110 protein-coding genes, 1 tRNA gene and 2 pseudogenes (1 of these 113 cut by a window edge) are annotated in these 112408 nt (G+C 66.5%); 48 read left to right on the top strand and 65 right to left on the bottom strand.

The genetic code is table 11. The features are described from left to right. Both KHO18_RS06910 and KHO18_RS06905 read right to left on the bottom strand, forming a co-directional pair. Positions 1-85: the start of a TRAP transporter small permease gene (locus KHO18_RS06910; protein ID WP_211942943.1), read on the bottom strand. 509 nt of this gene lie to the left of the window's left edge; the window shows 85 of its 594 coding nt (coding positions 1-85); its start codon is at positions 83-85; its stop codon lies beyond the left edge, outside the window. Positions 86-373: 288 nt separating this feature from the next. Beyond that, positions 374-1159 (bottom strand): SDR family oxidoreductase, encoded by a 786-nt coding sequence (locus KHO18_RS06905; RefSeq protein ID WP_144195890.1) that lies wholly within the window; start codon positions 1157-1159, stop codon positions 374-376. A gap of 311 nt (positions 1160-1470) precedes the next feature. Here KHO18_RS06905 and KHO18_RS06900 point away from each other — a divergent pair, with 311 nt between their 5' ends. Continuing rightward, a complete protein-coding gene (locus KHO18_RS06900; RefSeq protein ID WP_144195892.1) occupies positions 1471-3150 on the top strand; it encodes an electron transfer flavoprotein-ubiquinone oxidoreductase in 1680 nt (559 codons plus the stop codon). A 99-nt stretch (positions 3151-3249) separates the two neighbouring features. Here KHO18_RS06900 and KHO18_RS06895 read toward each other — a convergent pair whose 3' ends face one another. Beyond that, complete coding sequence (locus tag KHO18_RS06895; RefSeq protein WP_211942942.1) at positions 3250-4203, bottom strand: flagellar brake protein; 954 nt, start codon at positions 4201-4203, stop codon at positions 3250-3252. A 189-nt stretch (positions 4204-4392) separates the two neighbouring features. Between KHO18_RS06895 and KHO18_RS06890 the strand changes: the two genes are divergently transcribed. Continuing rightward, positions 4393-5094, top strand: coding sequence for a FadR/GntR family transcriptional regulator (locus KHO18_RS06890; protein WP_144195896.1), 702 nt, complete (start codon positions 4393-4395; stop codon positions 5092-5094). Between the two features lie 42 nt (positions 5095-5136). Further along, positions 5137-6240, top strand: a complete 1104-nt coding sequence (locus KHO18_RS06885; RefSeq protein WP_144195898.1) for an NAD(P)/FAD-dependent oxidoreductase — start codon at positions 5137-5139, stop codon at positions 6238-6240. A 24-nt stretch (positions 6241-6264) separates the two neighbouring features. Here KHO18_RS06885 and KHO18_RS06880 read toward each other — a convergent pair whose 3' ends face one another. From KHO18_RS06880 to KHO18_RS06860, 5 genes are all read right to left on the bottom strand, one after another. Then, entirely contained in the window at positions 6265-7479 is a 1215-nt protein-coding gene (locus KHO18_RS06880) for an MFS transporter (protein ID WP_244844595.1), read from the bottom strand. Between the two features lies 1 nt (position 7480). After that, a complete protein-coding gene (gene aroC / locus KHO18_RS06875) occupies positions 7481-8602 on the bottom strand; it encodes a chorismate synthase (RefSeq protein WP_144195902.1) in 1122 nt (373 codons plus the stop codon). 30 nt (positions 8603-8632) lie between these two features. Continuing rightward, entirely contained in the window at positions 8633-9409 is a 777-nt protein-coding gene (locus tag KHO18_RS06870; protein WP_211942940.1) for a glutathione S-transferase C-terminal domain-containing protein, read from the bottom strand. A 13-nt stretch (positions 9410-9422) separates the two neighbouring features. Next, a complete protein-coding gene (locus KHO18_RS06865) occupies positions 9423-11342 on the bottom strand; it encodes an MFS transporter (protein WP_144195906.1) in 1920 nt (639 codons plus the stop codon). Between the two features lie 178 nt (positions 11343-11520). Next, positions 11521-11967: a CBS domain-containing protein gene (locus KHO18_RS06860; protein WP_092292758.1), complete on the bottom strand. Its 447-nt coding sequence runs from the start codon at positions 11965-11967 to the stop codon at positions 11521-11523. Between the two features lie 224 nt (positions 11968-12191). Here KHO18_RS06860 and KHO18_RS06855 point away from each other — a divergent pair, with 224 nt between their 5' ends. From KHO18_RS06855 to KHO18_RS06845, 3 genes are read left to right on the top strand one after another with little or no spacing between them, the layout of a single operon-like run. Next, a complete protein-coding gene (locus KHO18_RS06855; protein WP_144195908.1) occupies positions 12192-13493 on the top strand; it encodes an O-acetylhomoserine aminocarboxypropyltransferase in 1302 nt (433 codons plus the stop codon). Next, positions 13493-14317: an alpha/beta fold hydrolase gene (locus KHO18_RS06850; protein ID WP_211942939.1), complete on the top strand. Its 825-nt coding sequence runs from the start codon at positions 13493-13495 to the stop codon at positions 14315-14317. The genes KHO18_RS06855 and KHO18_RS06850 overlap by 1 nt, the downstream gene beginning before the upstream one ends. A 36-nt stretch (positions 14318-14353) precedes the next feature. Further along, the gene (locus KHO18_RS06845) at positions 14354-14671 is read left to right on the top strand and encodes an Mpo1-like protein (RefSeq protein ID WP_211942938.1); all 318 of its coding nucleotides are present in this window, start codon (positions 14354-14356) and stop codon (positions 14669-14671) included. A gap of 25 nt (positions 14672-14696) precedes the next feature. Here KHO18_RS06845 and KHO18_RS06840 read toward each other — a convergent pair whose 3' ends face one another. After that, the gene (locus KHO18_RS06840) at positions 14697-16067 is read right to left on the bottom strand and encodes a YihY family inner membrane protein (RefSeq protein ID WP_144195914.1); all 1371 of its coding nucleotides are present in this window, start codon (positions 16065-16067) and stop codon (positions 14697-14699) included. A gap of 119 nt (positions 16068-16186) precedes the next feature. Between KHO18_RS06840 and wrbA the strand changes: the two genes are divergently transcribed. From wrbA to KHO18_RS06825, 3 genes are read left to right on the top strand one after another with little or no spacing between them, the layout of a single operon-like run. Next, positions 16187-16795, top strand: a complete 609-nt coding sequence (gene wrbA, locus KHO18_RS06835; protein WP_244844592.1) for an NAD(P)H:quinone oxidoreductase — start codon at positions 16187-16189, stop codon at positions 16793-16795. After that, entirely contained in the window at positions 16792-17229 is a 438-nt protein-coding gene (locus KHO18_RS06830) for a DUF2069 domain-containing protein (protein ID WP_244844590.1), read from the top strand. Before wrbA ends, KHO18_RS06830 begins: the two co-directional genes overlap by 4 nt. After that, a complete protein-coding gene (locus KHO18_RS06825; RefSeq protein ID WP_144195916.1) occupies positions 17226-18668 on the top strand; it encodes an FAD-binding oxidoreductase in 1443 nt (480 codons plus the stop codon). Before KHO18_RS06830 ends, KHO18_RS06825 begins: the two co-directional genes overlap by 4 nt. Here KHO18_RS06825 and KHO18_RS06820 read toward each other — a convergent pair. The 10 genes and pseudogenes from KHO18_RS06820 to KHO18_RS06775 all read right to left on the bottom strand — a co-directional run bounded on the left by KHO18_RS06820 (position 18642) and on the right by KHO18_RS06775 (position 29660). Next, entirely contained in the window at positions 18642-19001 is a 360-nt protein-coding gene (locus KHO18_RS06820) for a helix-turn-helix domain-containing protein (protein ID WP_244844589.1), read from the bottom strand. The two genes, KHO18_RS06825 and KHO18_RS06820, sit on opposite strands and share 27 nt — an antisense overlap. Beyond that, complete coding sequence (locus KHO18_RS06815) at positions 18998-20440, bottom strand: aminotransferase-like domain-containing protein (protein WP_144195918.1); 1443 nt, start codon at positions 20438-20440, stop codon at positions 18998-19000. The genes KHO18_RS06820 and KHO18_RS06815 overlap by 4 nt, the downstream gene beginning before the upstream one ends. Positions 20441-20500: 60 nt before the next feature. Then, on the bottom strand, positions 20501-21397 hold the full coding sequence (fdhD, locus tag KHO18_RS06810; RefSeq protein WP_144195920.1) for a formate dehydrogenase accessory sulfurtransferase FdhD: 897 nt from the start codon (positions 21395-21397) through the stop codon (positions 20501-20503). Next, complete coding sequence (locus tag KHO18_RS06805; RefSeq protein WP_144195922.1) at positions 21394-23730, bottom strand: FdhF/YdeP family oxidoreductase; 2337 nt, start codon at positions 23728-23730, stop codon at positions 21394-21396. The genes fdhD and KHO18_RS06805 overlap by 4 nt, the downstream gene beginning before the upstream one ends. A 225-nt stretch (positions 23731-23955) precedes the next feature. Next, positions 23956-24894 (bottom strand): amino acid ABC transporter substrate-binding protein, encoded by a 939-nt coding sequence (locus KHO18_RS06800; RefSeq protein WP_144195924.1) that lies wholly within the window; start codon positions 24892-24894, stop codon positions 23956-23958. 4 nt (positions 24895-24898) lie between these two features. Then, positions 24899-26224: a dicarboxylate/amino acid:cation symporter gene (locus KHO18_RS06795; protein WP_244844587.1), complete on the bottom strand. Its 1326-nt coding sequence runs from the start codon at positions 26222-26224 to the stop codon at positions 24899-24901. Between the two features lie 128 nt (positions 26225-26352). Continuing rightward, on the bottom strand, positions 26353-27123 hold the full coding sequence (locus KHO18_RS28410) for a phosphopantetheine-binding protein (RefSeq protein WP_244844602.1): 771 nt from the start codon (positions 27121-27123) through the stop codon (positions 26353-26355). A 285-nt stretch (positions 27124-27408) separates the two neighbouring features. Continuing rightward, positions 27409-28352 (bottom strand): annotated as a pseudogene (locus KHO18_RS28405) (AMP-binding protein); the annotation flags it as partial. Positions 28353-28472: 120 nt separating this feature from the next. Next, positions 28473-29387 (bottom strand): YihY/virulence factor BrkB family protein, encoded by a 915-nt coding sequence (locus KHO18_RS06780; protein WP_144195928.1) that lies wholly within the window; start codon positions 29385-29387, stop codon positions 28473-28475. Positions 29388-29408: 21 nt separating this feature from the next. Further along, the gene (locus KHO18_RS06775; protein WP_211942935.1) at positions 29409-29660 is read right to left on the bottom strand and encodes a hypothetical protein; all 252 of its coding nucleotides are present in this window, start codon (positions 29658-29660) and stop codon (positions 29409-29411) included. Between the two features lie 197 nt (positions 29661-29857). On the opposite strand from KHO18_RS06775, the gene KHO18_RS06770 reads away from it, so the two are divergent. Then, positions 29858-30919, top strand: coding sequence for an HAD family hydrolase (locus tag KHO18_RS06770; protein WP_211942952.1), 1062 nt, complete (start codon positions 29858-29860; stop codon positions 30917-30919). Positions 30920-30945: 26 nt separating this feature from the next. On the opposite strand, the gene KHO18_RS06765 is transcribed toward KHO18_RS06770, so the two are convergent. Beyond that, a complete protein-coding gene (locus KHO18_RS06765; RefSeq protein WP_244844585.1) occupies positions 30946-32079 on the bottom strand; it encodes a citrate/2-methylcitrate synthase in 1134 nt (377 codons plus the stop codon). A 107-nt stretch (positions 32080-32186) separates the two neighbouring features. On the opposite strand from KHO18_RS06765, the gene KHO18_RS06760 reads away from it, so the two are divergent. The 5 genes from KHO18_RS06760 to KHO18_RS06740 all read left to right on the top strand — a co-directional run bounded on the left by KHO18_RS06760 (position 32187) and on the right by KHO18_RS06740 (position 37027). Then, positions 32187-33140 (top strand): 2-hydroxyacid dehydrogenase, encoded by a 954-nt coding sequence (locus KHO18_RS06760; protein ID WP_211942934.1) that lies wholly within the window; start codon positions 32187-32189, stop codon positions 33138-33140. A gap of 7 nt (positions 33141-33147) precedes the next feature. Beyond that, complete coding sequence (locus tag KHO18_RS06755) at positions 33148-33831, top strand: fumarylacetoacetate hydrolase family protein (RefSeq protein WP_211942933.1); 684 nt, start codon at positions 33148-33150, stop codon at positions 33829-33831. Between the two features lie 38 nt (positions 33832-33869). Next, a complete protein-coding gene (locus KHO18_RS06750; protein ID WP_092292720.1) occupies positions 33870-34628 on the top strand; it encodes an SDR family oxidoreductase in 759 nt (252 codons plus the stop codon). 47 nt (positions 34629-34675) lie between these two features. Beyond that, entirely contained in the window at positions 34676-35665 is a 990-nt protein-coding gene (locus tag KHO18_RS06745) for a Bug family tripartite tricarboxylate transporter substrate binding protein (RefSeq protein ID WP_211942932.1), read from the top strand. 147 nt (positions 35666-35812) lie between these two features. Next, positions 35813-37027, top strand: coding sequence for a hypothetical protein (locus tag KHO18_RS06740; RefSeq protein WP_211942931.1), 1215 nt, complete (start codon positions 35813-35815; stop codon positions 37025-37027). Positions 37028-37092: 65 nt separating this feature from the next. Here KHO18_RS06740 and KHO18_RS06735 read toward each other — a convergent pair whose 3' ends face one another. Further along, complete coding sequence (locus tag KHO18_RS06735) at positions 37093-37692, bottom strand: PAS domain S-box protein (RefSeq protein ID WP_211942930.1); 600 nt, start codon at positions 37690-37692, stop codon at positions 37093-37095. A gap of 145 nt (positions 37693-37837) precedes the next feature. Here KHO18_RS06735 and KHO18_RS06730 point away from each other — a divergent pair, with 145 nt between their 5' ends. Further along, a complete protein-coding gene (locus KHO18_RS06730) occupies positions 37838-38854 on the top strand; it encodes a helix-turn-helix domain-containing protein (RefSeq protein WP_144195942.1) in 1017 nt (338 codons plus the stop codon). On the opposite strand, the gene KHO18_RS06725 is transcribed toward KHO18_RS06730, so the two are convergent. The 4 genes from KHO18_RS06725 to KHO18_RS06710 all read right to left on the bottom strand — a co-directional run bounded on the left by KHO18_RS06725 (position 38800) and on the right by KHO18_RS06710 (position 41697). After that, positions 38800-40461, bottom strand: coding sequence for a cation acetate symporter (locus tag KHO18_RS06725; protein WP_144195944.1), 1662 nt, complete (start codon positions 40459-40461; stop codon positions 38800-38802). The two genes, KHO18_RS06730 and KHO18_RS06725, sit on opposite strands and share 55 nt — an antisense overlap. Next, complete coding sequence (locus KHO18_RS06720) at positions 40458-40763, bottom strand: DUF485 domain-containing protein (protein WP_144195946.1); 306 nt, start codon at positions 40761-40763, stop codon at positions 40458-40460. The genes KHO18_RS06725 and KHO18_RS06720 overlap by 4 nt, the downstream gene beginning before the upstream one ends. A gap of 160 nt (positions 40764-40923) precedes the next feature. Further along, positions 40924-41349 carry a universal stress protein gene (locus tag KHO18_RS06715; protein ID WP_144195948.1) on the bottom strand — a complete coding sequence of 142 codons (426 nt, stop codon included), beginning with the start codon at positions 41347-41349 and terminating at the stop codon, positions 40924-40926. Between the two features lie 36 nt (positions 41350-41385). Next, the gene (locus KHO18_RS06710; protein ID WP_144195950.1) at positions 41386-41697 is read right to left on the bottom strand and encodes a hypothetical protein; all 312 of its coding nucleotides are present in this window, start codon (positions 41695-41697) and stop codon (positions 41386-41388) included. A 264-nt stretch (positions 41698-41961) separates the two neighbouring features. Between KHO18_RS06710 and KHO18_RS06705 the strand changes: the two genes are divergently transcribed. The 6 genes from KHO18_RS06705 (at position 41962) to KHO18_RS06680 (ending at position 48676) form a co-directional block, all read left to right on the top strand. Beyond that, entirely contained in the window at positions 41962-43086 is a 1125-nt protein-coding gene (locus KHO18_RS06705; protein WP_144195952.1) for a PAS domain-containing sensor histidine kinase, read from the top strand. 4 nt (positions 43087-43090) lie between these two features. Beyond that, positions 43091-43735 (top strand): response regulator, encoded by a 645-nt coding sequence (locus tag KHO18_RS06700; protein ID WP_144195954.1) that lies wholly within the window; start codon positions 43091-43093, stop codon positions 43733-43735. Positions 43736-43852: 117 nt separating this feature from the next. Beyond that, positions 43853-44701, top strand: a complete 849-nt coding sequence (locus KHO18_RS06695) for a universal stress protein (RefSeq protein ID WP_144195956.1) — start codon at positions 43853-43855, stop codon at positions 44699-44701. Positions 44702-44898: 197 nt separating this feature from the next. Further along, entirely contained in the window at positions 44899-45678 is a 780-nt protein-coding gene (locus tag KHO18_RS06690; RefSeq protein WP_144195958.1) for a helix-turn-helix domain-containing protein, read from the top strand. A 143-nt stretch (positions 45679-45821) separates the two neighbouring features. Continuing rightward, positions 45822-48095 (top strand): heavy metal translocating P-type ATPase, encoded by a 2274-nt coding sequence (locus KHO18_RS06685; protein WP_211942950.1) that lies wholly within the window; start codon positions 45822-45824, stop codon positions 48093-48095. A 125-nt stretch (positions 48096-48220) separates the two neighbouring features. After that, on the top strand, positions 48221-48676 hold the full coding sequence (locus tag KHO18_RS06680; protein WP_144195960.1) for a universal stress protein: 456 nt from the start codon (positions 48221-48223) through the stop codon (positions 48674-48676). 15 nt (positions 48677-48691) lie between these two features. Here KHO18_RS06680 and KHO18_RS06675 read toward each other — a convergent pair whose 3' ends face one another. The 4 genes from KHO18_RS06675 to KHO18_RS06660 are packed head-to-tail and all read right to left on the bottom strand — an operon-like array spanning position 48692 to position 52602. Next, a complete protein-coding gene (locus KHO18_RS06675; protein ID WP_211942929.1) occupies positions 48692-50050 on the bottom strand; it encodes an MBL fold metallo-hydrolase RNA specificity domain-containing protein in 1359 nt (452 codons plus the stop codon). 12 nt (positions 50051-50062) lie between these two features. Beyond that, positions 50063-50896, bottom strand: coding sequence for a universal stress protein (locus KHO18_RS06670; RefSeq protein ID WP_211942928.1), 834 nt, complete (start codon positions 50894-50896; stop codon positions 50063-50065). 10 nt (positions 50897-50906) lie between these two features. After that, positions 50907-51743, bottom strand: a complete 837-nt coding sequence (locus KHO18_RS06665) for a universal stress protein (RefSeq protein WP_144195966.1) — start codon at positions 51741-51743, stop codon at positions 50907-50909. Between the two features lie 31 nt (positions 51744-51774). Continuing rightward, on the bottom strand, positions 51775-52602 hold the full coding sequence (locus KHO18_RS06660) for a universal stress protein (RefSeq protein ID WP_144195968.1): 828 nt from the start codon (positions 52600-52602) through the stop codon (positions 51775-51777). A gap of 187 nt (positions 52603-52789) precedes the next feature. Between KHO18_RS06660 and KHO18_RS06655 the strand changes: the two genes are divergently transcribed. Beyond that, entirely contained in the window at positions 52790-53809 is a 1020-nt protein-coding gene (locus tag KHO18_RS06655) for a zinc-dependent alcohol dehydrogenase family protein (protein ID WP_144195970.1), read from the top strand. On the opposite strand, the gene KHO18_RS06650 is transcribed toward KHO18_RS06655, so the two are convergent. After that, the gene (locus KHO18_RS06650; protein ID WP_144195972.1) at positions 53796-54218 is read right to left on the bottom strand and encodes an Hsp20/alpha crystallin family protein; all 423 of its coding nucleotides are present in this window, start codon (positions 54216-54218) and stop codon (positions 53796-53798) included. The two genes, KHO18_RS06655 and KHO18_RS06650, sit on opposite strands and share 14 nt — an antisense overlap. Positions 54219-54419: 201 nt before the next feature. Here KHO18_RS06650 and KHO18_RS06645 point away from each other — a divergent pair, with 201 nt between their 5' ends. From KHO18_RS06645 to KHO18_RS06630, 4 genes are all read left to right on the top strand, one after another. Further along, a complete protein-coding gene (locus tag KHO18_RS06645; protein ID WP_211942927.1) occupies positions 54420-55958 on the top strand; it encodes a thymidine phosphorylase family protein in 1539 nt (512 codons plus the stop codon). 136 nt (positions 55959-56094) lie between these two features. Then, positions 56095-56625 (top strand): flavodoxin family protein, encoded by a 531-nt coding sequence (locus KHO18_RS06640; RefSeq protein ID WP_144195976.1) that lies wholly within the window; start codon positions 56095-56097, stop codon positions 56623-56625. Positions 56626-56642: 17 nt separating this feature from the next. After that, positions 56643-57083 carry a universal stress protein gene (locus KHO18_RS06635; RefSeq protein ID WP_144196289.1) on the top strand — a complete coding sequence of 147 codons (441 nt, stop codon included), beginning with the start codon at positions 56643-56645 and terminating at the stop codon, positions 57081-57083. 99 nt (positions 57084-57182) lie between these two features. Then, positions 57183-57686 carry a universal stress protein gene (locus KHO18_RS06630; protein ID WP_211942926.1) on the top strand — a complete coding sequence of 168 codons (504 nt, stop codon included), beginning with the start codon at positions 57183-57185 and terminating at the stop codon, positions 57684-57686. 80 nt (positions 57687-57766) lie between these two features. Here KHO18_RS06630 and KHO18_RS06625 read toward each other — a convergent pair whose 3' ends face one another. Further along, positions 57767-58276 carry a hypothetical protein gene (locus KHO18_RS06625; protein ID WP_144195980.1) on the bottom strand — a complete coding sequence of 170 codons (510 nt, stop codon included), beginning with the start codon at positions 58274-58276 and terminating at the stop codon, positions 57767-57769. Between the two features lie 213 nt (positions 58277-58489). Here KHO18_RS06625 and KHO18_RS06620 point away from each other — a divergent pair, with 213 nt between their 5' ends. Next, positions 58490-59350, top strand: a complete 861-nt coding sequence (locus KHO18_RS06620; RefSeq protein ID WP_144195982.1) for a transglutaminase-like domain-containing protein — start codon at positions 58490-58492, stop codon at positions 59348-59350. Positions 59351-59447: 97 nt separating this feature from the next. On the opposite strand, the gene KHO18_RS06615 is transcribed toward KHO18_RS06620, so the two are convergent. Continuing rightward, positions 59448-59825 carry a hypothetical protein gene (locus tag KHO18_RS06615; RefSeq protein WP_144195984.1) on the bottom strand — a complete coding sequence of 126 codons (378 nt, stop codon included), beginning with the start codon at positions 59823-59825 and terminating at the stop codon, positions 59448-59450. Between the two features lie 320 nt (positions 59826-60145). Then, on the bottom strand, positions 60146-60448 hold the full coding sequence (locus KHO18_RS06610) for a DUF3144 domain-containing protein (RefSeq protein ID WP_144195986.1): 303 nt from the start codon (positions 60446-60448) through the stop codon (positions 60146-60148). A gap of 175 nt (positions 60449-60623) precedes the next feature. Between KHO18_RS06610 and KHO18_RS06605 the strand changes: the two genes are divergently transcribed. Next, a complete protein-coding gene (locus KHO18_RS06605; protein ID WP_144195988.1) occupies positions 60624-61283 on the top strand; it encodes a carbonic anhydrase in 660 nt (219 codons plus the stop codon). Positions 61284-61548: 265 nt separating this feature from the next. Here the strand turns inward: KHO18_RS06605 and nhaR are convergent, their stop codons facing one another. Continuing rightward, on the bottom strand, positions 61549-62478 hold the full coding sequence (gene nhaR, locus KHO18_RS06600) for a transcriptional activator NhaR (protein WP_144195990.1): 930 nt from the start codon (positions 62476-62478) through the stop codon (positions 61549-61551). Between the two features lie 242 nt (positions 62479-62720). Between nhaR and KHO18_RS06595 the strand changes: the two genes are divergently transcribed. Both KHO18_RS06595 and KHO18_RS06590 read left to right on the top strand, forming a co-directional pair. Next, entirely contained in the window at positions 62721-63227 is a 507-nt protein-coding gene (locus KHO18_RS06595; protein WP_144195992.1) for a universal stress protein, read from the top strand. 119 nt (positions 63228-63346) lie between these two features. Further along, positions 63347-64318: a TerC family protein gene (locus KHO18_RS06590; RefSeq protein WP_280527755.1), complete on the top strand. Its 972-nt coding sequence runs from the start codon at positions 63347-63349 to the stop codon at positions 64316-64318. A 340-nt stretch (positions 64319-64658) separates the two neighbouring features. Here the strand turns inward: KHO18_RS06590 and KHO18_RS06585 are convergent. The 6 genes from KHO18_RS06585 to cysS all read right to left on the bottom strand — a co-directional run bounded on the left by KHO18_RS06585 (position 64659) and on the right by cysS (position 70931). Beyond that, positions 64659-64752, bottom strand: a tRNA-Ser gene (locus KHO18_RS06585). Between the two features lie 138 nt (positions 64753-64890). Further along, entirely contained in the window at positions 64891-66141 is a 1251-nt protein-coding gene (locus KHO18_RS06580; RefSeq protein WP_092292692.1) for an aspartate kinase, read from the bottom strand. A 104-nt stretch (positions 66142-66245) separates the two neighbouring features. Continuing rightward, the gene (tilS, locus tag KHO18_RS06575) at positions 66246-67703 is read right to left on the bottom strand and encodes a tRNA lysidine(34) synthetase TilS (RefSeq protein ID WP_211942925.1); all 1458 of its coding nucleotides are present in this window, start codon (positions 67701-67703) and stop codon (positions 66246-66248) included. Then, positions 67669-68640, bottom strand: coding sequence for an acetyl-CoA carboxylase carboxyltransferase subunit alpha (locus KHO18_RS06570; protein WP_144195997.1), 972 nt, complete (start codon positions 68638-68640; stop codon positions 67669-67671). The genes tilS and KHO18_RS06570 overlap by 35 nt, the downstream gene beginning before the upstream one ends. Before the next feature lie 135 nt (positions 68641-68775). Next, the gene (locus tag KHO18_RS06565) at positions 68776-69546 is read right to left on the bottom strand and encodes a DNA-3-methyladenine glycosylase family protein (protein ID WP_211942924.1); all 771 of its coding nucleotides are present in this window, start codon (positions 69544-69546) and stop codon (positions 68776-68778) included. Next, a complete protein-coding gene (cysS, locus tag KHO18_RS06560; protein ID WP_144195999.1) occupies positions 69543-70931 on the bottom strand; it encodes a cysteine--tRNA ligase in 1389 nt (462 codons plus the stop codon). Before cysS ends, KHO18_RS06565 begins: the two co-directional genes overlap by 4 nt. 178 nt (positions 70932-71109) lie before the next feature. Here cysS and KHO18_RS06555 point away from each other — a divergent pair, with 178 nt between their 5' ends. The 4 genes from KHO18_RS06555 (at position 71110) to KHO18_RS06540 (ending at position 73927) form a co-directional block, all read left to right on the top strand. Beyond that, on the top strand, positions 71110-71814 hold the full coding sequence (locus KHO18_RS06555) for a tetratricopeptide repeat protein (RefSeq protein WP_144196000.1): 705 nt from the start codon (positions 71110-71112) through the stop codon (positions 71812-71814). Positions 71815-71910: 96 nt separating this feature from the next. Next, a complete protein-coding gene (locus tag KHO18_RS06550; protein WP_144196001.1) occupies positions 71911-72513 on the top strand; it encodes a peptidylprolyl isomerase in 603 nt (200 codons plus the stop codon). 39 nt (positions 72514-72552) lie between these two features. Further along, positions 72553-73053, top strand: coding sequence for a peptidylprolyl isomerase (locus KHO18_RS06545; protein WP_144196003.1), 501 nt, complete (start codon positions 72553-72555; stop codon positions 73051-73053). A gap of 70 nt (positions 73054-73123) precedes the next feature. Further along, complete coding sequence (locus tag KHO18_RS06540; protein WP_144196005.1) at positions 73124-73927, top strand: UDP-2,3-diacylglucosamine diphosphatase; 804 nt, start codon at positions 73124-73126, stop codon at positions 73925-73927. Between the two features lie 30 nt (positions 73928-73957). On the opposite strand, the gene cysE is transcribed toward KHO18_RS06540, so the two are convergent. Both cysE and KHO18_RS06530 read right to left on the bottom strand, forming a co-directional pair. Further along, positions 73958-74701: a serine O-acetyltransferase gene (gene cysE, locus KHO18_RS06535; RefSeq protein WP_144196007.1), complete on the bottom strand. Its 744-nt coding sequence runs from the start codon at positions 74699-74701 to the stop codon at positions 73958-73960. A gap of 250 nt (positions 74702-74951) precedes the next feature. Further along, positions 74952-75815 carry an RNA methyltransferase gene (locus KHO18_RS06530; protein ID WP_144196297.1) on the bottom strand — a complete coding sequence of 288 codons (864 nt, stop codon included), beginning with the start codon at positions 75813-75815 and terminating at the stop codon, positions 74952-74954. 265 nt (positions 75816-76080) lie between these two features. Between KHO18_RS06530 and KHO18_RS06525 the strand changes: the two genes are divergently transcribed. After that, positions 76081-76905, top strand: a complete 825-nt coding sequence (locus KHO18_RS06525; RefSeq protein ID WP_149136310.1) for an inositol monophosphatase family protein — start codon at positions 76081-76083, stop codon at positions 76903-76905. 57 nt (positions 76906-76962) lie between these two features. Here the strand turns inward: KHO18_RS06525 and KHO18_RS28635 are convergent, their stop codons facing one another. Next, complete coding sequence (locus KHO18_RS28635) at positions 76963-77433, bottom strand: pilin (RefSeq protein WP_186296747.1); 471 nt, start codon at positions 77431-77433, stop codon at positions 76963-76965. 251 nt (positions 77434-77684) lie between these two features. Between KHO18_RS28635 and KHO18_RS06515 the strand changes: the two genes are divergently transcribed. The 4 genes from KHO18_RS06515 (at position 77685) to KHO18_RS06500 (ending at position 82293) form a co-directional block, all read left to right on the top strand. After that, a complete protein-coding gene (locus tag KHO18_RS06515) occupies positions 77685-78020 on the top strand; it encodes a BrnT family toxin (protein ID WP_211942923.1) in 336 nt (111 codons plus the stop codon). Beyond that, complete coding sequence (locus KHO18_RS06510) at positions 77989-78285, top strand: BrnA antitoxin family protein (protein ID WP_144196015.1); 297 nt, start codon at positions 77989-77991, stop codon at positions 78283-78285. The genes KHO18_RS06515 and KHO18_RS06510 overlap by 32 nt, the downstream gene beginning before the upstream one ends. 352 nt (positions 78286-78637) lie before the next feature. Continuing rightward, the gene (gene mutS, locus KHO18_RS06505) at positions 78638-81250 is read left to right on the top strand and encodes a DNA mismatch repair protein MutS (protein WP_211942949.1); all 2613 of its coding nucleotides are present in this window, start codon (positions 78638-78640) and stop codon (positions 81248-81250) included. Then, a complete protein-coding gene (locus KHO18_RS06500; RefSeq protein ID WP_377731470.1) occupies positions 81247-82293 on the top strand; it encodes a hypothetical protein in 1047 nt (348 codons plus the stop codon). The genes mutS and KHO18_RS06500 overlap by 4 nt, the downstream gene beginning before the upstream one ends. A gap of 161 nt (positions 82294-82454) precedes the next feature. On the opposite strand, the gene KHO18_RS06495 is transcribed toward KHO18_RS06500, so the two are convergent. Then, positions 82455-82985, bottom strand: a complete 531-nt coding sequence (locus KHO18_RS06495) for an FKBP-type peptidyl-prolyl cis-trans isomerase (protein WP_144196017.1) — start codon at positions 82983-82985, stop codon at positions 82455-82457. Positions 82986-82996: 11 nt separating this feature from the next. Here KHO18_RS06495 and KHO18_RS06490 point away from each other — a divergent pair, with 11 nt between their 5' ends. After that, a complete protein-coding gene (locus KHO18_RS06490; RefSeq protein WP_186296748.1) occupies positions 82997-84205 on the top strand; it encodes a ribosomal protein uL16 3-hydroxylase in 1209 nt (402 codons plus the stop codon). A gap of 198 nt (positions 84206-84403) precedes the next feature. After that, positions 84404-84649: a hypothetical protein gene (locus tag KHO18_RS28390; protein WP_144196019.1), complete on the top strand. Its 246-nt coding sequence runs from the start codon at positions 84404-84406 to the stop codon at positions 84647-84649. A 131-nt stretch (positions 84650-84780) separates the two neighbouring features. On the opposite strand, the gene KHO18_RS06485 is transcribed toward KHO18_RS28390, so the two are convergent. From KHO18_RS06485 to KHO18_RS06455, 7 genes are all read right to left on the bottom strand, one after another. Further along, entirely contained in the window at positions 84781-85572 is a 792-nt protein-coding gene (locus KHO18_RS06485; protein ID WP_144196021.1) for an MBL fold metallo-hydrolase, read from the bottom strand. Between the two features lie 70 nt (positions 85573-85642). After that, entirely contained in the window at positions 85643-86920 is a 1278-nt protein-coding gene (gene bamC, locus KHO18_RS06480) for an outer membrane protein assembly factor BamC (RefSeq protein ID WP_144196024.1), read from the bottom strand. A gap of 63 nt (positions 86921-86983) precedes the next feature. Further along, positions 86984-87868 (bottom strand): 4-hydroxy-tetrahydrodipicolinate synthase, encoded by an 885-nt coding sequence (gene dapA, locus KHO18_RS06475; RefSeq protein WP_211942922.1) that lies wholly within the window; start codon positions 87866-87868, stop codon positions 86984-86986. A 156-nt stretch (positions 87869-88024) separates the two neighbouring features. After that, positions 88025-88624 carry a class I SAM-dependent methyltransferase gene (locus tag KHO18_RS06470; protein WP_144196028.1) on the bottom strand — a complete coding sequence of 200 codons (600 nt, stop codon included), beginning with the start codon at positions 88622-88624 and terminating at the stop codon, positions 88025-88027. Positions 88625-88629: 5 nt separating this feature from the next. Continuing rightward, positions 88630-89295 (bottom strand): site-2 protease family protein, encoded by a 666-nt coding sequence (locus KHO18_RS06465; protein WP_144196030.1) that lies wholly within the window; start codon positions 89293-89295, stop codon positions 88630-88632. A 67-nt stretch (positions 89296-89362) separates the two neighbouring features. Next, positions 89363-89998, bottom strand: coding sequence for an L-threonylcarbamoyladenylate synthase (locus KHO18_RS06460; protein ID WP_144196032.1), 636 nt, complete (start codon positions 89996-89998; stop codon positions 89363-89365). 39 nt (positions 89999-90037) lie between these two features. Beyond that, complete coding sequence (locus tag KHO18_RS06455) at positions 90038-90883, bottom strand: 3',5'-nucleoside bisphosphate phosphatase (RefSeq protein ID WP_144196304.1); 846 nt, start codon at positions 90881-90883, stop codon at positions 90038-90040. Between the two features lie 151 nt (positions 90884-91034). On the opposite strand from KHO18_RS06455, the gene KHO18_RS06450 reads away from it, so the two are divergent. Further along, on the top strand, positions 91035-92111 hold the full coding sequence (locus KHO18_RS06450; RefSeq protein ID WP_144196034.1) for an NAD(P)/FAD-dependent oxidoreductase: 1077 nt from the start codon (positions 91035-91037) through the stop codon (positions 92109-92111). Between the two features lie 17 nt (positions 92112-92128). Here KHO18_RS06450 and KHO18_RS06445 read toward each other — a convergent pair whose 3' ends face one another. Then, positions 92129-93025 (bottom strand): alpha/beta fold hydrolase, encoded by an 897-nt coding sequence (locus KHO18_RS06445; RefSeq protein WP_144196036.1) that lies wholly within the window; start codon positions 93023-93025, stop codon positions 92129-92131. Between the two features lie 159 nt (positions 93026-93184). On the opposite strand from KHO18_RS06445, the gene KHO18_RS06440 reads away from it, so the two are divergent. After that, positions 93185-94948, top strand: coding sequence for an acyl-CoA synthetase (locus KHO18_RS06440; protein WP_211942921.1), 1764 nt, complete (start codon positions 93185-93187; stop codon positions 94946-94948). Here the strand turns inward: KHO18_RS06440 and KHO18_RS06435 are convergent. Continuing rightward, a complete protein-coding gene (locus KHO18_RS06435) occupies positions 94937-95803 on the bottom strand; it encodes a ferritin-like domain-containing protein (protein ID WP_144196040.1) in 867 nt (288 codons plus the stop codon). The two genes, KHO18_RS06440 and KHO18_RS06435, sit on opposite strands and share 12 nt — an antisense overlap. Before the next feature lie 170 nt (positions 95804-95973). Here KHO18_RS06435 and KHO18_RS06430 point away from each other — a divergent pair, with 170 nt between their 5' ends. The 3 genes from KHO18_RS06430 (at position 95974) to KHO18_RS06420 (ending at position 98020) form a co-directional block, all read left to right on the top strand. Beyond that, positions 95974-96498, top strand: a complete 525-nt coding sequence (locus KHO18_RS06430; protein ID WP_144196042.1) for a gamma carbonic anhydrase family protein — start codon at positions 95974-95976, stop codon at positions 96496-96498. Between the two features lie 60 nt (positions 96499-96558). Further along, positions 96559-97566 (top strand): Hsp33 family molecular chaperone HslO, encoded by a 1008-nt coding sequence (gene hslO, locus KHO18_RS06425; RefSeq protein ID WP_211942920.1) that lies wholly within the window; start codon positions 96559-96561, stop codon positions 97564-97566. A 112-nt stretch (positions 97567-97678) separates the two neighbouring features. Then, the gene (locus KHO18_RS06420; RefSeq protein ID WP_377731488.1) at positions 97679-98020 is read left to right on the top strand and encodes a hypothetical protein; all 342 of its coding nucleotides are present in this window, start codon (positions 97679-97681) and stop codon (positions 98018-98020) included. Positions 98021-98026: 6 nt separating this feature from the next. Here KHO18_RS06420 and ftsB read toward each other — a convergent pair whose 3' ends face one another. From ftsB to edd, 12 genes and pseudogenes are all read right to left on the bottom strand, one after another. Continuing rightward, a complete protein-coding gene (gene ftsB, locus KHO18_RS06415; RefSeq protein WP_092292635.1) occupies positions 98027-98368 on the bottom strand; it encodes a cell division protein FtsB in 342 nt (113 codons plus the stop codon). Between the two features lie 166 nt (positions 98369-98534). After that, complete coding sequence (gene eno / locus KHO18_RS06410; RefSeq protein ID WP_144196046.1) at positions 98535-99824, bottom strand: phosphopyruvate hydratase; 1290 nt, start codon at positions 99822-99824, stop codon at positions 98535-98537. Between the two features lie 76 nt (positions 99825-99900). Beyond that, on the bottom strand, positions 99901-100191 hold the full coding sequence (locus KHO18_RS06405) for a DUF1330 domain-containing protein (RefSeq protein ID WP_144196048.1): 291 nt from the start codon (positions 100189-100191) through the stop codon (positions 99901-99903). 125 nt (positions 100192-100316) lie between these two features. Continuing rightward, positions 100317-101186 (bottom strand): 3-deoxy-8-phosphooctulonate synthase, encoded by an 870-nt coding sequence (kdsA, locus tag KHO18_RS06400; protein WP_211942919.1) that lies wholly within the window; start codon positions 101184-101186, stop codon positions 100317-100319. Positions 101187-101209: 23 nt separating this feature from the next. Further along, on the bottom strand, positions 101210-102868 hold the full coding sequence (locus KHO18_RS06395; RefSeq protein WP_144196052.1) for a CTP synthase: 1659 nt from the start codon (positions 102866-102868) through the stop codon (positions 101210-101212). A 185-nt stretch (positions 102869-103053) separates the two neighbouring features. Continuing rightward, positions 103054-103872: an alpha/beta fold hydrolase gene (locus KHO18_RS06390; RefSeq protein WP_144196053.1), complete on the bottom strand. Its 819-nt coding sequence runs from the start codon at positions 103870-103872 to the stop codon at positions 103054-103056. A 66-nt stretch (positions 103873-103938) separates the two neighbouring features. Further along, positions 103939-104742: a peptidase gene (locus tag KHO18_RS06385; protein ID WP_186296751.1), complete on the bottom strand. Its 804-nt coding sequence runs from the start codon at positions 104740-104742 to the stop codon at positions 103939-103941. Between the two features lie 151 nt (positions 104743-104893). Continuing rightward, complete coding sequence (locus KHO18_RS06380) at positions 104894-105760, bottom strand: transglutaminase family protein (RefSeq protein ID WP_144196054.1); 867 nt, start codon at positions 105758-105760, stop codon at positions 104894-104896. A gap of 81 nt (positions 105761-105841) precedes the next feature. Then, positions 105842-106918: pseudogene (locus KHO18_RS06375) on the bottom strand (alpha-E domain-containing protein); the annotation flags it as partial. Positions 106919-106950: 32 nt separating this feature from the next. Beyond that, positions 106951-108426: a circularly permuted type 2 ATP-grasp protein gene (locus KHO18_RS06370; RefSeq protein WP_144196058.1), complete on the bottom strand. Its 1476-nt coding sequence runs from the start codon at positions 108424-108426 to the stop codon at positions 106951-106953. A 256-nt stretch (positions 108427-108682) separates the two neighbouring features. Next, the gene (locus KHO18_RS06365) at positions 108683-109201 is read right to left on the bottom strand and encodes a gluconokinase (protein ID WP_092292614.1); all 519 of its coding nucleotides are present in this window, start codon (positions 109199-109201) and stop codon (positions 108683-108685) included. Positions 109202-109389: 188 nt separating this feature from the next. Continuing rightward, positions 109390-111276: a phosphogluconate dehydratase gene (gene edd / locus KHO18_RS06360; RefSeq protein ID WP_211942918.1), complete on the bottom strand. Its 1887-nt coding sequence runs from the start codon at positions 111274-111276 to the stop codon at positions 109390-109392. Positions 111277-111532: 256 nt separating this feature from the next. Between edd and KHO18_RS06355 the strand changes: the two genes are divergently transcribed. Further along, positions 111533-112408: MurR/RpiR family transcriptional regulator (locus KHO18_RS06355; protein ID WP_211942917.1), on the top strand; the 876-nt coding region annotated here is incomplete at its 3' end.

Here is a 112408-nt window from a genome sequence, read left to right as displayed (position 1 = left end):
CTTCGTCGGCGGCTTCGGGAATGACCACCGAATCCACGACGTGTTGCGGCACGGCGTCGCGCCGTGCCTCATTGTCTTGCACCATCTCCCCCGGCCTCCGGTCCGGGCCGTCGGGCCATTGCGGCCGCTGCGGCATATTTCTGATTATTTATGTAAGGACTTCATGCGAAGCCAGCGGCGATTATGCCAACTCTGGCCTCTCGCGGCACAACTTTGGACGCGCAGGGGACCGGATAAGCCCTGCTCGCCCACGCGCCCGCCTCGCCGCGCTTGTGGCGCGTTGCGGGGCAGGCATCAGGATTGTGCGGTATTCGGCAATTCTTGTCGCTGGAGCGCGGCCTCGGACCACGCCCAGACCACGCTCAACCGATGCTCAGACCATGCCGTCGTCCGCCGTGACCACCGCACCATTGATGAAACGCGAGGCATCGGACGCCAGCAGCAGCAGCAGGCCGTCGAGGTCTTCCGGCTGGCCGAGCCGCTTGCGCGGCAGCATCTGGATCAGCTTCTGGCCCGCCTCGCTTTCCCAGTGATGATGGTTGATGTCGGTGTCGATATAGCCGGGGCAGATCGCATTGGTATTGATGCCATGGCGCGCCCACTCCAGCGCCATCGCCTTGGTCATATGGACCACGGCGGCCTTGCTCATGCAGTACACGCCGATCTGCGACAGCACCTTCAGCCCAGCCACCGACGCGATATTGATGATGCGCGCCTGCGGCAGCGGATTGCCCTGCTTCTCGGCGCCCTTGGCCCGCGCAATCATGCGCTTGGCCACTTCCTGGGCCACGAAGAACGCGCCGCGTGTGTTGGTATCGAAGACGAAATCGAAGTCCTCGGCCGTCACGTCGGTCAGCTTCTGCGTGGTGGAGACGCCCGAATTGTTGACGAGGATATCGATGGCGCCGGCCTCGGTCTCGGCATGCGCCACGGCGGAGCGGATGCTGTCCGGGTCGGTCACGTCGAGCCGCACCACGTGGGCGCTACCGCCATCGGCCTCGATCGAGGCACGCAATTCCTTGAGGCGCTCGGTGCGGCGCGAGGCCAGAACCACCTTGGCGCCAGCGGCGGCCAGAACGTGAGCGAAGCGCGTGCCCAGCCCGCTCGAGGCACCGGTCACCAGCGCGACCTTGCCTTCCAGATTGATCGACAAACCCATAATTACCTCGGTGTGGAGGCATCCGGCCGAGGCCCGATGCGTGCCGCCAGGCCCCATCTGCTGGGCGAAAGGCAGCATACCAAAAAAAAGAACGGTCGTTCCAAAAAATATCTTGCCTGAGGGTGTCGAGTCCCGGACAATGCCGGAGATTCTAAGAACTTGGCCCCTAAAGGGAAAGAGGAAAAACGCCTAGATCCTGGCCGGGGCCCTCACAGATCTCCACAATCGCAGCTCCCCCACCGCCTTGCCGGATCACGGGCTGCAAGCCTGCGGCAGTATTGCCGCCCAGAAGAAACAGAGGGTTAGAGACAATGGATCAGCAACAACTCCTGGAGCAATTCGGCCCACGCGAAGCCATGGAGTACGACGTCGTCATCGTCGGCGGCGGCCCTGGCGGCCTGGCCACGGCCATCCGCCTGAAGCAGCTGGCGGCGGAGAAAGGCGGCGACGTCAACGTGTGCGTGCTGGAGAAAGGCTCCGAGCCGGGCGCGCACATTCTCTCGGGCGCCATCATGGACCCGCGCGCGCTCAACGAACTGTTCCCGAACTGGAAAGAGCTGGGCGCACCGCTGAACCAGCCGGTCACCGAGGACAAGTTCCTGTTCCTCAACGACACCGGCTCCAAGGGCGCCCCGCTGCTGCCCGAGTGCTTCCACAACGAAGGCAACTACATCGTCAGCCTGTCGAACTTCGTGCGCTGGCTCGGCCAGCAGGCCGAGGCGCTGGGCGTGGAGATCTTCCCGGGCTTCCCGGCCGCCGAAGTCCTCTACAACGATGACGGCTCGGTCAAGGGCGTGGCCACCGGCAACCTCGGCATCAACAAGGAAGGCGAGCCGACCGAGAACTTCCAGCTCGGCATGGAGCTGCACGCCAAGTACACGATCTTCGCCGAAGGCGCGCGCGGCCACCTCGGCAAGCAGCTGATTGCCAAGTACCAGCTCGATGCCGGCAAGGACCCGCAGAGCTACGGTATCGGCCTGAAGGAACTCTGGGAAATCGACCCGGCCAAGCACCAGCCGGGCCTGGTGGTCCACACGGCTGGCTGGCCGCTCGACCCCGCCACCTACGGCGGCTCCTTCCTCTATCACATGGAGGACAACAAGGTGGCCGTGGGCTTCGTGGTCGGTCTGGACTACACCAACCCGTGGCTGTCGCCGTTCGAGGAATTCCAGCGCTTCAAGACGCACCCGGAGATCCGCACGTATTTCGAAGGCGGCAAGCGCATCGGCTACGGCGCGCGCGCCATCACGGCCGGCGGCCTGCTGTCGCTGCCGAAGACGGTATTCCCGGGCGGCGCGCTGGTGGGCTGCGACGCGGGCTACCTGAACGCCTCGCGCATCAAGGGCAGCCACGCCGCGATCAAGACCGGCATGATGGCCGCCGAAGCCGCCTACGACGCCCTCCAGGCCGGCCGCCAGCACGACGAGCTGACCGCCTACCCGGCCGCATTCGAAGCCAGCTGGCTCCACAAGGAACTGCTGCAGGCCAAGAACTTCAAGCAGTGGTTCAAGAAGGGCCGCACCACGGCCACGCTGATGACCGGCATCGAGCAATGGCTGCTGCCGAAGCTCGGCATCCGCAACCCGCCGTGGACCATCCACCGCGAGAAGCCGGACCACGTCTACCTGAAGCCGGCCGCGGACTGCCCGAAGATCGAGTATCCGAAGCCGGACGGCAAGCTCACGTTCGACCGCCTGTCCTCGGTGTTCATCAGCAACACGAACCACGAGGAAAACCAGCCGGCCCACCTGACGCTCAAGGACCCGAGCGTGCCGGTGGACATCAACTGGGAAAAGTACGCCGGCCCCGAAAGCCGCTACTGCCCGGCTGGCGTGTACGAGTTCGTGCAGAACGATGAAGGCAAGGAGCGCCTGCAGATCAACGCGCAGAACTGCGTGCACTGCAAGACCTGCGACATCAAGGACCCGACGCAGAACATCGTGTGGGTCACGCCGGAAGGCCCGGGCGGTCCGAACTACGTAGGGATGTAAGCCAGGCCGCGCAGCGATGCGGGCCTGAGCGGAGGAAAGCCGGCCAGTGGCCGGCTTTTTTCATGGCGACACGATTGCCGATCGATCGGCAACCGGAGGTCAAACCTGCAGGCGCGTGCTGGTCAGCAACTGCTCGTAGATAAAGCACTGGAGCAAGGTCAGCTCGCGTTCGCCCAGCGCGTCGAAGGCGACGCCAAAGGCCGGAAACTCGTCGTCTTCCGATGCGGACGGCGCGCTGCGTACCCAGCCATCGACAATGACCTCGGCGTCGAGCGACGCCGTGCGCAACTGGAAGCTCAGCCGCACCTTCCGGCCCACCGGCGGCGCCGGATGCGAGGTCTGCACCAGCGCCCCGCCCGTGCTCAGGTCGGACAGCAGGCCAAGCCGCGCCAGACCGCTGGCCACGTGAGTGTCTACGTCGGGCGTGCTATTCGAGGCGCTGTCGGCGGCCATTTCCGGTGCGCTGTCCATCGACGGCGCACCCGCCTCCCCCACGCCGTTTTCCACCAGATACGCAGCCAGCCGCGTCGGCACGCGGGCAGCGCTGCGCACAGGCATTTGATCGGTCTGCGCTGGCGCGGACAGCACCAGGTAGCGGAACGGGCTGCGGCACACGGCCGTGATCGTCGAGGTGAAACTGTGGATCGCCTGCCCCGAGAAGCCGCGCAGCAGCACGGTCTCGCCGGCCTGCACGGCCAGATCCCGGCCGCCAAGCGTGGGCCAGGTCACGAACAGGCCCTGATCGATAAAGCCGATCAGGCGGCTGGCGGCGGCGCGCGAGGCATCGCCGGGCGTTTTCACATGCAGCAGCGTGCCCACCTGCAAGCCGAGCGGGCCGGCGGCGAGCCGCGCCAGGCCGGTGCCATCGGCTTCGTTGCCGGCTTCTGGCATGTCGTCGGGACGGCAGACCGTGCCGTGGCGAAAGACCAGCGCAAGGTCGCGCGCGTCCGGGATGACACTGCCGCTGCCGAGCACGAGGTTGCCTTCACCGTCATGTAGCGACCAGGGCAATGGCTGGCCGACGGGCAGGTCTTGCGGAGAAAGTTGGATCATGGCCTGAGTCTCCACGATGTAATCAGTCACTATCGACCGCCAGCCGCCAAGCTTGACCCCTCCTCCGGGGCAGAAATTGTAAAACTCGCGCAAACCCGGCTTGACGCTGGACGGCGGAGCCGCCAGAATCAGCCAAATCGATAAAAGCTGTCAGACAGCCTGACACCTTCTGCGCCCGCCCCCATCCCAATGGACCCCTTGTCCCGCCCCGCCTCGCTTGCCAGCCGCCTCGCCCAGACGCTGCGCGATGACATCGCCGCCGGCCGTTTCGCCGCCGGCGCGCGCCTGCCCGCCGAATCGGCGCTGGCCGAAAACTTCGAGGTAAGCCGGCCCATCGTCCGCGAGGCTATCGCGCTGCTGAAGGCGGATGGCGTAGTCGTCACCCGCAAGGGCTCCGGCGCCTATGTATCCGAGACGCCGGGCGGCCAGGTCTGGCGCGTGGCGAGCCAGCCTGATGGGGGCCCGACACTGGCGCAGTTGTTCGAGCTGCGCCGCGTGGTGGAGACCGCCTGCGCCGAGATGGCCGCCATGCGCCGCACCGCCGCCGACCTCGCCGCCATCCGGGCCGCACTGGCCGCGATGGCCGCCCATGCCACCGACTTCCCGAGTGCGGCGGCGGCCGACATCGCCTTCCATCACGCCATCGCCCACGCCACGCACAACCCCTGCTTCACCGGCCTGACCGATTTCGTCAGCCAGCAGTTGCTGGTGGCGCGCCAACATGCGTGGGAGAACAGCGCGCGCCTTGCCGCCACGCAGGGCACGCCGCGTGCCGCCGATGCCGAGCATGCCGCGCTGGTCGAAGCCATCGCCGCCGGCGACCCGGCCGCCGCGCGCGCCGCGGCCCGTGCGCACCTGACCGCAGCCGCCGCCCGCATGGGCCTGGCCTGAATTTCAAGACATTCCGAGACAAGACACCAAGGAGACCCTCACATGGAACAAGTGGATTGCGTCGTGATCGGCGCTGGCGTGGTCGGGCTGGCCGTGGCGCGCGCGCTGGCGCTGCAGGGCCGCGAAGTCATCATCCTCGAGGCCGAGAACGCGTTCGGCACCATCACCAGCGCGCGTAACAGCGAGGTGATCCATGCCGGCATCTACTATCCGAAGGGCTCGCTCAAGGCGGAACTGTGCGTGCGCGGCAAGGCGATGTTGTACGACTTCTGCGCCTCCCACCATGTGCCGCACCAGCGTTGCGGCAAGCTGATCGTGGCGACGAGCGCCGCGCAGGTGGCCACGCTCGAAGGCATCCGCGCCAAGGCCGAGGCCAACGGCGTGCACGACATGGCGCTGCTGAGCCGCGACGCGGCGCGCGCACTGGAGCCGCAGCTCGAATGCCATGCCGCGCTGCTCTCGCCCTCCACCGGCATCATCGACAGCCATGGCCTGATGACCGCGCTGCTGGGCGATGCCGAGAACGCCGGCGCGATGCTGGCCGTGCAGTCGCCGGTCCGCACGGGCGCGGTGACCGCCGATGGCATCCGGCTGGAAGTGGATGCGGCGGACGGTGCGACTACCCTGCTGGCACGCACCGTGGTCAATTCGGCTGGCCTGACCGCGCCGGACCTGGCGCGGCGCATCGACGGCATCCCGGCCGGGCACATCCCGCAACAGTACTTCGCCAAGGGCTGCTATTTCACGCTGTCCGGGCGCGCGCCGTTCTCGCGGCTGATCTATCCCGTGCCGGAGGCGGCCGGGCTGGGCGTACACCTGACGCTGGATCTCGGCGGGCAGGCGCGCTTTGGCCCCAATGTGCGCTGGATCGACGAGATCGAATACAGCGTGCCGCCGAACGATGCCGACAGTTTCTATGACGAGGTGCGCCGCTACTGGCCCGGGCTGGCCGATGGCGCGCTGCAACCGGGCTACGCCGGCATCCGCCCGAAAATCAGCGGCCCGACCGAGGTGGCGGCCGATTTCCGCATCGACGGCCCGGCCACGCATGGTGTGCCGGGGCTGGTGAACCTGTTCGGGATCGAATCACCGGGGCTGACCTCGTCGCTGGCGATTGCCGAGCGGGTCACGCAGTTGCTGGCCTGAAAGTTCGGGCGAACGCGGGCCAGCTCAGGCTGGCGCCCGCTCGCCGCGAAAACTCAGCGCGGCGCAGCAGGCCCCGGCCAACGCCGCCGCTGCGGCCAGCCCGAAGGTGTGTGATGGCGTCAGCGTCTTCCAGGTCCAGCCCATCGCCAAACCGCCCAATGTGCCGCCCACGCCATACGATATGCCGGTGTAGAGCGCCTGCCCCCGCCCCTGCAGCGGGCCGGCGAACCAGTGCTGGAGCCGCTTGAGGCTGGCGCTGTGGTGCGCGGCGAAGGTCGCGGCGTGGAGCACCTGCACGACGGCCATCAGCCACACATACTGACCGAAGTAGCCGGTCATGCCGAAGCGAATCGCCGCCAGCACGAAGGTGCCGGCCAGGATCGTACGCAGCGCCAGCCGCGCGAACAACCGGCCCTGATAGAAGAAGAACACGATCTCCGCCACCACGCCGATCGTCCACATCGCCCCGATGGCGAGCTTGCTGTAGCCCAGTTGCGCCAGATAGAGCGAATAGAAGACGTAGAGCGCGGCGTGCGCGAACATCATCAGGAAGGCCGAGCCGAGGAACCACGCCACATCCGGCCGCCGCAGCAGCGGCAGCGCGGGCGGTGGACGCACGCGGGGGCCCTCGTCGGGCGCATCGCGCATGCCCATCACCACGATGGCGAACAGCGCCAGCGTGGCGCTGGCCAGCCACGGGAAGGCGACCATGCCGAAATGCTCGAACAGCGCGCCGCCTGCCAGCACGGCGCCGATAAACCCGACCGAGCCGAACATCCGCACGCGGCCGTAGCGGTGGTCGAAGGCGCCGTGGCGGCGCAGCGTGGAAATGGTCAGCGCATCGCCCAGCGGCGACATCGCGCTGGTGATCAGGTTGAGCCCGATCATCATCGCCATCATGCCGCCGTAGCTGTGCACGCCGGGCACCATCAGGAAGGCCAGCAACGCCGAGACAGCGGCCAGCCGCAGCAGCCGCACGCGCGTATGGAGGACATCGGACAGCCAGCCCCAGAGGTAGGGGCCGACGATGCGGCTCAACTGGAAGCACGCCATCAGCACGCCGATCTGCACCGGCGAGAAGCCACGGTCCGAGAAGAACAGGCTGACGTACGGCGAGATGACGCCTACATAGGCGTAGTAGCCGAGATAGAACAGCCCGAAGCGAAGATAGGTGGCCGGGTCGATCGACCCCGGCACGAAGGCGCGCTCCGGGGCGGCGTCAGCCGGGGCGCGGCCCAAGTCAGGACTGGTCGGGGGTCTGGGTCGGCAGCTGCGCCGCAATGCGCGGCGTCTCCACGCGCACATCGCCGCACTGGGCGCGGTGGCGCAGCGCGTGATCCATCAGCACCAGCGCCAGCATCGCCTCGGCAATCGGCGTGGCACGGATGCCCACGCACGGGTCATGGCGGCCAAACGTCTCCACCGTGGCCTGCTGGCCGGCCTTGTCGATCGACTCGCGCGGCGTGCGGATGCTCGACGTCGGCTTGATGGCCAGGGACACGGTGATGTCCTGCCCGGTGGAGATGCCGCCGAGCATGCCGCCAGAATTGTTCGACCGGAAGCCGTCGGCGGTCAGTTCGTCGCCATGGTCGCTGCCGCGCTGGGCCACGCTGGCGAAGCCGGCGCCGATCTCGACGCCCTTGACCGCGTTGATGCCCATCATCGCGTGGGCGATATCTGCGTCGAGCTTGTCGAACAGCGGCTCGCCCAGGCCTACTGGCACGCCGCTGGCCACCACCTCGATACGCGCGCCGACGGAGTCACCGTCGCGGCGCAGGGCATCCATATAGGTTTCGAGTTCCGGCACGATGTCCACATTGGGCGCGAAGAAGGGGTTCTCGGGCACGTGCTTCCAGTCCTGGAACGGCACTTCCACCTCGCCGAGCTGCGACATGTACCCGCGGATCTCGGTGCCGTACTGCTCGCGCAGCCATTTCTTGGCCACGGCCGCCGCCGCTACCACGGGGGCGGTCAGCCGCGCCGACGAACGGCCACCGCCGCGATAGTCGCGGATGCCGTACTTGTGCCAGTAGGTGTAGTCGGCGTGGCCGGGCCGGAAGGTCTCGACGATATTGCCGTAGTCCTTGCTGCGCTGGTCGGTATTACGGATCAGCAGGCAGATCGGGGTGCCCGTGGTCTTGCCCTCGAACACGCCAGAGAGGATTTCCACCTGGTCGGCCTCCTGACGCTGCGTCACGTGGCGTGAGGTGCCGGGCTTACGGCGGTCCAGGTCGCCCTGGATATCGGCTTCCGTCAGGGCAAGGCCCGGCGGGCAGCCGTCGACCACCGCGCCAATCGCGGGCCCGTGCGATTCGCCGAACGTGGTGACTGTGAAGAGCAGGCCGAGGGTATTGCCGGACATGATGGAAACCGCGCTGGAATTGGGGACGGCCTACATTGTAAGGCCATTGGCGGCCACCGTCGGCACCGCCTGGGTTTCGGACACCGGCGCGAACACCCCGCTGCCCACGAAATCGGGATAGAAACGCGCGCGCATCCGCGCCAGATAGGCGGCCAGATTGGCGTGCGCCGCCGCCGCGGTACGGATCGGCGTCTCGAACACGGGGCTGAGCAGGCTGGCGCTGAACGCGAACAAGGTGGCGTCGGCGCCGCATGGCGCATCGCCCATCAGATAGGGCTTGTCACCCAGGATGTTGGCGATGGCCGTCACGCCGTGGATCGCCATCGCCGCAGCCTCTTCGTCCGAATGCCGGCCCAGGCCCTGCGCCCAGAGCATCTGGCGTACGCGCCGCTTGACCAGCGTGGTCACGATCCCGCGCACCGGCGCCGGCACGCGCTGGAAGAACTGGGCCGGGCCGCGCTCGAAATTGGCATCGTCCAGCCAGCGCACCCGCGCCACGGCCCAGTAGAGGTTGTCCTCCATGAGCTTTTCCACCGCCCAGGCCACGCCGCGCTCGGCCTCGGACAGCCCCGCGTCGAAGTCCACGTGATAGGTCTTCTCGATATGCCAGCGGATCATCGTCGAATCCGCGACGATGCGCCCCATGTCGTCGAGGTAGGGCAGCTTGCCCTTGGGCGCGCGGCGCAGGTCGCCTGGCAACGTACGGTACGGCAGCCCTGCCAGCTTCAGCAGCAGTTCGGCCTTCATGACGAACGGGCTGGCATCCGGCAGGCCAAAGGCTGGGCCGAAGGTATAGAGCGTGATCATTGTCGTAGTTCGCTTATTTCCAGTCGCCCCGCAAGGCCAGCACCATCTGCTGGAGCCCTTCCGCCGATGCGGCCTCGGGCGCCACGGGTTCCCCCACCACGAGTTCGAGCCGGCTCAGGATGCCGCGCCGGAACGGGCGCGACATGGCCACTCCGCCCTTGCGAGAGAAGAAGCTGCCCCACAGCCCGCGCAGCGCCATCGGCACCACGGGCACCGGCGTGCGGCGGATGATCTGCTGCACACCGCCCTTGAACGGGTTGATCTCACCGGTGGCCGTGATCTTGCCTTCGGGGAAGATGCAGACAAGGTCGCCGTCCTCGAGCGCGGCGGCCACGGCGTCGTAGGCGCGCTGGAGCATCTTCGGGTCCTCGTGCGCTGGCGCGATCGGAATCGCCTTGGCCTGCCGGAAGAACCACGACAGCAGAGGCACCTTGAAGATCCGGTGATCCATCACAAAGCGCACCGGGCGCGGGCTGGCTGCCATCAGCACCACGGCGTCGGCAAAGCTCACGTGGTTGCAGACCAGCACGGCCGGGCCCTGCTCGGGAATCCGGTCGGCGTTGATGCGGCGCAGCCGGTAGATCGTATGGACCAGAATCCAGGCGATGAAGCGCAGCAGGAACTCAGGCACCAGCGTATAGATATAGAGGGCCACCACGGCATTGAGCAGCCCCACCACCAGGAACAGCTGCGGGATGCTGTAGCCAGCCAGCGCCATGCCCACGCCGAGCAGCGACGCCGCGATCATGAAGAAGCTGTTCAGGATGTTGTTCGCCGCAATGATCCGCGCCCGGTGCGTGGGCACGCAGCGGCTCTGGATCAGCGCATACAGCGGCACGCTGTAGAAGCCGCCGAACATGGCCAGCAGGAACAGGTCCGCCAGCACGCGCCAGTGGCGCGGATCGTCCAGGAAGCCGCCGATGCCGCTCAGCGTGGCGCCGGCCGACTGGCCGTGGGTGGCCAGGTACAGGTCCACGGCGAACACGGTCATGCCGATGGAGCCAAACGGCACGAGGCCGATCTCCACGGTGCGCCCCGACAGCCGCTCGCACAGCAGGGACCCCACGCCGATGCCGATCGAGAACATCGCCAGCAGCAGCGTGACCACGTTCTGGTCCCCGCCGAGCACGTCCCGGGCAAAGCTGAAGAAGGCCGTCAGGAACGTGGCGCCAAGGAACCAGAGCCAGGAAATGCCGAGCAGGCTCAGGAACACCACCCGCCGCTCGCGCGCGAGCATCAGGTTGCGCCACGTCTCGGTCAGCGGATTCCAGTTGATGCGCAGGTCCGGCTGGGGCGGCGGCGAAACCGGCACGCCCTGCGACACCACCCGCCCCGCCACGGCGATCACCACGCAGGCGATGCCCACGTAGAGCGGCCCCACCACGGCGCCGTCGCGCATCACCCCGGCCAATTCCCCGCCGATCAGCGTGCCGATCAGGATGGCGACGAAGGTGCCCATTTCCACCAGCCCGTTTCCGCCCACCAGTTCCTGCTGGTCCAGGTGCTGCGGCAGGTACGCGAACTTCACCGGGCCGAATAGCGTGGAGTGCAGGCCCATCAGGAATGTACCAAAGTACAACAGCGGCGCACTGTGCCAGGCAAACCCGGCCAGCCCCAGCACCATGATGGCGATCTCGAGCGACTTCACGAGCCGGATCAGCCGCGATTTCTCGATCTTGTCGGCAATCTGGCCGCTGGTGGCGGAAAACAGGACGAAGGGTGCGATGAAGATGGCCGAGATCAGGAACGCCGCGCTGCGCGCATCGACGCCGTCGAACAGGGCCGTGTGATAGGTCACCAGCGAGGTGAAGGCGACCTTGAAGACGTTGTCGTTCATGGCCCCGAGGAACTGGGTCCAGAAGAACGGCGCGAAACGGCGTTCGCGCAACAGGCGAAACTGACTGTGCTGGCTTTGCGGGCTGTGTTGGCTCATGCAGACGGAAGCGGGCGGAGGTCGCTCGGCGGACTTCGTGGACCCCGGAACCCGCCGGGGCATCAGTTCGCCGCCATCATGCCAACAGTCTGGAGTGCAGGCAATAAAACTTCTGTTAAATCGCCCCCGGCCCCGCCCGCCCGGGCCCCGCCGCGTTCAGTCGGGCTTCCGTCGGGTTTCAGTCAGTCTTTTCCTCGGGCCAGTCGCGGATATAGGCCTTGAGCATGCGGTTCTCGAACCCCTGCTCTTCCACCACCGCCTTGGCCACATCGTAGAACGAGATCACGCCCATCAGCGTGCGGTTGTCGAGCACCGGCAGGTAGCGGGTGTGGCGCTCCAGCATCATGCGGCGCACCTCGTTGACGTCCGTTTCCGGCGTGCAGGTCAGCGGCGCATCGTCCATGACCTTGCGGATGCTGTGCGTGCCGAGCGTGCCGTGGTTGGCCGCCAGCGTCTCGATCAGCTCCCGGAAGGTCAGCATGCCGACCAGATCGCCGTATTCCATGACCACCAGCGAGCCGATGTCGTGCTCGGCCATGGTGTTGATGGCCACCAGCAGGGACGCATCCGGCGTGACGGTGTAGAGCGTGTTGCCCTTGATCTGCAGGATGTCGCTGACTTTCATGGTGGTGTCTCCGCTGCCCGGGTGTCTAGGCTGGTTCTGGTCTGTGGCCAGAGTTGGCCGATGCGGCGATCCTACCCAAACCGCCGTCTCTCGTAAAGGCGGCAAGTCTCAGCCAGTCTCATTGCGTTTTCAGAATCCTCCCCATTGCCAGGGCGGCGCACGGTGCTACGATGCCGGACGGAGACAACCTGCCGCCCACAACAGCCACTACAAGCGAACTCACCATGTCCGGTACCCGATTCGACACGCTGGCCCTGCACGCCGGCGCCGCCCCGGACCCCGCCACCGGGGCCCGCGCCACACCGATCCACCTGACCACCTCCTTCGTGTTCCGGGACAGCGAGCACGCCGCGTCGCTATTCAATATGGAGCGCGCCGGGCACGTGTATTCCCGCATCAGCAACCCCACCGTGGCGGTGTTCGAGGAGCGCGTGGCGGCCCTGGAGAACGGCGCCGGGGCCATCGCCACGGCATCCGGCCAGGCCGCGCTGCACCTGGCCGTGGCCACGCTGATGGGCGCCGGCTCCCATATCGTGGCGTCCACGGCGCTCTATGGCGGCTCGCACAATCTGTTGCACTACACGCTGCGGCGCTTCGGCATCGAGACCACTTTCGTCAATCCGCGCGACATCGACGCCTGGCGCGCCGCCATCCGCCCCGAGACGCGGCTGCTGTTCGGCGAGACACTGGGCAACCCGGGCCTCGACGTGCTCGACATCGAAACCGTGGCGCAGATCGGCCAGGACCACAAGATCCCGCTGCTGGTCGACTCCACCTTCACCACGCCCTACCTGCTGCGCCCGTTCGACCATGGCGCCGGCCTGCTGTACCACTCGGCCACCAAGTTCCTGGGTGGGCATGGCACGACGATCGGCGGCGTGCTGTCCGAAGGCGGCACGTTCGATTTCGAGGCTTCGGGGCGTTTTCCGGAGCTGTCGGAGCCCTATCCGGGCTTCCACAACATGGTGTTTACCGAGGAAAGCACCGTGGCGCCGTTCCTGCTGCGCGCCCGGCGCGAGGGCCTGCGCGACTTCGGCGCCTGCATGAACCCGATGGCGGCGTGGCAACTGCTCCAGGGCATCGAGACACTGCCGCTGCGCATGAGCCGGCACGTGGACAACACCCGCCGCGTGGTGCAGTTCCTGGCCGGGCACGCGATGGTCGAGTCGGTGGCCTATCCGGAGCTGGAGTCCCACCCCGACCACGCGCTGGCCAAGCGACTGCTGCCGCGCGGCTGCGGGGCAGTGTTCAGCTTCAACCTCAAGGCGAACCGCGCGGCCGGCCAGCGCTTCATCGAAAACCTGACGCTGTTCTCGCACCTCGCCAATGTTGGCGATGCGCGCTCGCTGGTGATCCATCCCGCCTCCACGACACACTTCCGCATGGATGCCGACGCCCTGCGCGCGGCCGGCATCGGCGAGGGCACGATCCGGCTGTCGATCGGGATCGAAGACCCGGATGACCTGATCGACGACCTGAAGCGCGGCCTGAAGGCTGCCGAGAAAGCCATGGGAGGAAAAGCCTGATGGAACTGACCGTCTCGGGCCACCCGGCCTATGCCTATACCGGCGGCAAGCCGTTCGATGCCGCCCTGCCCTGCGCCGTGTTCGTGCACGGCGCGCAGAACGACCACAGCGTCTGGGCGCTCCAGACACGCTGGTTCGCCAGCCATGGCTTTGGCGTGCTGGCGGTGGACCTGCCCGGCCACAACCGCAGCCAGGGCGCCCCGCTGACCCGCGTGGAAGACATGGCCGACTGGGTCATGGCGCTGGTAGCCGCCGCCGGCGTCAAGGTGCCAGCGCTGGTCTTCGGCCACAGCATGGGATCGTTGATCGCCCTGGAGTGCGCTGTGCGTCACCCCGAGGCCGTGCGCGCCATCGGGCTGCTGGCCACGGCCTATCCGATGAAGGTGTCTGATGCCCTGCTCGATGCCGCACTCCACCGCGAGGACGAGGCCATCGCGATGGTCAACCAGTGGTCGATCTCCAGCCTCGCCAGCAAGCCGTCATCCCCCGGGCCCGGCGCCTGGATGCATGGCGGCAGCCAGCGGCTGATGGAGCGCGTGGCGGCGCGCAACCCGGGCGCGCACGTGTTCCACAACGATTTCTCGGCCTGCAACGCCTACGCGCACGGCGAGGAAGCGGCCGCCGCCGTGACCTGCCCGGCGGTGTTCGTGATGGGGTCGAAGGACATGATGACGTCGCCGAAAGCCGCGCAGGCGCTGGCTGGCCGGATGCGCAACGCCACCCTGGTCACGGTGCCGAGCGGCCACGCGATGATGGGCGAGAAGCCGGACGAGGTGCTCGATACGCTGGCCGCCTTCGCGCGCAAGGTCGTGGCGAGCACCTAGACTGGAACCATAACAACACCGAACCCGGAGACGACCATGGCGCAAACCCACAGCCGCGAATTCGAGAGCTTTGCCGCGTTCTATCCGTATTACCTGAACGAGCACCGGGACCGGACCTGCCGCCGGCTCCATTTCGCAGGCTCGACGCTGGCGCTGGCCTGTCTGGCGGCGCTGGTGGTTACCGGCAACGCGTGGTGGCTGCTGGGTGCAGTGGTGTCCGGCTATGCGTTTGCCTGGGTGGGCCACTTCGGGTTCGAGAAGAACCGGCCCGCTACGTTCCGGCACCCGTTCTACAGCCTGATGGGCGATTGGGTGATGTACGCGGACATCCTGCGCGGGCGGATTCCGTTCTAGCCGGGAACTGGCCCGCGCGCCGGGGTCAGACCTGCCCGTGCCAGCCGGGCGGCACCACCTCGAGCGTGCGGCGCTGCGGGCCGCCTTCGTCCCCGGTATCGCCGCTGGCTCCCGGCGCCTCGTTGGCGGCCGGCGTCAGCAACTGCTGGCGGAACACGGCCTCGAGCGGCTGGTCCAGCTGGGGGTTGTCGAGCATCGACCGGAGCAGGTCCACGCCCTGCAGTTGCTGCGCCAGCGCCGTGCGCGGCAGGCGTGCCAGGTTCAGCACAAGGCGGTCGTACAGCGTGCGCAGCGTCACCTGCGACGGGTCGCAGAGCAGCGCCCAGTGCGCCTGCCCGCGATCCTGCTGGAGCTTGCCCACCAGGTGCAGGGTCTTGAGCTTGGCCAGCAGGCTGGCCAGATAGTCGGCCTCCATCCGTAGCTTGCGGCCCATGTCGAGTTCGCCCACGCTGCGCGGCACCTCGTCCCGGGCACGGTAGAGCAGCAGCAGGATACCCAGCGCGTCGAAGAACTCGCTGCCGGCGAAGGTGCGGCGGCGCCAGTGGCCTTCCCGGATCACGGGCAGGTTGGCGGCGATGGTCGCCCCGAGCAGCGTGACCAGCCAGCTCACGTACATCCACAGCAGGAACAGCGGCAGCACCGCGAAGGTGCCGTAGACCGCCGTGTAGGTCGGAATATGGGTGATGAAGTAGCCGAACACGCGCTTGGCCACCTCGAAGGCCACGGCGGCCACCACACCGGCCACGATGGCATCGCGCCAGTCCACATAGGCGTACGGCACGGCCATATAGAGGAAGGCGAAGGCCAGCGCCGAGAGCATCACCGGCACGGTGCTGACCATCAGCCCCATACCCATCGGCATGGATCCCACGTAGCCCATCGACACCGAAATCAGGTAGGAACTGACCGAGAGACTGGCGCCGATCAGCACCGGGCCCAGCGTCAGCACGGCCCAGAACACGAGCACCCGCTGCGCCAGCGGCCGGCGCCGCTTGACGCGCCAGATGGCGTTCAGCGCGTCTTCCACGGTCAGCATGGTCAGCACCGAGGTCACCATCAGGCCCGCCAGACCCAGCGCGGTCAGCCCGCGCGCGCTCTTGGCGAACTGGCCGAGGTAGCGCGAGACCGAATCGCTGATATTGCCGCCCGGAATCAGGTTCTGGAACAGGAAGGACTCGATCTGGCCCCGGAAGTCCCGGAACACCGGAAATGCGGCCAGCAGCGCGAACGCCACGGTCAGCACCGGCACCACGGCCAGCACGGTGGTGAAGGTCAGGCTGGCGGATACCTGGGGCAGGCGGTCCTCGCCGGCGCGGCGCAAGGCGTAGCGCGCAAGCGCGCGCACCTTCTGCAAATTCCACTCCCTGCGCAGGCGGGCGATACGTGCGGCGGTCATGCGGGGGCTAGCTCCTGAGTCTTATAGCGGGGCCCAACTATAATACGCGCATTGTTTCGCGGTGCCGGTCCGGGCCGCCCCCTCCCGATCCACGACTGAACACCCGACTCCGCGATACCTTGGCCGCCCTTCCCATCCTGGTCCTGTACTACAGCCGTCACGGCAGCACCCGCAAACTCGCCGAACTGATCGCCACCGGCATCGACAGCGTGCCCGGCGCCCAGGCGCGGCTGCGCACCGTGCCGCCGGTGTCCACCGTCTGCGAGGCCACCGCGCCCGACATCCCGCCCGAAGGCGCCCCGTACGCCGAGCTGCGCGACCTGGAGGAATGCGCCGGGCTGGCACTGGGCAGCCCCACGCGGTTCGGCAATATGGCCGCGCCGATGAAGTATTTCCTCGATGGCACCGTGGCGCAGTGGCTGTCCGGGGCGCTGTCCGGCAAGCCCGCCTGCGTGTTCACGGCCACCGGCAGCCTGCACGGCGGGCAGGAAACCACGTTGCTGTCGATGATGCTGCCGCTGTTCCACCACGGCATGCTGGTCATGGGGCTGCCCTATTCGGAACCCGGCCTGATGACCACCACGGCCGGCGGCACGCCCTACGGCCCGAGCCATTACGCCCACGTGGACAACCGCGGCCCGGTCACCGACCAGGAAGCCGCGCTGGCCACGGCCATGGGCCGGCGCCTGGCCGAGACCGCGCTGAAGCTGGCCGGAGGGTCACGATGACCGCTCCGATGACCGCCCGGCCCGTTGGCAGTGACGGCGACCTCCACAGCCCGGCGCTCTGGCGCGTCAGCGTGGCCAGCCTGCTGGCGCTGGTGGCGCTCTGCATCGCCTGGGAGTGGTTCCTCGCCCCGCTGCGGCCCGGCGGCTCGTGGCTGATCCTCAAGTTCGTCTTTCTGCTACCGGTGCTGCGCGGCGTGCTGGCGCGCAACCGGTACACGATGCAGTGGTCGTCGATGTTGATCCTGCTCTATTTCACCGAAGGCATCGTGCGCGCCACCAGCGACCGCGCGCCGTCGTCGCTGCTGGCCTGGGCCGAGGTGGCCCTCACGCTGGTGTTCTTCTTCAGCACCATCCTCTACCTGCGCCCGTACAAGCGCCGCGCGCGGGCACGGCAGCAAGCCATCCAGCCCCCCTCCCCCGACACCCGACCATGACCGCTCCGCACCTGGATTCGTTCCTCGACCTCTGCCGCGCCGCAGTGGGCCCGCAACACGTGCTGACCGAGGCCGCCGACAAGGCCCCCTACCTGACCGACTGGCGCCAGCGCTACACCGGTGACGCCGTGGCCGTGCTGCGCCCCGGCAGCACCGAGGAAGTGGCCGCGCTGGTCCACGCCTGCCACGCCCACAAGCTGGCCGTGGTGCCGCAGGGCGGCAACACCGGCCTGTGCGGCGGCGCCACGCCCGAGGCTGGCCCGGCCGCCGCGGCCGGCGTGGTGGTGCTGTCGCTGCAGCGGATGAACCGGGTGCGCCATGTGGACCCGCTCAACAACACGATTACCGTGGAAGCCGGCGTGATCCTCCAGCAGTTGCAGGATGTGGCGCGCGAGCATGGCCGCCTGTTCCCGCTGAGCCTGGCGGCCGAGGGCAGCTGCACGATTGGTGGCAACCTGTCCACCAATGCCGGCGGCACGGCGGTCCTGCGCTATGGCAACACGCGCGAGCTGTGCCTGGGGCTGGAGGTGGTGACGGCAAGGGGCGAGGTCTGGGACGGCCTGCGCGGCCTGCGCAAGGACAACACCGGCTACGACCTGCGCGACCTGTTCATCGGCGCCGAAGGCACGCTCGGCATCATCACGGCGGCGGTCATGAAGCTGTACCCGCTGCCCCGGGCGCGCGTCACGGCACTGGCGGCGGTGCAGAGCCCGCGCGCCGCGCTGGCGCTGCTGGCCATCGCCCAGTCCCACGCCAGCGCCATGCTCACCGGCTTCGAGCTGATGTCCGCGATGTGCATGGACCTCGTGCGCAAGCACTATCCGCAGTTGCGCTACCCCTTCACGGCGGCCACCGACGCCCATCCGCAGCTGGTGCTGCTGGAACTGTCCGACAGCGAGGGCGAGGCGCACGCCCGGGCCATCTTCGAGACGATGATGGAAGCGGCCTTCGAGGCCGGCGTGGTCACCGACGCCGTGGTGGCCGAGTCCGTGCAGCAGTCGCGCGATTTCTGGAACCTGCGCGAGCACATCCCGATGGCGCAGGTCGAGGAAGGCAAGAACATCAAGCACGATATTGCCGTGCCGGTCTCGCGCGTGGCGGACTTCATCGAGACCACCGACGCGCTGGTCCAGGACGCCTTCCCGGGCGCCCGCATGGTCACCTTCGGCCATCTGGGCGACGGCAACCTGCACTACAACGTGTCCCCGCCGGTGGGGGTGGATCACGAGCAGTTCCTGATCCATCAGGACGCCATCAACCTGATCGTCCACAACAGCGTGCAGTCGCACAACGGGTCGATCTCGGCCGAGCATGGCCTGGGCCAGCTCAAGCGCGAGGAGAACCGGCGCTACAAGAGCGAGGTGGAACTGGGGATGATGCGCGCCATCAAGCAGGCGCTGGACCCGCAGGGACTAATGAATCCGGGGAAGGTGCTCTGACCCGCCCGGGTCTTCATCGTCATCGGTATCATCCAGATCGGGCAGCGCGCCGGGGGTCTCGAACAGTTGGTCGCACAGCGCGCGGCCCTCGGCGGTCAGCCGGGCGGTGCCCCGCCCTGACTCGTCGATCTCGGCCTCGGCCAGATCGGCCTCGGCCAGTTGCGTCAGCACGCGCCGCAGCACGCTCATCTGCACTGCCGCGCGCTTGCTGAGGCGGGCCAGCGAGAGCGCCCCGCCGCCGGGCGCCCGCGCGGCCTGCCACAGGGCACCGAGGATGCCGGCCAGTACCGGATCGAGCGTGTCCTCATCGGCATTGTCTTCAGTTTGATTCATGCGCTTGTCTCCTTGCCGGGCGCCGCTTCTGCGAGCGACGTCACCAGTTTGCCCAGCGTCACCACGGCCGCTTCCACCTCGGCCGACCATGCGCTGCTGTAGTTAAGGCGGATGTAATGCGTGTACGTGGGCACCGGCGAGAAGATGTGCCCCGGCGCCACGGTAATCCGCCGCTCCAGCGCCGCGTGATACAGCGCCATGGCGTCCACGCCCTCGGGCAACTCCACCCAGAGCACGTAGCCGCCGGCCGGCCGCGACACACGCGTGCCGGCCGGAAAGAAGCGCCGCACCGCCGCCGCCATGATATTGGCCTGCTGTGCATAGGTCTTGCGCACGCGCCGCAGGTGGTAGTCGTAGCCGTCGTTCTTCAGGAATTCGGCGATGGCCAGCTGGGGAATCGCCGGCGTGGTCAGCGTGTTCAGGAACTTGAGCCGCTCCACCTGATCCCGGTAGCGCCCCGGCAGCGCCCAGCCGATGCGGTAGGCGTTGGTCAGCGTCTTGGAGAACGACGAGCAGTGCAGCACGATGCCAGCCTTGTCGTAGGCCTTCAGCGAGGTGGGATGCACATCGCCGTAGTACAGCTCGCCATAGACATCGTTCTCGATGACCGGAATGTCGCGCTCGGTGAGCAGTTTGACGAGTGCCTGCTTGCGTTCGTCCGACATCTGGAAGCCGAGCGGATTCTGGAAATTCGGCATGACCATGCAGGCAGCCACGGACCGCTCGTCGAACAGGCGGGCCAGCGCCTGCACGTCGATGCCTTCCACGGGGTCCGTCGCCACCTCCACGGCGCGCATGCCTAGCCGCTCGATGGCGTGCAGCATCGCATAGTAAGTCGGCGATTCCACGGCGATGGTGTCGCCCGGCTTGGCCACCGCCTGCAGGCACAGGTTGATGGCCTCGGTGGCGCCAATCGTCACGATGACCTCGTTCGGGTCCACCGCCTGGCCGTTTTCCAGGTAGCGCCGCGTGATCTGACGGATCAGTTGGGGCGAGCCGGGCGGCAGGTCGTCCAGCAGGCTCCACGACTCGTAGCGCTTGCCGATGGCGTTGGCGTACTGGATGATCCGCTGCCACGGGAACAGCTTGGCGTCGGGATAGGGGGAGCCGAGCGGGACGGCGTCGTCGGCGCGGATCGAGCGCAGCGTGGACAGCACCAGCGCGCTCACGTCCACCGGCGACGGGCGGGCCGCCGGGCGGGTCGGCTGGAGGTCGATGGCCGGCTCGCCGGGCCGGGCGCGCACGAAGTAGCCGGACTGCGGCCGGCTCTCCAGCATGCCGCGCGACTCCAGCAGCAGATAGGCCCGGATGACCGTGGTAATGCTCAGGCGATGATGCTGGGCGGCCTGCCGGACCGACGGAATTTTCTCGCCGGGCAGCAGCACGCCTTGCTGCACCAGCGCCTCGATCTCGGCCGCGAGCTTTTCATACAGGGTCACACCGCCAACCTTTCGCCACGTCAGGGTTCATCGGAACGCTGGCGGGGGGGCGGGGTTGCCCTATTCAGTCACCGTGGTCACCGCGGCCGCCGCTGCCAGCGGCTCAGATCGTAATACGGATTGGGATTGTCCGGGCGGCGACGTGTATTCGACGAAGCCTTCCTGACGGCAGAAGCTCAGCAGCCGCAGCCCGGCCTGCTCGGCGATGCGGATGGCGAGCGAGGTGGGCGCCGAGATCGTCGCCAGCATCTGGATATGCATGCGCGCGGCCTTGCGCACCAGCTCGTAGCTGGCGCGGCTGGAGAGGAACACGAAGCCCTCGTCCATCACCACGCGGCGCCGGGCCAGGTGGCCGATCAGCTTGTCCATGGCGTTGTGCCGCCCCACGTCCTCGAAGGCGTGGAGCACCTCGCCATCGGGCCCGCACCAGGCAGCGGCATGCACGCCGCCGGTGGTGCGCATCAGCATCTGGTGGGCCGGCAGGCCGGCGGCGGCGCGCTGGATGACCTCGCGCGACGGCACGATGCGATGGCGCGGCACCGGCATCGGCACGGGCTGGAGGTCCAGCAGTTGCAGGCTCTCCACGCCGCACACGCCACAGCCGGTGCGGCCGGCCAGCGAGCGGCGGCGGTCCTTCAGCGCCATGAACGCCCGCTGGCTGATTTCGATGCGGACCTCGATGCCGCTCATGCCATCCAGGCCATCGGTCCCGCAAGCCGGCTGCACCTCGACATCGTAGATCTCCTTGATACTGTCCACGATGCCTTCGGTCAGCGAGAACCCGACCGCGAACACTTCCAGGTCCAGCGGCGTGGCCATCATCACGGCATGGGAGATGCCGTTGTAGACCAGCGCCACCGGCACTTCCTCGGCTACGTAGTCCAGGTCGACCGTGCGGGCGTCGCCCTTGTGACGGGCGACCTGCCGCTGGGCGTAGCCCAGTTCCGCCTCGCTCATGCCGCTGCTTGCGCCGACGTTTGCACCGAGGCGGCCCGGGCCAGCAGCACCGGGATCGACTTCGAGGTGGGCGTGCCCGAGCGGTCGCCGATGCTTTCCAGCGGCACCAGCGGATTGGTTTCCGGGTAGTAGGCGCCCAGGCAGCCGGCCGGGATGTCGTAGTCCACCAGCAGGAAGTCCCTGGCATGGCGCGTCACACCGTCTTCCCAGACGCTGGTGATGTCCACGCGCTCGCCCTCGGCAAACCCCAGCCGCGCGCGGTCCGCCGGGTTGATGAACACCACCCGGCGCAGGCCGAACACGCCGCGATAGCGGTCATCCAGCCCATAGATCGTGGTGTTGTACTGGTCGTGCGAACGCGTGGTCATCATCACCAGCAGGTCGTCGCCGTAGCGGGCGCGGGCGCGCTGGATCGGGGTGTCCTTGTCGATCGCATGGACCAGGAACTGGGCCTTGCCGGACGCGGTGCGCCACACGCGGTTGCGCGAGGCCGGCGTCAGGTGGAAGCCACCCGGCTGCGCCACGCGCTCGTTATACCGCTCGAAGCCCGGGATAACCTTTTCGATGGCATCGCGGATGCGCGCGTAGTCCTGCGCGTACCAGTGCCAGTCCACCTTGTCCGAACCCAGCGTGGCGGCGGCCATGCCGGCCACGATGGCGGTCTCGGACCGCAGCTCCGGCGAGGCCGGCTTGTTCATGCCGTAGGAGATATGGACCATGCAGACCGAATCCTCGACGGTCACGCCCTGCGCCACGCCGTTCTGGAGGTCGATCTCGGTGCGGCCGAGGGTCGGCAGCAGCAGCGCGTCCTTGCCGATCACGAGGTGGCTGCGGTTCAGCTTGGTCGCGATATTCACGGTCAGGTCGCACTGGCGCAGCGCTTCCCAGGTGCGCGGCGTGTCCGGCGTGGCGATCGAGAAATTGCCGCCCAGGCCGATAAACACCTTGACCTTGCCGGCCAGCATCGCGTTGATGGCGGCCACCACGTCCTGGCCGTGCGCGCGCGGCGGCTCGAAGTCGAACGCGGCGCCCAGGCGGTCCAGGAATGCCTCGTCCGGCTGTTCCTCGATACCCATCGTGCGGTCGCCCTGCACGTTCGAATGCCCGCGCACCGGCATCAGCCCAGCGCCGGGGCGGCCGATATTGCCGCGCAGCATCATCACGTTGGATAGCAGCTGGATGGTGCTGACCGAGTTTTTGTGCTGTGTAATGCCCATGCCCCAGCAGGCGATGGTGCGCTCGCTCTTGACGTAGACGTCCGCCAGCGCGTCGATGTCCTCGCGCGGGACGCCCGATTCGGCCACGATGTCGGCCCACGATTCGGCGCGCAGGTCGGCCGCGAAAGCCTCGAAGCCGGCCGTGTGCTCGGCCAGGAAGTCCACGTCCACCACGCGCTTGCTGCCCGTGGCGATGGCTTCGTCATCGAGCTCGATCACGCGCTTGCCGAGGCCCTTGATCAGCGCGAAGTCGCCGGCCAGCTTGGGGCGGACGAACATCGTCGCAATCTTGGTGCTCTGCCCGGTCACCATCTCGGAGACGTGCTGCGGGCTCGTAAAACGCTGAAGTCCGCGCTCCTTGAGCGGGTTGATCGACACGATGGCCGCGCCACGCTTGGCGCAGTCGCGTAGCTCGTTGAGCATGCGCGGGTGGTTCGTCGCCGGATTCTGTCCAAAAACGAGGACGGCGTCGGTCAGCTGGAAGTCGTCCAGCAGCACCGTGGCCTTGCCCACGCCCACCGTCACCGGCAGGCCACGGCTGGTGGCCTCGTGGCACATGTTCGAGCAATCCGGAAAGTTGTTGGTGCCGACCATGCGCACGAACAGCTGGAACAGGAAGGCGGCCTCGTTGCTGGCGCGGCCCGAGGTATAGAACGTGGCGGCGTTGGGGTCGTCCAGCTGGTTCAGATGCCGGGCGATCAGCTGGAACGCGTCCTGCCAGGCCACCGGCTGGTACTTGTCGGTGGCGGCGTCATAGACCATGGGGTGGGTCAGGCGGCCGTGCTGCTCGAGTTCGAAATCGGACTGGGCCATCAGCGCCGTCACGGTGTGCTCGGCAAAGAACGCGGGGGTCACACGCTTGCTGGTGGCCTCGGCGGCCACGGCCTTGACGCCGTTTTCGCAGAATTCGAAGGTCGAGGCGTGCTGGCGGTCAGGCCATGCGCAGCCGGGACAGTCGAAGCCGTCCGGCTGGTTCTGCTTGAACAGGGTCTTGTACTTGCCGCCGGCAACCTTCTCCTTGATCAGGTTGACAGCGACTTGCTTCAGGGCGCCCCAGCCGGCGGCCGGGTGCGTGTAGGGGGCAACATGCCCCTTCTCTGGGGTAGGGATACTCATCGGGGGCGACTCGCAATCAAGTGCTCGGAGCGCGGCCCGGTTATCCGTGATGTCGGCGCATCCGCAGCGATTAATGCAGACTAGGCGCGATTGATGAGTGAAGGGACGTACAGAACACCTGCGCGCGGAAGAGTACAGTTTGCGCCATCGCGGTGCAGCAATGCAAAACTGTACTTAGGTGTTAGCGGGCGCTACCCCGGTATGGCACGCCTGTATTGGATCGGCTCAGTCCGGCTGCTGCGGCGTGCTGCTGAGGATGTCTTCCAATTGTGCGCTCATCGGGATGTTCAGCCGCTCCCCGGTGGGCAGCCGGCTCAGGAACCACTGCCTGTAGAGCCGCTCCAGTTCGCCCGTGGTGATGAGGTCGCGCACGGCGCGGTCCACCACCGCCGCGAACTGCGGATCGTCCTTGCGCAGCATGATCCCGTAGGGGTCGTAGGACAGGAAATCGCGCGTCACATCGAACTGCTTGCCCGCGCCGGACTTTGCCAGGAAGCCGTAGAGCAGCACGTCGTCGCCGGCGTAGGCATCGGCGCCGCCGTGGCGCAGCACCTCGAAGGCATCGGCATGGTCGCGCGCCCGGATCACCTTGAGGTTCAGGGCGAAGCGGGTGGAGAGCTTCTCCAGCGCATCGGCATTGGTCGTGCCGGCGGTGGCCACCACGGTCTTGCCCTTGAGGTCGCGGAAGGTCTTGATGGCGGAGCCGCGCGGCACCATCAGCTTGGTCCCGGCGATAAAGATCACCGGCGAGAACGCCACCATTTTCAGCCGCTCGGCGTTGCGCGTGGTGGAACCGCATTCGAGATCGACCTTGCCCGAGGTGACGGCATCGAAGCGGTTTTCCGAGGTCACCGGCACCCACTGGATGGCGAGGTCACGCCCCACCTCCGCCGCTGCGGCCTGGACGATGGCCGTGCAGACGTCGATGGAATAGCCGATCGGCCGCCGCGCCTGGTTCAGGTAGGAGAACGGCAGCGATGATTCCCGGTAGCCGATGATCAGGCTGCCGGTGTCCTTGGCCTTGCGCAGCGTGCCGGATAACTCGCCGGTGTCCTGCGCGACGGCGGCGCCAAGACAGGCGAGCCAGCACACGGCCGCCGCCGCCGCGCCGGCCAGCCACCTGGGCGCACCCCGGGACAGAAGAGAAGGACGGGGGATGGACATGGCATCAGGCCTGTGCGGTCCCCGGCTTGTGCAGTGGTGGCCCGCCGCCTTCGTCCACGCCGCCCTCGCTACCTTCACCCCGATCCCCGAGCGTGGATTCGCTCGACAACTGCCCTTCCCACTTCGCCACCACGGCCGAGGCAATCGAGTTGCCCACGGCATTGGTGGCCGAGCGGCCCATGTCGAGGAACTGGTCCACGCCCATGATCAGCAGCAGCCCCGCCTCGGGGATGTTGAACTGGTTCAGCGTGGCGGCAATCACCACAAGTGACGCACGCGGCACCCCCGCCATCCCCTTCGACGTCAGCATCAGCAACAGCAGCATGGTGATCTGGGTGGCCAGCGGCAGGTGGATGTCGTACGCCTGGGCGATGAACAGCACGGCGAAGGTGCAGTACATCATCGACCCGTCCAGGTTGAACGAGTAGCCCAGCGGCAGCACGAAGCTGGAAATCTTGCGATTCACGCCGAAGCGGTCCAGCGCGTCGAGCATCTTCGGATACGCCGCCTCCGAACTCGCCGTGGAGAAGGAAATCAGGAACGGCTCGCGGATCAGCCGGATCAGGGAGACGATGCGGCGGCCCAGGAACGCCCAGCCGGCCAGCGCCAGCAGCGCCCACAGCACGAACAGCGACAGGTAGAAGCTGCCCATGAACTTGGCGAAGGTCAGCAGGATGCCCAGCCCCTGCGTGGTCACCGTGGAGGCAATCGCCGCGAACACGGCCAGCGGCGCCATCCACATCACGGCGCCGGTGATCTTCAGCATCACCTGTGCGAGGTCTTCGATCACCCCGGCCATGCGCGCGCCGCGCTCGCCCAGCGCGGCCAGCGCCGTGCCGAAGAAGATCGAGAACACCACGATCTGCAGGATCTCGTTGTTGGCCATGGCCTCGGCCACGGATTTCGGCACCAGATGCGCGATGAAGTCCTTGAGCGTGAAGGCGTTGGTCTTGAGATTGGTGGCGGCGCCCACGTCGGGCAGCGGCAGGCCGATGTTGATGCCGGGCTGGAGCACCGTGGCCATGATCAGGCCCAGCGTCAGCGACACCAGCGAGGCCGTGATGAACCACGCCAGCGCCTTCACGCCCACACGGCCCACGGTGCTGGCGTCCCCCATGTGGGCGATGCCCATGACCAGCGTGGAGAAGACCAGCGGCGCGATGATCATCTTGATCAGCCGCAGGAAGACATCGGTGATGACGGAGATGTAGCCGGCCACATCCTTGGCCAGCTTGGGGTCGGGAAAGGCCGTGTGGCACGCGTAGCCGACCACGCCGCCCAGGATCATCGCAATGACGATGTAGGTCGTGATACTGGACTTCTTGCTCATGACGACTCCTTGGGCTGCCGCATCGAACAGGTCCTGCGCCGGGGCCGGCACTTAACGATAGAACGCGGATGCGAAATGCCCAAATACGAAGTCACGCGGATGGTGCATGTGGACCGGACAGCACCCGGCTACCGGGTGTCAGGAACCGGTCGCTGCCCCATCCAGACGTCGAGATAGCGCGCCATCAGCGCGCGATCGAGCCGGGGAAAGGCCAGCCCGCCGGCCACCGCCAGGGCGCGAGCCGTATGCGTGGCGTCGTAGCGCGGCATGCCCTCGTAGACTTCCCAGCGGGTGAGCCGGCCGTAGACCGGTTCCGTCAGCAACGGCAGCAGCGGCCGCAGCGGATTGCCTGCCAGATCGGCCGAGTCTGCCAGCCGTTGCAGCCAGTCGGCATACGGCAGTGACTGCAGCGGATAGCCGCAGGCGCGCAGCATGCCGAAGAACGCGAAAATCGCCTCGCTGACCCCGGGCCAGCGCAGCAGGTCGCGCAGCAGGAACGCGCCGAGGAAGCCGGTCGCGCCGGTGAGGAAGACCCGGCCCCCGCCCGCGCCGCACCACGGCGCCGGCGGGCCGAATACTGGGCCCGATACGGGACCGGACACGAGGCCGATATCGTCGGGCAGCCGGGCATCGGCCAGCAGGCGCGCACGCTCGGCTGCGCCGCTGCCCGCCTGGGCCTCGTCACCCCCGCCCTGCCCGTGGCGCTGGAGCCAGGTGGCCAGCTTCGCCGGCGTCGGGGCGTCGTAGAGGGCCTGCACCGGCAGCGGGCGGCCCAGCCGCTCGCCGAGCAGCAGGATCAGGCTGGCGGCCTGAAGCGAATCGCCGCCGAGCGCGAAGAAGTCGTCATCGTCGGCCACGCTGTCCAGATCGAGCGCGCACCGCCAGGCATCGCGCAGCATCGCCTCCGTGGTTCCCCGCACCGCCATCGCTTGGGGGTGCGAATCATGGAGCGAATCATGGAGCGGGTCATGGAGCCGGTCACGGAGCGCGCGCCGGTCCACCTTGGCCAGCGTGCCGTCCGGCCGCCACGCGCCGAGATCGCCGGTCCGGTACAGCCTCAGCGGCCTGCCTTCGGCCAGGTGATCGACCTCGACAAAGCGCTCGCGCGTCAGCGCAGGACGCTGCCAGTACCCACGCGCCAGCCCCGCGCCGCCGAGATGGATCTCGCCGATCTGGCCTGGCGACACCGGCTGCCGGTCGCCATCGAGCACATGGACCACGGTGTCGTCGATGGCCTGGCCGATCGGGATCGCGCCGGTCTCTGCGTCATGCAGCGTGATGGCGTGACAGGTGGCGAAGGTCGTGCATTCCGTCGGGCCGTAGGCGTTCAGCAGCCGGGCCGGCGGCGCGCTGCGCAATACCGCGCCAATCGCCTGGGCGTTGAGCGCTTCGCCGCCGACCAGCAGCGTACGCAGCGTGGCGAACGCATCGGGGCACGCGTGCACGGTATGGTTGAACAGCGCGCTGGTGATGAACATCGTCGTCACGCCTTGCGCGCGCAGGCTATGCCGGAAAGTGGCGGGGTCGATACAGGTCTGCCGGGGCAGGAACACCACGGTGCCCCCGTTCAGCAGCGCCCCCAGGTCTCGAACAGGGCGGCGTCGAAGGTGGGATTCGCAATGGCCGCGATCCGGTCGTCGGCATTCAGCGATACATAGCGCGGTTGCCAGGCCAGCCGCACAATGCCACGCGCCAGGATCTCCACGCCCTTCGGCTGGCCGGTGGTGCCCGAGGTGTAGAGGACATGGGTCCGATGCGCGAGACCCGCTGCCGGCATGGCGATGCTGCCGGCGGCCTCGGCCCCCGGCGTCAGGTAATCGGCCGGGCAATCGGCCAGGCAATCGGCCAGGCAATCGGTCAGGCAATCGGCCACCGCGCCCAGGCGGGCGCGATCGCCGGCCGTCGACACGGCGATCCGCACGTCAAGGTCGTCCAGCATCAGGCGAATCCGTGCGTCGGGCGCATCGGGATCCAGCGGCAGGCAACTCCCGCCCGCGCGGACCCGGGCATCGAGCGCGGCATAGGACACGTGCCGCCCGCCGTAGACCAGCGCGATGGCGTCAGGCCGCTGCCTGACCCGACGGCGGAACCATGCGTCCAGGCCACTTACCTCGGCAGATGCATCCATCTTCGCCCCCTGGCAATTCAGGCCAGCGAGTATAGATCCGCTTCGGCTGCATGATCGCGACCTCTGCGGTGTCAGTCACGCCGCAGTCATGCACGGCGCAGCGGCTGACAAGGAGAAGAATCAGTGCACCCGGGTCGGTGTGGCGGATGGCGCCGGTGCCTCCCGCGGCGCCGCGTGCTTGAGCGAGCCGTAGCGGTTGGCGTAGAGCCAGGTGAATTCCGCCCCCAGCAGGAAGATCTGCGCGGAGTAGTAGACCCACATCAGCAGCACCACCAGCGAGCCGGCCGCGCCATAGCCGGACGCCACCCCGCTCTTGCCGATGTAGAGCCCGATCAGGAACTTGCCGATGCTGAACAGCACGGCGGTGACGGTGGCGCCGAGCCAGACGTCCGGCCAGCGCACGGCGGCGTGGGGCATGATCTTGTAGATCATGGCGAAGACGACGGTCACCAGCGCCACGCTGACGAGCAGGTCGAGCGCATGGCCGAGCAGTTCGCCGTCGAACAGCGGCCCCCACACCCGCCCCAGCGCCGCAAGCCCGGCGCTGGCCAGCAGCGAGACAATCAGCAGGAAGCCAATGCCCAGCACCATCCCGAAAGACAGCAGCCGCGCGCGCAGCAACGCCAGAATGCCGGACGCCTTCTTGCGCTCCGGCACCTGCCAGATACGGTCCAGTGCGCTCTGTAGTTCGGCGAACACCGTGGTGGCGCCAATCAACAGCGTCACCGTGCCGACCAGCGCGGTCAGCGTGCTCAGACCGGGGTCGCTGAGCGCGAGGAGCATGTTCTCGATGGCCGCCGCGCCTTCCGCGCCGATCAGCCCGGTGAACTCGCTCATCACCGCGCCGCGCGCCGCCTCGGCACCAAACACCATGCCGGCCACCGAGATCACGATCAGCAGCAGCGGCGCGATCGAGAACACCGTGTAGTAGGCCAGCGCGGCGCCCATGCTGGGCGCGTAGTCGTCCATCCACGCGGTCACGCTGTCGCGCATCAGGCCGTAGGCCTGACGGAGGGAGATGGGTCGCCAGCGCATCGCCGCGCCTGTTCCGTCGATCTACTTCTTCGGCTGGTCCTGCCCCACCGGTACCGGCCCTTTGCCCGGCACATCCTTCACGAGGTCGGACGTGGCCCAGTCGCTGCCGTGGTCGCGCGGCTTTTTCTGGTCCCGGTTGTCTTCGCCATAGTGCGGCGGCCCCGAGGCGGGGTCGCGCGGCGTGCCATCGGGCCAGACGCCGCCGTCGCTGCGGCGGTGCACGCTGTGCGCATCGCCGTGTTCGGTGAGTTTCCCATCGGCTGGTTTGGTCATTTTCGTCTCCGGTCATGGCATAGCGGAACCAAGAGAAGCGAATTCCATACCCGGCCCCGGGACACGGCCCAGCACCACCGGGCGGGTTGCGGGCAAGCCGCCAACCGGCAAAAACTACACACCCGCCCGTACGCCGCCTATATTGGAATGTATCCAATCCATCACAGGAGACCTCGATGCGCTTCCCTTCGCGCTGGATGCAAGCCGATCTGCCACGTGCTGCCGCCACTGCCGCCACTGCCGCCATGCTGCTCGCGCTGGCGGCGTCCGGAGTGGGACTGAGCGGATGCTCGACCGCGCCCGCGGACCCGGCCGCCAACTCGGCGACCCCCTCCGCCCAGCAGACGGACGCCCTGCCCTCCTGGCGCGACGGCCCCGCGAAGCAAGCCATCGTCAAGTTCGTCTCCGACGTGACGCGCCAGGGCTCGCCCACCTACGTGCCGCCCGAGCAGCGCGTGGCCGCCTTCGACAATGACGGCACGCTGTGGAGCGAGCAGCCACTCTACTTCCAGTTCTTCTTCCTGCTCGATCAGGTCAGGGCCGCCGCGCCCCAGCATCCGGAATGGCGCAACAACCCGGCCTTCAAGGCCCTGATGGCCAACGACCTGGCCAAGGTGATCGCCAACGAGAAGCAGCTGCTGCAGTTGATTGCCGTCGCCAACAGCGGCATGAACGTGGACGACTACGACAAGACCATCCGCAACTGGATCGCCAGCGCGCGCCACCCGAAGTTCAATCGGCCCTACACCGATCTGGTCTACCAGCCGCAGCTGGAGCTGCTGTCCTACCTGCGCGCGAACGGCTTCAAGACGTATATCGTGTCCGGCGGGACCATCGAGTTCATGCGGCCCTGGGTGGAGCAGGCGTACGGGATTCCGCCCGAGCAGGTGGTCGGCTCGACGCAGGCGGTGCGCTATGGCATGTCCAACGGCAAGCCGGCGCTGGTGCGTGACCCGAAGCTGGAGTTCATCAACGATGGCCCCGGCAAGCCGGTTGGCATCTATCGCCATATTGGCCGGCGGCCGATCCTGGCCGTGGGCAACTCGGATGGCGACTTCCAGATGCTGGAATACACCACCACCGGCGACGGCCCGCGTCTGGCCGTGCTCGTGCATCACGACGATGCCGAGCGGGAATTCGCCTACGACCGCGCGTCCAAGATCGGCAAGCTGGACAAGGCGCTCGACGCCGCCAAGGTGCGCGGCTGGACCGTCATCAGCATGAAGCAGGACTGGCAGGCGGTGTACCCGAAGCGATAGGCTTAGCGCCCCGCGCGCCCTGCCCGCTACGGCATGATCCCGATGTAGCGCCCGCGCGGGCGGATCACCTGCCCCACCCCCAGTTGCTCCAGGCTGTGCGCCAGCAGGCCGATGCTGCGCGCCGTGGCGAACATGGCGAACGCGGCGTCGTCCGGCAGGCGGTAGTGGATGACCAGCGCCGCCAGCGCCACGTCGATATTGGGCTGCAGGCCGGTCAGCCGGGTGGCTTTCTCGATAAAGCGCGTGATGACGTCGGGCGGATCGAACAGGGCCAGCAGCGCCACCGCCCGTGGGTCCCCATCGGGATAGAGGTGATGGCCGAACCCGGCCAGCGGCAATCCGGTGGACAGGTAGTGGGCAATCACCTGATCCTCGCCCAGCCGCTCCACCTCGTTGAACAGCGCCTTGACCCGGCCGGACGCATCGCCGTGCAACGGCCCGGACAGCGTGGTCAGCCCCGCCAGCAGGCAGGCCGGCAGCGAGGCGCCCGTGGACGCCGCGATCCGTGTTGCGAAGGCCGAACTGGTCAACTCATGGTCCACCAGCAGCACCATCGCGGTCCGCAGCAGATCCGCCACCTGCGGCGACTGCTGCCAGCCCTGCGCAAAGCGGAGGTGCAAGGGCTGCTGCCCCGCCTGCGCGCCAAAGGCGTTGGCCAGCTGGCCCACCAACTCCTGCGCTTCCAGATGCAACACCCGCGTCATGCGCCCATGCGTGGAATGGCCCGTGGCCGCCAGCGTGGCCAGCGTGTTGAACGCCGTCACGCGCCCGGGCTCGGTGACGCTCGCCGTCGATGAGAAATCGACGGGCTGCTCGGCGTCCCAGAGCAGGTGCGCCACCTCTTCCAGCGTGGCCGACCCGGCCAACGTCACGGCGTCCTGCCCCCGGTAGTACAGCCGCTCGCGCACGAAGGTCGAGAGTGCGGTGGGGATGCTCGGCTCCGCGCCGAACAGCGTGTTGGTGGCCAGCGTCTCGTGCTTGCGCCCGGCCTGCTTGCGCCGGGCGAGGCCGGCCACATCCTCGGCCCGATAGAGGCTGCGCCGCGTGTCGGCAGGGTCGGACATGACCTCCAGCTTGCCCCGGCTGACATAGGCATAGAGCGTTTGCGGCCGCACGCCAAGTCGGCTGCACGCCTCGTCCATCGATATCCAGGTTCCCATGTTGACGCTTCCCGTGCGAATTTATATTGATTTTATATATCAATCTTGCCTCGTGAATCAACTATTACATACCATGCATCCATCAACAACCCCCCAGCCTCACGCACATGAAGCCGCAAATCCTCCAGCTGAACCCGATCCTGATCCCGGCGGCCAATGACGAACTGGCCAGCCGCTACGTGGTGCACAAGTACTTCGAGATTGCCGACCAGGCGGGCTGGCTGCGCGAGCACGGCGCGTCCATCCAGGCGGTGATCACCGGCGGCCACACCGGGATCTCGCGGGCGATGCTGGAACAGCTGCCGGCCCTGAAGGTGGTCGCCGTCAATGGCGTGGGCACCGATGCGGTGGACCTGGCCTACTGCCGCGAGCGCGGCCTGGCGGTGACCGCCACGCTGGGTGCGCTGACCGAAGACGTGGCGGATCTGGCCATCGGCCTGCTGATTGCCGCCTGCCGCAATATCTGCGCGGGCGACCGCTTCGTGCGGGACGGCCAGTGGGAACTGCATCCGCAGCCCAGCGCCATTCCGCTGGCGCGCCGGTTCAGCGGCATGCGCGTGGGCATCGTCGGCATGGGCCGGGTCGGGCGCGCCGTGGCCACGCGGGCGGCGGCGTTCGGCTGCCCCATCCGCTACACCGACCTGCGCGCCATGGACGACGTGCCGCACACCTTCGTGGCGAACCTGCTGGATCTGGCCCGCGAGAGCGACGCGCTGGTGCTGTGCGCCGCCGCCGACAAGGCCGAGGGCATCATCAATGCCGCCGTGCTGGAAGCGCTCGGCCCGCAGGGCTACCTCGTCAACGTGGCGCGCGGCCGGCTGGTCAATGAAACGGATCTGGCCGATGCCATCGCCGCCGGGCGTATCGCGGGCGCGGGCCTCGATGTGTTCGTCGACGAACCGCGCGTGCCGCTGGCGCTGCGCCAGTCGGACCGCACCACGCTGCAGGCCCACCGCGCCAGCGCCACCTGGGAGACGCGCGGCGCCATGGTGCAGATGGTGCTGGACAGCGTGGCGCAGGGGCTGGCGGGCGAGCGTCCGGCCATGAGCCTGACCACCTGAGACCGCGATGGATTTCGTCTTCCCACCGGCCCCACCGGTCTCGCTGCCTGTCTCGGGTGACACGGCGCGGTTTCCCATCGCCCGGGTCTTCTGCATCGGCCGCAACTATCGATGGGACCCGGCCGAGCCGGCGCCCCGGGCCATGCCTGCATGGTTCATGAAGCCGGCGACCGCCGTGGGGCCGGCCCGGGGCGAGCTGCCTTATCCGCCGGAGACGGCCGAGTTCTGCCACGAGGTGGAACTGGTGGTGGCGATCGGCCAGGGCGGGCGTGACATCGATCCGGCACAGGCCGAGGCGCAGCACATCTGGGGCTATGCCGTCGGACTGGACCTGACCCGGCGCGACTTGCAGCAGCAAGCCAAGCGCGTCGGCGGCCCCTGGGAGCCCGCCAAGGCCTTCGACCACTCGGCGCCGTGCAGCGCCCTCGTGCCCGCCGCCACCTGCGGCCATCCGCACGAAGGCGCGATCCAGCTCGCCGTGAACGGTGTCGAGCGGCAGCGCGCGGACCTCTCCGGCCTGCTCTGGCCGGTGCCGGAGCTGGTGGCGATGCTGTCCCGATCCGTGACGCTGATGCCGGGCGACCTGATCTTCACCGGTACGCCGGTGGGCGTCGGGCCCTTGCAGCCCGGCGATGTCATTCAGGCCAGCGTGGCGGGGATCGGCGAGCTGGCGCTGACCGTCGCCCGCTGAAGACCATCCGCCACAACATATATATATAGGAGACCCCCTTGAACGCACCCCGCAAGATCGCCCTCGTCACCGGCGCCGGCAGCGGCGTGGGCCGCCTGACGGCCATCGCCCTGCTCAATGACGGCTGGACCGTCGTGCTGGCCGGCCGGCGCGCCGAGCCGTTGCAGGCGCTGGCCGCCGAGGCCGCCGAACGCGGCCAGCCCGCCATGGCGGCGCCCACCGACGTGACCGACCCGGCCAGCGTGCAGGCGCTGTTCGACACCATCGAGCGCGAGTTCGGCCGGCTGGACCTGCTGTTCAACAACGCCGGCGTCAACGCCCCCGCCGTGCCGATGGACGAGCTGCCGCTGGACAAGTGGTTCAACGTGATCAACACCAACGTCACGGGCGTCTTCCTCTGCGCGCGGGCGGCCTTCGGCCTGATGCGCCGCCAGTCCCCGCAGGGCGGGCGCATCATCAACAATGGCTCGATCTCCGCGCACACGCCCCGCCCGTTCACGGCGCCGTACACGGCCAGCAAGCACGCCGTCACCGGGCTGACCAAGGCGCTGGCGCTGGACGGCCGCGCCTACCACATCGTGGCCAGCCAGATCGACATCGGCAACGCGCTGACCGAGCTGTCCGAACGCATGACGCGCGGCGTGCTGCAGGCCAACGGCACCACCGCGCCGGAGCCGATGATGGATGCCACCCATGTTGCCAATGCCGTGCGCCACATGGCCTCGCTGCCGCTTGAGGCCAATGTCCTGACCATGACCGTCATGGCCAGCGCGATGCCTTTCGTCGGGCGCGGCTGACATCACAGAGTTAACAAAAGTTGACCAGAAATCGAACGGAGACAACCATGCATTTCACCCCTCTCATCAAGACCCTTGCCCTGTCCGCTGCACTGTCCACCACGCTGATCGTGGCGCCGGGGCTGGCCTCGGCACAGAACAACTACCCGAGCCGCCCGGTCACCATCATCGTTCCGGCCCCGGCCGGCGGCGGCATCGACCTGATCGCCCGCGTCGTGGGCGAGAAGCTCTCGGTCAAGTTCGGCCAGCCATTCATCGTCGAGAACCGCCCGGGGGCGTCCAACAACCTCGGCACGGCGGTGCTGGCCAACGCCAAGCCGGACGGCTACACCATCGGCATCGTCGGTGGCAGCCACAACATCAACAAGTTCCTGTTCAAGAACCTCGGCTGGGACCCGCAGAAGAGCTTCGAGCCCATCGTCTACACCCACGAGATTCCGCTGGTGTTCGCGATCTACCCGAAGCTGCCGGTCAAGACCATGCCTGAACTGGTGACGTGGATGAAGGCCAACCCCGGCGAAGCCAAGGTGGCCACGTCCGGCCGTGGCAGCGCGCAGGAGATGGCCGCCGAGATGTTCCGCATGGTCAGCGGCGCGCCGGTGCTGCTGGTGCCCTACAAGGGCTCGTCCGCCGCCCACCCCGACCTGGTGGCCGGCCGCACGGCGCTCTACATCGACACCATCAGCGCCATCCAGGAGCAGGTGAAGGCGGGCAACGTGCGCGCCGTGGCGGTCTCCACCCGGAACCGCTCCAAGGCGCTGCCCAACGTGCCGACGGCCGAGGAACAGGGGCTCAAGGGCTACGACGCCAACACCAACGGCGGCTTCCTGGCCCCGGCCGGCACGCCGAAGGAGATCGTCGCCAAGCTCAACACCGAGATCAACGCGGCGCTGAAGCTGCCCGAGGTGCGCGCCAAGCTGGAAGCAGCCGGCATCGAGGTGCAGGGCGGCACGCCGCAGGCCTATGCGGCCCTGATCCAGTCCGACCTGACGAAGTGGGGCAAGGTCGTGAAGCAGGCCGGGATCGAGGCGGAGTAATCCGTACCCGCTGGCGATCTTCGACCGGCGCCCCTCTGATTAGCAGGATGGTGATGCACCCCGGATCCTTGCTACCGTTTGCAACCGCCGTCAGCCGCGTCTGGCGGCGACAAGACAAACGGACAATGGGAAGAAGGGGTTATAGCCATGCTGAAGTGGAAATATCTGATGGGCGCGCTGGTCGTGGGGGCCGCCCTGGCCGGCTGCGGGGGCGGTGACGGGCAGGCACCCGTGCAGACGGAAACGCCGGCGGCCCCCGCCGAGCCACCGCCGCCGTTGCCGATCAAGTACTCGGGCACGCTGTCTTTCGGGGACACCATCGCCCTTACCGTGGACGCGCCGTCCCGCGGCAGGGTCACGCTCAGTTTTGTCGACTCGGCCTTTGGCCTGCGTGGCACGGTCATCGGCAACTACACCAGCACGGACGGCAATTACACCGTGAGCGGTCTCGAGGCCGATAGCGCGGACCCGCCACCGGCCACCCTGACTGCCAGGCTGGCCGGCATCGGACTGACGTTCCGCCAGGGCGTGGATGGCCTGTTCGGCGAGATCTCCGGCGTGCCGAACCTGCTGGGCACCAGCACCGGCCTGCTGGCCGGCGACATCGCCGCGAACGTTGCCCCCCTCACCGCGCCGGCGCTGAGCAGCCTGGCCGGCGGCTACAACGTGCTGATGAACTTCGGGATTTACGATCAGGCCACTGGCAAGCCGCTGGTGGGCCCCGTCAGCACGGCGGCCGGCATGCGCTTCGACACCGAGGGCAACGTCGAACTGTGCACCGACGCGGATATCGTCACCTGCGTGACCCCGCAACTGGGCAAGCTGACGCTGGCCGACCAGACACGCTTTCCGGGTGCCTACGACCTGGTGATGAACGGCGGCGGCTACTTCCGTGGGCGGCTGTTCGTCAACCCGACCGGCGGCTTGCGCTTCGACATGAACTACGCCGAGGCAGGGTCGGTCGCCACCGGCACCTGGACCATCCAACCGGCCACGGCGCTGGTCGCCGGGGAGCTTGACGGCACCTGGGCGTGCTCGCGCGCAAACCGCGTGATGGACGGCGCGGCGGCGGTGATGGACGGCACGCTGGTGCGGGACACGCTGACCATTGCCGATGGCAAGCTCACCACCGCCAGCAAGGCACTGACCCTGCCGCTGATGCTGAATGCGTTCCAGGGTGGCATGACGCTGAATGGCGTGGCGCTGGCCATCAATGGGGACCCGGACGCCGACCCGGACGATCCGGCTGCCGCGCCGCCTACTTTCGGCCAGATCCTCCTGAAGACGGGCGCCGACTCGCTGGCGTGGCTCAACCTGACGGACAGCAGCGTCTTCCAGGGCACGTGCCGCCGCGCGTCCTGACCTTTGCTGAACCACCGGGCATCACTCTGCGCCGGCCCTCGGGCCGGCGTTCTTTTGCCAGGGTGTCAGTCGTGCAGCAGGTGCCGCAGCCACAGGCTCATCAGCCCGGCGCGGCCGCGCACGCCAAATTTGCGGTAGATGCCGGTGATGTAGGAGTGCGTGGTGGAAACAGCCAGCCCAAGGCGTTCGGCGATCTGCTTCTCGCCGGCTTCGGTCAGGAGCAGGTTCAGCACCCGGCGTTCGTGTGGGGCGAGCGCGTCGAGGCGACTCGCGTGGTCCGGCGGATGGGGCGGGATCGCCCGCGCCTGCCGCAGCGCGGTCACGTCCCGTGCCACGCCAATGCGCAGCTGGTGCGCCGCGTGCCATTGGGCCGACCACGACAGGTGGACGTCCGCACCATTCCGGTGCCGATAGCGATTCTCGAAGCCCACGCGCTTGTTGCCGGCCAGGACCCGGCCGGCCTCGCGCAGCGTCTTCTCCCGGTCTGCCGGCACCACCAGTTCGAGCACGAACTGGCCGACCAGATCGGACTGCCGGTAGCCGAGGATTTCCTCGCACACCGTGTTGGCGTAGCGGATCTCGCCGGTCTGGTCGACCAGGAAGACGGCGTCGGGGAGGCTGTCGGCCAGCGCAATCGCGCCATCCTCCTTGAGAAGTATCGGCATCGGGTTGGGGGGCGACGGCGTTGCGGCAACGCAACTGCCGTGCGCGGGAGCAATCGATCGAGTAGTGTTGCGGGGGTTCGACGTGGTCGCTCGGGACAATAGCGCAGCGCCCCGCCGCCTCCTATCCGAAATCGCTCATCTGCCCATGGCCGAACCGAACCGACTCCCCGACCGGCATGCCGCCGGCTGGCTGGACGTTGCCACGTCCGACGCGGACGACGCCGCGCGCATCCAGCGCCAATGGATGCCGATGCAGTACGACCAGCTCGATGGCGGCGCCTTTGCCGGGCGATTCCGGATGCTGCGGACGGATCACACACTCGTTGTCACCGAGTTGCAGAACCGCACGGTGCTGAAGCAGCAGCACTCCCCGACCGACTATTGCACGATCAGCCTGATCCGCAAGGTGTCTGGCCGGGGGCGGTGCGGGCTGGATACGCTGTCTGGCCAGAGCGTCGGCTACATGCCGGGGGGAAGGGATTACGAAGTCCAGCTTCCGCCCAGCGAGATCCTGTATTTCGGTTTCGACCAGCGCCGCCTGATGCAGGCCGCCGAGGTGCTCGGCTATGACATGCCGGCCAACGGTAATCGGCCCGTTTTCCTGGATGGACTGGACGCGGCGGGACTCAACCGGATGGCGGATACCTTGATGGCGCTGCGCGACCGCGCGGCAGCCGATCCGACCGCCACCGTCAATCGACAGTACCTGGACGACGTCGTGCTCGAGCGCGCACTGGAAATCCTCGTCAGGGCGCCGTCCGGCGCAACGCCGGTCCACGTCATCAACATGCACCGCATCACCCAGCACGCCCGGGCGCTGATCGACAGCAGCCCAAACGAACCCTGGACGGTGATGACGCTGTGCCAGGCGCTCCATGTCAGCCGCGCCACGCTGCAACGGGCCTTTCAGCGGCACTACGGGATGTCGCCCCTGGCCTATCTGCGGATCCGGCGGCTCAATGGCGCGCGCCGGGCCTTGCAGGCCGGGCGCGGCACCAGCGCGACGGTCTCGTCAGTCGCCATGCATTGGGGCTTCTTCCATCTGTCCCGGTTTGCACAGGACTACTGCCAGCTGTTCGGCGAGTTGCCGTCCACCACGCTGGGAACTCAGTGGCCGGCTGCCTCGACCGCACCGATTCCGGTCTCGGAACGCAGTTCCTGAGCTTCGAAGCCGGCCTTGTCCAGGCGCGCTCTTGCCGACTTGTCGGTCACCGATACGATCCAGATGCCAAGGAAGCCGATCGTCATCGAGAACAACGCCGGGGACGTATAGGGGAACGGTGCGCTCTTGAAGTGGAACACATCGACCCAAACGGCCTGCGACAGGATCGTGAGCACGACAGCCGACAACAGCCCCATGAAGCCGCCTATCGTCGCGCCGCGTGTGGTGCAACCCTTCCACAGCACTGACATGAACAGCACCGGGAAGTTGGCCGAAGCTGCCACCGCAAAGGCCAGCGATACCATGAAGGCAATATTCTGCTTCTCGAAGACGATGCCGAGCACAACGGCGACCACACCGAGGATGACGGTGGTGATACGCGATACCTGCAGCTCATCGCGACTGCTTGCATTGCCATGCTTGAACACGGTGGCATACAGGTCGTGCGACACGGCCGATGCACCGGCAAGCGTCAGGCCGGCCACGACGGCCAGGATGGTGGCGAAAGCCACGGCCGAGATAAAGCCGAGAAACACGTTTCCGCCGACCGCGCTGGCCAGATGGACGGCCGCCATATTGACGCCGCCAAGCAGCTTGCCGCTGCCATCCTGGAAGGTCGGATTCGTCCCCACCAGCACGATGGCTCCGAAGCCAATGATGAAGGTCAGGATATAGAAGTAGCCGATCCAGGTCGTGGCCCAGAAGACCGACTTGCGCGCCTCCTTGGCATTGGGCACCGTGAAGAAGCGCATCAGGATGTGCGGCAGCCCGGCCGTGCCGAACATCAGCGCAATCCCGAACGAGATGGCCGAGATGGGATCCTTGATGAAGTTCCCCGGACCCATGATGGAGTCCTTCTTCGCGTGGACCTCCACGGCCTTGGCGAACAGGACCTCCGGGCTGAACTGGTGCTGGGCCAGCACCATGAAGGCCATGAAAGACGCGCCGGCGAGCAGCAGGCAGGCCTTGATGATCTGCACCCACGTCGTCGCGGTCATGCCGCCGAAGAGGACATACACCATCATCAGCGTACCGACGATGACCACCGCGATCCAGTATTCCAGCCCGAACAGCAGCTTGATGAGTTGCCCGGCACCCACCATCTGCGCAATCAGGTAGAAGGCAACCACGACCAGCGTGCCCGATGCCGCGAACGCGCGGATCGGCCCCTGCTTGAAGCGGTAGGCAGCAACATCGGCAAAGGTGAAGCGGCCCAGGTTGCGCAGCCGCTCCGCCATCAGGAAGGTGACGATCGGCCAGCCCACGAGGAAGCCGATGGAGTAGATCAGGCCGTCATAACCATTGGTGAAGACTGCCGCCGAAATGCCGAGAAACGAGGCCGCCGACATGTAGTCGCCAGCAATTGCCAGGCCGTTCTGGAATCCGGTGATGCCGCCGCCACCGGTGTAGAAAGCGGCTGCCGATTTTGTCTTGGTTGCCGCCCATTTGGTAATGAACAGCGTGCCAATGACGAACACGGAAAACATGCCAATTGCCGTCCAGTTGGTCGGCTGCCGCTGCATCTGCCCGAGGTCTCCGCCCGCTGCAAGGGCGGCCGATGCCAGCAGCAGCGCCGCGCTGGCGACGATGGCGTGGTGGGCTTTCATGCCACCTCCCGCTTGATCTGCTCGGTCAGCTTGTCGTACGAGGCGTTGGCATGGCGCACGTAGAAGCCGGTGATGGCCACCGTGAATGCAATCACGAACAAGCCGATCGGCATGCCCCATGTCATCACGCCGCTTCCCATTCTCGTCGCAAGCAGTTCCTTGTCGAAGGCGATCAGCAGGACGTACCCGTAGTAGACAATCAGCATCACGGCGGTCAGGGACCAGCCAAGCCTGCTGCGTTTGTGGACAAGCTCATGGTATGCGGGATTTGCCCTGAGTCTTGCGACCAGATCTTCATTCATCGATGTCTCCTGCCATTTCTTTTGCTTCGTCATCGCCGGCCTTGGGCGGCGCAGTGCTGGACGCGATGGATGTCATCGCAATCCATGCCGCTAGGTTAATCGCTACCCCTTACCCAGGTCTTACACGCGCGGTGACTGGCGCGGCGCATCGCGCATGCGGCTAGCGGCGTTGCGGCACGAGCACTACCGGAACGGCACTATGGCGCACGATCTCCTCTGCAACGCTGCCCATCAACAGGCTCTTCAGGCCGCTGCGCCCGTGCGTGCCGGTCACGACGAGTTGCGCATCGCTGCGCTCCACGATGCGCCGAAGCTGGCCGGCGATGTTTCCCGGCGCGTCGATGTCATCGACCATCACGACGCGGCCTCGAACATTCCTCGCTTCCGCGCTCGCCAGGGCATCCGCCAGCAGCTTCTTGCCCTCTGCGACAAGCCTGGCCCGCACGCCCTCCTCCTCATAGCCGGGGTCGACGATATGCACGATCTCAAGTTCGGCATCGAAGGCCGCCGCCAGCTTGATCGCCTCGTCGAGGCCCCTCGCCGCGCATTGGCTCCCATCGACGGCAACCAGAATCTTCTGGTACATGAGCTGTCTCCTCTACCAATGGCAATGTCCTGCCGTCTACTTGCTCTGTCCCTCGGTGTAGGGATCGAACTTGCCCGACCGCGCCACATCGTCCGGTTGGGGCCGCTCGTCCGGCAGCTTCTTCGCCGGCGCAGCGTTGGACTTCGTCCTCACGCCATCGGTGTACGGGTCGAAATTCCCGGCCTTGCTGGCACCTTCCTTCCCCTTTTCAGGCGACGACGGCTTTGCCTTGGTCGTATGGGAGCCGCCATACAAGTCGCCGCCATCCGTGTAGTTCTTCTGCGCCATGGCGGGTGCCGCCAGGAGGGCAACGACTGCTGCCGTAGCCACTAAGGTCATCCGTTTCATTCTGGTCTCCTTCAAGCACAAGATGGCTTTGAGTCCAGACTAGGTGCCACGTCCCGGCGGGGCTTGATACATATCAAGCCGCCCCGCCGAGCGGATAAGCGACACGATGCCGAGGGGTCACGGCGTGGTGGCGCTAATGATTCTCAGTATTCGCGCACGCTCTCAACGTCATATTTCTCACTGGAAGAAGCTATATTGTGATGAGCCGGGCCATCGGGCCTCCGGCGCAGGTGCCAGCCCGCGCCACCTCCAAATGAGCCGAAAATGACGCTCCCCACACCGAATGCGGATGGCCGCTGGATCCTGCCGGATCAGATCACAGGGAACGAGGCATGTTTTTCCGCAATAGTGCGCACCTCCATGGAGGCCATTATTTCGGTAAACGAGGGACAAAGCATTGTGCTCTTCAACCCCATGGCTGAAGCGCTGTTTGGCATCTCCGCATCCGAGGCGGTCGGAAAGCCGCTGGACCTGCTGATTCCGAGCCGGTTCCGGGCCTCGCATGCGACGCACGTCAAGCGCTTCGGCGTCACCGGCGTGTCGGATCGACAAATGGGCCAGCAGCGCACCCTCTTCGGCCTGCGTCGGGACGGCAGTGAATTTCCGATCGAGGCTTCCATCTCGCAAACCAGCGACAGCCAGGGACGCAAGCTGTTCACCGTCATGCTGCGAGACGTCACGGAGCGCGTGCGCGCCGAAGCAAGGTTGCGTCACTCGCGGGAAGAACTGCAGGCCCTCTCTGACAGCATCCTCTCCACCCGGGAGGAGGAGAAACGGCGGGTGGCCAGGGAACTGCATGACGACATCGGCCAGCGTTTGAGCGCCCTGAAAATGGACCTCGTCATGCTGGAGAACGATCTGCGCAGGGAGGGCGCCTCCACCGGCAGTTGCAGTCAGGCCGCCGCCATGCACGCCGGGCTCGATGCCGCCATTGCCGCCGTCCGACAGATTTCGGCAGACCTTCGGCCAGCCCTCCTGGATGAACTGGGCCTGACTGCGGCACTCGACTGGCTGGGAAAGGATTTCAGCCATCGTTACGCCATTTCCGTCGACACCCATGTGCCGGATCATGTCGAGGTGTCCGATCAGGCAGCGACCGCGGTGTTCAGGATCGTTCAGGAAGCCCTGAACAACGTCGTCCATCATGCCAACGCGAGCCGCGTGTGGATCGACCTGCATCAGGCCGACGACGACCATGTCCTGTCTGTGCGAGACGATGGCGACGGCTGGGACGGCGAGATCAAGGACCCTGCCCGTCGCTCGTTTGGATTACTCGGTATTCGGGAGCGCGCACGCCTGCTTGGCGGCACCTTGTCTCTTGCCAATACCCCGGGCCGGGGCTTCGAACTTTCCCTGCGGTTTCCCACCAGGTTTGCCGAGACGAGGTAATGCCATGATACGTGTGGTGATTGCAGACGATCATGCCGTCGTGCGTAACGGCTTGCGGCATATTCTCGAACGGGAATCCGATGTGGGGGTCGTTGGCGAGGCCTCCAAGGCATCGGAGGTGTCACATGTGGTCAGGGAAACTTCGCCGGATGTCATCCTGCTCGATCTTTCCATGCCTGGCCGCAGCGGCCTGGAACTGGTGCGACTGGTGCGTACCGATCATCCCGCCACGCGCATCCTCGTGCTGACCATGCATGCGGAGGAACAGTACGTCGTCCGCGCCTTTCGCGCCGGCGCCGCCGGCTACCTGACCAAGGACAGTGCGGCGACCGACCTCATTGACGCGCTCCGGAAGGTTGCCGGTGGCGGCACCTACGTCAGCCCGGAAATGGCGGAGAAACTCGCCCTCGGCCTGCAGGAGCGCCCCGACGCCCCCCATACCGGCCTGTCGGACCGGGAGCTCGAAGTCTTCCGCCGCATCGTGAACGGGGAGTCCCTGACCGAGATCGCCGAGGCCCTCTCCGTGAGTGCGAAAACCGTCAGTACCTACAAGATGCGCCTGCTCGAGAAGTTGCAGCTGCGCAGCGACGCGGCACTGGTGCGTTACGCCATCCAGGCCAACCTCTTCCCCGACGACTCAGAAATCTAGCCCCCTGGCGTCAAAGGATGGGAAAGCCATTCGACGTTGATGTATCGCAACGTCGACCTTCCGCACTCACTTAGAGTGAAGCCATCCCCGTGCTCGACCCTTTGCCAAGGAGCCTGGATGGACATCTCGGCCATCATCATCCATGTGGACGCATCCCCACAATCCGCGGCCAGGCTCTCGCATGCGGTGGCGATCGCTACGGCATTCCATGCCACGTTGATCGGCCTGCTTTCGCAGAATGCCGACGCCCCGGCCGGGACCGATCACCACCACAATGGCAAACACGTGCGGAGCGGCATCGCAGCCGACCTCTCGGCCAACTGTGATGCGGCCAGACTGGCCTTTGACACCGCCACGGAGCACCTGCCCGTGGCGGTGGACTGGCGCGTCGGGGAAGGCACGCCTATCGATGCCATGCATTGTGAAGGCCGGCTGGCAGATCTCATCATCGTGGGCCAGCCGGCGCCAGGGGAGGTCGGCGCCTCTGCCACACGGCGGTTCATTGAATTGACGATCGTGGGCACGGGCCCGCCGGTGCTGGTGCTCCCCGCCGGCGGCAAGATTGCCGCAGCCCCGTGGCCGTATGCATCGGCCATGGTGGCGTGGAGCGGCACCCGCGAATCGGCACGGGCGCTGCGGAGCGCCCTACCCTTCCTCCGGCTCGCCCGCCGCGTGAACCTCGTACCCTGCCCGCCTGACGGCCTGGGGCGCCACCCAGGTGCCGCGCCGCCAAGCTACGCGATGAGCTGGCTTTCCCGCCATGGCGTGAAAGCGACGCTGACGGAAATGACCGTCCATCAATCCGGCAGTGTGGGCGACGCCCTGCTGGAATTGACTGCGCGCCGCAAGGCCGACCTCCTCGTCTGTGGGGAATACGGGCGCCGCGTCATGCGCGATAACGTCCTGGGCAGCGTCGCCGACACGCTGCTGAGCAAATCGCCGATTCCCACGCTCTTCGCCTGCTAGATATCCCGGCACTTCATCCCCGCCATGTCAGGTTACCCTGACAGAAACCGACTCATTCCTGACGCTGGTCTCAGCCGTTGCTGATTTCGCTCGACCTCGCGCTCGTCAATACTCAATCCAACGGCTCACGTCTGATGCGACCGCCGGCGCAGGACTCAAGTCCGCGCCCACTGCAGCCTCAACAGGAGGAAGCAATCATGTACGGATCCACTCAGGTGTTGGAAGCATCGCATTCGCCAGGCGCGGACGACCTATTGGCGGCTTATGCGCGCCTCGGCGAAGCGCCAAGGCAGATGAATGCGAACTGTTCGCTTTGCAGTCTCCGGGCGCTCTGTTTTGCGTCGTGCCTGGGCGAAGATGAACTGCCCCGCCTCGAAAGGGTTGTCAGTCAATGGCGCATGATCCATCGCGGCGATTATCTCTTCCGCGTCGGCGACAAGTTCCACAGCTTGTACACCCTGCGCTCGGGATCGTTCAAGACCGTTGCCGGCCACGAAGATGGCCTGGAACATGTCAGCGATTTCATCCTGCCAGGCGAAACGCTTGGACTGGGCGCCATCGGCAGCGGGCAATACGATTGCGATGCCATCGCGCTGGAAGACAGTGCGGTCTGCATCATCCCCTTTGCCTCGCTGGAATCGCTCTGTCACGACGTGCGCAGCGTGCAGCACCACCTCAACCAGACCCTCAGCCGTGAAATCGTGCGTAGTTCCAGGCAAATGGTCCTGCTTTCCGGCATGACCGCTGAACGACGCGTTGCGTCATTCCTGGTCGATTTCTCGCGGCGCCTGCTTGAGCGGGGGTACGCGGCGCGGTCGTTCACGCTGCGCATGACGCGTGAGGAAATTGGCAGCTACCTCGGCATCAAGCTCGAGACCGTCAGCCGGACCTTCTCCCGATTCCAGCGCGAAGGGCTGATGCGGGTCGACGGCAAACAGATCGAGATCTTCGACCCGGAGGCGTTGGCGCAGATCTAGATGACCGCCGGGACGGAGGGAGCGGATCGCGAATGATTCTCAGCAGCCGCATTCGTCACCTCAGCACCTACACTGATTGCAGCGCCATGGCGAGTGCCGGCGCCAGGCGCCATCCCACTCGCACATGGCGAAAAGCCAACTTCATGAATCTGCTGTTACTGGTCATCTCAGCACTGACTCTCCTTGGCGGCTGGGCGGCCAGCCAGTTCGGCGATGCGAACCTCGCTCGCTGGATCTGGATCGGCGGCATTGCCCCGAATGTCCTCGCCTTGCTCGTCGACTGCACAAGATCGCTGTTGCGACGGCAGGCCGGGGTCGATCTGCTCGCCCTCCTCTCCATTGGCTTCGCACTCTGGTTCGGCGAATGGCTGATTGCGTCCGTCATTACGCTCATGCTGGCCAGCGGGCGCATGCTGGAGTCGTACGCGCAAGCGCGCGCGCAACGGGAGATCACCGCACTGCTCGCCCACGCGCCGAAGCGCGCGCACCGGTTCGACGGGCAGCAGTGGCAGGACATCGACCTCGCTGACGTACGCGTTGGCGACCAGTTGATGGTCAGGCATGGTGAAATCGTCCCGGTCGACGGCACGCTCAGCCATCCGGCCGACCTTGACGAGTCCACCCTGACCGGCGAGGCCGCAATCCGGAAACGGGCGGCGGGCGAGGCAGTCAGCAGCGGCGTGCTGAACTCGGGCGCGGCCGTCGAAATGATCGCCGGTGCCACCGCTGAACACAGCACCTTCGCAGGCATCGTCCGGATGGTGGAAGCCGCCCAGAAGGAGCGCAGCCCTGGGGCGCGGCTCGCGGACCGCTACGCCGTGGCCTTCATGGCCGTCGCGGTGCTGCTGGCGGCCGCGGGCTGGATCTGGACCGGCGATCCGCTGCGGAGTCTCGCTGTACTCGTGGTTGCAACGCCGTGCCCCCTGATCCTGGCGGTACCCACTGCGATCGTTTCGGGGATGTCCCGTTGTGCCAAAAGGGGGGTGCTTGTCAAGGGCGGCGGCGCGCTCGAGCGTCTGGCCGTCGCGAACACCCTGTTCTTCGACAAGACCGGCACCCTGACCAGCGGGCGCGCCCACCTCGCTGCCGTCGATTGCGCCCCCTCGTTCCAGTCGGACGAGATCCTCCGCCTTGCCGGGTCCGTCGCCTGTGCCTCCACGCACGTTATCTCCGACGCAATTGCCGTGGCGGCGCGCGAGCGGGGATTGCAGCTGGCGCCCCCCGCGAACGTGCGAGAAGTGCCAGGATCCGGGGTACAAGCCATGGTCGGGGGCCTGGATATCAAGCTGGGCGCCATGCAGTATGTGCTCGGCACAGGCGACCTTCCGTCCTGGGCAGGCGCGTCCCTGAAGCGCATGCGCCCGGAAGGCGCCTCTACCGTGTTCCTCAGCATCGATGGCCGCCTTGCCGGCCTCCTGCAGTTTCTGGATGGTATCCGCCTGGAGGCACCCCGCGCGCTGCGCATGCTCCGGGAGCTGGGCATTCAGCGTCAGGCCATGCTCACCGGCGACCAGATCGACATGGCGCAGTCCGTCGGCGAGATCCTGGGCATCACGGAGGTCTTTGCCGAGCAGTCTCCGGCGGACAAGCTGGACAAGATCAAGCGCGCGCGGGCGTCGGGAACCGTGATCATGATTGGAGACGGCACCAATGACGCCCCGGCCCTGGCTGCCGCCGACGTCGGGGTGGCCATGGGTGCGCGAGGCGCCGCCTCCACCGTGCAGGCTGCGGATGTTGTCCTGCTCGTCGACCGCTTCGACCGCCTGGTCGACGCCGTCACCATCGCCCGAGGCACTCGCCGCATCGCCTGGCAGAGCGTCATGGTCGGCATGTCGTTATCGTTCCTCGGCATGCTGGTGGCGCTGGCCGGATATCTTCCCCCGTTCTCCGGCGCGGTTTTGCAGGAGGTGATCGATGTCGCCGTCATCCTCAATGCACTGCGCGCGCTGCGCCTGTCGCCCGCAAAGTCGACGAATTCCCTGCCTGCTACGGAGGTGGCCAGGCTCCAGCACGAGCATGTGGAGCTCGGCCAGTACCTCGACCAGATCCGGACCCTGGCGGCAACCCTTCCGCAGCTTGATCCCGGCAAAATGAAATCCGAGCTGGCGGCCGTGGTGCAGCTTCTGGCCGAGAACATCCTCCCCCACGAGCGCGATGACGACTGGAACCTCTATCCCGGCATCGCGCGGCGGCTGGGCGGCGAGGATCCGCTGGCGGCGTTGAGTGCCGTGCATCGAGAGATCTTTCGCACCGCCCGCCAGCTCGACCTGATCGTGCGGGAGATGCTCCCCTCCGGCCCCGACAGCAGCGAGATCCGCGAGGTGCAGCGACTGCTCTACGGCCTGGAGGCCATCCTGCGCCTGCACTATTCGCAGGAGAACGAGCTGTTTCACGTGCTGGGCGAGGCACCAGGATGAGATCGCACCGGCAGCCTTGACTTGGCGCAAAGCCCCGGCAATCGCCCCGCCTATGCTGGATGCAAGGCGTCATGCCACGCGGCGACGCCCCATGCAGCGCTCCAACGGCTACCAGGGGATTCTCCATGTACGAACGCATCTTGCTCGCCGTCGACGGCGGCCCATCCTCCGACCTTGCGATCTCGCAGGCTATTCTTGTCGCCAAGACCATGAACGCCGAAGTCAAGGCGATCTTCGTCGTGGACGATAGCGAACTCTTCTTCGAGGGCAGCCATATCAACCCGGACGATATCCTGCGCGACCTCTTCAGCGTCGGGCAGCAGACGCTGAGCCGCGTGGCGGCACGGCTCCGGGATGCGGGCGTGCGCTGCACCACCGCAGTGATCGAACGGCCGGTGTCACCCGGGCAGATCTCGTCGACGATCGTGGCGCAAGCGGACACGTGGCCCGCAGACCTGATCGTGATGGGCACGCACGGCCGCCGGGGCGTCAGGCGGATCATCATGGGAAGCGTGTCCGAAGGCGTCATTGCCAAGACGAACAAGCCCGTGCTGCTGGTACGCAGCGAACGGGACGCCTGAACGGGCGCCGCAGATTCACGCCAGCGGGTACGACGCCCGATACTCGGGCATCGTGACATGCCACTGCAGTTCGCGTTCGATCCGCTGGCGCAGTGCATCGCTGGCCTCCGGCTCGCCATGCACGACGAAGGCACGCCGGGGCGGCGTACTGAAGCCCCGCAGCCAGACCATCAGTTCATCTGCATCGGCATGCGCCGACAAGTGCTGGATCTGCGCCACCGAAGCGCACACGGTAATGTCCTGCCCGTGCATGCGTAGCGTGCGCCGGCCGGCGGCCAGTGCCGCGCCGCGCGTGCCGGCGGCCTGAAATCCCGACAGCAGGATCGTGCTGCGTGCATCCTGCCCGTAGGTCTCCAGATGGTGGACAACCCGCCCGCCAGTCGCCATTCCGCTGCCCGCGAGGATGATCTTCGGATTGCCAACGTGATTCAACGCGATCGACTCCTCCATGGTCTGCACGGGAGTCGCCATCGCACACGCCGCCGCACACGCCTCGCGCGGAATATGCAGTTCCTCCGGATGCAGCGAAAAGATCTGCGTGGCATCGATCGCCATGGGGCTGTTGAGGTAGATCGGCACGTCAGGCAGGCGCCCCTGCTGCCGCAGGCGGTAGAGGCAATAGAGGATGGACTGGGCCCGGCCTACCGCGAACACCGGCACGATGAGGCTCCCTCCCCGGCCGATCGTGGCATCGATGATCTCGCCCAGGGCGTCCACGGGGTCTGTCGCAGGGTGGAGCCGGTCGCCATAGGTGGACTCCACCAGCAGGTAATCCGCCCGGGCAATGGTTTCCGGCGGGCGCATGACCACGTCATGCTGGCGGCCGAGGTCGCCCGAGAACACAATCCGCTGGCCCTCCACATACAGCGTCACGATCGCCGCGCCGATGATGTGCCCCGCCCGGTGGAACTCCGCCTCCACGCCGGGCGCCACCGTCACCCGGGAGGCGAATCGGGTGGGCTCGAGCCGACGCAGCGCGCGCGCGGCGTCGGCGGCCGTATAGAGCGGTAACGCGGGATGGTGGCGCGAGAAGCCCTTGCGGTTGGCGAAGTTGGCGTCTTCTTCGGCGAGATGCGCGCTGTCGGGCAACAGGATGCCGCAAAGCTGCGCGGTGCCCATGGTGCAGAAGACCCGACCGCGGAAGCCGTTGCGCACCAGCAGCGGCAGATAGCCGCTGTGATCGATATGGGCATGCGTGAGCACCACCGCATCGAGCGAAGCCGGATCGACCGGAAAGGGGTCCCAATTGCGCAAGCGTAGCGCCTTATAACCCTGGAACAGACCGCAATCGACCAGAATCCGGCTCCGGCCGGTGTCCAGCAGATACTTGGAGCCGGTCACTGTATCCGTCGCACCGAGGAACTGGAGTTGCATCGTCGGTCTCCGTCAGTGCGACATGAACAATGGCACCTCGCACCGCTGCAGCAAGGTGCGGGTCGTGCCGCCGATGACCAGCTCCCGTAGCCTGGCGTGCCCATAGCAGCCGGCCACGAGCATATCTGGCGCCAGTGTCTCCAGGCACGAGAGGATCGCCTTTCGCGGCGCGCGGTCGGTAGGCAAGCTACGGCTCGCGGCGTCGATGCCGTGCCGCCGCAGATAAGCCTCCAGGCCGGCGTGTGGCGTGCCCGGCATCCCATGCGTGTGGCCATCCTCGGACGTGAGGATGGTGACCTGCCGGGCTCGCCGCAGTAGCGGTAGCGCGTCGGCGACGGCTCGCGCCGCCTCGCGCCCCCCGTCCCAGGCGATGGCCATGTGGCCACCATGCAGCGCCCGCATCGCCTGGGGCAGCACCATGACCGGCCGCCCGGCGCTCAGTATCACCTGCTCGGGTACATCGGGCACCACCGGCGGCACGCCGTCCCACGGCGGGCGCTGCGCCAGCAGGCTGAGATCGGCCAGCTTTCCGCGTGTGACGAAGGCCCGGGGCGCTTCATCCTCGACGGCCTCATGCGCAAACGATATCGCCAGCCCCATCTCGGCCACCATGTCCTTCATCAGGTCGCCATATGCGGCAGCTTCGGCCCGCAATTTGTCGCGTGCCAGGGCCGCATGACGTGGGCCATCGTCATCCGAACCGCGCAGATGCCCTAGCGGCACGCCCGTCGCCGTGACGCCGGCAAGGTGTGCACCAAAGGCGGACGCCAGGCGCGCAGCCGCGCGCAGGCGGTCACGGCAGCCCGCGTCGCGGCCAACTTCCACCAGAATTGTCTTGAAGTCCATGTCGTAAGGGCTAGTGGGTCATCAGTACCGGAACGGTCATCGAGGCGAGCAACGTCCGCGTCACGCCGCCGAGCACCAGCTCCCGGAAGCGCCCATGTCCGTATGCACCCATGACCACGAGGCTGGCGTCGAAGTTGGCGGCGCGTGACAGGATCAACTCGCCGATCGCCAGATCCGTTCCGCCGGGAGCGTGCTCGACGACCACCTCCGCGCCTTGCCCTTCGAGCAGGCGCACCGCTGCCGCCACCGGCGAAGCATCGGTACGCAGCGCCATGGTTGCCGAGTTCGCGTGGAGCACGCATACCTGGCCACCCGCCAGCAGGGGAATCGCATCGTGCAAAGCGCGCGCCGCTTCGCGCCCGCCGTCCCACGCGACCATGGTGCGGGGACCAAGCGCCCCGAAAGTGCCCGCGCAGGGGATGACAAGGATCGGCCGCCCCGACTCCAGCACCAGGGATTCGAGAAACTGCGGGGCGACGTAGCTATCGGGATCGTTGGCATCGTACTGGCCAGCCACGACCAGTCCGGCCTCGCGGACTTCCCTGAGCGCCATGGTCACGGGCTCTCCCTCCGTGGCGCGCCATTCGACGTCGATCGACAAGTGCTTTACCGCAGCCTCGAATTTGGCGCGGACCTGCTCACGCGCTTCGTTGCGCCGGGCCCGGTCCGCCTCCAGGTACTGCGCCGCGTTGTCCATCAGGTAGAACCAGCGAGGATCTGGTGCAAAGCCCACAAAGAGCCCCACCAGACGGCATTGGTGCGCCACCGCCAGCCGCACCGCCACATCGAGCCGGATCAGCGCCCGGTTGCTGGTGTCCAGGTGGACGAAGATGCTGTGATAGGTCATGACAGGCTCCGAAGATGACGAGCTAGTGCGACTAGTGCGAGAGAAGGAGCGGGATGGTGCTGTGGCGCATCAGGGCGTGCGTCGTGCCGCCCATGACCAGTTCACCCAATCGCGAGTGCCCGTAGCCGCCCGCCACCAACAGGCTGGTGGCATCGGCATTCGCAATCCGCAACAGGCTGTCTGCGGGATGCTCGCCTTCTTCCACCCGTACCGTGGCCGAGATGCCGTGCGTGGACAGCCAATGCGCCATGCCGGCAACGTTCGCCTCGTCGGGCCTGCCCGCCTTGACAATCACGACGATGGTCACGCGTGTGGCCTCGGCCAGCAGCGGCAATGCATCCGCCACCGCGCGCGTGGCCTCCCGGCGGCCGTCCCAGGCGATCAGGACGTGCCCACCCAGGCGGAACCGCGCGCCGCCGGGCGGTACCAGCAGTATCGGCCGTCCCGCGTGGAGTAACGCGTACTCGGCGGCCTTCGCCATCGGCACCGGCGCCGTCTCAAACGCGGACGGCGGTGCCGGCAGCACGATATCGGCGAAGTGACCCTGCAAGGCGAGGGCCGATCCGGCCTCCTGCTCCAGGATGACCTGGGAAGTCTGCACCTGCGGCGCCACGCGGCTCATGACCGCATTCATCGCCGTGGCGTCCGCGCGCACGGCGCGTTCCCGGCCGTTTTCATACAGCGCCTCGTAAAGCCCGGCCTGCTGCCCCGCGCTGCGGTACGGCTCGATCTGCATCCCCAGCGCGGTGAGCCCAACGACATGCCCCGAAGACGCCGACGCCAGCAAGGCCGCCGCCTCCAGGCGCACTTCACGCGCAATGTCATCCCCCAGATCCACGAGGACGGTCTTGTAGTCCATGGCATTCCCTTAATCAGCCGAGTGGAAGCTCGTCGCCACTGGAATGTAGCCATTGGCCGCTACGCCGGGTTGCGCCAAGTCAAGCCCCCGGGTCTCCCGTCTCTCCCCCTTATGTCTCAGGGCCATCTAGTCTTGTGAATGGGCGGAAGCACGATGCGCCCGGCTGACGACGTGCGGGAGGTGGGCCATGCATGACACGATGCGCGCGATGATCTTCGATGGCGGCAGCGCGCACCTGCGCGCGGCGCTTGTGCCGGTTCCGATGCCTGGACCGGCCGAGGTGCGGATTGCGGTGTCCAGATGCGGCATTTGCCGTACTGACCTTCATGTCGTCGATGGCGAGTTGCCGCACCCAAAGCCGGCGCTGATACCGGGGCACGAAATCGTCGGCAGGGTCGATGTGTGTGGCGCCGGCGTCACCGGCCTCGCCCCTGGCGACCGGGTCGGCGTACCGTGGCTGGCGCATACCTGTGGCCAGTGTCCCTACTGCCTCGCCGGCCTTGAAAACCTCTGTGACAAGCCCCTGTTCCACGGCTATACGCGCGACGGTGGCTACGCCGAGTACGTGATCGCCGACAGCCGGTACTGCTTTCCGATCCCGGCCGGATACGACGACGAGCATGCGGCGCCGTTGCTCTGCGCCGGTCTGATCGGCTTCCGGACGCTGCGCATGGCCGGGGAAGCAGCCAGACGGATTGGCATCTATGGCTTCGGCGCCGCAGCACATATCGTCACGCAGATTGCCGCCGCCCGGGGCCAGCAGATCTACGCCTTCACCCGGCCCGACGACGAGGCAGCGAAGCGCCTGGCACTGGAAGTCGGCGCGAGCTGGGTCGGATCGAGCACGGACGCAGCGCCCGTAGCGCTCGATGCCGCGCTGATCTTCGCGCCTGTCGGCGCCCTGGTGCCCACCGCACTCCGTGCCGTGCGCAAGGGTGGCACGGTGGTGTGCGGCGGCATTCACATGTCCGACATTCCCACCTTCCCCTATCGGCTGTTGTGGGAGGAACGACGGATCGTCTCGGTCGCCAACCTGACCCGCGAGGACGGCCACGAGCTGATGCGCGTCGCCGCCAACACGCCGCTGCGCACCCACACCACGTCCTACCCGCTCGCACGCGCGGAAGACGCCCTCTCCGACCTGCGTAGCGGGCGGCTCACCGGCGCGGCCGTGCTGAACATCGGGTCGACACTCAGCGGATGGTGATGGACTTCTGTGGCGTGGCCTCCCGCTTCGGCAGCACGAGGCGCAGCACGCCGTCCTGGTAGCTCGCATCGACCTTGCTCTCGTCGATGTTCGTGTCGAGCGTGAAAGCCCGCTGCATCGATCCACTGTAGCGTTCACGCCGGATCACCCGCTCGCCGTCCTTCTCCTCGCTGGCCTTCTCGATCTTGGCGGAGATCATGACCGTGCCACGCTCGACGGATACCTGAATGTCTTCCTTCTTGGCGCCCGGGATCTCGGCCACCACGGTGTAGTCCTTGTCCGACTCGGTGACATCGACCTTGAATGCGAGGCCAGTGTCGGGGCCGCCCCGCAGTGCGCGAAACATGCCATGGAACATGTCGCCGATGGGTTCCATTGCAAACGGGTCGTACAAACGGATATTGCTCATGAAGATCTCCTTGATGGATAGCTCGCAGTGACACGAGCGACTTCATACTGGCAAAGACGACGGCTTTGCCATTGCGCCAGATCAAGCCTGCGCCACCGTGCATTTCTATATTGGAGTCATGAAACCCCATGAGATATCGCTTGCCCCCGTCCCCGCTATCCTGCTCGCGGATGCCGGCGTCGCGACGTGGGCGTCCTGACCATGAGCGAAGCGGTCAGTGAATCCGCCGCGCCGGTGGAATCAAGCCATGACGTGCTATTCAAGCCGCTTGGCATCGATACGTGGCGAGAGCATGTCGTGTATCTCCACCGCGATTGCGCCGTGTGTCATGCCGAAGGCTTCACGGCACAGACACGCGTCACGGTCACCATAGGCACGCGTAGTCTGGTCGCCACGCTGAACCTGGTGGGTTCGGCATTGCTCAGTCCCCTGCAGGTGTCGTTATCGACGGGCGCCTGCAACATCCTGCAAGCGCGAGAAGGCGACATCGTTCGCGTGTCTCATGGGCCGACGCTGGATTCGTTGCGCGGGGTGCGGGCAAAGGCCTATGGCCACCACCTGGATCGTGCCCAACTCTGCGCGATCATGCATGACGTTGCGGCTGGCCGCTACGCCGACGTGCATATCGCCGCGTTCCTCACTGCCTGCGTCCACGGCAAGATGAATCTGCGCGAGACGGTCGATCTGACCCGGGCCATGGTGGAAACCGGCGAGACGCTGCGTTGGGACAGGGCGATCATCGCCGACAAGCACTGCGTAGGCGGCCTGCCCGGCAACCGGACAACCCCGATCGTGGTCGCCATTGCCGCCGCGTCCGGCCTGATGATTCCGAAGACGTCCTCCCGCGCGATTACCTCTCCCGCCGGCACGGCGGACATGATGGAGGTACTCACCCCTGTGGCGCTGAGCGCCGGCCGCGTACGCGAAGTCGTGGCGGCAACCGGCGCCTCCCTCGTTTGGGGCGGCGCTCTGTCGCTCAGCCCCGCCGACGACGTACTGATCCAGGTAGCCCGCGCGCTGGAACTGGATAGCGACGCACAAATGGTGGCATCCATCCTGTCAAAGAAGATTGCCGCAGGCGCGACGCACGTGCTGATCGATGTTCCGGTAGGGCCCTCGGCCAAGATCCGGCAGGAAGCGGATCTGAACCGGTTGCGCAAGCTGATGACGCACGTCGCTGCGGCATGCGGCATCCGCGTCCTGGTTGTCCGCACCGACGGCACCCAGCCCGTGGGCCGTGGCATCGGGCCGGCGCTGGAAGCCCGCGACGTCCTCGAAGTCCTGCAATGCAAGCCCGGCGCACCGCAGGACCTGCGCGCACGCAGTGTGATGCTTGCGGGGCTGCTGCTTGAGTTCTGCGAGAGCTGCCCCGAAGGTGCCGGCCCGGCGCTGGCCGTCCGCGCGTTGGACAGCGGCGCCGCCTGGCGAAAATTCGAAGCCATCTGTGAGGCACAGGGGGGCTTGCGCGCGCCTGGGGAAGCAGTATTCCGGCAGGACATGACTTCGCCAAACGACGGCATCGTGACGGAGATCGACTGTCGGCTTCTTGCCCGCACCGCCCGCCTTGCCGGCGCGCCGGAACGGCAGGTGGCCGGGATCGACATGAGCGTACGCCTCGGTGACGCGGTTAGACGTGGTGACACGCTCTACACGCTGCACGCCCAGGCCTCGGGAGAGCTCGCCTACGCCGCCGCGTACGCCACAAGCCACCCGGCGATCCGGATTGGCGAACCTCGCTGAAAACCGGATGTGCGCTGTTGACACAAGTCAAGGGTGCCGCCGAAGCAGCTTCTAGACTGATCATGCACTGGCGAGGTGCTGCCCTGTGACGAAGCTCCCCGTCATCGGTTCAGCAAGCCGGAGAAAGGGGAATGTCATGCCTGATAACGTCATCGTCTACTACTCTCGCACCGGGACTACGCGGCAGGTTGCCGAAGCGCTCGCCGCCCAGACCGGTTGGCCGTTGGCCGAGATCCAGGACGTGCAAAGCCGTGCAGGGCTGATCGGCGATCTGCGTTGCGTGGTGGACAACCTGTTCCGCCGGCGTCCGGCTTACCGGTACAACGGTCCGCCACTGGCCAACTGTCGGTCGGCGGTGGTGCTGGCGCCCGTGTGGATTGGCCATCTGGCCGCCCCGATGCGGAGCTTTCTCCACGATCAGATGCCATTCTCCGCAAGGCTTGCCGCCGTGTGCGTGATGGCGGCACGGGGTGGTTTCGATGCGGCCGCGGAGATCGCGCTGACCTGCGACAAGCCGCCCCGCCCAACGCTGGTGCTGTTGCAGCGCGATATCGCCAGCGGCGAGGCCTTCCAGGATCTTTCGGCATTTTCCAAGAGCCTGCTCCAGGGCGAGACGGAAACTGACAGCGGCCCCCGACAAGCCTGGCTATCGCCAAACGAGGCATGACGTCCATGGAGACCAACATGAGCAATATCGTTCTCGCTACAGATGGTTCGGCCTACGCCGATGCCGCCGCGCGGAGTATCGTCGAGAAGCACCTCTTCAGGGATGACGTGACCGTCCATCTGGTGCATTGCACACCCGACCTGTCGGGCGAGGTCAAGCAATTTGTCAGCCGCGAGGACATCGCGGCCTGGCATACCGACGAAAGCAAGCGTGCGATGCAGTCCGCGCAGGATATTCTTCGCGCGGGCGCCGTTCCAGTGGAGACCCATGCACTGATAGGTTTCGCCCCCGAGCGCATCGTGGCCGTGGCCAAGGAAGTCAACGCCGTCGCCATCGTCATGGGCACGCATGGCCGTGGCGCTTTCCTGGACGCCATCATCGGGTCTGTGGCGGGGCGGGTCATCGCCCGTGCGCCCTGCCCGGTCGTGCTCGTAAAGGCCCCGGCAAGCGCAGCCTGACCCCCCGGGCCTCAGACGGACCGGGGCCGTTGGCGCCTGGACGCTTCGACGCCGAAGTCTTATTCCACCAGGGCGCTACGGCCCGAGAGGAGCTTCACCATGTATCAAAGAATCCTGGTCGCCATTGACGACAGCCATTGCGCCCGCGCGGCGCTGGCGGAGGCCATTCACCTGGCGGCGTCCTGCAAGGCCGAACTGGAGATCACGCATGTGATCGACTACGGCTTCCTGCAGCACGAACTCGGCCAAGGGGAGCTCAGCACCCGGCGGCCACAGCTCGCGGCGGCCGGGAACACGCTCTTGTCCCGGGCGGCGGCCATCGCCAAGGCGGCCGGTGTGCCGTACACCACGACGCTCGTCGACGAGATGTCCGTGCTGGGGGATATCGCCAACGAGGTGCGCAAGATCGCTGCCACGTGCGGCGCGCAGATCATCGTCGTCGGCACCCACGGACGTCGTGGGATTCAGCGCCTGCTTGTTGGCAGCGTGGCAGAAAGCCTGGCACGCGAGTGTTCCGTGCCCGTGCTGCTTGTGCGCGAACCGATTCGGCCGGAAGGCGACGTCTCCGGCCCTGCCCCGGAGGTCACGGAAGCCGCAACCTAGCCGCAACTTGGCCTACTACGATCGCGTGGTCGATGTGTCTGCGACCCCGCGCGCGCGCCGGACACGTCGTTGCCGCAAGATCAAAGGTGCCAGCCGCGGCGCGCCGTCCCGGCCAGGCAAACGCCGCCGAGGTCCTTGACGACGCTGCGCATCGGCGCGCAAGAGCGCGCGTCGCAACTTGCCACCATCACGAGTTGCCCCGGCGCCAGTGAGAGTTTTCGTTCTGTCAATCCGACGCGCAGGAACTTCCCGCCGAGCCTCGCCCCGAGCACCCAGCCCAGCATGCCGCCGAGCATGGCAACCCCGAGCACTGCGATACTGCTTTCGGCCGGACCAAATGATGTGCCGTAGGCAAGGGTCACGGCGACACCGGCAATGACGCCGGCCACAAACCCTACTATTGCCGTTTCATCGCGGTAGGTAATTTGGCCAGCTTCGGTTCCAGGGAGGTTTTCGACAGGCTGCTTGTCTCGACATAGAAACCACGGGCCATTCGCCTCCCGATGGCCAGCCACGAGTTCGTGCAACCGGGTCTGCGCCAGCCTTGCAGTGGCAACATCATTGAGGATGAAATACAGGAGCGTGCGCATGACTCGCCTCCGAAGGGTGTTCCGCGTTGGTGTTGGGCTATCGGCGGCCGGAGAGCGGAACCTTGCTTAGGCACGTCATCTAATAAGATTAGGGGTCCTGGCCCAAGAAATGCGAGCGTCCTTACAATACAGAGGCCGCCCCGTAGCGGTACACTCCAATTGCCGTCCCGATCCGGGGCGGAAGCCCCCCTCCGCATCGGCGCAAGGTCTACGATGAATCGCATCCGGTACCTGGTGAACCTGTCCTATGAGATCCTGGATCCCACAGCGGACTTTCTGTTGCGTATCGAAGCGGCGAGAACAGGGCGGCAATCGATCGTCTCCGAGCACCTTGCGATCACGCCGGAGACACCCGCCACGCGCTACACGGATCCGGTCCTGCACAACCGCCTGCTGCGGATTCGGGCGAACAAGGGCCACCTGGCCATCCGGTATGAGACTGTGGTGGAGATCGACCATCGGCTCGACGATGGCGAATCGATCAGGCAGGTCCCAGTCGCCGAACTGCCCTTTGAGGTACTTCCCTTTCTGACGCCGAGCCGCTATTGCGAATCTGACCGCCTGATGGAATTCGCGATGCGCGAGTTTGGTGGCATGCGCCCTGGCTACCCGCGCGTGTATGCGATCAGGGAATGGGTGCGCAACCACATCCGCTTTCTCTCGCACTCAACCAACGAGCGAACGTCTGCGATCGATACGATCGTGGAGCGAACAGGAGTGTGCCGGGATTTCGCGCACCTGATGATCGCCATCTGCCGCGCGCTGAGTATTCCGGCCCGTATTTCCAGCAGCCTGGACTACGGCGCGGATCCGGCAATGGGGCCGCCGGATTTCCACGCGGTGGTAGAGGTGTACCTGTCGGGAGGCTGGTACCTGCTTGATCCCTCGGGTGTGTCGATTCCGACTGGCCTGCTGCGCATTGGCACCGGCCGGGATGCCGCCGACGTTCCCTTTGCGGCGATATTTGGAAAGGTTCAGTCGGAACGTCCCTATATCGAAATCGAGGCACTGACCGATTCTGCCGTCGGCATTGGCATGCCACTCGCCACGACTCACGCCATTTCGACCTGGTGACCAGCCATCAGCGCTGGCCGCCTTTCATTCCGATTTACGCTTTCCGCTTGTCGACGCCATCGTTCCGAGCCGACCACGCACGATGGCTTTGCCGGGCTTAGACCGGCGAGTGCCGCCGCGCTGGTCGCCTTGCCATATTGCCTGCGCCGACGGGCTTCAGTTCGCCCTCCCATGGCAACGCGTCGAGATCGAGCACATGGTCGCCGTCGGCGGTCTTGTGATAGAGCTGGTCGCGCAAGACCTGGCCAATGGCAATGCGGCATAACCGTTCGCTGGTCTGGTCGGTTGCGGGCTGGAGATCGCTGTCGGGGCTTCGCACCGCAAAGGAACGTCTCCCGGTGCCAACAAAGCTCGTGAATTGCACGCCCGTGGGGTGGTTTCCATCCCGGAAACTGACCGCCACATGGTAGGCAAGGTGCTCGACGTCGGCCGCTAGTGTGCAGAGGAAGCTGAAAGGAGGAGTGGCGCCGTGCATACTTGAATCGCCTTGAAAGAGAAAGTCATGGATTTTGCGACTGCCATTGACTGTACTCCTTCCCCTAGCTCTCGGCAGATCTATTTCTCCGCAGCGAAACAGCCCACTCGCTTCCAGGTACGCCACCGCAACAAAAAAGCTCCGCAAATGCGGAGCTCATTTACTAAGGTGCCAGCCGAGTCAGTTCAGAGAGACTGAATCTTCGTCGAGTGGGCCCCTTCTGACCAGGCTGCAGCAACAGCCGTGGCTGCATAACGGGACCGACAATTGATTATCGCCCGCCTCGGGCACTGACTTGCGGCGATCCAGCAATACATCGCCTATTTTAAATCCGAGGAGAAATTCTTGATGTAGCCATCGATATTTTCCTCAAACATAAGACGGTATTGCTCACAAAAATAGTTGATGGTCTCTTCCTTCGCCATCTCCGTCGCTTCACCTGAGGCGAAGCCGCGTGCGCTGCCCCACGCGTTGAAACGTGCGGAACCGTACATCATGGATGCGCTCAGCTTCCCTTGACTCTCTACAGTTCCGAGCTGCTCATTCGAGAGATTTAATGTGTGCGCCCGCTCTGTATATTTTGACTTAACCAGAGATCGGATACAATAACCCCGTCTTGACATTATGGATTTTATACGGATAATATTTATTTCAAATCATATTTCCGGTTGGCTCGACCCTCGGTACGCCCCCCTCCCTTCGGCAGTACCCCCAATCCCGGTTAATAATGGCGCCCCCTTCGGCGCGACGAATAGAACGGGTTGTGTCAGCATCTGTTATTTGGACGTGGAGAACGCCATGCGTGACATCATCGACGGCTTCCTGCGCTTTCAGCGAGAAGTCTATCCGCAACGCGTTGAGCTCTTCAAGCAGCTCGCGACGACGCAACATCCCAAGGCGCTGTTCGTCACCTGCTCGGACAGCCGCGTGGTGCCTGAACTCCTTACGCAACGTGAACCAGGCGAATTGTTCGTGATTCGCAATGCCGGCAACATCGTGCCTTCGTACGGTCCAGAACCCGGCGGCGTCTCGGCCACCGTCGAGTATGCGGTCGCGGTGCTGGGCGTGAAGGATATCGTGATCTGTGGCCACTCCGACTGCGGCGCGATGGGCGCCATTTCGCGTTGCACGTGCCTTGACCATCTGCCGGCGGTTGCGAGCTGGCTGCGCCATTCAGATGCCGCCAAAGCGATCAACGCGGCGCACCATTTCGACTCGCCTCGCGCCAAGCTCGACGGGCTCGTGCGCGAAAACGTGATCGCGCAACTTGCGAATCTCCGCACGCATCCTTCGGTGGCACTAGCGCTCGAACAGGGACGACTGAATCTGCACGGCTGGGTGTACGACATCGAAGCAGGCAGCATCGACGCACTGGACGGCGCGACCCGACGCTTCGTGCCGTTGGCCGAGTCGCCAACGACAGTCGCGGTAACTTCCCATCGCCACGGAAACGTATGACTACGCCCCCCTCGGGTGGGCCCATATTTTCGCATCCTCTCGGTGAACCGCAACGGCGGCAATGGCTATCGCGCGAGAGCTGTTTGGCATTAACGGCAGGCGACAAACAAATCGAAACACGCAGCGCACCACGGTACGGGTGCAACTGAGCAATCCCAAGGGAGGAGCCGGCCAGAGGATTTCAAGGGGAACGATCGCACCCTTCCACGTGCTTTTGTGTGCGTTTCGCGCGGCTTGTTCGCCAGGAACCAGATAGCGAAATGCCTCAGGCTCCGGCTCGGCGCGGTCGCTCGCGCGATGCCGGTGCAAATAGCTCGTTGCGCGCGGCCTCGGTAATCGCCGTCACGCAAGGATGCGTAATGCGGCGTTCTACCGAGATTGCGAAGAACTCTTCCGCCACGTCGGGGGCCGCCCCGAGCGCACGCACGCCGAATTGTTTCTCGATGTCCCGCTCCAAGACAGTGAGCCCGATAAAGATGCCCATCCCGCGCCGCCCAAACTCCTTGGCGAGGGCGCTGTCGTCAAATTCGCCGACGACCTGCGGGCGCAGCGCCCGCGCTTGCAACCAGTGTCGCAGGCGCTGGCCAACCGCGGACTCCTCGGCGGGCATGAGCATGGGCGCCCCGTCGAGGCACGCCGGGAAGGGCCTGTTGCAAAACTCGCGCAGCGCTGGCGCGGCGAAAAAGCTGATCCCGCAACCACCCAGCCGGTGGTTGAAAGCGCGCACGCTGACGGCGGAGGGAATCGGTGCATCCGCGATGATGAGGTCGAGGCGGTGAAGCGCCAACTCGGCAAGCAGCATGTCGAGCTTCCACTCGCGACAGATAATGCGAACGGGTTCCGGCAACTGCGAGGCCGGCTCGATCAGCCGACAGGCAATCGTCTTCGGAACGGCGTCGGCAACGCCCACGCGGAATTCGAGCAGCTTGCCTTTGTGGGGATACTCACGCACGGCCTCCTCAAGTTCCGCGCCAATGGAGAAGAGGGCCTCAGCGTAGCCAAACACCATGCGTCCTGTATCGGTAAGCGCCAGACCACGTCCGCTCCTGACCAACAGCGGCATGCCGAGCGCCTCTTCGAGGGACTGGATCTGGCTGCTGATCGTCTGCGGCGACAGGTGCAGACATTCGCTGGCTCGGATCACGCCCCCAAGTTTGGCCACCTGATAGAAATAGTGGAGATGCTTGTAGTTCATGAGGATCGCCCCTTGTCGCAGCCTGGCCGAGCAGGCAAACCCTCCCATTTTTTCGAATGATGGTATCCAAACAATCTGCTTTTCGCCGGCAGTTTCGCATCCTAGATTGCAAATGTCACCTGCAGTGGTGCCCAGGATTCGGCGGTCGTTGGATTGGGTCCGCACTCGCGAACCTGCCACCGTACCTTTTTTTTCAACGGCACGGGCGAGTGCATCACCCATCCCTTTCGGGAGATATCGACATGGCTACGCTCCTTTTGCCTTGCGACGGTTCAGCCAGCGCGCTGCTTGCGGTGCGGCATGCCATCGCCGAATTCCGCCAGGGGGATGCACAGCGAATCCATTTGCTGAATGTGCAGCCGCCTTTCTCACACTACGTGAATCGCTACACCGCTCCCCAGCTGCGTGCCGACTTCCACCGCGAGCGGGCCGATGAGGAGCTTGCCGAGGCGCGGCGTATGCTCGATGCCGCCGGCGTCCCGAATCTTGCGCACTTCCGGATTGGCGACAAGGCACGTTGCATCGCAGAGATGGCGAGGCAACTGCATTGCGATCGCGTTCTCATCGGCACCGCACGCAAAAGCGCGTTCGTACGCGCGGTGGAGCACTCGCTTACCAACCAGCTGCTGGAGAGTTGCCCGGTACCGGTCGAGGTGATCGGCGGCGCCCCCGCGCGCATGATCGAGCGCATTGGCATTCCGGCAGGAGTGGGTGCCGGCCTGGCATTGCTTCTCGCAAGTCAAGCGTGACTCTTATGTCGATGAACGGAACGCCCGTATGAGTCTGGCCAGCCGCTTCGTCACCATCGTCAATCCGCCGTTCTCCGGCGTATCGGAGAGCCGGACTCGCATCGCTTTCAGCTACTGTCATGACAATGGACTCTTTCGCAAACGCTGCAATGTGGGCTGGCTTTATCGCCTTCGTGCTGTCGATGCTGGCGCTGGACCTGTTCGTTTTCGGCGGGAACAAGGCGCACCGTGTCTCGGTCAAGGAAGCCGCCGCTTGGGTCGCGGCATGGGTCACGATGGCCTGCACTTTCGCAGGCCTCCTCTGGTGGTATCTCGATATCAATGCCAGCCGCGAAATCGCCAACAGCAAGGCGATGGAGTTCATCACCGGTTACCTGATCGAACAATCGCTGTCGATCGACAATATGTTTATTTTTGTGATGATCTTCAGCTACTTTGCCGTACCACCGGAATTGCAGCGGCGGGTACTGCTGTACGGCGTGCTGGGGGCCATCGTGATGCGAGCCGGCATGATCTTGGCAGGCGTGTGGCTGGTAAGCGAGTTCGCCTGGGTCCTATATATTTTTGGGGCCTTCCTGATCGTGACTGGCATCAAGATGCTCATTTTTGCCGAAAAGCAGCCCGATCTGGAGAAGAATGCGTTGTTGCGCTGGCTGAGGGGCCACATGCGTGTGACACCCGATTTCCACAGCGAGAAGTTCTTTGTGCGGATTGATGGCGTGCGTTGGGCGACGCCGATGTTCCTGGTACTGATGATGATCGAAGCAAGCGATCTCGTGTTCGCCGTCGACAGTATCCCGGCCATCTTCGCGGTGACTACCGACCCCTTCATTGTCTTCACGTCCAACATCTTCGCCATCATGGGGCTGCGGGCACTTTACTTCCTGCTCGCTGATATGTCGGAGCGCTTCCATCTTCTCAAATATGGATTGGCGCTGGTGCTGGTATTCATTGGCGGGAAAATGCTCGCGGCTCCGTGGTTCCACATGCCTGTGCAGTGGTCGCTGGCGATCGTCGGCTCGGTGATCCTGGTCTCCGTCCTTCTCAGCCTCAAGTTTTCCGCCCGCAGATTCCACCACCGCGCAACATGAACCGCCCCGGGTTTTGAGGAGGCTTCGCGTCTTGAGAAACGTGATAGTTGACATAGCGGCCGCCGATTGCCGACGACGCGCCGGTTCGGCCGTGCGTAGACTCACGCAAATGACCTTGGGCCCGCTCCAGAACGGCAACATTTCCTTGCGAACCGTATAGCGGAACGCTGGGAATTGCCATCCGGGGTCAGTGTCAATACGAGGGGATTCGACGAGACTTCATGTGAGCCACCTTTCCATGCATGGGACGCCGTCTGGTACGTCGCGTGGTACGGTGGTCAGAGCGTAAGAGCCCTTATTGAAACCAGAACCCGGCCCCCGCAGGGGCCGGGCTGTCTTCTGGCGGAGACGGAGGGATTCGAACCCTCGATCCAGGTTTTGGCCCGGATGCTCCCTTAGCAGGGGAGTGCCTTCGACCTCTCGGCCACGTCTCCCAAACTTGCGTTGTGCGAGGGAGGCCACACAACGAAGCGCGTATTCTAGCGGGGTCGAATCAACTGGTCAATGACATTTCCATGACCAATCGCGTAAAAAACGCGACACCTACCCCACCAGACACAACACTCACCAGATCACGCCTGATCCAGTTCGAACACCTTGTGGAGCGCGCGCACGGCCAGCTCCATGTACTTCTCGTCGATCAGCACCGAGATCTTGATTTCCGACGTGGAGATCATCTGGATGTTGATGCCCTCTTCCGAGAGCGTGCGGAACATCTTGCTGGCGATGCCCACGTGCGAGCGCATGCCCACGCCCACCACCGACACCTTCGACACCTTCGGGTCGCCGGACACGCTGGCGGCGCCAATATGGCCCTTCACGCTGTCGGTCAGGATGGTCAGCGCGCGCTGGTATTCGCCACGCGGCACCGTGAACGTGAAGTCGGTCTTGCCGTCCACGGACTGGTTCTGGATGATCATGTCGACGTCGATATTGGCGTCGGCGATCGGGCCCAGGATCTGGTAGGCGATGCCCGGCTTGTCCGGCACGCCCAGAACGGTGATCTTGGCTTCGTCACGGGCAAAGGCGATGCCGGAGATGACGGCTGCTTCCATGTCAGACTCTTCCTCAAAAGTAATCAGCGTGCCCGAGTGCATTTCCTGCTCGAGCGGCATCAGGGGGTCGGTCAGCGACGAGAGCACGCGCGTCTTCACGCGGTACTTGCCGGCGAACTCCACCGAGCGGATCTGCAGCACCTTCGAACCCAGGCTGGCCATTTCCAGCATTTCCTCGAAGGTGATCTGGTCCAGGCGGCGGGCGTCCTCGACCACGCGCGGATCGGTCGTGTACACGCCGTCCACGTCGGTATAGATCAGGCACTCGTCCGCCTCTATGGCGGCGGCGATGGCCACGGCCGAGGTATCGGAGCCACCACGGCCCAGCGTGGTGACGTTGCCGCTGTCGTCGATGCCCTGGAAGCCCGTAATCACGACCACGCGACCGGCGTCCAGGTCACCCAGGATGCGCTCGTCGTCGATCGACTCGATCCGCGCCTTGGTGTAGGCCGAATCGGTCTTCACCGGCACCTGCCAGCCCGTGTAGCTGACCGCGTTGATGCCTTCGCCGTGCAGCGCGATGGCCAGCAGGGCCACGCTGGCCTGCTCGCCGGTGGAGGCCAGCATGTCCAGTTCACGCGGGTCCGGCTGCGCGGAAATTTCCTTGGCAAGGCCGAGCAGGCGATTGGTCTCGCCCGACATGGCCGAAGGCACCACGACAACGCGGTGACCGGCGCGGTGCCACTTGGCCACGCGCTTGGCGACATTCTTGATGCGTTCCGTGGAACCCATCGAAGTGCCGCCGTATTTGTGAACGATGAGAGCCATCTTCTTGTCGACGCCAGCGATTGTGCAAAGCCCTTGAAAATACACGATCGCCGACTATCAGGCAAGGCTGTGGCGGGGCGCAGCCCCAGCTCCCGAGGGGTGCCCTAGTCGAGTTCCACCCACTCCACGCGCCAGCGTGGCGCATGGGGCGCATCGGCGGGCCAGCGGCGATGCATGCCGAGCCCGGCCGCCAGCACAACCTGCGCGCCGCTCCACAACAGCGGCAGCCAGGCACGCCGCCACGCCGGCACAGCCGCCTCCTGGTACGCCTGCTTGAGCGCGCGCGCCGGGCCGCCGGGCCGCAGCACAATCCGTTCGCCGCCCTGCCGGGCCGCAAGCCGCAGCGGCCCCTGGAGCACCGCTTCCGGCACGCCAAAGGTGTCGTCGCGCGTGAATCGCAGCGCACCCCGCCATGCCGGCACGACGATGCGATCCTCGCCGCGCCAGACGAAATCGAACGCTGCCGGCGCGGTGTCCGGCACCGCCCGGCAGGCCAGCGCCTTGTCTCGGAAGCGCCGCAGCACCAGGCCGTCATGCGCAATGGCGGGCTCGCCGCCGTCACGCTCGATCAGCTGCGCCCGCATCGCGGCCAGCCGCGCCGTGGAAGGCGGTTGTGCACCGAGGTCGCGCAGCCAATGGCGCAGCACGGCGTCGGCATGGCCGGATGGCAAGGCACGCAGGCCAGCCAGATCGAGTTCGGCAAGGGTGTCCGCATCGCGTCCCGGTGAGACGAGACGGGCCAGCTCGCCCGCCGCGAGCCCGTCGAGCATGGCCGCCGCCTGGCCGAAATGCGAGGCGGCCTGGATCACGTTCTCGTACAGCGCGGGGAAGGCCTCGCGCAGCGCCGGCAGTTGCGCGCGCAGGGCATTGCGGGCGAAGCGGGTATCGGCATTTGAAGGATCTTCGATCCATGACAGCCCGTGCGCGGCGCAATAGGCATCGATCTCGTCGCGGGAGACCTCGAGCCAGGGCCGCAGCAGTTGCACGTCGCCCTGCGCGTCCAGCGGGCGCCGCGCGGGCATGCCGGCCATGCCGGCCACGCCGGCGCCCCGGAACAGCCGCATCAACACGGTTTCCACCTGATCGTCGCGATGATGGGCGAACAGCAGCAACGCGGCGCCCTGCGCCCGGCACATGCGCCCGAGCGCGGCGTAGCGGGCACGGCGCGCGGCGGCCTCGATACCCTCGCCCGCCAGCGCCTGCACGGTCACGCGCTCGGTGGCCAGCGGCACCTGCGCCTCGCCGCACAGCGCCGCGCAGAAGCGCTCCCACTCGTCGGCCGGCGCCTGCAGGCCGTGATGGACGTGCAGCGCCACCACGCGCACGGCCGGGGCCAGCGCCGTACCTTGGGCCACCGCGGCGCACGTGGCATGGAGCAAGGCGACCGAATCGCGCCCGCCCGAGAGCGCCACGGCCACCGTGACCGGCGCCGCCCCGCCAGAAACAACAAAGGCCGCACCGGCCTGGAGAGCCTGTGCGACCTTGTCGGTCAGGGGTGCGGTCAACGGCACCACACCGGCGCGCCCGTCATTCCTGGACGCCGGTTTCCTTGAACTTGCCATAGGCCATCAGCCGTTCGTGCCGGCGTGCCTGCAGTTCCTTGATACTCATGCCCTGGAACTGGCGCAGCGATTCCGCCAGCGAGCGCTTGAGCATCGTCGCCATGTTCTTCGGATCGCGGTGCGCGCCGCCCAGCGGCTCGTTCACGATCTTGTCGATCAGGCCCAGCGCCTTCAGGCGGTGCGCGGTCAGGCCCAGTGCCTCGGCGGCTTCTGGTGCCTTCTCGGCGGTCTTCCAGAGGATCGAGGCGCAGCCTTCCGGCGAGATCACCGCGTAGGTGGCGAATTGCAGCATCTGCACCACGTCGCCCACGGCAATCGCCAGCGCGCCGCCCGAGCCGCCCTCGCCGATGATCGTGGCGATCAGCGGCACCTTCAGCCCGGCCATCACGAACAGGTTATGGCCGATGGCTTCCGACTGACCGCGCTCCTCGGCGTCGATGCCCGGGAACGCACCCGGCGTATCGACGAAGGTGAAGATCGGCAGGCCGAACTTGTCCGCCAGCTCCATCAGACGCTTGGCCTTGCGGTAGCCCTCGGGCTTGGACATGCCGAAGTTGCGCAGCGCGCGCTCCTTCGTGTCGCGGCCCTTCTGGTGGCCAATCACCATGCACGCCTGGCCATTGAAGCGGGCCAGGCCGCCGACGATGGACAGGTCGTCCGCGAAAGCGCGGTCGCCGTGCAATTCATGGAAGTCGGTGAAGATCTCCCGCACGTAGTCCAGCGTGTACGGACGCTGCGGATGGCGGGCGATCTGCGCAACCTGCCACGGGGTCAGGTTGGCGTAAATATCTTTGGTCAGCTGCTGGCTCTTGCCGGCCAGCCGCGAAATCTCTTCGGAAATATCGACAGCCGAGTCGTCCTGCACAAAGCGCAGTTCTTCGATTTTTGCCTCGAGCTCGGCAATCGGCTGTTCAAAATCCAGGAAGGTGGTTTTCATAGAAACACGGACCTGTCTGTGAAGGGGCGCATTCTACCGGAAAAAATCCCGGTTTCGACCGCCCGATATGTTGATTTTCAAGCACTTATGCGCAGAATCAACGCCGTCACTGCCTGTTGATGGACTGCCTGGTTCCTAGTAAGTCACCGGTACGGGGTCAAGGCTGCGCCACATGTACCACGTGGCCACCGTGCGCCACGGCTCCCAGTTGGCCGCCACTTCGCGCGCCTCGCTGCGGGTGACGGGTTCTCCACTAAAGTAATTGGCGGAGATCGCGTTGATCAGCCCGACGTCGTCGAGCGGCAGCACGTTAGGCCGCATCAGATTGAACATCAGGAACATCTCGGCCGTCCAGCGGCCAATGCCGCGGATCTGGATCAGTTCGGCGATCACCGCCTCGTCGTCCATCGCCGCCCACTCTTTCACATGGACGCGCCCGGCCTTGAAATGTTCAGCCAGATCGATGATGTATTCGGCTTTGCGGCGAGATAGGCCACAGGTGGCCAGCTGCTCGGCGCCGGACTTCAGGAACTGGGCCGGCGTGAGCTTCGGACACATCGTGACCAGCCGCTCCCAGACCGACTGCGCGGCCTTCACCGAGATTTGCTGGCCGACCACCGATCGCGCCAATGTAACGAACGGATCACCGCGCGAGATCAGGTGCGCGGGGCCGTACGTCGGAATCATCTTCTTGAGGATGCGGTCGCGGCGCATCAGGTCGGCGCAGGCCTCGTCCCAATAGGCGGGGCGCACCGCATCGACGACCGTCTCCACCGGCAGCGGCACCGCCTTGGCTTCGGGTAGTGCCGGCTTGGCGGCCTTGCCGGCCGCCTTGGTTGCCACCTTGCCGGGCACCTTGGCAGCCGGCTTCCCGGCTACCTTCGGCTTGCGCGCGGCAGCGTTCAAGCACGCCTCCACTCGGTGGCACCGCCCGGCTTGTCCTCGAGCACCACGCCGGCCGCGAGCAGTTCGGCACGAATGCCATCCGCCTCGGCGAAATTGCGCGCGGCCTTGGCAGCCTTGCGTGCGGCGATGCGGGCCTCGATGTGCTCGGCGGTGGGGCCATCGGCCACCTTGCCGCCCTGCAGGAAGGTATGCGGATCGCGTTCGAGCAGGCCCAGCGTACCCGCCAGCGACTTGAGCTGGCGCGCCATCTGGGCCGAGCCGGTGCGATTGACCTCGCTGGCGAGGTCGAACAGCACCGCCATCGCAATCGGCGTGTTGAAGTCGTCGTTCATCGCCTCGGCGAAGCGCTTGGCGTGCGGCTCTTCCCAGTCCACCGCGCAGCCGCCGGGCTGCGTTTCCTTGAGCGCCGTGTACAGGCGCGTCAGCGCGTGGCGGGCGTCGTCCAGGTGGGCATCGCTGTAGTTCAGCGGGCTGCGGTAGTGGGCGCGGAGGATGAAGAAGCGCACGACTTCCGGGTCGTAAGCCTTGAGCACCTCGCGGATCGTGAAGAAGTTGCCGAGCGACTTCGACATCTTCTCATCGTTCACGCGCACGAAGCCGTTGTGCATCCACATATTGACAAACGGCTTGCCGCTCGCGCCCTCGGACTGGGCGATCTCGTTCTCGTGGTGCGGGAACTGGAGGTCGGCGCCGCCGCCGTGGATGTCGAAATGCTCGCCCAGCAGCGTGCAGCTCATGGCCGAGCACTCGATATGCCAGCCCGGCCGGCCGCTGCCCCACTTCGAGTCCCACTTGGTCTCGGGCGGCTCGGTCGGCTTGGCGGACTTCCACAGCACGAAGTCGAGCGGGTCCTGCTTGGCGTCGTTGGCGGTCACGCGCTCGCCGGCACGCAGGTCTTCCAGCGACTTGCCGGACAGCTTGCCGTAGCCCTGGAACTTGCGCACCGAGTAGTTCACGTCGCCATCGGCCGCCTGGTAGGCCAGGCCGTTGGCCTCGAGCTTCTCGATCAGGTTCAGCATCTGCGGCACGTAGTCGGTGGCGCGGGGTTCGTGATCGGGGCGGATGATGCCCAGCGCAGCGGCATCCTCGTGCATGTACTGGATGAAGCGCGTGGTGAGCTGGCCAATCGTCTCACCATTCTCGGCCGCGCGGCGGATGATCTTGTCGTCGATGTCCGTGATGTTCTGCACGTACGTCACGTCATAGCCGGCGGCGCGCAGCCAGCGGTGCACCATGTCGAACACCACCATCACGCGCGCGTGGCCGACGTGACAATAGTCGTACACGGTCATGCCGCACACATACATGCGGACCTTGCCCGGTTCGATTGGCACGAAAGGCTGCTTTTCACGCGCGAGCGTGTTGTAGATGTTCAGTTGCTGCATGAAGCGATCGAAGAGTGAAGGAGGACGCACCGGCACCGCGGGACGCCGTTTGGCAGACGCGCCCCGGGATGCGGGCCACGGCGTGCGGGCCCCATATCTTACCGGAAGGCCCTGCGGCCTGTGCTGCACGCCCTGCCGCTTTGCTAGAATGCCGCGGAGTATAACGGACCGCCCTTACATGAGCCTGCTTCTGCCCACCCCGACCATGCCTTCCTGCCCCGCCCCTGCCGCCGGCCGCCGTGCCGGCCCCTTCCGCGCCGTGGCGGGCGTACTGGCCATGGCCGGCGCCCTGCTCGCCGCCCCGGCGCTTGCGCAGAGCGGCCCGATGTCGCTGACGCCGCCGCCGGCCCCCGGCAGCGGCCCGCGCTCGGCGGACCCCGGCATGGTCCCGGCGGAAAAAGCCGTCAAGGACAAGCGCTACGACGACGCCGTGCAGGACTTCGACCGCGTGCTGGCCGCGAACCCGCGCAATGCGCAGGCGCGCTTCCAGCGTGCGTGGTCCCTGGCCCAGGCCGGGCGCGAGGACGACGCCATCAAGGCTTTCTCGGAAATGGCCCAGGACTTCCCCGAACTGCCCGAGCCGCACAACAACCTCGCCCTGCTCTACGCCAAGCGCGGCGACCTGAAGCGCGCCGAGGCCGAACTGCTGGCCGCGCTGGATGCGCGCCCCGACTACGCCATCGCCTACAGCAATCTGGGCGATGTGTACCGCCGGCTGGCCGAACAGGCCTACAGCCAGGCCGTGAAACGCAATCCCAAGGACACCCGCGCTGCCGCTGCGCTGCAGCAGGTACGCCCGGCCGCCGCCGCGCCCGCCCCGTCCGGCGGCGCCGGCACGCCGTCCGCCAAACCCGCGCCGGCCAGTGCCCCGGCGGCACACTGATCATCCATCCCTAGCAGGCTTGCGGGTGCCCCCGACCGTTTCCGAACGATCGTGAAGCGCCGCCAGCCCCTTATCCTGCCTCACGGAGTCCAGAACATGACCGTTTCCCGCCGCATCGTCCTGGCTGGCCTGATGGCCGCCGCCGCCCTGTCTCCACTGGCCGCGATGGCCCAGGGCGCCAGCCCGGCCGCCGCCACGCCCAAGACCGAGCGCGTGCAGTTCGTCACGAGCGCCGGCAAGTTCACCCTCGAGGTGTACCCGGACGCCGCGCCCAAGACCGTCGCCAATTTCATGGAATACGTGAAAAGCGGCTTCTACGCCGGCACGATCTTCCACCGCGTGATCAGCGGCTTCATGGTCCAGGGCGGCGGCTTCGACCGCGACATGAAAGAGAAGCCGACGCGCGCGCCGATTCCGCTCGAATCGCAGAACGGCCTGAAGAACAAGGCCGGCACCGTGGCCATGGCCCGCACGTCCAACCCGAACTCGGCCACCGCGCAGTTCTTTGTCAATGTGGTGGATAATCCGAACCTCGACTACCCGCAGCCCGATGGCAACGGCTACGCCGTCTTCGGCAAGGTGGTGGAAGGCATGGACACGATCGACAAGATCAAGTCGGTGCCCACCACGGCCTACGGCGCCATGCGCAACGTGCCGGCCGCGCCGGTTGTGATCGAATCGGTCACTGTCGTCAAGTAACACCCCGAACACCAACCGCCACAGAACAGAGGTAACGCCATGTCCAAGGTACAACTGCACACCAACCAGGGTGTCATCACCATCGAACTCGACGCCGAAAAGGCGCCGAAATCGGTCGAAAACTTCCTGTCGTACGTGCGCAAGGGCCACTACGACAACACGGTTTTCCACCGCGTGATCAAGAACTTCATGATCCAGGGCGGCGGTTTCGAACCCGGCATGAAGCAGAAGGACACCGACGCGCCGATCGAGAACGAAGCCGGCAATGGCCTGAAGAACGACAAGTACACCGTGGCAATGGCCCGCACCAACGCCCCGCACTCGGCCACGGCCCAGTTCTTCATCAACGTGGTGGACAATGACTTCCTGAACTTCAGCTCGCCCACGCCGCAAGGCTTCGGCTACGCCGTGTTCGGCAAGGTCGTGGAAGGCACCGAAGTGGTCGACCAGATCAAGGCCGTGCGCACGGGCAGCTCGGGCTTCCACCAGGATGTACCGGTGGATGACGTGGTGATCGAAAAGGCCGTCGTGGTCGAATAAGCGTCTTTGCACCAGTCCTGTTGCAATTGAAGCCCTCAGCTGGCGGCATGATCCCGAACCCTCGACGCGCATGATCGCCACGCCCCGCCCGCCGGCGGCCGCGCCCCTGCCCTTGCAGGTGCCGGCGCCGGCGTGGTTCATTTCCGACCTCCATCTCACGCCGGGCATGCCCCGCACGCTGGCCGCGTTCCGGCGCGTGCTGGACCGCGCCGCGCAAGATGCGCGCGCGCTGTTCATCCTTGGCGATTTCTTTGAATTCTGGGTCGGCGACGAAGAAACGGCCTCGCCGTTCGCCGCCGATGTGGCCGCGTCATTGCGGCGCCTGGCCGACGCCGGCGTGCCCGTGTACCTGATGCACGGCAACCGCGATTTCCTGATCGGCACGCGCTTCGCGGCTGCGGCCGGCGCCACGCTGCTGCCAGATCCCACGCTGATCGAATGTGCCGGGCAGCGCGTGGTGCTGAGCCACGGCGACATGCTCTGCACCGATGACGCGCGCTACATGCGCTTTCGCCACTGGACGCGCAAGCGCTGGGTGCAGCGGCTGTTCCTGGCGCTGCCGCTCTCGGCGCGCATGGCCGTGGCGCAACGGCTGCGCGCGGACAGCGAAGCAGGCCGCGCACGGCAACTGGCCAATCCGGCCGCCACCCCGCCCACCTACGGCGATGCCACGCCCGCCGCCGTCGCCGCGCTGCTGGACGCCCACGGCGCCACCACGCTCATCCACGGCCATACCCACCGGCCCGCTCGCCATGCCCACGGCGAGACCGTGCGCTGGGTGCTGACCGACTGGGATCTCGACGGCCGCCATCCGCGCGCGGCCGTGCTGCAGCTGGGCGCGGATGGCTTCACGGTACTGCCCCAAGTCGACTAATTCGAACTAGTTCGACCGAGGCACCCTCGCCTACTTCATCATCTTGCGCAGTTCGCTCGCGTCGAAGCGGTCGTTGGGCGTGTTTTCGAGATGCTCGCCAAGGCGGTCGAGCGCGGCCAGCACCGCCTCGATGCGGTCATGCTGCTTGGCAGCATTATCGATCAGGCTCTTGAGTGCCAGCGACACCGGGTCATCCGCGTTCGGCGTGATGCCGTAGGCCGAGAACTCCTGCCTGGCGCCCTGCTGCTGCGCCGGCGCGTCGGGCATGATGATGCGTGCGGGAATACCCACGGCCGTGGCGCCCGGCGGCACCGGCTTCAGCACCACGGCGTTCGAGCCCACGCGCGCGCCATCGCCCACGACGAACCCACCCAGCACCTTGGCCCCGGCGCTGACCACCACGCCCGCGCCCAGCGTCGGATGCCGCTTCTGGCCCTTGTACAGTGAGGTGCCGCCCAGCGTCACGCCCTGGTAGATCGTGCAGTCGTCGCCAATCTCGGCAGTCTCGCCAATCACCACGCCCATGCCGTGATCGATAAACACCCGCCGGCCCAGCTTGACCGCCGGATGGATCTCGATGCCGGTAAAAAAGCGCGACCAGTGCGAGATCCACCGGCCCAGCCAGTGCAGGCCGCCGCGCCAGCACCAGTTGGCCACGCGGTGGAATATCACGGCGTGCAGCCCGGGATAGCAGGTCAGCACTTCCAGACGGCTGCGCGCGGCGGGATCGCGCAGCATGATCGTGTCGATATCTTCCTTCAGGCGAGTGAACATCTTTATCGTGTCGTGAGCGGCCGCCGGCGCCGTGTTCGGCCGGAGCGCTTTTTTTGGTATCAAGGGACAGGACTCGGGGGACGTCCAGGCGCGCGAGCAGGGAGTGTAAGAGATTTGTGAGCCTGCCGCCCGGCCACGGGCGCCGCCCCCGACGTCGTCAGGGACTTTGCGCGGGGCCTGGGTTCAACATCGTGCCGGCGAGGCCACCGGGGATGCAGGGAAAAACACTGCCGCGATCGTCGTCACAGTCTTACCGTTCCTTGTCAGTCTCGCCGGGCGTTTGGGACGTTGGGGACGTTTGGGACGTTTCGATCTTGTCCGATTTGTCCCCCGCCGCGATCATCATCCGTTTGGCAATGCCACGCAGGATATTGACCTCCTCGCGCTCCAGCCCCGCCCGCGCGAACAGGCGCCGCAGACGCGGCATCAGCTTGCGCGGATTGGTCGGATCGAGAAAGCCGATGGCCGCCAGGCCCGCCCGGAGGTGGCCGAACATCGATTCGATCTGCTCGGCCGTGGCGGGCTCCCCAGCATAGCCGATATCGCGCGAGGCGTCCGGGCGGGCCTCGGGCGCCGCCAGCAGCGCCAGGCGCATCTCATAGGTGATGAGCTGGACCGCCTGCGCAAGATTCAGCGAGGCGTAGGCCGGATTCGCCGGAATGTGCGTCACGGCGGCACAGCGCTCCACCGCGTCGTTGGGCAGGCCATAACGCTCGTTGCCGAACACGAAGGCGATCACGGCATCGGGTGCCGCAGCCAGCACGTCATACCCGCGCGCCGCAGCGTCGCGCGGCAGCAGGCGCGGCGGGCCGAATTCGCGCTGGCGGGCGGTCATCGCCACGGTATAGGCCGCGCCAGCCAGCGCGGTTTCAATATCCGGAACAATTTGTGCGCCAGCGAGCACATCGTCGGCGCCACTGGCCATCGCCACGGCATCCGGGTGATGCAGCACATCCGGCTCACGCGGGCTCACCAGCACAAGGCTGCAGGCCCCGGCGCCAAAGCCCATGGTCTTCATCGCCCGCGCGACCGATCCGACATTGCCGGGGTGGCTGGTTTCGACGAGCACCACGCGGACACGGTTAAAAATGGTCAATGCATCACTTTCAGGCATCGGCCCGGCTGGCAGGGTCTTATCGGTTTCCGGAGCGGAGTCTTTGTTCATTCAGTGGAGTTCAGGTAGCCGGGCTCGTGCGGTGGGCCGGCTTCCTATACAATGCAGCCTTCAAATTTGTGGGTGCGGCGCCGGTTGTCCGGGCGGCGTGCCTCGTTCTTCTACAATTCGTTGTGTTGTTCGGCCGGTTCCTGGGCCCCCGCACGCGCCGCCGCAAGGCCTGGCGTGCCGGTGCGCGCCCCTGCCCCGCCGCCTGGAGAGATTCATGCATCCGATGCTCAATATCGCCGTCAAGGCGGCCCGCAAGGCGGGTTCCATCATCAACCGCGCGTCCATGGACGTCGATCTGGTACGCGTTTCACGCAAGCAACACAACGATTTCGTGACCGAGGTGGATCGCAGCGCCGAAGCCGCGATCATCGAGATCATCCGCACCGCCTATCCCGAGCACGCCATTCTAGCGGAAGAGTCCGGCCAGTCCTGGGTCGATGGCGATCCGGAAGCCGAATACACGTGGGTCATCGACCCGCTCGACGGCACTACCAACTTCATCCACGGTTTCCCGCAGTATGCGGTCTCGATCGGCCAGCTGCACAAGGGCGTGCCCGTGCAGGCCGTGGTCTACGACCCCACGCGCGATGAACTGTTCACGGCCAGCAAGGGCGCCGGCGCGTTCCTGAACAACCGCCGCATCCGCGTGACGCGCCGCGACAAGCTGGCCGACTGCCTGATCGGCACCGGCTTCCCCTTCCGCGACCTGGAAGGCATGGACGAGTACCTCGAAATGTTCGCGCTGATGACGCGCAGCTGCGCCGGCCTGCGTCGCCCGGGCGCCGCCGCGCTGGACCTGGCCTACGTGGCCTGCGGCCGCCTGGACGGCTTCTTCGAACGCGGCCTGAAGCCGTGGGACATGGCCGCCGGCATGCTGCTGATCACCGAGGCTGGTGGCCTGGTGGGCAACTACGCAGGTGAGTCGCGCCAGATGGAACAGGGCGAAGTGCTCGCCGGCAACCCGAAGGCATTCGCGCAGATGGTGCGGCTGTTGTCGCCATACTCGCTGGACAACGCCAAGCCGTCCGCCGCGATCTAACCGACCCACGCGGCTCGCTTCTCCCTGCAACAGGCGCCTCCAGGCGCCTGTTTTTCGTTAACCGTCGAGCGTGCAACCAGGCGGCAGCACCATCGACGTGAGGCCATCGCCGCGCACGGCACAGGTCCATCCGCCGCTCGTGAGCCGGCCCACCGTGATGCGCGCGCCACGCACCACAGGATGGACATCACCATTGAGCAGCACGACGATCGCGCCCGACCCATCGGCATTGAACGCGAAGGTGTCGTCTGCAGCCGTCAGCGTCGAGCGCACATAACCAAGCGTGCCCGCCGGGTCCGGGAACACGAACACGCCGTTGTGAAGGCGCTCCTCCACCGCCGTCTTGTAGTTCGAGGCCTCCCAGAACCCGCGCGAAATCTGCGTCTTGACGATGTAGTGCTGGTAGGCCGGTATCGCCAGCGCGGCAAGGATGCCGATGACGGCCACGACGATCATCATTTCGATCAGCGTAAAACCCCGCCGCAGCCGCTGCAGCAGGCGGGTGGTGTCCGTTGAAGGGTTGGGCATGAGGCGATTCCGGCAGGGTTGGTCGCCTACCCCTATCCAAACTGCGTGCCAGGCGCGAAAGCCCCAAAAAGTGACAGGATTTGGCGCGTTTCCGTTCATCAAACCGGTCTGGGTGACAGTTTGCCGCGTGACACATCCGCCGCCTGACAATTCTCGTCAGGCGCGCCGGCATTTTTTCAGAATCGTCCCAAAGACCCTGGGTAGCCCTGCTCCTACGATGAGCTGCACCAGACAACTCTCAAATTTTATGCATGGGCAAAAAATATGTTGACCCCTTTCATTGTTGTCCATACACTAATTCCGTCTCGATCGAGTTCGATGCCGCCAAGGATCTCGCCAACCGTTTCAAGCACGGCGTGTCGCTGGAAGTGGCAGCGATGCTCGACCTGGACGCCGCGCAGTTCATCAACGACACCCGCCACGACTACAACGAGGCCCGCACGATTGTGGTGGGGCCGATTGGTCCACGGGTCTACGTGATGGTCTACACGATGCGCGGCAATGTGATGCGGGTGATCAGCCTGCGCAGGGCAAACCGCCGTGAGGTCTTGAACCATGTCGACAAAGCAAACGATCCACATTCCTGACGATGCCGAGGACGCCGCGATCACGCAAGGCGCGCTCAGCGACCCCGACAACCCGCCGCTGACCGACGCGCAGCTGGAGCAACTGCGCCCGGCCCCGCGCCGCGGGCGCCCCGCCCTGCCGCCGGAGGCCCGCAAGGTCACGCTGAACATGCGCGCGGACCGAGACGTGGTGGAGGCGTTCAAAGCCACCGGCGACGGCTGGCAGACGCGCATCAACGAGATCCTGCGCGCCTATGCGCACACGCACCGGATGCTGCCGCGCTGAGCGCGGCGTGATTTCCGACAAGAAGGCCAGCGCTGAGAACATTTCTCACGCATTTTCAGAATTTGCCTCAAGGTGCGGGCACGGGCAGGCAGTAAAATGCCGCTTTGTGCCGTGGCGGAGGCAATCCGCCTGACGGCAATCGATATACCGGCGGCCGCCCGTGGCCGCCCGAGAGGAATGCATGTCCGTAGAAGCCCTTTCCGCCGATCGTGATGCCGGGGACGCCCTCGGCCCCATCCCTGACGTGCCTGCCACGCCAGAGACGTCCGCCGAGGCGGCGCCTGGAGACACCACCGCCGCGCCGGACACCAAGTCCGCCGCGAAGCGCGGCGCACCCGAGAAGCACACGCCGATGATGCAGCAGTACCTCCGCATCAAGGCGGATCATCCGGACACGCTGCTGTTCTATCGGATGGGCGACTTCTACGAGCTGTTCCATGACGACGCCGAGAAGGCCGCGCGGCTGCTGGACATCACGCTGACGTCGCGCGGACAGTCCGGCGGCGTGCCGATCCGCATGGCCGGCATCCCGTTCCATTCGGTCGACCAGTACCTGATCAAGCTCGTCAAGCTGGGCGAGTCGGTGGCGATCTGCGAGCAGATCGGCGATCCGGCCGCGAGCAAGGGCCCGGTGGAGCGCAAGGTGGTCCGCATCGTCACCCCCGGCACGCTGACCGACGCCGCGCTGCTGCCGGACAAGGTCGACACGTTCCTGATGGCAGTGCACCAGCAGACCACGCGGCGCGGCATCAGCAAGACCGGCCTCGCCTGGCTGAACCTCGCCAGCGGCGAGTTGCGGCTGATGGAGTGCGAGGCGGCGCAACTGGGCCGCGAACTCGAACGGATCCGCCCCGCCGAACTGCTGTTTGCCGATGGCATCGACCTGCCGGCGCTGACCTGCGCGCGGACGCGGCTGCCGGAATGGCATTTCGACCAGGACGCCGGCACGCGCCGGCTGCGCGAGCAGATCGGCGTGGCGAGCCTGGAGCCGTTCGGCTGCGCGGGACTCGGCGCGGCGTTGGGCGCGGCCGGCGCGCTGCTGAACTACGCGGCGGCCACCCAGGGCCAGTCGCTGCGTCACGTGCAGGGCGTGACCGTCGAGCGGGAGTCGGAATTTGTCGGCCTCGATTCGGCCACGCGACGCAACCTGGAGCTGACGGAAACGCTGCGCGGCGGCGAGTCGCCGACGCTGTTCTCGCTGCTGGACACCTGCGCCACGGCGATGGGCAGCCGGGCGCTGCGCCACTGGCTTCATCACCCGTTGCGCGACCCCGCGCTGCCGCGTGCGCGCCAGCAGGCCATCGGCGCGCTGATCGCCCAGGACCCGGATGCACTGCGTGCCAACCTGCGCCGGCTGGCTGACGTCGAGCGCATCACGTCGCGCCTCGCCCTGCTGACCGCACGGCCCCGCGACCTGTCGTCGCTGCGCGACACCCTGCGCGCGCTGCCCGACGTGCGCGCCACCGTGACGCTGGCCGACGACGCCCCGCTGCTGGCGCAGACCCTCGACGACCTGGAAATTCCCGAGGACTGCCTTGACCTGCTGGTGCGCGCCGTCGCCGAGGAGCCGTCCACGGTGCTGCGCGATGGTGGCGTGATCGCACGCGGCTACGATGCCGATCTGGACGAACTACGAGACATTTCCGAGAACTGTGGCCAGTTCCTGATCGACCTTGAGGCACGCGAGCGCTCGCGTACGGGCATCGCCAACCTGCGCGTGGAATACAACCGCGTGCATGGCTTCTATATAGAGGTAACGAATGGCCAGGCGGACAAAGTGCCCGACGACTACCGCCGGCGCCAGACGCTCAAGAACGCCGAGCGCTATATCACGCCGGAGCTGAAGTCCTTCGAGGACAAGGCGCTGTCCGCACAGGACCGCGCACTGGCACGTGAAAAGATTCTCTACGAGGCGCTGCTACAGGCCCTGCTGCCCCATATCGCCGCCTTGCAGCGCGTGGCCGGCGCGCTGGGTCGGCTCGATGTCCTGGCGGCGCTTGCCGAACGGGCCCGCACGCTCGACTGGGTCCAGCCCGAGCGCGTGAGCGAGAACGTGATCGACATCGTGCAGGGCCGCCACCCGGTGGTCGAGGGCCAGTTGGCCGCCGATTCGACCGAATTCATCCCCAACGATTGCCAGTTGACCGAGGCGCGCAAACTCCTGCTGATCACCGGCCCGAACATGGGCGGTAAGTCGACGTTCATGCGCCAGACCGCACTGATCGTGCTGCTGGCGTGCGTGGGTGCCTGGGTGCCGGCGCGGCGCGCCGTGATCGGCCCGGTCGACCGCATCTTCACGCGGATCGGCGCGGCGGATGATCTGGCCGGTGGCCGCTCCACGTTCATGGTGGAAATGACCGAGGCGGCCGGGATCCTGCACCACGCCACGCCGTCCAGCCTGGTGCTGATGGATGAGATCGGCCGGGGCACCTCGACGTTCGACGGGCTGGCGCTGGCCTGGGCCATCGCCCGTCACCTGCTCTCGCACAACCGCAGCCATACGCTGTTTGCCACACACTATTTCGAGCTGACGCAGCTGCCGCAGGAGTTCGCGCAGGCGGCCAACGTGCATCTGTCCGCCGTGGAACACGGCGACGGCATCGTATTCCTGCACGCCGTGCAGGACGGACCGGCGAGCCAGAGCTATGGCTTGCAGGTGGCTCAGCTGGCCGGGGTGCCGCAGCCCGTGATCCGTGCCGCGCGCAAGCATCTGGCCTGGCTGGAACAGCAATCCGCCGATGCCACGCCCACGCCGCAGCTAGACCTGTTCGCCGCGCCCGCTGCGCCGCCAGACCAGGATGCAGCGGATGGGGAAGGACGCGCCGCGCACTCGGCGGTCAATGCAGCCGCCCTGGAGGCGCTCGACGCGCTGGCCGACATCGACCCGGACAGCCTGACGCCGCGCGACGCACTCGACGCGCTGTACCGGCTCAAGGCGCTGGCGGAGAGCAAACACTCCGTATGACGGCACATCGGCGGGCGTGGCGGCACATGGCGGTGGCCGCGGTTTGCTGGACGGCATTTGCCGCGCCCGGGCTCGCGCACGCGGCACGGACCGGACGCGTCGCGCCACCCCCGTCGGCGGCGGTGCAGCCCGTGCGGATCGCCCTGATCGCCGATGTGCCGCAATGGCCGGCGGCCGAAGCCGACACGGCCGCACTGTTCGATCTCATGGCGAACCAGCAGATGGCGCTGATCGTCCATGCTGGCGGCATCAAGGGGGATACCGAATCGTGTGGCGATGCCGTGCTGAACGTGCGCCAGCGCGTGCTGGACGAGGCGCCACTTCCGCTGCTCTATGTGCCGGGCGAGAACGACTGGGCTGAGTGCCAGAAACCGGTGAACGGCGAGTTCGACGCGGTGGAGCGGCTGAACCGGTTGCGGGAACTGTACTTCCCGGTAGACGCCACGCTCGGGCGCCGTACGCTGCCGGTCACACGGCAGTCGGATCAGGCCATGTTCCGCAGCTATCGGGAAAATGCCCGCATGGTGCTGGGCAACGTGCTGATCGTCGGCATGAACCTGCCCGGCGACAACAACCATTACCGCACCGAGGGTGGCCGCAACGGCGAATTCGAAGACCGGCGCGAAGCCAATCGACAATGGCTCTCCCGCGCGTTCTCGCTGGCCGAGCAGCGCGACCTCGACGGCGTGGTCGTGGTGGGCCATGCCGACCCAATGTTCGGCAATGGCTGGGAGAAGCGCGGCAAGCCGACACTGTTCGACGGCTTCCTGCGGCGCGGCACGCGTGATGGCTATCTGGAGTTCAAGCGTCAGCTGCGCGAGCTGGCCGGCAAGTACAAGGGCCAGGTGTTGCTCGTCCATGCGAGCGACAGCGGTTTCAGCGTGGACAAGCCACTGCGGGACGCGGCGGGCAAGGCCATGTCAAATGTCACGCGGGTGGCCCTGCCGGTGGGATCGCCGTCGCGCTGGACCGAGTTGACCGTGTCGCCGGGGTCGCGGGCGGTATTCCAGGTCAAGCTGCGGGACGGGGTGAAGGGCAACTGAGCGGCAGCTCGGCGGAAACGGAAAACAAGGGAACTACGAGCACCGGGACCAAAGAAAAAGCCGGCAAGTGCCGGCTTTTTCGTTTTCCTGCGACGACCCCATCGCAGCACTGCGGCCCGCCTTGCGGACGGGCTCACGCATCGCTCAATTGTTTGGGAAGATCAGTGGAGCGTGCGAGGGCTGTCGTCGCCGTCCTCGTCCTCATCCACCACTTCGATGCCCGAGGCACCGTGGGCGTGGCCGTGCTCGACTTCCTCGCTGGTCGCCTCGCGCACTTCCGACACCTTCAGCCAGAAACGCAGCGCCATGCCGGCGAGCGGATGGTTGCCGTCAAGCACCACCTTGTCTTCGGCCACGTCAGTGATCGTGTAGATGATGGAGTCTTCGTCGTCGCCGTCCTCGGGCACACCCTCGAACTGCATGCCGACTTCCAGCGGCTCCGGAAAGCGATTGCGCGGCTCCACCTTCACGAGGTCGGCGTCGTAGTCGCCGAACGCCTCATCGGGTTCCAGCTGCAGCTGGGTCTCAAAGCCGGCGTCGTGGCCGTCCAACGCTTCCTCGATCTTCGGGAACGTGCCATCATACCCGCCGTGCAAATAGACCATGGGCTCATCCGACTCTTCGATCAGATTACCCTGCGCGTCCGACAGCTTGTACACCACGGACACCACCGTGTTCTTAGCGATTTTCAATTCTTGACTCCATGAGCGATTCCGCATTATACGCGCAGGCCTTGCCTGCGGGCCCCATCGATCCCGACGCGCCGCTCACGCTGCTTGGGGGCATGACACCCGCCGTGTTCATGCGCGAGATCTGGCACCGCAAACCTTTGCTGATTCGACAGGCCGTGCCCGGAATCGTGCCGCCTGTGTCGCGTGAAGCGCTTTTTGATCTGGCCGACCGCGAGGACGTAGAGTCTCGCCTGGTGTCGTACTTTCGCAACCGCTGGAAGCTCGAGCACGGCCCGTTTGCCGAGGACAACCTCCCGTCGCGCAAGACCGGCAAGTGGACGCTCCTGGTGCAGGGCGTCAACCTGCACGACCAGGCCGCGGCCGACCTGATGAGCCAGTTCCGTTTCGTGCCCGACGCGCGGCTCGACGACGTGATGATCAGCTACGCCACCGACGGCGGTGGGGTGGGTCCGCACTTCGATTCCTATGATGTCTTCCTGTTGCAAGTATCGGGCCGACGCCGCTGGCGCATTTCGTCACAAACCAGGCTCGACCTGATTCCCGACATGCCGCTGAAGATCCTGTCGGACTTCACGGCCGAGGAGGAATGGGTGCTGGAACCCGGCGACATGCTGTATCTGCCGCCACAGTACGCGCACGACGGCGTGGCCGAGGGCGAGTGCATGACCGCATCCATCGGCTTCCGCGCCCCTGCCTACCGGGAGCTGGCCGGCCACTTCCTCGCATGGCTGTCGGAGACCGTGGAAGGCAACGAGGGCCTCGACGGCCGCTATGCGGACGCCGGCGAGACCGCCACGGCGCATCCGGCCCAGATGCCGGCCGGACTGGCGCGCGCGGTAGCCGAGCGGCTCCAGGCGATGAAATGGAACGGCGCGATGGTGTCCGAATTCCTCGGCTCGCACCTGTCCGAGCCGAAGCAATCCGTAATGTTCGCCGAGGTCGAGGAGATTCCGCTGCGCAAGTACACGAAGCTGGCCCAGGCGCATGGCGTGGTCCTTGCTCCAGGTTCCATCGCGCTCTATGACCGCACGCATTTCTTCCTCAACGGCGAGGCCTACGAACCGCCGGCAAACCTGGCGAAATGGCTGCGTCGGCTGGCGGACCACCGTTATCTGACGGCTGAGGAGGTCAGTGCATGTGCCGCGCTGCCTGACTTGATGGACACATTCCACGATTGGACGCTCGAAGGCTGGTTGCAGATTGCGCCTGTACGGGTGTAATAATGCGTAACAAAGAGAACCAGCAAATTTCGACTGTACACAAGCAGGGGAAACGCGGATATAATCGCCCGCTGGCTAGTACTGTGTACCACTGCATTGTCGGCACCCGGGAGAGCCTCAAATTTGCAGTTCAAGAGCGATAATTACCGGTAATTATTCATCGCCTGTTTTCAGTAATTAAAAGTTAAAGGACGAAAAATGAAGAAGTCTCTCCTGATCGCATCCCTGCTGGCAGCTGTTGCCCTGGCCGCTTGCGGCAAGAAGGAAGAAGCTGCCGCCCCGGCCGCTGACACGGCTGCTCCGGCTGCCACGGCTCCGGCTGCTGACGCTTCGGCTCCGGCCGCTGCTGCTCCGGCTGCTGACGCATCGGCTCCGGCCGCTGCCCCGGCTGCTGACGCTTCGGCTCCGGCCGCTGACGCTTCGGCCCCGGCTGCCAAGCAGTAATCGGATTACTCCGATAAAAAAGCCGACCTTCGGGTCGGCTTTTTTATCGCCCGCGATTTACTCGCGGCGCGCCCGGTAGTCGGGCGCATCCTCTCGGCTTCAGCACCGTTCCGGCATCAGATAATCTTGAATCACATGCCACGGACCGGTTGCCATCCCAGCCCCTCCTCCTGATCCGCTATCAGGATCTCCTCCGGCATCACCCCCAACACAGCCGCAAGCGCCCCCGAGGCGAGCGCCCGCGTGTTGTTCTGCTTACTCAAATGGGCAGCCACAACGCGTGACAGACCCGCATGCGCCACCTGCGACAGGATCGCTGCCGCCACTTCATTGGCCAGATGCCCGAAATCCCCGCCGATACGACGTTTCAGAGAGTACGGATACGCCGAATTCTGCAGCATCTCGCGGTCGTGGTTGCACTCCAGGACAAGCGCATCCACCCCGGCCAGCCGCGCCGTGACGTACGGCGTTTCCATGCCGGCATCCGTCAGCACACCAAGCCGCGCGTTGCCATCGGTCAGCACGAACTGGAGCGGCTCGCGGGCATCGTGCGGCACCGTGTACGGCAGAATCCGCAGGCCACCTACCGAGAACGCGTGGTCGGCGCAGCACACGCGTACATCCGCCGCATCGGCGCCGCGCATGTGCGCGGTGGCGAGCCAGGTACCGTGACTGGTATGAACGGGAAGCTTGTGGCGCGCGGCGAAAGCGTAGGCCGAGCCCACGTGGTCGCCATGCTCGTGCGTGACCAGCACGGCGTCGAGCTGGTCCGGCGTAACGCCGAGCCGCTCGAGCCGGCGCGCCGTCTCGCGGATGCCGAACCCGCAGTCGAGCAGCACACGGGTCACCGTGGTGCCGTCGACAGCCTCGATCAGCAGCGAGTTACCCTCGCTGCCACTGCCCAAAAAAGCAAAGCGCATCATCGATGCGCTCGCTCGGGGTGGCTCCCGACGGCCGGAGCCGTCGGGACCGTCTGACTGCGACAAAGACCCATCAGTGCAGTTGCTCGTCCAGCAGCGACAGGATCTTCTTGCCGATCTCGGTGTTCTCAGGCTGGCCAGCGTCGTTCAGAATCGTCACCGTGGTGCCGGTGCCGTTGCCCTTGAGCGCCACGCGGTACTTCTTGGCCGTCTTGCCGTCGTTCGGCTTCGTAAACAGCTTGGAGAAGAAGCCGCGATCGTCCACGCTGGTACGCGGATCCACATAGCGCACGTAGTACAGGCCCTGGGCACGGTCACGGTCTTCCACCGTGAAGTTCACGCGATCCAGCGACAGGCCGACCGAGCGCCAGGCGCGGTCGAACGGCTCCGGCAGTTGCAGTGCCGGAGCGCCGTTGACCTGCGACAGGAACGACTTGCTGCTGTCGGCCGACGGTGCGCCGGTGGCTGCGGCGGCGCCGATACCCGTGGCGGCGGCGGTACCCACCGCGGGCGCGGCGGCTCCCGCCGTGGTCGCGGCAGCGTCATTCGTGCCGATGCCGGCCGGCGTCGGGTTCTTGGCCATGCGGTCGGCCTGTTCCTTCTGCACGCCCAGGCGCTGCGCCAGGCGAGACAGGAATTCGGCTTCCAGCTCAGGATCGGCCGGGCGCGGGGTCCAGACCGTGCTGGTCTTGTCCACGCCGGTCAGCTGCTCCTGCGCGCCGCGATGGCTGATGAACACCTCGAGCTGGCCGTTCTGCGAACGTTCCACACGCGTGCGGAACTTGTCGCGCTCAGAGGTCGAGTACAGGCCGTCGAACACCTTGCCGATGGTGTTGCGGATGATGTCCTGCGGAATCTTGGCGCGGTTCTCGGCCCAGTCCGTTTCCATGATGCCGGTCTCGGGCGAGTCCTGCACCAGCAGGAAGCCGCTCTCCTGCCAGAAGCCGCGCAGGGTCTGCCAGAGCTGGTCGGCACGCATGCCGTTGCTGATCACGAGCCAGCGCTGGTTGCCATCGCGCTCCATGCGCACGCCCTGGGCGCCCGGCAGCACATTGTCGGTCGGGCTGGCCTCGCGGGCACGGCCGGCGTTGGCCTGGGTGTAGTTCGAGAGCGTGGACGTGCCGGAGGCATCGGGCACCGTGTAGCGGCGCTCGCCGTCGAGCTTGGTCAGGTCCGGCGGAATATCCAGCGATGCCGTCTTCTTGCCCTGGGACTTGTAGTCGATCTTGTCCGGCTGCATGGCCTCGTTGATGCTGCTGCAGCCGGCGATCAGGGTCAGGGCCAGCACGGGCGCGACCATGGCGGCACGGCGGACTTGCGTCGCGCCGCGACGGTTAAGCTTCTGTTTCATTGACACGTAATCCTGGTTTCAAGAAGGCGGCGATACGCCAAGGTTCAGCCGGTAAGGTTATGGTCAGGCGAGCAGGCCGGCGTTGGCCAGCGCGCGGCGCACGGTCTCGTGCTGCGCTTCGGCCAGCGGGGTCAGCGGCAGGCGGATACCGCCGGCCATCTTGCCCATCTGTTGCAGCGCCCACTTGACGGGGATCGGGTTGGCCTCGACGAACATCGCGCGGTTCAGCTCGATCATTTCCATGTGCAGGCGGCGTGCGGTCACCACATCGCCGTTGCGTGCCGCCACGCACATCTCGTGCATCTTGCGCGGCGTCACGTTGGCCGTCACGGAAATATTGCCGTGGCCGCCCAGCAGGATCAGCGCCACCGCGGTGGGATCGTCGCCGCTGTAGATCGCGAAGTGTTCCGGCGCATCCTTGATCAGTTGCGCGGCCCGGTCGATGTTGCCCGTGGCCTCCTTCACGCCAACGATGCCAGGCACCTGCGCCAGGCGCAGGATGGTGTCGTTGGTCATGTCGGCCACGGTGCGGCCCGGCACGTTGTACAGCAGCACCGGCAGGTCCACCGCTTCCGCGATCGTGCGGAAATGGCGGTACATGCCTTCCTGCGTCGGCTTGTTGTAGTACGGCACTACCTGCAGCGAGGCATCGGCGCCCACCTTCTTGGCGAAGGCGGTCAGTTCGATGGCTTCGCTGGTGGAATTGCCGCCCGTACCGGCGATGATCGGGATACGCTTGTTGGACTGCTCCACGGCCACGCGGATCAGCTCGCAATGCTCTTCCACGTTGACGGTCGGGGACTCGCCCGTGGTGCCCACGATCACGATGCCATCGGTGCCTTCCGCCGCATGCCAGTCGATGAGGGCGCGCAGCGCGGGGTAGTCCAGGCTGCCATCCTCATGCATCGGGGTGACGATGGCCACGATGCTGCCGGTAATCTGTGTCATAGCTTAAGGAAACTCGGGAAATCGAATATCCGGGATTGTACCGGAACCGTCAGCCGCTCCGGACTCCCCCGGGGTGAGGGAAAACATCAGGATTTTCAACGTGTGAAGCGCCCTGCGCGCTGACATGGGGCCGGGCACACCGCCCGACCGGCCAGCCTAGGGCCGCGCCGGCAGCCCGTAGCGTGGTGGCGCGGTGCCCGGCGCGCCGCCCGCAGGCTCGCGCACAGCACATATCCGCTGGACGAACGCCGTTTTCGGCACTTCCACCACGCCGTCCTCGTACCCCACCACCCGCAGGGCGCCGCGCGCCACATCGAGCAGTTCGCCCGGTTTCAGCAGGAAGTCTGGCCGGGACGGCTTGCCAACGGTTTCGTTACCAATTGCAAATGTTTCATAGATCAGCACCCCGGCCGGCGCCAGCGCCGCCAGCAGGTGCGGCCAGAGGGGCCGGTGCAGGTAGTTGGTGACCACAATGGCGTCCAGCGGCGCCCCGTCCGTCATGTCGGTCACGTCCGCCAGCGGCCAGCCGCCCTGCTCGAGATCGGCCACCCGGCCGGACACGCCGGCGGGCAGCCCCGCCACGGCCTCGGCGTCACGGTCCACGGCCAGCACGGCAAACCCCTGCCCCGCCAGCCAGGCTGCGTGGCGCCCGTTGCCGCAGGCCAGGTCGAGCACACGGCCGCCCGGCCGGATCAGGTGGGCCCAGCGGGTCACCCATGACGAAGGTGCGCCCAGTGGCGCATGCGCGAGCGTCATGGCGGCTATTGCAGTAACAGGATGATGGGCCGGAGCATCAGCTCGACCACCGACAGCAGCAGGCTCATCACCGGCTGCATCCAGACCCGCGTGATCACGCCCGCCGCCACCAGTGCCAGCACCACGAAGATGCCGTACGGCTCGATGCGGCTGATGGCGGCCGCCATGCGCTGCGGCAGGAAGGCGGTCAGCACGCGCCCGCCATCCAGCGGCGGGATCGGAAACAGGTTGAAGGCGGCCACGACCACGTTCACGATCACCCCGGCGCGCGCCATCTGGCCCCAGAACGGCTCCTGGACCTGCGCCCAGGCCAGCCCGATCACCACCAGCGCCCAGATGAACGCCTGCGCCAGATTGCTGCCCGGGCCGGCCAGCGCCACCCACATGCCATGCCAGCGCGGGTTGCGCAGGTGGCCGAATACCACGGGAACCGGCTTGGCGAAGCCGAACACGAACTGCCCGGCAGTGAGGAAATAGAGCAGCAGCGGCACCGCCACCGTGCCGATCGGGTCGATATGCCGGATCGGGTTCAGGCTGACGCGGCCGAGCCGGTAAGCCGTGTCGTCACCGAAAAAGCGCGCCACATAGCCGTGAGCGGCCTCGTGCAGCGTGATGGCGAACAGGACTGGCAGGGCGTAGACCGCAACGGTCTGGATGAGCGAGGTATCCATGTGCCCTATTCTATCCGTGCAATGGCGCCCGCAGGCTGTCCGGTTTGTGTCAAAGCGTGGCCGATTTTCAAAGCGTGGCGGACAGTCCGAAGCGCTCCACATCGCCCCGGCCCAGCCGCACCAGTTCCGGCTCGCCGCCGCTCAGGTCGATTACCGTGGTCGGCTGCGCGGGCGCCGGGCCGCCGTCCACCACCAGGTCCAGCTGCTTCTCCAGCCGGGCGCGGATTTCAGCCGGATCGTTCATGGGTTCGTCGTCGCCGGGCATCTGGAGGGTGGCGGAAATCATCGGCTGGCCCAGTTCGGCCAGCAGCGCCAGCGGCACGACATGGTCCGGCACGCGCACGCCGATGGTCTTGCGGGCCGGGTGCGAGAGCCGGCGCGGCACTTCCTTGGTCGCCTCGAGAATGAACACGTACGGCCCCGGCGTGGCGCCCTTGATCCAGCGGTACTGGCGGTTATCCACGCGCGCGAAGTTGCCCAGCTCGGACAGGTCGCTGCACATCAGGGTCAGATGGTGCTTGTCGTCGATGCCGCGCAGCCGGCGCAGGCGCTCCACGGCCGTCTTGTCGTCGAGCGGGCAGGCCAGCGCGTAGCTGGAGTCGGTCGGCAGCGCGATCAGCCCGCCCTGGCGCAGGATCTGCGCGGCCTGCTTGATCAGGCGCGGCTGCGGGTTGAGCGGATGAATCTCGAAGTACTGGGACATTCAGGGATCGTCGGGGGCGGGGGCTGAGCGAGCGGGCGGCTACCAGTCGTGCCAGACCGGGGTGACGTCCGACGGCAGCGGCGGCAGCGTGCCGATATCGACCCGGCCCTCGCCGGGGCCATGAAAATCTGATCCGCGCGAGGCCATCAGGCCGTAGTGGCGCGCCACATCGGCATAGCGGCGGAACTGGTCGGGCGTGTGACTGCCGGTCACGACCTCCACGGCGCGGCCCCCCAGTTGGGTGAATTCGTCGAACAGCGCGTCGTGCTGGGTAGCCGTGTAGTTGTAGCGGCCCGGGTGGGCCATCACGGCAATGCCGCCGGCGTCGCGGATCCAGCCGATCGCCTCCGCCAGCCTCGACCAGCGGTGCGGCACGAAGCCGGGGCGGCCATCCGACAGATATTCGCTGAATACGTCGCTGATGGTCGCGCAATAGCCTTCATCCACCAGCCAACGCGCGAAATGGGTACGCGAGATCAGGTCCGGATTGCCGACATAGCGCAGCGCGCCGGCGTAGGCATCCTGGATGCCGACCTTGGCCAGCGCCTCGCCGATATCCTGGGCGCGGCGGGCGCGGCCGTCGCGGGTCCGGGCCAGGCCGTCGATCAGGCCCGGATGGAACGGATCGATCTGGAGCCCCACGATGTGCACGGTCTGGCCGGCCCAGGTGACCGAAATCTCCACGCCGGGCACGTAGCGCATGCCCAGCGCCTCGGCGGCGTCCCGCGCCTCGCGCTGGCCGCCCACCTCGTCATGGTCCGTCAACGCCCAGAAGGCCACGCCGCCGGCATGGGCGCGCGCGGCCACGTCACGTGGCGCGAGCATCCCGTCGGACACGGTGGAATGGCAGTGCAGATCGGCGTTGATTGTGTGCGGGTTTTGCATGGCGATCATTCTACTCCTGGCAGGGTCTTTTAGCCCTGCCGCCAACGGTGGCGTGCCCGGATTCCCATGGCACGCAAGGTATGATGGGGCCTTGTTCCGCTCCCCCATGCGCCGCGCGCCACCTGGCGCCCGCCGCGCACCTGCCTCGATCATGTCTTCCACGCCCGCCACGTCCGCCCCGCTCGCCCCCCAGGAAACCACGCAGACCGATGTGCTGATCGTCGGCGCCGGGCCGGTTGGCCTGTTCGCCGCGTTCCAGGCCGGCGTGCTGGGGCTCAAATGCGAGCTGATCGACGTGCTCGACCGGCCCGGCGGCCAGTGCACCGAGCTGTACCCGGAGAAGCCGATCTACGACATTCCGGCCGTGCCAGGCTGCCTGGCGCAGGACCTCGTAGACCGGCTCATGGAGCAATGCGCACCGTTCGCGTTCCCGATGCACTTCAGCCAGCGGGCCGACAGCGTCAGCGAGCACGCCGGCGCGGACGGCCATCCGCGCCTGCTGGTCACCACCGACGCCGGCAAACGCTTCGACGTGGCGGCAGTGCTGATCTGCGCCGGCGCCGGGGCCTTCGCGCCGCAACGCGTGGCGCTGCCCGAGGCCGCCGCGCTCGAAGACCGGCATCTGCACTACGCCGTGCGCGACACCTCGCGCTTTGCCGGCCGCCGTGTGATCGTGGCGGGCGGCGGCGATTCGGCGCTCGACTGGGCGCTCGCGCTGCGCAAGGTGGCCGGGCGCGTGACGCTGCTGCACCGGCGCGAGGGCTTCCGCGCCGCCGACCACACCGTGGCGTCGATGCGCGCGGCCGTGGCGGCCGGCGAGATGGACTTCGTCGTGGGCATGCTCGGCGGCCTGCAGACCGATGACGCCGGCAAGCTGACCGCCGCGACGATCAAGACCCGCGACGGCGAGCAGACGCTGCCCGCCGACGAACTTGTGGCCCTGTACGGGCTGGTGTCCGAGCCGGGGCCGATCGCCCAGTGGGACATGGACATGCGCGCGGGCCGCATCGTGGTGGATACCACCACTTATGAAAGCTCGCGCCGCGGCATCTTCGCCGCCGGCGACATCTGCTTCTATCCGAACAAGCAAAAGCTGATCCTCTCCGGCTTCCATGAGGCCGCGCTCGCGCTGCGCAAGGCGTACCACTACGCCAACCCGCAGAAGTCGCTGGTGCATGTGCACACCAGCAACAACGCCGCGCTCAAGGAGAAGCTCACGCACGCGTGAGGCGCCATCCCAACTCGTCATTCAGTGAGAAATGCCTCGATCAGCCGCGCCACCACCTGCGGCTGGTCGTGGTGGAGCATGTGTCCGGCGTCGTCCACGGTCACTTCGCGGAAGTCCGGGAAGGCACGGAAGCGCTCTCGGAATTCGTCCAGCGGCTGCTTGTGGGCGATGTGCTGGAGGGTGGCGGAGTCGCGTGCCTCCACGTGCAGCACCGGCGCTTCCACCTTGGCCCAGATCGCCATGATTTCGTCGATCCGGTATAGCGTGGGATTGGTCATCTTGTGGGCCGCGTCGCCCAGGATCTCCCACCGGCCCTCGGCGTTGCGGCGCGACCAGTGCGCGGCCAGGAAGGCGGCGCGGTCGTCGGGCAGGCGCGGATTGGTCTTCTGCAGACGCGCCGCCACGGCGGCCTCGCTCTCGTAGGTGCGCAGTTCCGGCTGTGTGCGCAGTTCGTCCAGCCAGCGCGCCAGCCGGCCCGGCGCCTGGTCTGGCCGGGTGCGGGTCAGGCCGAAGCCCTCCAGATCCACCACGCGCCGCACCCGCTGCGGGCGCACCCCTGCATAGATGCAGACCACGTTGGCACCCATGCTGTGGCCCACCAGATCCACCTGTCCTTCGGGCTGGTAATGGTCGAGCAGCGCCTCGAGGTCGGCCACGTAGTCCGGGAACCAGTACGACGTGGTGCCCGGATAGCGCGTCGGCAGGTCGGTCTCGCCAAACCCGCGCCAGTCCATGGCAATCACGTGCCAGTCGCGCTCCAGCGCATCGACAAGGAACTGGAACGACGCGGCCACGTCCATCCAGCCGTGCAGCATGAACAGCTTGGGCGCGCCGGGCGTGCCCCAATGGCGAACGTGCGTGCGCAGGCCGCGCAGCGTGATAAATTCGGAACGCGAGGTTTCCGTGATGGTCATGGTGTCTCTACCCTTCTGTCTCTTGTATTGCCAGGTCTTCTCGGGCACGGGGCGGAGGGGGGCCACGCGGCAGCCTGGATAAAAATAGAACGATCGTTCGCCTGGCCGATTATAGCGATCCGCCCGGCCTGACGCCGCAAAAACATCGGAGACAACCGGATGACCGCCTTGCCGGCCACGCGCCGCGACGACTATCGCGCGCTACATGACGCGTTCCACTGGAACGTGCCCGAGCACTTCAACCTGGCCGACGTCTGCTGCGGCCGCTGGGCCCGAGATCCGGCCACCATGGACCGCGTGGCGGTCTACACCGAGCACGAGGACGGGCGCCGCGACGCCTACACCTACGCCCATATCCAGGCCGAGGCCAACCGACTCTCCCGCGCGCTGCGCGAGCTGGGCGTGGGCCGGGGCGACCGCGTGGCCATCGTCATGCCCCAGCGCATCGAAACCGTCATTGCCGGCATGGCGGTCTACCAGTTGGGCGCCGTGGCCATGCCGCTGTCTATGCTGTTCGGCCCGGAAGCGCTCTCGTACCGCATCGACCACAGCGAAACCCGCGTGGCGATTGCCGACGAGACCGCCATCGACAACCTGCTCGCCGCCCGCCCGGACTGCCCCACCCTGCGCACCGTAATCGGCGCCGGCGCCGCCACCGGCCGGGGCGACCTGGACTGGGACGCCCTGCTGGCCGCCCAGCTACCCACCTTCACCGCCGAGCAGACCAAGGCCGACGAGGCCGCCGTGCTGATCTACACCAGCGGCACCACCGGGCCGCCCAAGGGCGCGCTGATTCCGCACCGGGCACTGATCGGCAACCTGACCGGCTTCGTCTGCTCGCAGAACTGGTATCCGCAGGACGACGACGTGTTCTGGAGCCCCGCCGACTGGGCCTGGACCGGCGGCCTGTGGGATGCGCTGATGCCGGCGCTGTACTTCGGCAAGCCCATCGTCGGCTATCAGGGCCGGTTCTCCGCCGAACGTGCCTTCGAATTGCTCGAACGCTATGGCGTGACCAACACCTTCCTGTTCCCCACGGCGCTCAAGCAGATGATGAAGGCGTGCCCGGACCCGTCCGCGCGCTACCGGCTCAAGCTGCGCGCCATCATGAGCGCCGGCGAAGCCGTGGGCGAGACCGTGTTCTCGTGGTGCCGCGACGCCCTCGGGGTCATCGTCAACGAGATGTTCGGCCAGACCGAGATCAACTACATCGTCGGCAACTGCACCGCGCAGTACGACGACAACCGGCTCGGCTGGCCGGCGCGGCCGGGCTCGATGGGCCGCCCCTACCCGGGCCACCGCGTAGCGGTGATCGACGACGAGGGCCGCCTCTGCCCGCCGGACGAGGACGGCGAGGTGGCGGTCTGCGCCACCGACATCCACGGGCATCCGGACCCGGTTTTCTTCCTGGGCTACTGGAAGAACGAGGCTGCCACGGCGGGCAAGTACACCGAACTGGACGGCCTGCGCTGGTGCCGCACGGGCGACCTCGCCCGCATGGATGCGGACGGTTATCTCTGGTACCAGGGCCGGGCGGACGACGTGTTCAAGTCGTCCGGCTACCGCATCGGGCCGAGCGAGATCGAGAACTGCCTGCTCAAGCACCCGGCGGTGTCGAACTGCGCCGTGGTGCCGTCGCCGGACCCCGAGCGCGGGGCCATCGTCAAGGCGTTCATCGTGCTCACGCCCGCCGTGGCGCGCTCGTTCGACAACGACGCCGCGCTGATCGCCGAGTTGCAGCAGCACGTGCGGGGGCAGCTGGCCCCCTATGAGTATCCCAAGGCAATTGAATTTATCGATCAACTGCCGATGACGACCACCGGCAAGATCCAGCGGCGGGTGCTGCGGCTGCAGGAACAGGAGAAGGCTACGGAGAAAACGAAAGTGGCCGGCGGCGCGCCAGCGCCCACCTCAGCCGGCTGAGGCTTCCAGCCAGGCCAGTTCGTCCTCGTCGAACCCCGCCGCGCGGCGGGCGTCGAGGTTGAACGGGCCGCGCAGCCGGGGGGCGCGGTACTGGTCGGCCAGCGCGGCGTAGGTCGGCACGGGGTCCAGCCCGCGCTGCGCGCACAGCCAGCGGTACCAGTGATTGCCGATGGCCACGTGCCCCACTTCGTCACGCAGGATGATGTCGATGATCGCGGCGGCGGCCTCGTCGCCGGCCTCGGCCAGCTTGGCCCGCACTGGCGGCGAGGCGTCCAGCCCGCGTGCCTCGAGCGTGCGCGGCACCAGCGCCATGCGCGCGAGCACATCGCCGGCGGTCTTGTCGCACATCTCCCACAGGCTGTTGTGCGCCGGGAAGTCGCCGTACTCGGCGCCCAGCGTGGCCAGATGGTCGGCCAGCAGCGAGAAATGCAGGGCCTCCTCGCTCGCCACCTGGAGCCAGTCGCGATAGAAGCGCGGCGGCATGCCGGCAAAGCGCCACGCGGCGTCCAGCGCGAGGTTGATCGCGTTGAATTCGATATGGCACAGCGCATGAATCATCGCCGCCCGCCCCGCCGGGGTGCGCAGCGAGCGGCGGCGCTCCACCTTCTGGGGCGGCACCAGTTCCGGGCGCGCGGGCCGGCCGGGCAGAGCCACGCCGGCAGCGGGGGCGAGTGCCGTATCCGCATCGCCAATGCCCTGCCCGGCCGCTTCTGCGGCCACCATGGCCTCGAACAGCGCCCGGGCTGCATCGGCCTTCGCCCTGGCATCGGTCATGCATAGCACTTCCAGCGCGCGGTGGCGCGGCAGGCGGGCATGCGGCAAATCAAGGCCGGTGGCGGGTGCTGTGACTGGCATAGGCGTAAAATTCCGGGGAGTCGCCATTGTAGAGCGTCACGGCGTGTCGCCACGCCCCGCTTCCCGGGGTGCGCGCGTCCTTCAGTGCTCTTTTAATCGCGGCGGCCATCCCCAATTACACCGGATTGCCTCACCAGCCCCACTGCCTCAGGCAGGACACAGGAGACCCCATGGCGCTTTACCAGATCGGCGACCTCGCCCCGACCATCCACAGCGATGCCTACGTGGCCGCCGAAGCCACCATCATCGGCAACGTGACGCTCAAGGCGCGCGCGAGTGCCTGGCCCGGCGTGGTGATCCGTGGCGACAACGAACCGATCGTGGTGGGCGAGGACACCAACATCCAGGAAGGCTCCGTGCTCCATACCGATCCGGGCGCGCCGCTGACGCTGGGTGACAAGGTCTCCGTCGGCCATCAGGCCATGCTGCACGGCTGCACGGTGGGCGAAGGATCGCTGATCGGCATCCAGGCCGTGGTGCTGAACCGTGCCGTGATCGGCAAGGAATGCCTGGTCGGCGCCGGCGCCGTGGTGACCGAGGGCAAGGTGTTCCCGGACCGCTCGCTGATCCTGGGCGCGCCGGCCAAGGTCGTGCGCGAGCTGACCGATGCCGACGTGGCCAACCTCTACCGCAACGCCGAGACCTACGCGAAGCGCCAGGCGATGTACAAGACCGACCTGAAGCGCATCGACTGATGACATACCGGCGCGCGGCCCCGCCCGCGCGCCCGCAACCCGTGCCTTACCGCTAGATAGATGACGAACGTGACCGCAACCTCGAATCCCGACACCCTCCAGAAATTCCTGTTCGACGCCGCCCCGGTGCGCGGCGAACTGGTCCGCATGGAGGCCACCTGGCAAGAGGTGCTCAACCGCCATGCCTATCCGGCGCCGGTGCGGCGCCTGCTGGGCGAGATGATGGCGGCGGCGGCGCTGCTGTCGGCCAATCTCAAGTTCAACGGGGCGCTGGTCATGCAGCTGCATGGCGACGGCCCGGTGCGGATGCTGGTGGTGGAATGCCTGTCGGACCTCTCGATGCGCGCCACGGCCAAGATCGCCGAAGACACCGCGATTGCCGACGACGCCACGCTCAAGCAGATGGTGAACGTGCACGGCCAGGGCCGCTTCGCGATCACGCTCGACCCGCAAGACAAGCTACCTGGCCAGCAGGCCTACCAGGGCATCGTGCCGCTGTCGGACGAGCACGGCCCGCTGTCGTCGATCGGTGCGGTGCTGGAGCATTACATGCAGGCGTCCGAGCAGCTCGACACGCGCCTGTGGCTCGCCTCGAACGACCAGGTGGCCGCCGGCATGCTGCTGCAGAAGCTGCCGTCGTACGGCGGCACGATGGAAGTGGGTGAGACCGGCGCGCCACTTGACGAAGCCGGCCGCGCGCAGGACCTGGACACCTGGGACCGCGCCTGCCAGCTCGGCGCCACGCTCAAGGACGAGGAATTGCTGGCGGAGTCGCCGGACACGCTGCTGCGCCGCCTGTTCTGGGAAGACCTGCAGGCCACCGGGCTGCGTGTCTTCGAGCCGATGACACCGCGTTTCCAGTGCTCGTGCTCGCGCGCCAAGGTGGCGGGCATGCTCCAGTCGCTCGGCCAGGCCGAGGTGGAAAGCATCATCGCCGAGCGCGGCCACGTGGAGATCCACTGCGATTTCTGCGGCCAGCGCTATGAATTCGACCCCGTGGACAGCGCCCAGCTGTTCACCGCGCCCGTGGCCACCGGTGCCGGCGACGGCGCACACCAACAGCACTGAGAGCACCAAGTCGCCCCCACCTGGAATCCATGACCTGAGGAAAACCGCCATGCAAGCCGATCATCGCCCCCGCCCCTTCTGTTCCCGCCTCGGGCCGGCAGGCGCTGTGGCGATGTTGGCCGTGGCGCTGCTGGCCGGCTGCGCGTCTCCCGTGCCACGGGACATCAATGGCTCGCCGGCCACGGCCCGGCTGATGCCCAACGGCGTGCCGCCAGCCCCGATCACGCCCGAGGAAAGCCAGTCGCTGACGCAGCTGAACCAGCAGATCCTGCGCGACCAGGAGGCGGCCATCGCCCGGCAACAGCAGGCCGAGGCATGGGCATACGCCTATCCGAACACGAGCTGGAGTCTGTACTACGGTGGGTGGGGTGGTGGCCGCTGGGGCGGCGGCGTGGGCGTGAGCAGCCCGGGATACTGGGGTGGCGGCTGGGGTGGCTACCCGTACTGGTGGTAGGCCGGCTCAGTGACCGCCCTTGCCGGCAACGGAATTCGGGGGCGGCGGTAACGGTGGCGTGGCGCTGACCTTCGGGGCCGGGGCCACGAACTGCACGAACACCTCGCTCTCCTTCACCATGCCCAGCTCGTAGCGGGCACGCTCCTCGATTGCGCCGGTGCCGTCCTGCAGGTCGCTGACTTCCCCTTCCAGCTTGGCATTGCGCAGCTTGAGCGCCTGATTATGGGTGGTCTGTTCCTGCACCTGGCGGTTCAGGTCCCATACGCGCAGCCAGCCGCCCTTGCCCAGCCAGAGTGGATACTGGATGGCGAGCAGCAGCACGAACAGCAGCAGGGAAATCAGACGCATCGGGGCAAATTGGATATCGTCAGATTGACGACCACCCCAATGATCCCTTATGCGACCGAAGAATGCAAAATTATCGGCCTGAAAAAACGCAACACTCTGCAACACGAACGTGTCGCGGCGGGGGAGATCTCCCCGCTCCCGGGGCGGGAGGGGGAGACTCGGGGACTTAGCGCAGGTTGTAGAACGCGCTCTTGCCCGGGTACGTAGCGATGTCACCGAGGTCTTCCTCGATGCGCAGCAGCTGGTTGTACTTCGAGATGCGGTCCGAACGCGACAGCGAGCCGGTCTTGATCTGGCCAGCGTTGGTGCCCACCGCGATGTCGGCGATCGTGCTGTCCTCGGTCTCGCCCGAGCGGTGCGAGATCACGGCCGTGTAGCCGGCGCGCTTGGCCATCTCGATGGCGGCGAAGGTCTCGGTCAGCGTGCCAATCTGGTTGATCTTGATCAGGATCGAGTTGCCGATGCCCTTCTCGATGCCTTCCTTCAGGATCTTCGTGTTGGTCACGAACAGGTCGTCACCCACCAGCTGCACGCGCTCGCCCAGCTTCTCGGTCAGCGTCTTCCAGCCTTCCCAGTCGCCCTCGGCCATGCCGTCCTCGATCGAGACGATCGGGAACTTGTCGCACAGGTTGGCCAGGTAGTCGGCGAATTGCGTCGACGACAGCTTCAGGCCCTCGCCTTCCAGCTGGTAGACGTCCTCGGCCTCGTGGTAGAACTCGCTGGCGGCGCAGTCCAGCGCCAGCAGCACGTCCTCGCCCGCCTTGTAGCCGGCCTTCTCGATGGCCTGCACTACCGTGTTCAGGCATTCCTCGTTCGACGAGAAATTCGGCGCGAAACCGCCTTCGTCGCCCACGGCCGTGGACATGCCCTTGTCGGCCAGGATCTTCTTGAGCGCGTGGAATACCTCGGCGCCGCAGCGCAGGGCTTCACGGAAGCTGGTCTGCGAGACCGGCATGATCATGAATTCCTGGATGTCCAGGCTGTTGTTGGCGTGCGCGCCACCGTTGACGATGTTCATCATCGGCACCGGCATCTGCATCGCGCCCGAACCGCCGAAGTAGCGGTACAGCGGCAGGCCGGCTTCCTCGGCGGCGGCCTTGGCCACGGCCATCGACACGGCCAGCATGGCGTTGGCGCCCAGGCGGCCCTTGTTCTCGGTGCCGTCCAGCTCGATCAGGGTGCGGTCCAGGAACGCCTGCTCGGAGGCGTCCAGGCCCATGATGGCTTCGGAGATCTCGGTGTTGATGTGCTCGACGGCCTTCAGCACGCCCTTGCCCAGGTAGCGCGACTTGTCGCCGTCACGCAGCTCGATGGCCTCCCGCGAACCCGTGGACGCGCCCGACGGCACGGCCGCACGGCCCATCACACCGGATTCCAGCAGCACGTCGCACTCGACCGTGGGATTGCCACGCGAGTCGAGAACCTCGCGACCGATGATATCTACGATTGCACTCATATTTCCTCTCTGGACTGTTGAATCTGGTGACTGCGCAAGAATGCCCGCCAACCGTGACAAATGTTGCCGACGATGGTCAGGCGCCCTCGACAACGATCATGTTCATCTTCGCCGCGTGCTCGCGCGACTGCCGCGCGGCCAGGTACTCCTCGCTCGCGTAGAAGGTCTTGGCGGCCTCATAGCTCGGGAATTTCAGCAGCACGACACGCGTGGGCGCCCATTCCCCCTCGAGCGGCTCGGTCTTGCCGCCGCGCACGAGCACCTCGGCCCCGTGCGCCTGCATGGCGCGTGTGGAAAGCACCTTGTACTGCTCGTATTGCTGGGGGTCTGTCACGTCGACGTACGCGATGATATAGCCGGCGGCCATGGGCGATCTCCGAATCTTTTGTATTGTCTTTCGATACGGCGCGTCACGGTCGGTGCAGGATGGACCATGCGGGCCGGAAACGATTCCGCCCGCGACAGGCGCGGGCGGTCACGACCAACACTGGCTCAGGCGCAGGCCGGCCAGCTGAAGTTGTCCTCGAGGAAGCCGCTACGCTTGACCAGCGCATCGAGATCCTTCAGGACCGACAACAATTCCTTCATGCGCGACAGCGGCACGGCGTTGGGGCCGTCCGACATCGCCTTGCTCGGGTCCGGGTGCGTTTCCATGAACAGCCCGGCCACGCCGGTTGCCACGGCGGCACGCGACAACACCGGCACGAACTCGCGCTGGCCGCCCGAACTCGTGCCCTGCCCGCCCGGCAACTGCACCGAGTGCGTGGCGTCGAACACCACCGGGGCGGCGGTCTCGCGCATGATCGCCAGCGAGCGCATGTCCGAGACCAGGTTGTTGTAGCCGAAGGAGACACCGCGCTCGCAGGCCATGAACGCGTCATCGGGCAGACCAGCCTCACGGGCCGCATCACGCGCCTTATCGATCACGTTCTTCATGTCGTGCGGCGCCAGGAACTGGCCCTTCTTGATGTTCACCGGCTTGCCGCTCTGGGCGCAGGCGCGGATGAAATCCGTCTGGCGGCACAGGAAGGCCGGCGTCTGGAGTACGTCCACCACGGCGGCGACGGGCTTGATCTCGTCGATCTCGTGGATGTCCGTGAGCACCGGCACGCCGATCTCGCGCTTCACGGTGGCCAGGATCTCAAGACCCTTTTCCATGCCGAGACCGCGGAACGACTTGCCCGACGACCGGTTGGCCTTGTCGAACGACGACTTGTAGATGAACGGAATGCCCAGCGCCGAGGTGATTTCCTTGAGCTGGCCGGCCGTGTCCAGCGCCATCTGCTCGGACTCGATCACGCACGGCCCGGAAATCAGGAAGAACGGCTGGTCGAGGCCGACATCGAATCCACACAGTTTCATGGCTGCTCCTTCTCTGCGCGCGCTCAGGCGGACTTGCCCTTGCGCTGCTGGCTGGCCAGCGCGGCTTCCACGTAGGCCTTGAACAGCGGATGGCCGTCACGCGGCGTGGACGTGAATTCCGGGTGGAACTGCACGCCAACGAACCACGGGTGCAGGCTCTCGGGCAACTCCATCATCTCCGGCAGGTTTTCCGTCGGGGTACGGGCCGAAATCACCATGCCGGCGCCCTCGAGCTGCGGCACGTAGTGATTGTTGACTTCGTAACGATGGCGATGGCGCTCGTTCACTTCGTCGCCATAGATCTGCGCAGCCTTGGTGCCGGCCTTCACCGGTACGCGCTGGGCGCCCAGGCGCATCGTGCCGCCGAGGTCGGAATCGGCCGAGCGCTGCTCGACCTTGCCTTCGCGGTCCAGCCATTCGGTGATCAGCGCGACCACCGGATGCTCGGTTTCGAGGTTGAATTCGGTCGAGTTGGCATCGGCCATGTTCGCCACGTGGCGGGCAAACTCGATCACGGCCAGCTGCATGCCCAGGCAGATGCCCAGGTAAGGCACCTTGTTCTCGCGGGCGTACTGGATCGCGCGGATCTTGCCTTCCGTGCCGCGCTTGCCGAAGCCGCCCGGCACCAGGATGGCGTCCAGCGGCTGGAGCACTTCCAGGTGGCCGGATTCCAGTTCCTCGGAATCGATGTATTCGATGTTCACGCGCGTGGCGGTATGCATGCCGGCGTGGCGCAGCGCCTCGATCAGCGACTTGTACGACTCGGTCAGGTCGACGTACTTGCCAACCATGCCGATCGTGATTTCGTGCTCGGGGTTTTCCTGCGCGTTGACCAGCTTCTGCCACATCGACAGGTCGGCCGGCTTCGGATCCAGGCGCAGCTCCTCGCAGATCAGGCGGTCCAGGCCCTGCTCGTTGAGCATCTGCGGGATCTTGTAGATGCTGTCGGCATCCCAGACCGAGATCACGGCTTCCTGCGGGATATTGGCGAACAGCGAGATCTTGGCGCGCTCGTCGTCCGGAATCGGGCGGTCGGCGCGGCACAGCAGCGCCGTCGGCGAAATACCGATTTCGCGCAGCTTCTGCACCGAGTGCTGGGTCGGCTTGGTCTTCAGCTCGCCCGCGCTGGCGATGAACGGCACCAGCGTCAGGTGCACGAAGGCGCAGTGGTTGCGGCCCATGCGCAGGCTCATCTGGCGCGCGGCCTCGAGGAACGGCAGGGATTCGATATCCCCCACCGTGCCGCCGATCTCCACCAGCGCCACGTCGGCCTTGCCCTCGTGCGAGGCGGCCGCGCCGCGCTCCACAAATGCCTGGATCTCGTTGGTGATATGGGGGATGACCTGCACGGTCTTGCCCAGGTACTCGCCCCGGCGTTCCTTGCGGATCACCGATTCATAGATCTGGCCGGTCGTGAAGTTGTTCGATTTCCGCATCTTGGCGGAAACGAAGCGCTCATAGTGCCCCAGGTCGAGGTCGGTTTCCGCGCCATCTTCGGTCACGAACACCTCGCCGTGCTGGAAGGGGCTCATCGTGCCGGGATCGACGTTGATGTAGGGATCGAGCTTGAGGAGGGTGACTTTGAGGCCGCGCGACTCGAGAATGGCCGCGAGCGAAGCAGCAGCGATGCCCTTGCCGAGAGAAGAGACGACGCCACCGGTGACGAAGACGAATTTGGTCATAAACCGAGCTTGCCGGGGAAATCGGGATTATACATGAGCGGCCGTCCCGCGCGGCCCCGGAAATTGTGACAGCCGGGGTAAAACCGGGCCGGGTGCTACCCGGTTGCGCCGCGCTGCGCCTCCTTGCGCCCAATGCGCCGCACGGGCGCGGGTTGGCGCCGCCCTGCCTGCGAGCCAACTGTCGCCTAGCGCGATTCCTGCCGGATCTTGCCGATCAGGTCACGCACCAGCGCAGCGGTTTCGAGGGGCTTTTCCATCGGATAGAGATGGCCGCCCTCGATAAAGCGCAAGTGCTCGCCCACCAGCCGGCGCGTGGCGCCCAGCCCGCACTGGCGTACCTCGCGCGAGCGCGTGCCGGCGACGAAGCCCACCGGCACCGGCGCGCCCCGGGACACCTTGCGGCCCAGGCTGGTTGGCAGGGTCCGGTAGATCTTGTATTCCACCTCGCGATCGAAGCGCAGCCGCCGCTCGCCGGCGCGGCCGGTCGGCTCGGTGCCGTGCTCGGCGTAGTCGCTCAGGACCTCTGGATCCCAAATGGCGAAATTCTTCTTGGAGAGGAAGTGATGGCGCACCGCCTCGGCGTCCGGCCAGTGGGTGCGGCGGTTCTTCGTCACGGCCGCCGGGCCCGGCTTCTCGTCGAGACCGAATATCTGCGAGAACCGCAGCAGCCCGGCGCGCCAGCCGGCAATCACCGGCGAGTCGAGCATGACCACCCCGCGCACCCGGGCAGGCCGGCGCAGCGAGGCCATCAGGGACAGGAAGCCGCCCAGCGAATGGCCGACCAGCCACACCGGGCGCTCGGTGCCGTCACGCGTGGCGCGGTCCAGTTCGTCTAGCAATTCCTCCACCAGATGGGGCCACTCGCGCGTGACCGGGTACTTCGGGTCATGGCCGTAGCGCTCCACGGCGCGGATATCGAATTCGTCTTCCAGTGCGCTGAACAGCTTGCGATACGTGCGCACCGGAAAGCCGTTGGCGTGCGAAAACAGCAGGATGTCGCGCATGCGGCGTCTTGGGAGGTCGGAATGCCGGGGAAGCGGCGATCAGTGGGGGGCGATCAATGGGGGAGATCAGTGTTCGCGGCGGGCCCGCACGGGCTGGCCCCAGCGGTCCGCCTCATCGCGCGCGAGCGGGAATTCCGCCGGCTCCGCCGCATCCCACTCGGGGTTGCAGATCTCGCCAAACACCTGGCGCAGGCGGTGGCCCCAGGTGTCGCGGATCATGCGGAAGTAGGCGTTGCGTTCGTCGATATTGACAAAGCGGGTCACGCGCAGCGCATCGGCCTCATAGACCAGCAGGTCCAGCGGCAGGCCCACGGAGATATTCGATTTCAGCGTGGAATCCATCGAAATCAGCGCGCACTTGGCGGCCTCGCCCAGCGGCAGCGACGGCGACACCACGCGGTCGATGATCGGCTTGCCGTACTTGGCCTCGCCAATCTGGAAATAGCAGTTTTCCGGTGTCGATTCGACGAAGTTGCCGGCCGCATAGATATTGAACAGCCGCGGCCGCTCGCCACGGATCTGGCCACCGAAGACCAGACTCACGTTAAATTCGATGCCGGCATCGCGCAGCGCATGGGCGTCGCGCTTGTGCACGGCGCGCACGGCGTCGCCGACGATGGTGGCGGCCTCGAACATGTCCCGCGCGGTCCAGAGCGAGCGCTTCTCGTCGCGGCCCTCGGCCAGGCACTGGCGCACGGACTGGCTGATGGCGAGGTTGCCGGCGGTCATCATCACCATCACGCGGTCGCCCGGCTCTTCGAACACGGTCATCTTGCGGGCCGTGGAAATGGCGTCCACGCCGGCGTTGGTACGGGAATCCGACAGGAATACCAGGCCGGCATCCAGCCGCATGGCTACACAGTACGTCATGGGAATCTTGTTGGTTTTGGGCCGCGCGCCGGTTCGGCGGCGCGCTCAGGGCAAGCTTGCATTCTAGCGCCCCGGCGCGACGCGAGCCGCCTCGGGTGGCATCGGCCATCTGGAACGGCCGTCTGATTGGCCGGCGCGCGGCGCGGGAAGGTCAGTCGGCAGCCGGCACCGGCGCCATGGGCGGAATGGGCGTGATGGCGATCTCGACTTCCATTGTCTCGCCAGTCCCGCCCTCCAGAATGCCCCGAATTGGTGCAGCGGAGGCGTAGTCGCGCCCCACGGCAAGGCGTACGTGGCGGCCATCGGTGAGGCACCGGTGCGTCACGTCTATGCTGCACCAGAGCGCGCTGGCGGCGTCCAGGCAGACATCGGCCCAGGCGTGGCTGGCCATCGAGGTTGCAGCCGGGTCATAGAAGTAACCACTGACATAGCGTGCCGGAATGCCGAAGGCGCGGCACGCGGCCACCATCACCTGCGCCTGGTCCTGGCAGACGCCGCTGCCGAGCGCGAAGGCATCGGCGGCGCTGGTGCCGACGTGGGTGGTGTTGGCGCTGTAGCGCACGCGGTCCGCAATGCCATCGGCCAGCGCCAGCAGCGCCGGCACGTCGTGGCCGGCGGCCAGGAACGGCGCGGCGAACGCGCGCAGCGCGGCCGGGGCCTGCGTGAGCGGCGTGGCGGCCGCAAAGTACAGCGGCGATACGCGCGACTCGCCGGCATCCGGCAGGTCGTGGAAGCCATGGTGGCCGGGCGACTCCGCCTCATCAAGAGGCGAAATCATCACCTCCACTTCGCCAGTCGCCGTGATCGAAATCGTCTGGGCGGGGCCGGACAGCGTGAAGTTATGGACGATGTTGCCAAAGCCGTCGCGGGCCTCGGACAGGTTGCCCGGTGCAGTCAGGGTCCAGTCCTGCACGGACTGAAGCGGCCCCGTACGCGGCACAAGCCGCAGTTCGTGCACGCTGCGGCGCACCGGCTCGGTGTAACGGTAGACCGTCTTGTGGTGGATCTTGTATTTCACGATAGGGCACGCGCCGCGGCGACCGGTGCCCGGCCCGCCACCCGCCCGATCCGGCAACGGTGTGGCGAGCCCGGCACCTCGTCAGGCAGCCAGCGGGACGAGGAAGTCCCGGCTGATGCCGTTGCCGAGATCGCCAATGCGCTCCAGGAAGCTGGTCAGGTAGGCGTGCAGGCCAACGGCGAAGATGTCGTCGATGCGCGCGTATTTCAGGTCGGCGTGGAGTTTACCAGCCTGCCGCTCCGTCTCCGACGACTGCTGGTTGGCCACCAGCGCGAGAATCGCGACCACCTCGTCCATGCTCGAGACCAGCGAGCGCGGCATGTCCGGCCGCAAGATCAACAGCTCCGCCACGCGTTGCGGCGTGATCACGGCGCGATAGATCTTGCGATACACCTCGAAGCCGGACACCGAGCGCAGCACGGCCGCCCAGTGATAGAAATCGTTCTGCTCGCGATTCAGGTCGTCGTTCTGCAACTGGCTCTGGGACTGCCCGCCGCCGTCCTGGGATTGGGATTGGGACTGGCTCTGGGAGCCCCCGCCCTGATTCTGACTCTGCAATTGGCCGCCCTGGAAGGCAAGGTCGTCCTCGTCGCGCCGGCCGGACGCCTGGAACTTGACGTCGAGGATCCGCGCGGTGTTGTCGGCCCGCTCCAGGAACGTGCCGAGCCGCATGAAGTGGAAGGCATCGTCCTTGAGCATGGTGCCGAACTGCACGCCGCGCGCCAGGTGCGAGCGGAACTTGACCCACTCGAAGAAGCGGGACGGGTCGTCGCGCAGTTCGCCATCGGCGATCATGCGCTGCACGTCCAGCCAGGTGGTGTTCAGCGTCTCCCAGACCTCCGTGGTCAGCGAGCCGCGCACCGCGCGGGCGTTTTCGCGCGCCGCGCGCAGGCAGCTCATGATCGACGACGGATTGGTCATGTCGCGGACCATGAAGTCGATCACGTCGTCCCGGTGCAGCAGGCCGTACTTGTGGTCGAAGGCGTTGGTCAGCTCGGAAATATCGAGCATCGCCCACCAGCCCTGCTCGGCCACTTCGGCGGACTGCGGCAGCAGCGAAGTCTGGTAGTTGACGTCGAGCATGCGCGCGGTGTTCTCGGCGCGCTCGGTATAGCGGGACATCCAGAACAGATGGTCGGCGGTGCGGCTCAACATGATGGGTTCTCCCGGCGATCGGCGTATTCCATGGCTCAGCGCTCCAGCACCCAGGTGTCCTTGGTGCCGCCCCCCTGCGAGGAGTTGACCACCAGCGACCCTTCGCGCAGCGCCACGCGGGTCAGCCCGCCCGGCACCATGCGCACCTCCTTGCCCGACAGCACGAACGGCCGCAGGTCGATATGGCGCGGCGCGATGCCCGACTCCACATAGGTCGGGCAGGTGGACAGCGCCAGCGTCGGCTGGGCGATGTACTGCTCGGGACGCGACTTCACCACCTCGCGGAACTGGTCGATCTCGGCACGCGTGGCCGCCGGGCCGACCAGCATGCCGTAGCCGCCCGCGCCGTGGGTCTCCTTGACCACGAGGTCGGCCATATGGTCGAGCACGAACTGGAGATCGTCCGGGCGCCGGCACATATAGGTCGGCACGTTGTTGAGGATGGCCTCCTCGCCCAGGTAGAAGCGGATCATGTCCGGCACGTAGGGGTAGATCGACTTGTCGTCGGCCACGCCCGTGCCAATGGCGTTGCTGATCGTCACATTGCCGGCCCGGTAGACCGACAGCAGCCCGGCCGCACCGAGCGCCGAATCTGGACGAAATGCGAGGGGATCAAGGAAGTCGTCATCCACGCGGCGGTAGATCACGTCGATGCGCTGCGGCCCCTGCGTGGTGCGCATGTAGAGGTGCTCGTCCTCGACGAACAGGTCGCTGCCCTCCACCAGTTCCACACCCATCTGCTGGGCCAGGAACGCATGTTCGAAATACGCCGAGTTGTACATGCCCGGCGTGAGCACGACCACGGTGGGATCGGCGATGTTCTGGGGCGACACGCTGCGCAGCATGTCCAGCAGCAGGTCGGGATAGTGCGCCACCGGCGCCACCCGGTTGCGCGCGAACAGCTCCGGGAACAACCGCATCATCATCTTGCGGTTTTCAAGCATGTACGAGACGCCGGACGGCACCCGGAGGTTGTCCTCCAGCACGTAGAACTCGCCCTCGCCGGCGCGCACCACGTCGATGCCGGCCACGTGGGCGTAGATGTCGCGCGGCACGTCGATGCCGAGCATCTCCGGCCGGTACTGCGCGTTGTTGTAGATCTGGTCGGGCGGAATCACACCGGCGCGGATGATGTCCTGGCCGTGGTAGATATCGTGGATGAACCGGTTCAGCGCGGCCACGCGCTGGCGCAGGCCGCGCTCTAGCGTGGCCCACTCGCTAGCCGGAAAGATGCGCGGAATCACATCGAACGGAATAGTCCGTTCGGTGCCGCTGTTCGACTCGTCCTTGTCGCCGTAGACGGCAAAGGTAATGCCCACGCGCCGGAAGATCAGGTCCGCCTCGGCGCGCTTGTTGTCCATTGTCGATGCGGACTGCCGCCCGATCCAGTCCGCAAAATTGCGATAGTGGGCCCTGACCGCCCCGGACGGCAGCGTCTGTCCGGCCTCGATGGCCGCCACCACGCCGTCCTCCCGCCCTTCCAGCATCTCGTCGAAAAACCGCGCCGCCATGATGGCCGCTCCTTCGTGAAATGGGCGCCCGCGCCGGCCTCGTACTGACCGTGCCGTGCCGTCTCCCCGGTCGCCCGTTTGTCGATGCCTTGTCGAGTTGGCTCTTTCAGCATATCCGCGCCGGCAAAACCCGCAAGGGTCACGCGCGCCGGCACGTGAATTCGGTTTAGCAAGATGCTTGCCAGCCAGGCGCCGCCGAAGGCACGGCGCCCCGAGGCTGGGCTGGCGGTGTCAGGTCAGCTCCGGTCAGCCCAAGTCAGGCGGCGGGCTTCCCGCTGCAGGCGGCCGACTCGGGCGGGCACTTGTCCAGAATGTCCTGGACCAGTGCCTCGGGCGTGCGGCGGATATCCAGTACCAGCGCGTCGCGCGGCTCCTCGAGGGTATCGAACTGGCTTTGCAGCAGCGCCGGATTGAAGAAATGGTCCGTGCGCGCCGACAGCCGGCTGCCGATGGTGCCGGCGTCGCCCTTCATGAAGACGAAGGTCACGCCGCCGTCCGGCGGGGTCAGGCGGTCGCGGTAGGTCTGGCGCAGCGCCGAGCAGGTGAAAACGTGGGTGCGGCCCTCGGCCCGGGCGGTGTCGATGGCGGCGCGCATCGCGGCCAGCCAGGGCCAGCGGTCCTCGTCGGTCAGCGGAATGCCGTTGTGCATCTTGGCCTTGTTGGCCTCGCTGTGGAAGGCGTCCGCATCGTGGAAGCCGCAGTGCAACTGGCTGGCCAGCAGCTGGCCGACCGTGGTTTTCCCGCTGCCGGAAACGCCCATCAGGATATAGATCATGTCTGCTCCGTCGATCATGGTCGGATGGTCGGGCCATCCTTGTCGGTAGCCTTCGGGCGCGAAAAACGTGGCGCGAAGGTGCACCGCGGCATGGAGATACCGGGCCGCGGCGATTGCTGAAAATCGTAAAACGACTAAACGACGATTAAACGACGACTAAGTGCGTGCAGGGCAAGGTGAGCGTTTGCCTATTGTGCGACCGCGCTGGCCGTTTGGACAGCGGGCGCGGCGTCGGCCTCGGACAAGTCCAGGGCACTGCCGCCTTCCTCGGCGATCCGGGCATGGCGCCGGAACAGTCCGAACAGGCCGCGCCCCATGCTGAAGCGCGCAAACTCGTCGTCCGGCGCGGTCGCCGGGATGCGCGCAGCGAATTCGGCCTGCACGCCGGCATCGCCAACCAGGGTCAATGTGCCGGATACGGCATCTACGCGGATACGGTCGCCGTCGCGCACCCGCGCCAGCGGTCCGCCGACAAGCGCCTCCGGCCCCACATGGATCACTGCCGGCACCTTGCCTGACGCGCCCGACATGCGGCCATCGGTCACCAGCGCCACCTTGTGGCCGGCATCCTGCAGCGCGCCGAGCGCCGGCGTGAGGCGGTGCAACTCGGGCATGCCGTTGGCATTCGGCCCCTGGAAGCGGACTACCGCCACCACGTCGCGATTCAGTTCGTCGGCCTCGAAGGCGGCTTGCAGCGCCTCCTGGGAGTCGAACACGCGGGCCGGGGCCTCCACGATCCGATGCTCGTCGGCCACGGCCGACACCTTGATCACGCCCCGGCCGAGATTGCCGGCCATCAGGCGCAGCCCGCCCTCCTTCGAGAACGGCGCCGACGCCGGGGCCAGCACGGCTGCATCGCCGCTGGTGGCCGGACCATCGCGCCAACGCAGCGTGCCGTCAGTCATCACCGGCTCCTCGGTGTAGCGCGCCAGCCCTTGCCCCATCACGGTCTGCACATCCTCGTGCAGCAACCCCGCCTCGAGCAGCTGGCCAATCACATAGGCCACGCCACCGGCCGCGTGGAAGTGGTTCACATCGGCCGAGCCGTTCGGATAGACGCGCGCCAGCAGCGGCGTGACCGCCGACAGGCGGTCGAAGTCATTCCAGTCGATGACGATGCCAGCGGCACGCGCCATGGCGACGAGGTGGATCGTATGGTTCGTGGAGCCGCCCGTGGCCAGCAGGCCGACCATGGCGTTGACGATGGCGCGCTCGTCCACGATCTGGGCGAGCGGCGTGTACGCGTTGCCGCGCGCAATCAGCGCCAGCGCGCGCTGCGCCGCGGCCGCCGTCAGCGCATCGCGCAGGCCGCTGTCCGGGTGCACGAAGGCCGAGCCCGGCACGTGCAAGCCCATGATTTCCATCAGGAACTGGTTGCTGTTGGCCGTGCCGTAGAAGGTGCAGGTGCCGGCGCTGTGGTAGGCGGCGCATTCGGCCTCCAGCAAGGCGTCGCGGCCGACCTGACCGGTGGCGTAGAGCTGGCGCACGCGCGCCTTTTCCTTGTTCGAGAGGCCGGTCGCCATCGGGCCGGCCGGCACGAAGACGATGGGCAGGTGCCCGAACTGCAGCGCCCCCATCAGCAGGCCCGGCACGATCTTGTCGCACACGCCGAGCATCAGCGCCGCATCGAAGGTGTTGTGCGAGAGCGCGACCACCGTACCCATGGCAATGGCGTCGCGCGAGAACAGCGACAGCTCCATGCCGGCATTGCCCTGCGTGATGCCGTCGCACATCGCCGGCACGCCGCCGGCCACCTGGGCCACGCCACCCACCGCGCGCGCCGCCTCGCGAATCACGTTCGGATACCGCTCGTAGGGCTGGTGGGCCGACAGCATGTCGTTGTACGCGGTAACGATGCCGAGATTCGGCGCGTGCTCGACGCGCAGCTTGAGCTTGTCGTCAGCCGGCAGCGCGGCGTAACCGTGCGCCAGATTCGCGCACGACATGCCGCGCAGCGGGCCGAGTTCCCGCTGCGCGCGCTCGCAGCGCGCCAGATAGGCGGCGCGGCTCGCGCGGCTGCGCTCGACAATGCGTTGCGTAACGGCCGACACCTCGGCATGAACGGATTGGGTCATGGCGGACATGTTCCTCGTGGGGAGCGCAGGGCAAAAAACGCCCGTTGATCTGTAGATTTTCTACATTATAGCCTTGGCCCTTAGCCTGCTGGAAGCCACTTTCTGACAGAAATATGGCTTTGTCAAAGCAAATACGGGAAAGCCCTAAGGTGGCACAGCCCCGATTCCCGATCGATCCTCACTTCATTTTGTGTAGAATCTCTACACTTTCAATCCAGAATGGCCACGTCGATGGCCAGCCGAGACCCGCACCACCATGCGCGACCGAATCCTTGCCGTCTACGACACGCTCCGTCCGTCCGAACGCCGCCTGGCTGACTACGTCACCCGCCACGGCGCCAGCGTGATCCGCCTGTCGATGCCCGAACTGGCCGAACGCGCCGGCGTTTCGCAGCCGACCATCGCCCGCTTCTGCGCCGCGCTGGGCTACGACGGCTTCAAGGAGTTCAAACTCCAGTTCGCCCAGAACCTGGGCGGTGGCACGCCGTTCGTCCACCAGGACGTGGAGGCCGACGACCGCCCCGCCGACATCGCCGGCAAGGTCTTCGACCGCACCATCGCCACGCTGATGGCCGTCCGGAACGCCCTGTCGGCCGACCAGATCGAGCACGGCATCCGGCTACTGGCCAGCGCGCGCCGCATCGAGTTCTACGGCTGCGGCAACTCGGGCATCGTCGCGCTCGACATCCAGCACAAGTTTTTCCGCCTCGGCATTCCCACCACGGCCTACTCCGATCCGCACGTCTTCAGCATGTCCGCCGCACTGCTGCAACCTGGCGACGTGGCGGTGCTGGTCTCCAACAGCGGCCGCACCTGGGACATGCTGACCGCCGCCACGCTCGCCCGCGCCAGCGGCGCAAGCGTGCTGGCGCTGACCCACAGCGGCTCGCCCCTGGCCCGGCTGGCCGACGTCTGCGTGTTCTCCGACGTCGAGGAGGACAGCGAGGTCTACACGCCGATGACCTCCCGCATCAGCCACCTCGTGCTCGGCGACGTGCTTGCCGCCGGCGTGGCGCTGGAACGCGCGGACACCGTCGCGGCTGGCCTGCAACGTGCCAAGGCGCACCTGCGCGAGCGCCGCATCGGCGGCGCCGCGCCGGAGGCGCCGGCGTCCCGCGAAGCCGTGGCGGCC

The organism is Cupriavidus campinensis, from assembly GCF_905397395.1.
Classification (GTDB): domain Bacteria; phylum Pseudomonadota; class Gammaproteobacteria; order Burkholderiales; family Burkholderiaceae; genus Cupriavidus; species Cupriavidus campinensis.
The sequence above is the reverse complement of the archived record's forward strand: the minus strand, read 5'-3'. Positions and strand labels throughout refer to the sequence as shown.

Coding starts and splice junctions, on each gene's coding strand:
- KHO18_RS06905 (WP_144195890.1), bottom strand. CDS start 1,159: ATGGGTTTGTCGATCAATCTGGAAGGCAAGGTCGCGCTGGTGACCGGT.
- KHO18_RS06900 (WP_144195892.1), top strand. CDS start 1,471: ATGGATCAGCAACAACTCCTGGAGCAATTCGGCCCACGCGAAGCCATG.
- KHO18_RS06895 (WP_211942942.1), bottom strand. CDS start 4,203: ATGATCCAACTTTCTCCGCAAGACCTGCCCGTCGGCCAGCCATTGCCC.
- KHO18_RS06890 (WP_144195896.1), top strand. CDS start 4,393: ATGGACCCCTTGTCCCGCCCCGCCTCGCTTGCCAGCCGCCTCGCCCAG.
- KHO18_RS06885 (WP_144195898.1), top strand. CDS start 5,137: ATGGAACAAGTGGATTGCGTCGTGATCGGCGCTGGCGTGGTCGGGCTG.
- aroC (WP_144195902.1), bottom strand. CDS start 8,602: ATGTCCGGCAATACCCTCGGCCTGCTCTTCACAGTCACCACGTTCGGC.
- KHO18_RS06870 (WP_211942940.1), bottom strand. CDS start 9,409: ATGATCACGCTCTATACCTTCGGCCCAGCCTTTGGCCTGCCGGATGCC.
- KHO18_RS06865 (WP_144195906.1), bottom strand. CDS start 11,342: ATGAGCCAACACAGCCCGCAAAGCCAGCACAGTCAGTTTCGCCTGTTG.
- KHO18_RS06860 (WP_092292758.1), bottom strand. CDS start 11,967: ATGAAAGTCAGCGACATCCTGCAGATCAAGGGCAACACGCTCTACACC.
- KHO18_RS06855 (WP_144195908.1), top strand. CDS start 12,192: ATGTCCGGTACCCGATTCGACACGCTGGCCCTGCACGCCGGCGCCGCC.
- KHO18_RS06850 (WP_211942939.1), top strand. CDS start 13,493: ATGGAACTGACCGTCTCGGGCCACCCGGCCTATGCCTATACCGGCGGC.
- KHO18_RS06845 (WP_211942938.1), top strand. CDS start 14,354: ATGGCGCAAACCCACAGCCGCGAATTCGAGAGCTTTGCCGCGTTCTAT.
- KHO18_RS06840 (WP_144195914.1), bottom strand. CDS start 16,067: ATGACCGCCGCACGTATCGCCCGCCTGCGCAGGGAGTGGAATTTGCAG.
- KHO18_RS06830 (WP_244844590.1), top strand. CDS start 16,792: ATGACCGCTCCGATGACCGCCCGGCCCGTTGGCAGTGACGGCGACCTC.
- KHO18_RS06825 (WP_144195916.1), top strand. CDS start 17,226: ATGACCGCTCCGCACCTGGATTCGTTCCTCGACCTCTGCCGCGCCGCA.
- KHO18_RS06820 (WP_244844589.1), bottom strand. CDS start 19,001: ATGAATCAAACTGAAGACAATGCCGATGAGGACACGCTCGATCCGGTA.
- fdhD (WP_144195920.1), bottom strand. CDS start 21,397: ATGAGCGAGGCGGAACTGGGCTACGCCCAGCGGCAGGTCGCCCGTCAC.
- KHO18_RS06805 (WP_144195922.1), bottom strand. CDS start 23,730: ATGAGTATCCCTACCCCAGAGAAGGGGCATGTTGCCCCCTACACGCAC.
- KHO18_RS06800 (WP_144195924.1), bottom strand. CDS start 24,894: ATGTCCATCCCCCGTCCTTCTCTTCTGTCCCGGGGTGCGCCCAGGTGG.
- KHO18_RS06795 (WP_244844587.1), bottom strand. CDS start 26,224: ATGAGCAAGAAGTCCAGTATCACGACCTACATCGTCATTGCGATGATC.
- KHO18_RS28410 (WP_244844602.1), bottom strand. CDS start 27,123: ATGCTGCGCGATGCCTGGCGGTGCGCGCTCGATCTGGACAGCGTGGCC.
- KHO18_RS06780 (WP_144195928.1), bottom strand. CDS start 29,387: ATGCGCTGGCGACCCATCTCCCTCCGTCAGGCCTACGGCCTGATGCGC.
- KHO18_RS06775 (WP_211942935.1), bottom strand. CDS start 29,660: ATGACCAAACCAGCCGATGGGAAACTCACCGAACACGGCGATGCGCAC.
- KHO18_RS06770 (WP_211942952.1), top strand. CDS start 29,858: ATGCAAGCCGATCTGCCACGTGCTGCCGCCACTGCCGCCACTGCCGCC.
- KHO18_RS06765 (WP_244844585.1), bottom strand. CDS start 32,079: ATGGGAACCTGGATATCGATGGACGAGGCGTGCAGCCGACTTGGCGTG.
- KHO18_RS06760 (WP_211942934.1), top strand. CDS start 32,187: ATGAAGCCGCAAATCCTCCAGCTGAACCCGATCCTGATCCCGGCGGCC.
- KHO18_RS06755 (WP_211942933.1), top strand. CDS start 33,148: ATGGATTTCGTCTTCCCACCGGCCCCACCGGTCTCGCTGCCTGTCTCG.
- KHO18_RS06745 (WP_211942932.1), top strand. CDS start 34,676: ATGCATTTCACCCCTCTCATCAAGACCCTTGCCCTGTCCGCTGCACTG.
- KHO18_RS06740 (WP_211942931.1), top strand. CDS start 35,813: ATGCTGAAGTGGAAATATCTGATGGGCGCGCTGGTCGTGGGGGCCGCC.
- KHO18_RS06735 (WP_211942930.1), bottom strand. CDS start 37,692: ATGCCGATACTTCTCAAGGAGGATGGCGCGATTGCGCTGGCCGACAGC.
- KHO18_RS06730 (WP_144195942.1), top strand. CDS start 37,838: ATGGCCGAACCGAACCGACTCCCCGACCGGCATGCCGCCGGCTGGCTG.
- KHO18_RS06725 (WP_144195944.1), bottom strand. CDS start 40,461: ATGAAAGCCCACCACGCCATCGTCGCCAGCGCGGCGCTGCTGCTGGCA.
- KHO18_RS06720 (WP_144195946.1), bottom strand. CDS start 40,763: ATGAATGAAGATCTGGTCGCAAGACTCAGGGCAAATCCCGCATACCAT.
- KHO18_RS06715 (WP_144195948.1), bottom strand. CDS start 41,349: ATGTACCAGAAGATTCTGGTTGCCGTCGATGGGAGCCAATGCGCGGCG.
- KHO18_RS06710 (WP_144195950.1), bottom strand. CDS start 41,697: ATGAAACGGATGACCTTAGTGGCTACGGCAGCAGTCGTTGCCCTCCTG.
- KHO18_RS06705 (WP_144195952.1), top strand. CDS start 41,962: ATGACGCTCCCCACACCGAATGCGGATGGCCGCTGGATCCTGCCGGAT.
- KHO18_RS06700 (WP_144195954.1), top strand. CDS start 43,091: ATGATACGTGTGGTGATTGCAGACGATCATGCCGTCGTGCGTAACGGC.
- KHO18_RS06695 (WP_144195956.1), top strand. CDS start 43,853: ATGGACATCTCGGCCATCATCATCCATGTGGACGCATCCCCACAATCC.
- KHO18_RS06690 (WP_144195958.1), top strand. CDS start 44,899: ATGTACGGATCCACTCAGGTGTTGGAAGCATCGCATTCGCCAGGCGCG.
- KHO18_RS06685 (WP_211942950.1), top strand. CDS start 45,822: ATGAATCTGCTGTTACTGGTCATCTCAGCACTGACTCTCCTTGGCGGC.
- KHO18_RS06680 (WP_144195960.1), top strand. CDS start 48,221: ATGTACGAACGCATCTTGCTCGCCGTCGACGGCGGCCCATCCTCCGAC.
- KHO18_RS06675 (WP_211942929.1), bottom strand. CDS start 50,050: ATGCAACTCCAGTTCCTCGGTGCGACGGATACAGTGACCGGCTCCAAG.
- KHO18_RS06670 (WP_211942928.1), bottom strand. CDS start 50,896: ATGGACTTCAAGACAATTCTGGTGGAAGTTGGCCGCGACGCGGGCTGC.
- KHO18_RS06665 (WP_144195966.1), bottom strand. CDS start 51,743: ATGACCTATCACAGCATCTTCGTCCACCTGGACACCAGCAACCGGGCG.
- KHO18_RS06660 (WP_144195968.1), bottom strand. CDS start 52,602: ATGGACTACAAGACCGTCCTCGTGGATCTGGGGGATGACATTGCGCGT.
- KHO18_RS06655 (WP_144195970.1), top strand. CDS start 52,790: ATGCATGACACGATGCGCGCGATGATCTTCGATGGCGGCAGCGCGCAC.
- KHO18_RS06650 (WP_144195972.1), bottom strand. CDS start 54,218: ATGAGCAATATCCGTTTGTACGACCCGTTTGCAATGGAACCCATCGGC.
- KHO18_RS06645 (WP_211942927.1), top strand. CDS start 54,420: ATGAGCGAAGCGGTCAGTGAATCCGCCGCGCCGGTGGAATCAAGCCAT.
- KHO18_RS06640 (WP_144195976.1), top strand. CDS start 56,095: ATGCCTGATAACGTCATCGTCTACTACTCTCGCACCGGGACTACGCGG.
- KHO18_RS06635 (WP_144196289.1), top strand. CDS start 56,643: ATGAGCAATATCGTTCTCGCTACAGATGGTTCGGCCTACGCCGATGCC.
- KHO18_RS06630 (WP_211942926.1), top strand. CDS start 57,183: ATGTATCAAAGAATCCTGGTCGCCATTGACGACAGCCATTGCGCCCGC.
- KHO18_RS06625 (WP_144195980.1), bottom strand. CDS start 58,276: ATGCGCACGCTCCTGTATTTCATCCTCAATGATGTTGCCACTGCAAGG.
- KHO18_RS06620 (WP_144195982.1), top strand. CDS start 58,490: ATGAATCGCATCCGGTACCTGGTGAACCTGTCCTATGAGATCCTGGAT.
- KHO18_RS06615 (WP_144195984.1), bottom strand. CDS start 59,825: ATGCACGGCGCCACTCCTCCTTTCAGCTTCCTCTGCACACTAGCGGCC.
- KHO18_RS06610 (WP_144195986.1), bottom strand. CDS start 60,448: ATGTCAAGACGGGGTTATTGTATCCGATCTCTGGTTAAGTCAAAATAT.
- KHO18_RS06605 (WP_144195988.1), top strand. CDS start 60,624: ATGCGTGACATCATCGACGGCTTCCTGCGCTTTCAGCGAGAAGTCTAT.
- nhaR (WP_144195990.1), bottom strand. CDS start 62,478: ATGAACTACAAGCATCTCCACTATTTCTATCAGGTGGCCAAACTTGGG.
- KHO18_RS06595 (WP_144195992.1), top strand. CDS start 62,721: ATGGCTACGCTCCTTTTGCCTTGCGACGGTTCAGCCAGCGCGCTGCTT.
- KHO18_RS06590 (WP_280527755.1), top strand. CDS start 63,347: ATGACAATGGACTCTTTCGCAAACGCTGCAATGTGGGCTGGCTTTATC.
- KHO18_RS06580 (WP_092292692.1), bottom strand. CDS start 66,141: ATGGCTCTCATCGTTCACAAATACGGCGGCACTTCGATGGGTTCCACG.
- tilS (WP_211942925.1), bottom strand. CDS start 67,703: ATGGCAAGTTCAAGGAAACCGGCGTCCAGGAATGACGGGCGCGCCGGT.
- KHO18_RS06570 (WP_144195997.1), bottom strand. CDS start 68,640: ATGAAAACCACCTTCCTGGATTTTGAACAGCCGATTGCCGAGCTCGAG.
- cysS (WP_144195999.1), bottom strand. CDS start 70,931: ATGCAGCAACTGAACATCTACAACACGCTCGCGCGTGAAAAGCAGCCT.
- KHO18_RS06555 (WP_144196000.1), top strand. CDS start 71,110: ATGAGCCTGCTTCTGCCCACCCCGACCATGCCTTCCTGCCCCGCCCCT.
- KHO18_RS06550 (WP_144196001.1), top strand. CDS start 71,911: ATGACCGTTTCCCGCCGCATCGTCCTGGCTGGCCTGATGGCCGCCGCC.
- KHO18_RS06545 (WP_144196003.1), top strand. CDS start 72,553: ATGTCCAAGGTACAACTGCACACCAACCAGGGTGTCATCACCATCGAA.
- KHO18_RS06540 (WP_144196005.1), top strand. CDS start 73,124: ATGATCGCCACGCCCCGCCCGCCGGCGGCCGCGCCCCTGCCCTTGCAG.
- cysE (WP_144196007.1), bottom strand. CDS start 74,701: ATGTTCACTCGCCTGAAGGAAGATATCGACACGATCATGCTGCGCGAT.
- KHO18_RS06530 (WP_144196297.1), bottom strand. CDS start 75,815: ATGCCTGAAAGTGATGCATTGACCATTTTTAACCGTGTCCGCGTGGTG.
- KHO18_RS06525 (WP_149136310.1), top strand. CDS start 76,081: ATGCATCCGATGCTCAATATCGCCGTCAAGGCGGCCCGCAAGGCGGGT.
- KHO18_RS28635 (WP_186296747.1), bottom strand. CDS start 77,433: ATGCCCAACCCTTCAACGGACACCACCCGCCTGCTGCAGCGGCTGCGG.
- KHO18_RS06515 (WP_211942923.1), top strand. CDS start 77,685: ATGGGCAAAAAATATGTTGACCCCTTTCATTGTTGTCCATACACTAAT.
- KHO18_RS06510 (WP_144196015.1), top strand. CDS start 77,989: ATGTCGACAAAGCAAACGATCCACATTCCTGACGATGCCGAGGACGCC.
- mutS (WP_211942949.1), top strand. CDS start 78,638: ATGATGCAGCAGTACCTCCGCATCAAGGCGGATCATCCGGACACGCTG.
- KHO18_RS06500 (WP_377731470.1), top strand. CDS start 81,247: ATGACGGCACATCGGCGGGCGTGGCGGCACATGGCGGTGGCCGCGGTT.
- KHO18_RS06490 (WP_186296748.1), top strand. CDS start 82,997: ATGAGCGATTCCGCATTATACGCGCAGGCCTTGCCTGCGGGCCCCATC.
- KHO18_RS28390 (WP_144196019.1), top strand. CDS start 84,404: ATGAAGAAGTCTCTCCTGATCGCATCCCTGCTGGCAGCTGTTGCCCTG.
- KHO18_RS06485 (WP_144196021.1), bottom strand. CDS start 85,572: ATGATGCGCTTTGCTTTTTTGGGCAGTGGCAGCGAGGGTAACTCGCTG.
- bamC (WP_144196024.1), bottom strand. CDS start 86,920: ATGAAACAGAAGCTTAACCGTCGCGGCGCGACGCAAGTCCGCCGTGCC.
- dapA (WP_211942922.1), bottom strand. CDS start 87,868: ATGACACAGATTACCGGCAGCATCGTGGCCATCGTCACCCCGATGCAT.
- KHO18_RS06470 (WP_144196028.1), bottom strand. CDS start 88,624: ATGACGCTCGCGCATGCGCCACTGGGCGCACCTTCGTCATGGGTGACC.
- KHO18_RS06465 (WP_144196030.1), bottom strand. CDS start 89,295: ATGGATACCTCGCTCATCCAGACCGTTGCGGTCTACGCCCTGCCAGTC.
- KHO18_RS06460 (WP_144196032.1), bottom strand. CDS start 89,998: ATGTCCCAGTACTTCGAGATTCATCCGCTCAACCCGCAGCCGCGCCTG.
- KHO18_RS06455 (WP_144196304.1), bottom strand. CDS start 90,883: ATGCAAAACCCGCACACAATCAACGCCGATCTGCACTGCCATTCCACC.
- KHO18_RS06450 (WP_144196034.1), top strand. CDS start 91,035: ATGTCTTCCACGCCCGCCACGTCCGCCCCGCTCGCCCCCCAGGAAACC.
- KHO18_RS06445 (WP_144196036.1), bottom strand. CDS start 93,025: ATGACCATCACGGAAACCTCGCGTTCCGAATTTATCACGCTGCGCGGC.
- KHO18_RS06440 (WP_211942921.1), top strand. CDS start 93,185: ATGACCGCCTTGCCGGCCACGCGCCGCGACGACTATCGCGCGCTACAT.
- KHO18_RS06435 (WP_144196040.1), bottom strand. CDS start 95,803: ATGCCAGTCACAGCACCCGCCACCGGCCTTGATTTGCCGCATGCCCGC.
- KHO18_RS06430 (WP_144196042.1), top strand. CDS start 95,974: ATGGCGCTTTACCAGATCGGCGACCTCGCCCCGACCATCCACAGCGAT.
- hslO (WP_211942920.1), top strand. CDS start 96,559: ATGACGAACGTGACCGCAACCTCGAATCCCGACACCCTCCAGAAATTC.
- KHO18_RS06420 (WP_377731488.1), top strand. CDS start 97,679: ATGTTGGCCGTGGCGCTGCTGGCCGGCTGCGCGTCTCCCGTGCCACGG.
- ftsB (WP_092292635.1), bottom strand. CDS start 98,368: ATGCGTCTGATTTCCCTGCTGCTGTTCGTGCTGCTGCTCGCCATCCAG.
- eno (WP_144196046.1), bottom strand. CDS start 99,824: ATGAGTGCAATCGTAGATATCATCGGTCGCGAGGTTCTCGACTCGCGT.
- KHO18_RS06405 (WP_144196048.1), bottom strand. CDS start 100,191: ATGGCCGCCGGCTATATCATCGCGTACGTCGACGTGACAGACCCCCAG.
- kdsA (WP_211942919.1), bottom strand. CDS start 101,186: ATGAAACTGTGTGGATTCGATGTCGGCCTCGACCAGCCGTTCTTCCTG.
- KHO18_RS06395 (WP_144196052.1), bottom strand. CDS start 102,868: ATGACCAAATTCGTCTTCGTCACCGGTGGCGTCGTCTCTTCTCTCGGC.
- KHO18_RS06390 (WP_144196053.1), bottom strand. CDS start 103,872: ATGCGCGACATCCTGCTGTTTTCGCACGCCAACGGCTTTCCGGTGCGC.
- KHO18_RS06385 (WP_186296751.1), bottom strand. CDS start 104,742: ATGACGTACTGTGTAGCCATGCGGCTGGATGCCGGCCTGGTATTCCTG.
- KHO18_RS06370 (WP_144196058.1), bottom strand. CDS start 108,426: ATGGCGGCGCGGTTTTTCGACGAGATGCTGGAAGGGCGGGAGGACGGC.
- KHO18_RS06365 (WP_092292614.1), bottom strand. CDS start 109,201: ATGATCTATATCCTGATGGGCGTTTCCGGCAGCGGGAAAACCACGGTC.
- edd (WP_211942918.1), bottom strand. CDS start 111,276: ATGACCCAATCCGTTCATGCCGAGGTGTCGGCCGTTACGCAACGCATT.